Below are 85,186 nucleotides of genomic sequence, written 5' to 3'. Positions count from 1 at the left end.
GTCGCCTTCGAACGAAAGGTGGCTTAAACGAGCACTTGGGGCGGCACTAAAACGCGACAGGTCCACTTATGCCGGTGACTACGCCGGGATCACCAATATTCAAAGCACCCCAAACCCACCTGCGGGTGTCGACCCTTCTCTACTCCCCGGTACACCTGTGCTGGTAAGTGGTCAGGTGTTTATGAATGCCAACTTTGCGGACATGGCGGTAAACGGTGGTATCTATGACCGGCAAATATTGTTGACGACGCCCGTTGACGTGGAAGATTTGGCACTAATTGTCACCGACATCAGCAGCGACGGCAGTTTTTTTGGCGATGTCGAAGTTACCGGAGTGGTGGACACTGACATCGGTGACTATGGCGGTGTGTTTGGTGGAACGGATTCAGCGGCGGTTGGCGGCGTCATCAGCATTAAAGACTACACCGACCAGTTCGAGCACGAAACCGAGGTCGGCTTCTTTGTTCTGACACAATGTGGTTTGGCAAATGACGCGGCAATCTGCTCATCTGCTGCGCCGTAAGGCGCTTGGCATCCTGCTTGGGCTATGCGCCACAGCGGCCATTGCTCAAGAGGACGTGGACGCGCTGTCGCAAAATCAGGCACGCGAAGCATTGGTGTATGCTCTGAAATCCAACCAGATTGATGCGGCTTACAGATTGGCGTCGGGGCTTTTGCAACAAGACCCATCCGATCCCAGCGCGCATTATGCTATGGGGTTGATCTATTCAGGTGCAGGCGATCCACGCGCAGCCCGAAAATCTGGCAGGTCTGCATATCGGTTTGCCCGCACCGACCTTCAAACGTATTCCGCCGCAAGCCTGAACGCACAATTGGCGTTCAGAGAAAAACGTTTTACCCAGGCGCAATACTGGCTGCGCAAAGCTCATACAGCAGCGCCAAGTGACGTCCAGAAACATCGGGTTGTTCGCAATTTCAAACAAGTGCGCTCTCAAAACCCCTTTCGTTTTCATATCACAGGATCCTTGGCGCCCTCATCGAATGTGAACAACGGGTCGATGTCAAAATACATGATCATCGACGGTGTGCCCGCCATTGGCGTCAATATCGGGGATGCGCTCGCGTTATCCGGTATCGAAGCTATGGTGAACGCACGGTTAAGCTACCGGCTCAGAACCAGCAGCGCCAGTGAAACACGTTTGGTCGGGCGGTTCTTTAGCCGACAGGTTGCTCTGTCATCCGAAGCCAAAGACATCGCCCCCAATGCCAAAGGATCTGATTACTCTTTTTCCTTGCTCGAAGCGGGCCTGCGACACGCATTTCGCATTCAACCCAAAGGCCCGATCTGGAATCTTGGGGTCATTGCCGGAACAGCACAATATGGCGGATCGACTTTACATGATTTGCTGCGCGCCGAAGCCGGGGTGGCATGGACGCAAAACAAATCCAGCGGATTGTCATTGACCGCAACAAACGAATGGCGTCGGCCCGAAGCTGCCCCCCAAACCCGCGACATTTACAGCAGCCTAAGCGCCACCTATTCACACAAGCTCTCGTGGGGAGATCAACTTAGCACGAGCATCAGCCTGCATCAGACGGATGATGCGACCCCCATTTTTGATTCTCACGGGGCTGTGGCGGCGCTCCGATATACTTTTACGCAACCCAAAGGACCCGTGCGTATTGCTGCCGCGCTCAAAGCTGGAATGAGCGCCTACCCGAACTACCGAGTTGGCATCATTCCTGTCCCTGGGGGGCGGCAAGATATTTCTGTTGCCAGCGAGCTCGAGTTCACTTTCCACAAAATGCACTATGCGGGGTTTGCCCCAACCATGACGGTAAGGGCACTCACAACCAGTTCAAACGTCAGCCGTTTCGATACGCGCGAGTATTCGGTATCTATTGGCATTCAGTCTGCATTTTAAGAATTTCTACAGGTGCGGCTCGACATCCTGCGGAATAATCCTACCTTGGTAACTGTGATATTCATCAAGGCAAATCCAACATGCACGTCAAATACTTACACACCATGGTTCGGGTGTCAGATCTTTCAGCCTCATTGGCCTTTTATGGTCTTTTGGGTCTAAATGAAATTCGCCGCTACGAGAGCGAAGAAGGCCGCTTTACCCTTGTTTATCTGGCTGCAAAAGGTGACGAAGACGTCCCCTTGGAGCTGACATGGAACTGGGATGGTGACGATGGCTTGCCAAGTGACAGCCGCCATTTTGGGCACTTGGCCTATGAGGTCGAAGACATCTATGCCATGTGCCAGCACTTGCAAGAGAATGGCGTGACCATCAATCGTCCTCCGCGTGATGGCCGCATGGCATTTGTACGCTCACCCGACAACATCTCTATTGAATTCCTACAACAGGGTGATGCCCTGCCGTCTCAAGAGCCTTGGGCGAGCATGCCGAGCGTTGGACATTGGTAAGAACATCTACACCCAACAAAAAGGGCGGCTGCGGAGCCGCCCTTTTTATCCAGAAACTTGGACATCCCGTACTCTGCACTCAAACACTACGCCATTACAGTCGGGAGCCACGGCGTATCTAGTAGATATATCGAATTTGATCGGTCCAGTACCGTTCAACACGTCGCAGAGCGAAGGTAATTTCTTCGATCCCTTCCGGGCCAAGAACCCCTTTCGACTGTAAGCCTTCTGCGTGACGTTCAAACAGGGACGCAACCACATCGCGAATGCGACGCCCCCGCTCGGTCAACCGGACTCGAACGGATCGACGATCAATCTCGCATCGTTGATGGTGCATAAAGCCCATCTCGACCAGTTTCTTAAGATTGTAACTGACATTGCTGCCTTGATAATATCCGCGCGATTTCAGCTCGCCGGCTGTGACTTCGTTATCACCGATATTGAACAACAACAGTGCTTGAACTGCGTTGATCTCCAAGACACCCACGCGCTCAAATTCGTCTTTGATCACATCCAGCAGCAAACGGTGCAACCGCTCGACCAAAGCCAGCGAGTCTAAATATCCAACCATGAACCCTTTGTCCAAGGCGCCGTCCAGCTGTGAATGAATGCTCATCTTTGTCTCCGACATCATCTCTCAGAAAGGACCCTGAGGGAAAAAGCCGAACAATCAGTTAAATATTGCCGGAAACATCTAAAATGCGAGCTATTCTGCGCCGCTGATGGCAATCGAGATATCAGCAATCAACGCCCCGTACGGATCAGGTGTCGCCACCTGCCCTGTCACCCACTGATACAAATCCTGATCATTCTCGTGCAGCAGTGCATCGAATAGATCCAGTCTGTCTGGATCCATCTGGGCAAGATTGTCATCTGCATATCGCTCAAGGATGATGTCCATCTCCTTGATGCCGCGGCGCATGGCGCGCATTTTCATGCGTTTAAGGCGATGTTCATGCGTCTCGGTCATTCTGCGATCATCCCCTGCACCTTGAGGCGCAGCTTTTTCTCGAGCAATGCCAGCCGATCGCCACTTTTTTTCATTTGTGTGCGGATGTCACGCATTTCGACCATCAACTCAGCCAAATCCGGCTCTGCGATATCGGTTTCATCCGGTGTGATCCCCACGCCTTCGCCTTCGCCCATCAGCAACCAACCAATAGACACATTCAGCAAACCCGCCATCATCTGAAGCTTGTTTGCGCGCGGTTCATTCAGATCGTCTTCCCACGACACGACAGTAGACTTTTTGACCCCTAAACGCTTGGCAAGATCACCCTGTGACAACCGCGCATACAACCGCGCCGCTGCAAGCCGATCACCAAAAGTTGCCACATCGTCACCGTACCAATGGTCTTGATAATCATCTTCCTGAAATTCATCGGCCATTCTGGCATCCTTCTTTGGTGTTCTGGCTTGATCGGGTTTCTTGGGCACCCTAAGACATGTACGCACTGTATTCAAACGAGGTTGCCCATGTCTTTCCTGTCCGCGACACTATCCCGCGTTAAACCCTCGCCGACAATCGCTGTCACAACCAAAGCAGCCGAATTAAAGGCAGCAGGACGTGACGTTATCGGCCTTGGCGCAGGCGAACCAGATTTTGACACCCCTCAAAACATCAAGGATGCGGGTGTCGCGGCCATTGCCGCGGGCAAAACAAAATACACGGCGCCTGATGGCATTCTCGAGCTGAAGCAAGCCATCTGTGCCAAGCTCAAGCGCGACAATGCGCTTGAATATCTGCCCAACCAGATCAGCGTCGGAACGGGCGGCAAGCAAATCCTTTATAATGCGCTGATGGCAACCCTGAACCCCGGAGACGAGGTGGTCATTCCTGCCCCGTATTGGGTCAGCTATCCAGACATGGTGCTATTGGCTGGGGGTGAACCTGTCGTGGCACCGGCCACGCTAGAGAACAACTTCAAACTTACTCCAGATCAGCTCGAGGCCGCCATCACACCCAAAACCAAATGGCTGATCTTTAACTCGCCCTCAAACCCCACAGGGGCCGGATATGATCGCGCAGAACTCAAGGCACTGACTGATGTTTTGATGCGCCACCCGCATGTCTGGGTGATGACGGACGATATGTATGAACATCTGGCTTATGACGGCTTTGAATTCTGCACGCCCGCAGAAATAGAACCCGCATTGTACGACCGCACACTCACCTGCAACGGTGTCTCCAAAGCCTATGCCATGACCGGATGGCGGATTGGGTATGCTGCTGGTCCTGTGGAATTGATCGCCGCGATGCGCAAAATTCAGTCCCAGAGCACGTCGAACCCTTGCTCCATAAGCCAGTGGGCCGCCGTCGAGGCCCTGAACGGGACCCAAGACTTTCTGCCCGCCAACAATGAAATTTTCAAACGGCGCCGTGATCTGGTGGTGTCCATGTTGTCGGCAATCGACGGGATCACCTGCCCTGTGCCAGAAGGCGCGTTTTACGTCTATCCATCAATTGCGGGGCTGATCGGCAAGACCACGGCGGCTGGCACTATCATCGAAAATGACGAGGTATTTGCCACTGCTCTCTTGGAAGAAGCTGACGTCGCTGTTGTGTTCGGCGCTGCATTCGGGCTTTCGCCAAACTTCCGTGTCAGCTACGCTACTTCGGATGAGGCGCTAAAAACCGCATGCACGCGGATTCAAGAGTTCTGCGCCGCGCTGACATAAGGGGGTGTGATGTCGAGCGATTTACCAGAATACTATTTTCGCGTACGGGAAAACGGGGCCTTTGTGTTTCGGGTGGATACCCAAAACAGGCAACGCCGCATCGACATGGACCAGATTGCGGTCGTGAATATTCGAAATGGGGAAATCAAACCCCATGGCGACCGCACCTTGTCAGAGCGCGATCTGGATACCATACGTGACTGGATGGATGCCCGTCACGAGGTACTGGCCCGCCGCGATATTGACGACATCCACCGCGCGGTCGACTATATGAACTTGACCACCCAATGGGCACAATCACGCGCCACCGAAGAACAGCTTCAGGATGTGACGGACTCTTTGTTGCTTGCCATGCATGATCTGCGGTCAGTTCTTATTCGTAAAAAGGCCGACGCACTGATGAAACAGGACAAATAGCCGGCACTTCAGAATATTTGGGTTATTTGGCGAACTCGTCGCGCAGTTGACCAAGTTTGGGCCCCCAGAACCGCCGCAAGAGCAATACCGCCGCAGTGCTGAGCCCCACAACAAGCCCAAGCCAGACACCTTCTCCGCCCCAGCCCAGCTTGAAGCCAAGCAGATACCCGCAAGGCACCCCGACAATCCAATAACTTACCGCAGCAATAATCATTGGTGCGCGTGTATCTTTGACGCCCCGCAACAAACCCAACGCCATGATCTGTGCCCCATCCACCACTTGGAATAGGGCGGCGACAAACAACAGCGACACCCCAACCACCAAGATGGCATCGCGATCAGGTTCGGTCGGGCTTAGGAACAATCCCACGAGCACATTTGGGATACTCAGAAACACGACCACCGCGAGGCAGGCCATCGCAAACGACATTACAAGCGCCACAATTGCACCACGCGCCAGATGATCGCTGTCACGCCGTCCCAGCGCATTACCAGCCCTGACAGTGGCGGCATTCGACAGCCCGAGGTGCACCATGAACGTCAGGCTGGCCAGCTGAAGCGCAATCCCGTGCGCCGCCAACTGCACAGTCCCAATCCAGCCCATCATCAGTGAGGACGCTGCAAACAGCCCGACTTCGGCAAGGCTTGTCAGGCCGATCGGCACCCCTAGGCGAAACACATGGGAAAAAGCGTCCCAATCAGGCCGCCACAAACGTGCAAACAGTGTGTGCTGCGGCAGTGTAATCATCGCATAGGCCATAATCCCGACGAGCGAGACCACTTGTACCACAACCGAGGCAATTGCCGCGCCAACAACACCAAGCTCTGGCGCGCCCCAGTTGCCAAAAATCAAAGCGTAGTTCACCAATCCATTGCTCAGTGCGGCCGCAACCGTCACCCAAAACACAACCCGCGTGCGCCCAAGGGCCGCCAAATATGATTTCAACACCATCACCAAAAGCGCGGGCACCAATCCGATGCCTGCAATCCGCAGATACTCCTGCGCCAATTGGGCAATGTCTGGCTCTTGCCCCAGCGCCAAGAGAATCCCCCCCGAGAACCAGAACACAGGCAAGGCCACAGCGCCGGTAATCACCGACAACCAAAGCCCCATACGCGTGATCCGGCGCACCGATGTCTCATCGCCGGACGCATCCGCTTCGGCCACCAAGGGCATCACGGCAATGGCAAAGCCCGATCCCAGAATAAAGATGACAAAGAAATAGGTCCCCCCCAGCACCACAGATGCCAGCGCGGCCACAGAATACCACCCCAACATGATGGTATCTGTCAGCGTAATCGCATATTGCGCCACGTGCCCCCCAATCAGAGGCAGGCCAAGGCGAAGAATCGCACGGATGTGATCCATGTATGTTGCTGGTGTTTGCATCCTCAAGCCTTAGGACTGAAACATGTCTCTGGCAAGACAGTCCTTGAACGTATCAAAATACCCGTTCTGGGCATTGACCGCATTCCGGCTCGAGAGACCGTGGCATCATGTGCCTGAACGCTGTATTTTGCCTGAAACAGCGGCCCCCTGAACCAAACAGCATTCATCCTATCAGAATGAGAAAAGGTGGCCCGGTCCACTGGACCCGAGCCACCTCTTCAGAGCTGCTGCCGCTTAAGTTGTCTTGCCCACCCTCCTCAGAGTGCAAAACAAGGCAGGCCCTTTACTTCTTACGGCTGTCCGGATGCATGGACGTACCCAAGATATGTTCAGAGCGATGGATCACATGACTTGCTGTCGAGGCAATCAAGGGGTCCGGCGCATGAGCAATCTTGAGATCCTTACCTGGATAGTCAAGAGAATTCAGGAAGTGCAGCATACAATTCAGACGTGCACGTTTCTTGTCGTTCGACTTGATGACTGTCCAAGGCGCATCAGCAGTGTCTGTATAGAAGAACATTGCTTCCTTGGCTTCGGTATAATCGTCCCATTTGCCCAATGACGCCTTGTCGATCGGCGACAGCTTCCATTGTTTCAACGGATCAGACTCGCGGCTTTGGAAACGGCGCAGTTGCTCTTCGCGTGTGACAGAGAACCAATATTTGTACAGGCGGATACCGGAACGCACCAACATCTGTTCCAAATCTGGCGTCTGGCGCATGAACTCTAGATACTCACCCGGCTCGCAAAATCCCATGACCCGCTCAACGCCCGCGCGGTTATACCAAGACCGGTCATACAGCACAATTTCGCCTGCAGTCGGCAGGTGATCAATGTAGCGCTGGAAATACCATTGGCCGCGCTCTTCGTCGGTTGGCTTGTTAAGGGCCACAACGCGCGCAGCACGCGGATTGAGGTGCTCGGTAAAGCGCTTGATAGTACCACCTTTACCGGCCGCATCACGACCTTCGAACAACATCACGAACTTTTGGCCCGTTTCTTGTGCCCAAAGCTGAACTTTCAGCAACTCGGCCTGAATTTTGGCTTTTTGTGCCTCATAGGTCCGACGCGAAAGCTTAGTGTCATACGGATACTCGCCGCTTTCAAAAGCGCGCCGCACTTCCTCCGCACTTGGCGTAGCTTTGCGCGCTGGCGCAGGCTTGGGTGCGGCATTCGCAGCGGTGACATTGGCTTTTGCTTCGGCATTGGCCTTGGCAACTGCAGTGGGGGTGTTCGCAGGGGTTGCGGTCATGAGCGTCTCCTAAATTTTCGGCTTGGGGGCTACTTAACACTCCGTCAAATATTCGGCTTTGACTCACGTCAACTTTTGTAAAAATCTGATGACATCCGTGAGCAAACTCTCACCTCAATATCTGGGTGAAATGGAGGCAATCGCGCCCCCGCTTCGGACCTGGCCCACTGCGTAATTGCCGTGAACGTGTCTTTGTCAGCGACTTCAAGCACGGTATCCGCATCTGCCCACTTCCCCCCCGTGATTTCCCCTGCCATAATGCCCCACAAACCAAGACAAAAAAGAGCAGCCCAACATGGCAAACGATCTCCTGACCGAGACAATTGAAGATCCTTATGACGCGTCATCCATCGAAGTCCTCGAAGGGCTCGAACCTGTTCGAAAACGCCCCGGCATGTATATCGGCGGGACGGACGAGCGTGCATTGCACCATCTGGTGGCCGAGGTTCTCGACAACTCGATGGACGAAGCCGTTGCCGGATTTGCCAATCGGATCGAAGTTGAGCTGCATGATGACTATTCGGTGACCATACGGGACAACGGCCGCGGCATTCCGGTTGATCCCCACCCCAAATTCCCAAACAAATCAGCCCTCGAAGTTATCTTGTGTACCTTGCACGCGGGCGGGAAATTCTCGGGCAAGGCCTATCAGACCTCTGGCGGTTTGCACGGCGTCGGCGCATCTGTGGTCAATGCCCTGAGTGACTCGATGGTTGTACAAGTGGCCCGCAACAAAGAACTGTTCGAACAGCGATTTTCGCGCGGCATCCCCCAAGGACCCGTTGAAAAAGTCGGCGCCGCTCCAAACCGTCGCGGCACAACGGTTACCTTTCACGCCGACGAGCAGATTTTCGGCAAGCATCGGTTCAAACCCGCGCGCCTGTTCAATTCCATCCGCTCCAAAGCCTATTTGTTCTCGGGTGTCGAAATTCGATGGAAAACCGCCATTAATGATGGCGAGACCCCCACCGAAGCCACGTTTCACTTTCCCGGCGGCCTGTCTGACTATCTGAAAGAAACGCTTGGTGGCTCAACCACCTATGCCGAGCAACCCTTTGCTGGCACTGTGGATTTCAACGAACGGTTCAATACACCTGGCAAAGTCGAATGGGCCATCAATTGGACCCCCGCACGTGACGGGTATATTCAATCCTACTGTAACACCGTGCCCACCCCCGAAGGCGGCACACATGTCGCAGGTTTTTGGGCAGCGATCCTCAAGGGCATCAAGGCTTACGGTGAGTTGGTCAACAACCGCAAAGCCAAAGACATCACCCGCGAAGACCTGATCACGGGGGGCTGCGCCCTTGTGTCCTGTTTTATCTCGGAACCTGAATTTGTCGGCCAAACCAAAGACCGTCTTGCCACGGTCGAGGCCCAGCGACTGGTCGAAAATGCGGTGCGCGACCACTTTGACAACTGGCTTGCTGCGGATACAAAATCCGCCGGGGCCATTCTTGATTTTCTGATCCTGCGGGCCGAAGAGCGCCTGCGCCGTCGTCAGGAAAAAGAAACCCAACGCAAAACCGCCACCAAAAAGCTGCGCCTGCCCGGCAAGCTGACCGACTGTTCGTCAAACAGCCGCGACAATACCGAATTGTTCATCGTCGAGGGCGACTCGGCTGGTGGATCGGCCAAGATGGCCCGCAACCGCAAAAATCAGGCCCTGCTGCCGTTGCGCGGTAAGATTCTCAACGTCTTGGGGGCGGCTGGTAACAAGATCAGCACCAACGCCGAAATCAGCGATCTGACCCAAGCGCTGGGGGTTGGGCTGGGCACCAAGTTCAACGTCGATGATCTGCGCTATGACAAAGTGATCATCATGACCGATGCGGACGTGGATGGCGCGCATATTGCGGCGCTGTTGATGACGTTCTTCTTCACGCAGATGCGCCCAATGATTGATGCCGGCCACCTGTATTTGGCCTGCCCGCCGCTATTTCGCCTGACCCAAGGGGCCAAGCGCGTCTATTGCATCGACGAAGCCGAGCGCGACGAATGGCTGGAAAAAGGTCTGGGTGGCAAAGGCAAAATTGACGTGTCACGGTTCAAAGGTCTTGGGGAAATGGACGCCAAAGACCTCAAGGAAACCACGATGGACCCCAATTCACGTAAATTGATCCGCGTGACAATTGATGAGGACGAACCCGGCGAAACCGGTGATCTGGTCGAACGCCTGATGGGTAAAAAGCCCGAGAAACGATTCGAATACATCCAAGAAAACGCGCGGTTTGTTGAAGAACTGGATGTTTAGGGGCGACCAAGCTATTTAGGTTGTATTCATTCCTCCTAGATCGCACTGGAGTAGAGCTTGTTCAAATTTCCATTTTTTGTGAGTCTCCTCAGCACCACAGTCTTATTGGCCGCCCCCGCGTCTTCACATGAAGACCTGAAGGCGTGTGGGGACATAAATGATGATACCGCGAGACTCGCCTGTTTTGATCAACATATCTTGGACACAACAAACAAAGATGAAAATCATAGTGTTGGCAAATGGCGTTTGACCACCGAAACATCCCGACTTGATGACTCTCAAAACGTGTTTTTGCAACTGACATCTGAAGATTCGATCAGAGGGCGGTTTTCCGGGGCTGGACCAATGGTTCTTCACATCATGTGCCGAGAAAACACGACAGATTTCTCAATCTATTTTAACGGGTTGCATATGTCTGATTACCAATATGGAACAGTTACGTATAGGTTGGACAAAACTCCCGCGCGCAAGAAGAAAATGGTGGAATCCACCTCACATCAGCATCTGGGTTTGTGGGGTGGCAGAAGCTCTATTCCCTTTCTAAAAGCCATGTTGGGCCATTCAGAAATGCTGGTCGAGGCCACACCTTATGGTGAGAACTCTGTGATTGCATCGTTTGACATATCTGGTTTCGACGAAGCCATTTTGCCTGTGCGAGACTCATGCCACTGGTGAGCACGCACTTCTCTTTCTTTTCTGCCTTCTTGCGCTACACTTGCCGCATGCGCGCCGCTCTTTTCATCCCTTTCTTCTGTCTCCTATCCTGCTCTCGTCCTCTCACCACGGGGGAAACGGCGTTTGCCGAGGATCTTCAGGGCGAAACGATTTCGCCCAGTACGGTGCGTGTTGTGCATGATGTGCCGCTGGGGGTGGCGACATTCCGGCGTGAGAAACGTCCGCGTTTGGCCTGTCGCGAACGCATTTACCCTGAACCCACTGACGACGTCGTGACGGCATCAACTGCGGCGGTGGTTCTGCACAACACTGTTCTGTTGTCGACGCAATGGCAAAAGGACGATTACCTTAAGGGGTATCCTGCCCAGTTAAACCTGTCGGATGCCATGCTGTTTGCGCATGAGATCACGCATGTCTGGCAATGGCAGAACCGCGCGATCACAGGATATTCGCCACGACGCGCCGCCAAAGAACATCAGGTCAACGATGATCCGTATCGCTTTGACACCTCTACCCAAAGCCATTTTCTTGAGTACGGATACGAACAACAAGCCTCGATTGTCGAAGAATATCTGTGCTGTGCATTGCTTGACCCTGATGCCCCCCGCACACACCGCCTTAAGGCGATGCTGCAAGAGGTGATGCCGCTGTCAGCATTTCCCACGCCGATGACCGTTCAGTTGCCATGGAAGGGCGTAGAGCTCGAAGGGATTTGCCACTAGGCCGTCTGCAGATCCCCAGCGTTCAGACACAAAAAAGGGGACCATCCGGCCCCCTTTTGATCCGATTGAACAGCGGGCCTAGTGGCCAAAAATACCGTTCGAAACCTGTTTGCGCTTGCTGCCTTGCTTGCCCATCTCCATTTGCAGGCAACTGGTGCCCAGTCTCTGAAAATATGTGGCAGACAGCGCGTACCACCCAGCTTGGGGCACCTCGACGCGCTTCATGCCTGCGCTTCCGCACGGGCTGCGTTCATCCAGATATCCAACCTTTTGGCCGCCGATGGTCATGTCCAGACCATCGTTGGTGAACATCTCGATTTCATAAATACCGGGGGCATCAAATTTTACGTACCCCTTGATGCGTGCTGCGACGGCATGTTCTTTCTTAGAGGTCAGTGCCTTTTCGCCTTGGCGGGTATCGGCATAGTTCAATCCCTTGAGTGGCTTGCCACGCTTTGCGCCTTCGTTAAGGGCAGAGCGCGCAGCACTCAGGGTTTTGACGTCAATCGGATAGGCATAGCTGACCGACAAGCCAGATTTGAGCCCGGAAGGCTGCGGGTTCGCAGGCTTCAATTGGGGGGGACCGGCAAAGCCTGCTGTGGCTGCCAGCATCCCCATCCCGGCAATCATTCCAACTAAGGTGGCTTTCATAAAACTCTCCCAGAATACACACCGACCGACGGGTCAGCCTACAAATGTCATGCAACAGTTTATCAACCAAACCGCATCGGGCAAGCACCCTGTGCAAAACTTGGCACCAAACAGCAAATTGCCGCCCGTGCTTATGTGCGCAACCTAGGTTGGATCGCCCAAGACAGATGTGGCAATATCAAAGAGTTGGTCAAAATCTGAAAACAGATGCTGATGGGCAATCTCGTACACAGGTCGCTTGCGATACCCTTGGGAAAACAGAGCAAACGGCACGCCCGCGTTGAGCGCCGTATCTGCGTCAATCTCACTATCGCCCACATATAGAACCTGTGTCGCACCAAGTTGCTCGATCACCGTTGTGAGGGGCAAGGGATCCGGCTTGCGCGCATCGGTGGAATCGCCACCGATCACAACCTCGAAAAAGTCATCCAGCTTGAGATTCAACAGCAGATGCACCGCTGGGCCATAGGGCTTGTTCGTACAGACTGCCATGCGATATCCGGCGGCCTTAAGACGGGTCAGACATGCCATCATATTCGGATAGGGACGGGTCAAATCCGATGTGGCCGTATTATAGATCATCAAGGTATCCGCCACCAAACGATCAAATTGAGCCATATCCATCGCGCAATGCCGGATAACGCGTTCAACCAGCTTTGGCAGACCATTGCCGACAAACGATGTCACCGTGGGCAGATCAAGCGGCCCCTGCCCTTCGTTGGCCAGCATCGTATTGACGGCGGCCTGAATGTCAGGGGCGGAATCGACCAATGTTCCGTCTAGATCAAACACGATGGCTTTCATCTTTACCCCTTATGTTTTTGCCAAACGGGCATGGCGACACACAGCCATGCTCGTTTGGCGCACGTATGTTGGCCGCACTTAGCCAAGGCGTTGGTGATATTCTGCGACCCGCTCGACCTTTTGAGTTGATCCGAAAACAAGCGGCACGCGCGCGTGCAGGCGGCCAGCCTGATGTTGCATCAAAGGATGTGCGCCATCTGTGGCCTTGCCGCCAGCTTGTTCCACCAAAAAGGCAATCGGGGCACATTCATAGACCATGCGCAGGCGCCCGGTCTCGTATCCAGGGCGATCATCCGCTGGATACAGGAACAAACCGCCACGTGTAATAATGCGATGCGTTTCCGCCACCAATGACCCGACCCAACGCATGTTGAAATCGCGACCGTGGGGGCCTTCGGTGCCGGCCAGACAATCGTCGATATAACTGCTGACCGGGGCGTGCCAATGGCGGGAATTCGACGCGTTGATCGCGAATTCGCTGGCCTGAGGCGGAATTTCCATACGATCTGTGACCAGAGTGAACACACCGGTTTTCGGATCAAGAATATAATATTGTGTGCCATCGCCAAAGGTCACAACCAAAGCGGTTTGCGGGCCATAAATCACGTAGCCCCCCGCCAGTTGCTCGCTGGCTGGACGCAGCACACTTGCTTCGCCGTCTTCTGCCGCTTCGAAAATCGAGAAAATCGACCCGATGGACACATTCACATCGATATTGGAAGAGCCATCCAGTGGATCCATGGCCACCGCAAGCGGACCTTCCGGGTTCAGGGTCACAACATCATCACGCTCTTCCGAGGCGTAAAATCGCACACCGGCCCGCGTCAGCGCGTCTGCAAACATTTCGTCGGTCAACACGTCCAGCGCTTTTGACCGTCACCGTCAGAGTTCATCGCCCCGACCTCTTGACCCAGCGCTTGGCCCAGCGCACCGCGGGCAATCACGTCGGCCACATCACGTGCCGTATCGCAGATGGAGAGCATGACAGGCACAAGAGCCTGAGGAATAAGATTTGTCGGAAGAGAATTGGGTTTATCTTGCATCGGAACTGTCCAAAAATAATATGCGGGCTTTGCCCCTGCATTCCATATTCGGGCCATAAAGGAAATTGGTAATTATGTCCTGTTCGCGTTGATTTGGGCGAACAGGACAAAAAACAGCATGTATCTGGACAAAAGCCATGTGTGATGCACCGCGCACAGCGGTTTCACACGCTGGCTATATCTGCAGCATGACACACGCCTGTCCCGCGTCTGGTTCAAGACAACAGGTCAGAAATCCACCTCAATGGCAACGCCTCGTGCCACAGCAAGCTCCACCACAGCAGAAGCCACCGCCAAGTCCTGTAAGCCCACGCCGGTCCCGTCAAACAAGGTAATATCGTTTTCTGACGTGCGCCCAGTGTGCGTGCCGTTGATGACATCCCCGATTTGCGCAATCTGCTCTTGGCGGATCAGCCCCGCAGACATTGCATGTTGGCATTCCCCCAACGAGATCGACTGCGCCACTTCGTCGGTAAAGACCTGCGCACGGGCCACCAGCTCTGCATCGACTTCTTGCTTGCCCACGGTATCGGTCCCCATACAGGCGATATGCGTGCCACCCGTCACATGGGCATTCTTGAGGATCGGGGCAAATGACGACGTGATGGTGATGATCGTATCTGCCTCTTGCCCAAGCTGATCCAGCTCAACCGCCTCGAAAGGCAATCCCGCCTCTGTGGCAACGTCTTCCAGCCGGCTCAGATGTTCTGGATGCAAGTTCCATCCAATCACCTTTTCAAACGCCCGCTGATCCAGTGCGGCCCGCAATTGAAACGAGGATTGATGCCCTGCCCCGATCATCCCCAGCACTTTGGCAGACTTGGGCGCCAGATATTTGATCGAAACCGCACTGGCCGCCGCCGTACGCAAGGCCGTCAACAGGTTCCCTCCTACAATCGCGCGGCATTTCCCTGTATCGGCGTCAAACAGAAACACGGTTGACTGGTGATTGGTCAGCCCCTTATCGGCGTTCCCCGGCCAATACCCACCTGACTTAAGACCAAGGTTCAGCCCAGCGCGGTCAAACCCCGATTTGAACCCATAGAGTGCATCCGCATGGCCAATCGCCTCGCGGATCACCGGAAAGTTATACGCCGCCCCGCTTGCCATCGATGCAAACACCTTTTCAACAGCGTCAAAGCTGTCTTGGCGCGTCATCAATCCAGAGATTTCGTGTTCAGGTACGATAATCATAAGAAGTTCCTTAAAATATGCGACGGCAGCACACCCAATGCCCGCCGCCATCTTTGCCTGCCCTGTGATTCAGTATGCCTTGCCGCGCGCGGAAACAGGCCAAAGCGTTTCGACCTTGCCATTACGCACCCCCACGTACCAATCATGCACATTGCATGTCGGATCACAGTGACCGGGCACCAGACGCAGTTTGTCATTTATCTTAAGAACACCATCAGGATCGCCGACAACGCCATGTTCATCCGAACACTTAAGATAACTCACATCGTCGCGCCCAAAGATTGTGGGCAATCCACTGTCGACCGATTGTGCTTTGAGCCCGGCGTCTACGATGGCTTTGTCTACTTTGGTATGGCTCATGACACTGGTCAGAATGAACAGAGCATTTTTCCATTCCCCCTGATCAATGCGCGTGCCGTTTTCATCCAGAATGCGCCCATAGTCCGCATCCATAAACGCATATGACCCGCATTGAAGTTCATTATAGACACCTGAAGTGCTCTCGAAATAATACGAACCGGTTCCCCCACCCGACACAAGCTCGCAAGATATGCCCGCGACCTTCAGGGCCTCAACCGCCTCTTTGACCTGAGCAATCGCGATCTCAAGTTTGGCCTTTCGGTCTTGATAGCTGTCCATGTGCTGCATGGCACCTTGATAGGCCTGAATACCCGTGAACGTCAGGTTCTCGGCCGCTTGAATGGCCATGGCAATCTCCACAACATCCTGTGCCGAATTCACCCCGCAGCGCCCTGCGCCGCAATCAATCTCGATCAAACACTCAAGCTGCGTGCCTTGCCGCTGTGCGGCCGCAGACAGCTCTGCCACGTTGTCCAGATCATCCACACAGACAATGGTGCGCGCCCCAAGCTTGGGCAAGCGTGCCAAACGATCCAGCTTGCGCGGGTCTCGCACTTGATTAGACACCAGAACATCTTTGATCCCGCCACGCGCAAAGACCTCAGCTTCGGAGACCTTCTGGCAACATACGCCAACCGCATCCCCCAGCGCCTCTTGCAGCTTTGCCACATCAACGGATTTGTGCATCTTGCCGTGTACGCGATGGCGCATGCCGTGCGCTTTGGCATAGTCGCCCATCTTTTTGATGTTGTATTCCAACGCGTCCAAATCCAGCACCAAACATGGCGTTTGAATTTCGCTTTCATCCATGCCCGGCAATGCGGGCACATCAAAACCAACTTCTAGGTTTGCGATTTGTGTCTGTGCGTTCATGTCATTTGCTCCTGCATTCAAGATGTCATCCAAGGCAATCTGTCCAAATCGACATTGCCTCCGGTCAAAATGACCCCAACGCGTTTGCCCGCGAAGATGTCTTTGTGTTTCAAAATCGCCGCAAGCGTCACCGCACTTGAGGGTTCCACCACAAGCTTCATACGCGCCCAGATCAACCGCATGGCGTCGATGATCTCTTGTTCGCTGACGGTCAGAATGTCCTGCACATGGGTGCTGACAAAATGCCAAGTCAGGTCTTTCAACGGCACCTTAAGCCCGTCCGCCACAGTCACAGGCGCATCATCAGCGATGATATGTCCTGCGCGCAGGCTTCGGGCGGCGTCATCTGCCTGATCGGGTTCTGCGGCAAAGACTGCGGTCTCTGGTGCTAACGTCGACAACGTCAGGCAGGTTCCGGAAATCATACCTCCCCCCCCAATCGGTGCGATAACAGCATCCAAACCACCGGTTTGCGCCAAGAGTTCATGCGCACATGTGCCCTGCCCTGCAATCACCCGTGGATCATTGTACGGATGCACGAAATCTGCGCCTGTCTTGACCTGAACCTGCGCAAACACCGCTTCGCGACTTGTCGTGGAGGGTTCGCATTCGGTGATTTGTCCACCATATCCGATGACCGCATCTTTTTTTGCCTGCGGCGCCGTGTGTGGCATCACCACGTGACACGCAATACCCCGTCGCCCGGCAGCATAAGACAACGACAGGGCATGGTTTCCGCTTGAATGCGTGGCCACGCCCAAGCGCGCCTGATCTTCGGACAATCCAAACACGGCATTCGACGCACCGCGTACCTTAAAAGCCGCAGCTTTTTGCAGGTTCTCACATTTGAAAAACAGCTGCGCACCGGTCAGGTCATTCAAGAATGACGAGGTCAGAACTGGCGTTTGGTGCACATAGGGTTTGATCCGCGTATGCGCATCCAGCATATCTTGGAAGGTCGGAGGCATCATCTCTGGCATATCCATGCTCACGCTGCCGCCCGGCGCGCATCCGCTGTTGACGCCCGATAGCTCTCCTGCGCTGCCGCCACGCCTGCCCCCAACTGGATATCCAAACCCAGATCGACCATGCACATTTCCGCAGTCGCAATTCCGGCCAAGGCCATGACGTCAGTCATTGATCCCAAGTGCCCGATGCGAAAGACCTTGCCTGCAACATCCCCAAGCCCGACACCAAAAGCGACGTCATAGACATCTGCAGCATGGGTCACGATGTCAGTGGCGTTAAATCCTTGCGGAGTCACGATGGCGCTGACGGTATCAGAATACAGATCAGGCGATGCTGCACACAGCGCAAGCCCCCAAGCATCCACAGCTGCCCGCACGCCATTGGCGATCCGCGTGTGGCGCGCAAACACCGCCTCAAGACCTTCTTCCAGCAACATCTCGGTGGATGTCTTAAGCCCGTTCAGCAATCCTACAGCCGGCGTATACGGATAAGCGTTATTGGCATATCCAGCCGCCATATCGCGCACATCAAAGAACGTACGCGCCAAGCCTGCCGTTTCAGTGCGCGCAACTGCCTTTGGAGAAAAGGCAACAATTGCGAGGCCAGCAGGCAGCATAAAGCCCTTTTGCGATCCCGTGACCGCGATATCGACGCCCCACGCATCCATTTGAAAATCCATCGACCCGATCGACGACACACCATCCACATACAAAAGCGCCGGATGGCCCGCCGCATCCATGGCACGACGTACACCCGCGATATCGCTGCGCACACCTGTGGCTGTCTCGTTATGTGTGGCCAGAACCACCTTGATCTCGTGGTTCACATCCTTACGCAGGATATCTTCGTAGCGATCCAGCGGAATACCAGCCCCCCACGGCGCATCCACCACCGTCATGTCCAATCCGTGACGCGTGCACATGTCGATCCAACGGTGGCTGAACATGCCATTCCGCGCGGCCAGAACTTTGTCGCCGGCTGACAGGGTATTGGTCAAGGCCGTCTCCCATCCACCAGTTCCGGTAGAGGGGAAAATGAAGACTTCGGCTGTTTCGCTCTTGAGAACCTTTTTCACGCCCGCCAGCGCCGGATGCAGAATATCTGCGAACAGAGAAGACCGGTGATCCAAAGTTGGCATATCAACTGCCTTGCGAAGCCCTTCCGGCATGTTTGTCGGTCCGGGAATAAACACTGGATTTTGAAAGCTCATCACAGCCCCCTTTTTGAATTTCTCCACAAAGCTAGCGCGCAGCATGATGAAGGTAAATTTTTTTGAAAAGGTTTTTCATTTTGAAAAATCATTAGCTTTATGAAATAAAATCATAGGTTTAAATTTTTTCATTGTGTGAAAACGCAATTCATTGCAGTATTTTTTCGAGTTCAAGTTGAGAGAAATTCACCCCCAATGCCCCCACCCATTCGAAACAAGGGCCGCCCCAAGGCCTTTAACACCGACACGACGGCAAACCCGATTCAGTCGTTGGATCGAGCCTTGGTCGTTTTGGAAACCCTCGCCCAAAGCAATGGCATGACCCTCTCGGAAATCGCATCACACCTCGATCAGTCAGTCGCCACGATGTACCGCGTCCTGAGCACACTTGCGGCGCGGGGGTTTGTGGAAAACGATCCACAAACCCAAGCATGGCACATCGGACCGATGTCGTTTCGTTTGGGGTCTGCATTTTTGCGCCGGTCCAGCGTGGTCGAGCGCGCGCGCCCCGTCATGCGGGACTTGATGCAAGCCACCGGTGAGACAGCCAATCTTGGCATCGAAAAAGACGGGCACGTGATGTTTCTAAGCCAAGTCGAAACCCACGAGTCCATTCGTGCCTTTTTCCCACCGGGAACCTTGTCCCCCATGCATGCTTCCGGGATCGGCAAGGCATTGCTCAGCTGCTATTCTGATGATGCGCTGTCATGGTTTTTGCGCACACACGCACGAGAATCCTTTACCGAACACACCCTGTGCGACCCCGAAACCCTCCGCGCCGAGATGCAAAATGCCCGCCACCTTGGCTATGCCGTAGATGACGAGGAAAAGAACTTGGGGATGCGCTGTGTTGCGGCCCCGATATTCAATTTTTATGGCGAAGCCGTGGCAGGTATCTCTGTGTCTGGACCGATCAGCCGCCTCACGCAGGAACGGGTTGCCCAAGTTGGCGCCGACGTCAAATCCGCAGCAGAAAGCTTATCACGCGGGTTAGGCGCAGAACCTGACGCCCCGCAGAGCTAAATTAGGGCGCGCCAGAGCCATTGTTGGGCGCGCCCAAATTTGATTAGGCGGATTTTTGAGAATTTCCGCCCACATAGGTTTGGGTCACCGACCGATCATCCCCCATAATCTGAAGAATAAACAGCTCTTCAGATAGGGTTTGCGCCCGCGCGGACCGCAACGCCATCGCAGGCGTTGCCTGACTGTTAAGCACCACAATGTCGGCATCCGACCCCACATCCAATGTGCCGATCCGGTCCTCCATGCCCAACGTGACCGCATTGCCACGCGTGATCCAGTGAAAGGCCCGCAACGGATGAAGCTTTTGCCCCTGGAGCTGAAGAATTTTGTACCCTTCGTTCAGCGTTTGCAGCATGGAATAGCTGGTTCCCGCCCCAATGTCGGTGGCAATCGCGCTCTGGATACCGTTTCCCCGCAATCCGGCGTCATCAAACAGACCGCTGCCCAAAAACAGGTTGGACGTCGGACAAAAGACCGGATGCGCCCCGGTCTCTGCCAAGGCGTCGATTTCGCGCGGCTCAAGATGGATGGCATGCCCCAGAAATGTTTTTGGCCCCACCAGACCATAGGTTTCGTAAACATCCAGATAGTCGCGCGCCTGTGGATACAGGTCTTTGGTAAACGCGATTTCGTCTTTGTTTTCAGAAAGGTGTGTTTGGACAAAACAATCCGGATGCTCGGACACAAGCGCCCCCGCCATCTCGAGTTGGTGCGGGGTCGACGTGATCGCAAATCTTGGCGTAATCGCATAGTGCAGCCGGCCCGTGCCATGCCACCGCTCGATGAGGGCCTTGCTGTCGTCATACCCAGATTGCGGCGTATCACGCAGCCCGTCCGGCGCATTGCGATCCATCATCACCTTGCCACCGATCATGCACATGCCTCGGCGGGACGCTTCGGAAAAATAGGCCTCGACGGATTCTGAATGGACCGAACAATATGACATCGCCGTGGTGGTGCCATGTGCTGTCAGCACATCAAAAAATGCGTTTGCCATGGTCTGTGCATGGGCATCCTGTGCAAAGCGCGTTTCTTCGGGAAAGGTGTAATTGTTCAACCAATCCAAGAGCTGGCTTCCCCAACTGGCGACCACCTGCACTTGGGGGAAATGGATGTGAGTATCGATAAACCCCGCCATCAACAGATTCGGGCGGTGATCTATGATCTCGGCATCTGACGCATCTAGGTCCCCAAAGGCCCCCACCGCCTGAATTTTGCCATCAACCACAACAATGGCCCCGTCCTCTACGTACTCATAGGCATCTGTATCTGTTTCGTCTTGCGGTTCGGCGCTAAAATTTAGAATGCGACCACGCAGTATTTTCTTATGAGGCATATGTGCCATTGCAGTTTTCCGATTAAGTTAAAAACCACGCGAGGCAGGGATCACCTGCCCCGCGCATAGTTCTGTTGACAGGCCTAAGGAGCCGTCGCGTCGTCCACGACCACATTTGGATTCACCAGATCGTCTTCTTTGTGAACCATGGGGTAAAAGAACAGAAACGCTGCCGAGATCAGATATCCGGCGCTGACGCCGCTCAACTCGGGCCAATGCAAGCTGGCCGAATGGATGATCCCCACCAGCGACATGCCCGCAGCCGCGAGCGCAAACCCACAGGCATTCCGAAAGCGCCCGTCGATCACGCTGGCCACAATCGCGCCCCAGATCAATCCAGTCAGGATCGCCCCCTGCGAAAGCGCCAAGTGCCCCTCGAAATGTGCGCCTTGCTGCAAAAGCGCAGCTGTCAGGGCCTCATCGCCCAATCGCGGCAGTCCTTCGACACCAATAGTGCCAAGCGCATTCATCATAGAGCCCCACTTGACCATCAAAAATGCTGAAACATGGGGCATCATCGCGATGGTCACAGCCGCCATATGTTCGGTTTTGACAGAATGCGCAGTGTTGGTGATCAGGCTCAGGGCCACAAATACCAAAACGGGCGCAGCAGCCGCAGTTGGGATCAAGGTATTCAGGAATGCCAAGAGCCCAAAGACCGCAGCCAGAGGGATCACTGCGCCCACTGCAATGATATACCCGGCATGTGCGCCCATGCGCTTATACGCCGGATGCCCAATATAGGCGGTTGTTGGGAACGGCGAGCCAAACACAGCGCCGATCATGGTGCCCACGCCATCGGTGACCTGACACGTTGCAACCGGATAGGAATCTCCGGCGGCTTCTGCGCTCTCTACGTTGTTCATGGTTTCGATGAAGTTATAGATTTGCACAGGCACCAGCACCAAAAACAACTCGGGATTGGCAAACAGATGCTGAATGCCCGCGATCAAATCTCCAAAGTACGGCAAGGGCGGATAGATGCCGACGCCCTCGAAACTGATCGATGCTTTGCCCATCGCGAGGGCAACCACGGTTCCGACAATCAAGGCCAACAGCCCGGCGGGAATATTGAACGGCAGACGAAACCGCCCCACAAGTCCCCAAAGAATAATGATCATAGAGGCGAACCCGATGAACGGGTCTTCAAAAATGGTCGCCAACGGCACCGTACCAATAAAAACCAAGGCAATCCCGCACAGCGTTCCCAACATGCCCGCGCGCGGCGTGACACGCTTGAGAAATGGCCCGATAAACGCACCAAGAGCCGCCACGATGCCGCCCATAAACCCGGCGCCAATGCCCACTTGCCACGCGAGAACCGGATCATTGGTCGACCAATAGATCGGCCCGATCACACCAAACAAATACACAAACATCACAGGCGTCGAGATCCCGTAAGGCAAGGCGGTCACGTCTTTTCCCTGTCGCTGGGCAACCCTGCGCGCCAACCACACATACACCGCGATCCCGGCCAAAATCGCCACCGCCGCACCGGGAATGATGCGGCCAAACACGATGTCAGCAGGCATCTGAAACACGAACTGGCATACGCCAGCCAGCACCATCAGATTGATCAGGTTATCCGTAAACAGCGCCCAAAAGGCACTAAAATCATTCCGCACAAAAAGCTTGTACGCATAGCTTGTTTCCGACATGTCGGACCTCCTCCAGTTTTGGACAGAGGGTCAGATTTTCTCTTTGAGAGCAGTCTGTGACCTCTGAATAGCCTCGCCAAGTTCGGGCGAAACAACACCCCCAACGGGGGCAACTGCGGTAGTTTCAGAGGTCAACGCCGTAATTATTTCAGCCACGACAAGCGCGGCAATTACGGACGGCCGCTTGTCGCGGCTACCGCCTGCCCCAATGGGGCAGATCAACGTGTCGATGGTCAAACCATCGCAATAATCATGGCACCAAGATTTAAACTTGGCGCGTTTGGTGGCAGACCCAATCAGCCCGACATAGGCCGCATCGCCGCGCTCGAGTGCAGCGGAAGTCAGCAAAAAGTCTAGCGCATGGTCATGTGTGAGCACCACAAAGGCGCTGCCTGCAGGGGCATCAGCGATGTCCATCTCTGGAATGGCGGATAGGCGGGTTTCCACAGCAGATTGACACAGCGCCAGTTCATCAGCACGCGGATCAACCATGATACACCGAACTGGCATGTGCTCCAGCAGGTCAGCCAAGGCGCGCCCTACATGCCCAGCGCCCATCACATAGACATGTGGCAAGCGTGTCATGTCTTCGGTGTGCTGTACAATCGCTTGATCCTTGTCGGCTTGACGCATGCGCATCAAAGCCACCTCGACACGCCCGCCACAGCATTGGCCAATTTCCGGCCCCAAAGGCACATCCATATCCGCGCTGAGATCGCCATCGTTGAGCATCGCACGCGCACGCGCAATCGCCATAAATTCAAGCTGACCGCCGCCGATGGTCCCAAACAGAGCACTTGGCGCCACATACATGGATGCGCCGACATCTCGCGGCGACGAGCCGCGCACAGACGTCAGGCGCACCTCGATCACGGCCTTGTGGGCGGTCAAAAAGTTGGCAAAATCAACGCGTGTCATGCGCTTAGGTCCCTTTGGCCTTGAGGCGTTCCACAGCCATCAGAACACGCTCTGGTGTGACCGGTGTATCCAACCGTGGGCATTCCCGATAATCACCGACCGAGGCCACCGCCATCGACAGCGCTTCAAGCACCGAAATCCCAAGCATGAAAGGCGGCTCGCCCACAGCCTTAGAGCGCTTGATCGTAAGTTCGCGGTTCTCGGACCAATCCGCCAGTTTCACATTAAAGATGCCGGGACGATCAGATGCCAACGGGATTTTATACGTAGACGGCGCGTGTGTACGCAGACATCCCTTATCATCCCACCACAGTTCTTCTGTTGTCATCCAGCCCATGCCCTGAATAAACGCACCTTCGATCTGGCCCTTATCCAACACAGGATTCAGCGACCGCCCCACATCATGCAGGATATCCGTACGATCCACTTTGTATTCGCCCGTCAGGGTATCAATGGTCACCTCTGAACAAGATGCCCCATAGGCATAATAATAAAACGGACGCCCCTTGCCCGCAGCCCGATCCCAATGGATATCCGGCGTTTTGTAAAACCCAGCCGCCGACAGGTGCACGCGCGCCATATAGGCTTGTTTGATGAAGTCCCCAAACGCAAACGTCTCGGGTCCGACCTGAACCGCGTTGGGCAAAAAGACGACATCCTCTTCGGTGACACCCCATTGCGACACCGCAAACGCCACCAAGCGCGCCTTGAGTTGGTTGCAGGCATCCAGTGCCGCCATACCGTTCAAATCCGATCCCGAAGACGCCGCCGTAGCAGACGTATTCGGGACCTTCTCCGTGGTGGTTTTGGTAATCTTGATGGTGTCGAAATCTACTTGCAGCGCATCGGCTACGATTTGGGCAATCTTGGTATTCAACCCTTGGCCCATTTCGGTGCCACCGTGGTTTAGATGAATAGACCCATCATTATAGATATGCACAAGCGCACCCGCCTGATTATACCAAGTCGCCGTAAACGAGATGCCAAATTTCACAGGGGTCAACGCGATGCCTTTGCGCAGAATACCGCCTTGGGCGTTATACGCTTGGATCGCTTTGCGACGCTCTTGATAATCGGCAGTATCTTCAAGTTCACCGACCAGACGATCGATAATGCAATCCTCGACGGTCTGGTGATACGGTGTCACATCACGCCCCGCGTCGCCATAAAAGTTTGCCTTGCGAATTTCTAACGGGTCTTTGCCCAAATCATACGCAATCTCTTCAATCATCCGTTCCGCAGCGACCACCCCTTGTGGTCCCCCAAACCCGCGAAAGGCTGTGTTGGACACCGTGTTGGTTTTCATTGGATGGCTGACAAGCTTTACGTGGGGATAGAAATAGGCATTGTCCGCGTGAAACAACGCACGATCTGTCACCGGTCCGGACAAATCGGATGTCCAGCCAGATCGTGCCGCGAAATCACCTTTGACCGCTTGAATACGACCTGCATCATCATAGCCCACATCGTAATCGACCACAAAATCGTGCCGTTTGCCGGTCGACATCATATCCTGATCCCGATCAGGGCGAATTTTCGCGGGGCGGTTCCATTTCTTGGCCGCCATTGCTGCAACAGCACAGAACAGGTTCATCTGGCTTTCTTTGCCACCAAATCCGCCACCCATGCGTCGAACGTTCACCACCACCGCGTTGGATGGGACCCCCAAGACATGCGCCACCATATGCTGGGCCTCTGACGGGTGCTGTGTGGAACAATGCACCACGACATCGTCGTCTTCTCCGGGGATGGCAAAGGCGATGTGGCCTTCGAGATACATATGATCCTGACCGCCAATCGTGATCTGCCCACCAAGCCGACGCGGGGCTGCTTCTAGAGCCGCGTCAGCATCGCCGCGCGCCAATGTCAGATTGTCGGTCACATACGGATAGTCATCCGCCTGCGCGGCGACCGGATCCAATGCATGTGGCAGGACTTCGCAGTCCACCACCGCCAACTCGGCGGCACGTCGCGCGGCATCACGTGTGTGCGCCACAACCGCAAACAACGGCTGACCGTGAAATTCGATCTTTTCGGTCGGGAACAACGGTTCATCGTGTTTGCCGGTCGGGCTGACGTCGTTCACACCGGGCACATCCGCCGCTGTCAACACGCCCAGCACACCAGGCGCGGCTTTGACAGCCTCCAGATCAAGACCTTTCAGCGTGGCATGCGCCACCTTCGACACCCCCAAATAGGCATGTACCGTGCCCGCAGGTTCGGCAATGTCATCGGTATAATCCGCACGCCCTGTCACATGCTTGATGGCGCTGTCATGACGTAGATCTTGACTTACGGCACCCTTAATTTTGGATGTAGTATTCATGGTCTGATCTCCGTTCATGCGCTCAGTCGCACTGCGTTGCGAGGTGCATTGTCTTGTTCCAGATAAAACCTCTGGAACAGGTTTTGTGCCACCTTAAGACGATATTCGGACGATGCCCGCCAATCCGTCAAAGGTGCGAAATCTTCTGGCAACGCATCGGCAGCGGCTTGAAACGCCGCCTGCCCCCATGGCTGGCCAATCAACGCCGCCTCGGCGGCTTTGGCACGCTTGGGGGTGGCCGCCATGCCACCAAAGGCCAGCCGCGCTGCAACAATGATGTCATCCTCCACGCAGACTGCAAACCCTGCGGCCACCGTTGAGATATCCTCGTCGCGGCGTTTTGAAATCTTATAGGCAGCATGCACCCAATCGCTGCCAGAACGCGGGATACGGATGTCTTCGACAAATTCGCCTGCAGCCCGATCTTGTTTTCCATAATCGACAAAGAACGTTTCCAACGGGATTTCCCGACGTACGTCGCCATGGCGCAAGGTGATTTCCGCGCCCAGCGCAATCAAGACGGGCGGCGTGTCCCCGATCGGCGATCCATTGGCAATGTTGCCGCCAATGGTGCCCATATTGCGCACTTGCCAGCCTGCGATGCGCGCCCAGAAATCCGCCAGATGCGGAAACGCCTGTATCAACACATCTTGGGCCTCGCTATAGGTCACGCCCGCGCCAAGGTTGACGCTTGCACCATCCATGGCAATGCGCTTGAGCCCGTCGATCTGGCCCACAAACACAGCAGGACCAATGGGGCGCAAAAATTTGGTCACCCACAGGCCCACATCGGTGGCCCCGGCGACAATTGTCGCGTCGGGATGCGCCAGCAAAACCTGTGCCAAATCACTGACGGTCGCAGGCACAATGGCACGGTTGTCAGACGGCCCGACCTCAAGGCGCAGACCGTCCTGCCATGCCAATAGCCGATCGTGCACGCTCGCACGCTCAGTCAGCAAAAAATCAGATGCGGGTGTGCCGTGACGGCTTATGGCATGTGCCGCGCGAATGATCGGGGCATACCCAGTGCACCGACACAAGTTCCCCTGCAATGCCGTTTCAATCTGTTGCACGGTCGGGTCTGGCACTTCCATCCACAACGCATACAGCGACATGACAAATCCCGGTGTGCAGAACCCGCATTGGCTGCCGTGTTCTTCAACCATGGCTTTTTGGACAGGATGCAAGTCGCCGTTTGATCCACGCAAGTGCTCAATCGTGACGACATGGCATCCGTCCAGCGACGAGACAAACCGGATACATGCGTTCACCGCCTCATAGCGCAAAGCGCCTTCATGAAGGCGGCCCACAAGCACTGTGCAGGCGCCGCAATCCCCTTCGGCGCACCCTTCTTTGGTTCCGGTCAACCTCTGATCCAGACGCAGAAAATCCAAAAGCGTGTCAGACGCGCCCAAAGAGCTTAGGGACACCTCTTGGTCATTCAACAAAAAGCGGATCTCACTGCGCACGGCCATCTTGGTCCTCCTCAGAACACTGTGGCTTGATGTACAAGCCGATCTCGATCCTAGCAGGCGCGCGTTTCCCTAAAAATGCAAATAGTAAAAAGTCTCTTTCTTGTTTTTCCTGACAATCAGCTGTGCGCCATTCAAACATCTGGCCGGATGGCCCTAGGTTCAAAAGGCACAATACACCAAGAGCCAAAGATCACACGACCTTTGGCTCTTGGTTTGGTAATTCAGACTGTGAACCGCGTTGTCCTTACACGGACAGGCTAGCCGCCCATTGCAGCCTCGTACCATGCAACAATGGCGGCGCGTTCTTCGGGTTCCATCCAGCTCACATTGGCAGGCGGCATGGCTGTGCTCAGGCCAGCCTGCAGATAAATGCGCTTGGCTTCTGCGGCGATCTCGGACGGCGCTTCGAGCAGGACATTCTTGGGCGCGTGGCCAATCCCGTCATAACCGGGTTCGCGGGCATGGCACATCGCGCAGCGCCCCATCACAATATCCGTCACATCCTCGAACCCATCGGCCTGCGCAAAGCGTTGTTCGGTGGGCGTCAGCGCGCGGGCCTCTTCCTCTTCGAGCGGGGTATATTCAGGCCCCGCCATCGACAGCGCCATGATCCCCGCAAATAGCGCCGCCGTCACAGCCCATGTCCACCATTTCATGCCACCACGGGCATGCATGGTATTAAAGAAGTGCCGGATCGTGACCCCCATCAGGAACACAAGCGCCGCGATCAGCCAGTTGTATTGCGTCGCAAAGGCCAGCGGATAGTGATTGCTCAGCATCAGAAAAATAACGGGCAGCGTCAGATAGTTGTTATGGGTCGACCGCAGCTTGGCGATCTTGCCATACTTGGCATCGGGCGTGCGGCCCGCCTGAAGATCAGCCACCACAATGCGTTGATTGGGCATAATGATAAAGAACACGTTGGCCGTCATGATGGTGGCGGTAAACGCCCCCAAATGCAGCATCATCGCCCGTCCGGTAAACACCTGAGTATAGCCCCAGCCCATCACCACCAGCAGGCCAAACAACAGCACCATCAACAGCGTCGGGTTTTCGGCCAGTCCTGATTTGCACATACGGTCATACACCAGCCACCCGACACTCAGGGATACGGCCGACAACAACACGCCTTGCCACAGCACAAGATCGGATTTGGTGGCATCAATCAGATACAGTTCCCCGCCGACCCAATAAACAATCATCAACAATGCGGCCCCGGACAGCCATGTCATATAGCTCTCCCATTTGAACCACGTCAGATGATCTGGCATTTCAGCAGGCGCCACCAGATACTTGCGGACATGATAGAAACCGCCCCCGTGAACCTGCCACTCTTCGCCGTGCGCCCCCGCTGGCAAATCAGCCGCTTTGCGCAGCCCCAAATCCAGAGCAATAAAATAAAACGACGAGCCAATCCAAGCAATGGCTGTGATGACGTGCAACCACCGCACTGCAAACTCCAGCCAATCCCACAGAAACGCGAATTCCATCCCCAAGTTCCTCTTGTATTTCGTTAATACGACGCTAGCGCAGGTGCTTATTATACTGTATCCTAGAAAAAACCCGAACAGTTTCAAAGAAAACCTGAAAATAATCTTATGTCATACATCGACAATATTCGCACCTTTGTCCGCGTGTACGAGCTTGGCTCTATGTCTGCTGCCGCGCGGGATCAACGCATTTCTGCGGCGGTCGCATCCTCGCGCATTTCGCAACTCGAGGACTATTTGAATGTGCGCCTGTTTATGCGCACCACGCGCCAGTTGAATGCCACAGAACAGGGCGAGATTTTTTATGTCGGGGCATGCAATATCCTTGAAACCATTGACGAAGCCGAAGCCGCCGTCAGCTCGGTCACCCAATCGCCGCGCGGGCTCATGCATGTTGCCGCCCCCTTGGGGGTCGGACGACGTCTGATCGCCCCCCAAGTCCCGCTCTTTAAGGCCGACTACCCCCTGATTGATGTGCGATTGCGCCTGTCTGACCGCAAAGTTGACTTGACAGCCGAAGGTCTGGATGTCGCATTTTTTCTGGGGGTGCCAGAAGACAGCACTCTGCGTATTCGCAAGATCGCAGACTGCCCACGCGTGTTATGTGCAGCCCCCGCGTACCTTGAACGCAAAGGCATTCCTGAGACGCCAATGTCATTGGTGAGTGGCGAACACGACTGCCTGAACCTACGCTATCCCGGTGCACCGGAATTTCAATGGCCGCTGCAAACCCCGGATGGGGTCACCAAGTTCGCCGTCAAAGGCCCGTTTGAATCGGATGATGGCGATGTTTTGACCAGTTGGGCCAGAGATGGACATGGCATTGTCCTCAAGCCCGTCTTTGAAATCGCCGATGATCTTGCCAAAGGTACTTTGGTGCCCATTCTAAAAAGCACCCCGCCCATCCCGATCCAGATGGCCTGTCTTTATACGCATCGCAAACACCAAGACCCAAAGACGCGATTGTTCATCGATTTTATGGTGGCCCGCATGCAAAAAGATCTTCAGTCTCGCCAATGAGGCGAGACCAAGTGTCAACTTCCGCGATAGGTCGAATAGCCAAAGGGCGACAGCAAAAGTGGCACGTGGTAATGCGTGGCTTCGCTCATGCCGAACCGCAACGGGATTTCATCAAGAAACCTTGGCGTTTCCGCAGGAACACCGCTGGCATCCAGATATCCACCGGCATGAAACACCAGTTCGTACACACCTGTTTCAAACTCTTGCTCAGGCAAAATTTGTGAATCCGTGCGACCATCCGCATTCGTGACAAGCGATCGCAGAAAAACCCGGTCATGTGCATCAATCCGGTACAGATCAATCTTGAGCCCCTCGGCTGGGCAACCGCGTGCTGTGTCCAATACATGTGTCGTCAGATAACCCGCCATTGCGTGCCCCTTTTTTAGTCTCTGAAAACCTTATCACGCAGAAAATGTGCGTGATACAGCAGCAAGACACAATCAGCTCTTTCAAAAAATCATTGAAAGTCTTCTAGATTGTTATGCGATACACAAAAACGAACCAACCAAGGAGACCATCGGGTGAACAGATACGCACGTGACATGCGCGGTTACGGGGCCCAATGCCCAGACCCGAAATGGCCAAACGGGGCCAAAATCGCAGTTCAGTTCGTAATCAACTATGAAGAAGGCGGTGAAAACTGTGTTCTGCACGGAGATGCCGCCTCTGAGGCGTTCCTGTCGGAAATCGTAGGTGCCGCGCAATGGCCAAACCAGCGTCATTGGAACATGGAGTCGATTTATGAATATGGCGCGCGCGCCGGTTTCTGGCGTCTGCATCGTCTTTTCACATCCATGGACATCCCCGCCACCGTATACGGTGTGGCATCGGCCTTGGCGCGATCCCCAGAACACCTGCACGCCATGCAACAGGCCAATTGGGAAATTGCCTCGCATGGGCTTAAGTGGGTCGAATACAAAGATGCGTCCAAAGAGGACGAGCGCGCCGACATGCTTGAGGCCATTCGCCTGCACACCGAAGTCACCGGCGCGGCCCCGCGCGGCTGGTACACGGGGCGGTGTTCTGACAACACGGTTGATCTGGCCACCGAAACGGGTGTGTTTGACTATGTCTCGGACATATATTCCGACGATCTGCCGTATTGGCGCCGCCACGACGGGCGCGATCAGTTGATGGTGCCCTATACGCTGGACTGCAACGATATGCGTTTTGCCACGCCCCAAGGTTTCAACTCTGGGGATCAGTTCTTTGCCTATCTTAAGGACACTTTTGATGCACTCTATGCCGAAGGCGGCGAAGGTCAGGCCAAAATGATGTCCATCGGCCTGCACTGTCGGTTGATTGGTCGACCGGGGCGCGTGATGGCCCTTAAGCGGTTTATGGAATATGCGGCGGGCCACGAGGATGTCTGGTTTGCACGGCGATTGGATATCGCCACACATTGGGCACAGACCCACCCACCAGTTGACTTTGATCGCCCCTCCGAGATGTCACGCGGCGCATTTGTGCAAGCCTATGGGTCCATCTTTGAACACTCGCCATGGATTGCCGAGGGGGCCTTTGATCTCGAGCTTGGTCCGGCACATGACAGCGCAATCGGCTTGCACAATGCCCTTGCGCGGATATTCCGGTCGGCATCTGACACCCAGCGGGTCGGCGTGCTGCTTGCCCACCCCGATCTGGCAGGAAAGCTGGCCTCGGCCGGACGTCTAACCGCCGAAAGCACATCTGAACAAGCTGGCGCAGGTCTGGATATGCTGACCGATGAGGAACGCGACACATTTACCGCGCTCAATACGCAATATGTGGAAAAGCACGGCTTTCCGTTCATCATTGCCGTGCGCGACAATACCAAACCGTCGATCCTTGCCGCCTTTGCACAGCGTATCCAGAACGACACCACCACAGAGCTGGCGACGGCCTGTAAACAGGTCGAGCGTATTGCCCAGCTTCGGTTGATGGATATCCTGCCATGATGCCCATCCGCCCCAGACCGTTGACCGCGGACAGCTTTGCACCTTTTGGCGATGTCCTGACGCTTAAGGACACCCCCGACAAGATCATCAATCAAGGGATGTGCGCGCGCCATCACAACCTCGCAACCCTTGATTTCTCAGATGGTCAGGCCGGCATCAGCCTGTTTGATGCCCAACCGCGCAGCTTTCCCTATACGCTGGACATGATGGAGCGCCACCCGGACGGCAGCCAAGCGTTTCTGCCGCTCAGCCAATCTGCATTTCTGGTGATTGTTGCCAAAGATCGAAATGGCGCGCCCGATGTCCCAACAGCCTTTTTGACCCAAGCGGGCCAAGGCATCAATTTTCACCGCAATGTCTGGCACGGCGTTCTTACCCCGCTTATGGCCCCGGGCCTTTTTGCTGTGATCGATCGGATCGGGTCTGGAGATAACTTAGAAGAATACTGGTTCGAGGCCCCATACGTCATCGATCCAGATTAAAAAGCCGCCAAAAAAAGAGCGGCGACCCAACGAAAGCGACAGGAAGGAAAACAATGTCACATTCATCTTTAGGGACCGCCGAACAGCTGCGCGATCCCAATTATACGCCCCCGTTAGCCAAGGCGATCCCTCTTGGGATTCAACATGTTCTGGCCATGTTTGTTTCAAACGTCACCCCCGCAATTATCGTCGCGGGCGCGGCGGGCTTTGGGTTTGGATCAGATGCGGGGGCCATGGGCTTTCCGGATATGACCTACATGATTCAGATGTCGATGCTGTTTGCGGGCATTGCTACGCTACTTCAAACCATCACCCTTGGGCCGGTTGGGGCTGGTTTACCGATCGTTCAGGGAACCAGCTTTGCGTTCTTGCCCATCATGATCCCGCTGGTTGCAGGCAAAGGTCCAGATGCGCTGAGCATTCTGTTTACGGGCGTATTGCTGGGTGGGCTGTTCCATGCCTTTCTAGGCTTGTTTATTGGTAAGATACGATTTGCCCTACCGCCCTTGGTCACAGGGCTGGTCGTCACCATGATCGGATTGGCCTTGGTCAAGGTCGGCATTCAATACGCGGCGGGGGGTGTTCCGGCGATGGGTAAACCCGAGTATGGATCTCTGCTGAACTGGTCTGCGGCGCTTGTCGTGATCTTCACCACTTTAGGGCTCAAGTTCTTTACCCGTGGAATGCTGTCGATCTCGGCGGTTCTTTTGGGACTCATCGTGGGATACATCTATGCGCTGACGGTTGGAATGATTACCGTCGAGGGCATTGCCAGAAACTGGCAGTTCGCCCAAGCATTCGCGTTGCCCACCCCGTTCAAATACGGGTTTGAGTTCAGCGCAGCCGCCCTGATCGGGTTTTGTTTGATGGGCTTTGTCTCGGCGATTGAAACCGTTGGCGATGTGTCTGGAATCACCAAAGGTGGCGCTGGCCGCGAAGCCACCGATGCCGAGATATCCGGCGCGACCTATGCTGACGGCTTTGGCTCTGCGATTGCCGGTATCTTTGGCGGGCTGCCCAACACGTCCTTTAGCCAAAACGTCGGCCTGATCGCCATGACCGGCGTCATGAGCCGCCATGTCGTTACGATCGGCGCGATCTTTCTGATCGTCTGCGGATTGATCCCAAAGATCGGAGCGATCATTCGCACCGTGCCAATCGAGGTTTTGGGCGGCGGCGTCATTGTGATGTTCGGCATGGTCGTCGCGGCGGGGGTATCCATGCTCGCTGATGTGGACTGGAGCCGACGCAATATGGTGATCTTTGCGATCTCTCTGTCCATCGGGCTTGGGCTTCAGCTAGAGCCGAATGCAGTGCAGTACCTGCCGGACACGCTTCGCATCTTGATGACCAGCGGGTTGCTTCCGGCGGCCACAATCGCCATCGTTTTGAATTTGATCCTGCCTGAAGAACTTGCGGCCGAGGAAGTCTCTGGCGGACACGCGGGCCAGAACAAATAGCCCAACGACACATGGCACCACCGAAGGGCGATGCGATAGTTCAACTCTAAAGCGCCGAGGACACACCTTGGCGCTTTTTCATTTTGCGGTGCTCGCGTTGATGATCCACCATACATCAAGAATCGGAAAACTAAGCGACCACACCTTCAAAATTCTCGAGACATCGCTGTGCGCTCTTCGAGCAGCAGCAGACGATATGGTCAAACCTCTCATAAAAATATAAGGTATTCACCAAAAATCAGCATCCCACCCAATGCATGGCTGCCCTGCGTCAAGATGGCTACCCAATTAGTTTAATATTAAACTATAAGACACGAAACCTAACGTAAACCTGGAGGAGGACGCGCTAGATGGCGACACATTTCACAGATTTGGACCCGATTGAATCCCTTGAATGGCAAGAAGCCATTGAGGATGTGATCCTGCGTGATGGTGCGGATCGCGCCCACTATTTGTTGGACAAAGCCGTTCAGCAAGCGCGCGCATCCGGGGCCGTGTTACCGTTCTCCTCTACCACGCCTTATCAGAACACGATCCCTGCGGATGATCAGGAAGCTTTCCCCGGTGATCTGGACATGGAATGGCGCATCCGGACGATCAACCGCTGGAATGCAATGGCGACCGTTGTGCGCCGGAACAAAGTCTCAAGCGAATACGGCGGACACATTGCATCCTTTGCGTCTTCTGCTGTGATGTATGACATCGGATTGAACCATTTCTGGCGTTCAAAGTCGGCCATTCACGGCGGCGACCTCGTGTTTTTCCAAGGCCACGTCATTCCCGGCATTTATGCGCGGTCCTTCATGGAAGGCCGCATCAGCGAAGAACAGCTTGAAAACTTCCGCTCAGAAGTCGCGGGCGGCGGGCTGTCATCTTATCCACATCCGTGGCTGATGCCCGACTATTGGCAGTTCCCGACCGTGTCGATGGGTTTGGGGCCGTTGATGGCGATCTATCAGGCGCGCTTTATGAAATACATGCACAACCGTGGCCACATCGACATGGCAGACCGCAAGGTTTGGGTGTTCTTGGGCGACGGCGAGATGGACGAGCCGGAATCACGCGGCGCGATTGATCTGGCCGCCCGCGAAGGATTGGACAACCTGATCTTTGTGGTGAACTGCAACTTGCAGCGTCTTGATGGCCCTGTGCGCGGCAACTCGAAGATTGTCCAAGAGCTCGAGGGCGACTTCCGCGGTGCTGGTTGGAATGTAATCAAACTATTGTGGGGCAAGGGCTGGGATGACCTGCTTGAAAATGACGCCTCGGGTCGGTTGCGCCAGTTGATGGATGAAACCGTCGATGGGGATTACCAGACGTTCAAATCCAAAGACGGCGCCTATATTCGCGAACACTTCTTTGGCAAATACCCAGAGACGGCCGCGCTGGTCAAAGACTGGACTGACGAACAGATTTGGGCGTTGCGTCGCGGTGGGCATGACCCGCAAAAGGTCTATACCGCCTTTAAGCGTGCCTCGGACACCAAAGGCCAGCCAACCTGTTTGCTCGTCAAAACCGTCAAGGGCTATGGCATGGGCACGGCGGGTGAAGGCATGAACATCACCCACCAGCAAAAGAAAATGGCCGAAGACCAGCTGCGGGCGTTCCGCGATCGGTTCAAAATTCCGGTATCGGACGAAGATCTGCCCAACGCGCCGTTTGTCAAACTGAACAAAGCCCAGCACACCTATCTGACGGATCGGCGCAAGGCGCTTGGCGGGGCCTTCCCAAAACGTGAATGGCGCGACACACCCAAGCTCGAAATCCCGCCGCTGTCCAAATTCGAAGGTCAGCTTAAGGGCACAGGCGCGCGTGAAATCTCGACCACAATGGCGTTTGTGCGCATTCTGACCACGCTGTTGCGCGATAAAAACGTTGGCAAAAACGTGGTGCCAATTGTGCCGGACGAAAGCCGGACGTTTGGCATGGAAGGTCTGTTCCGCTCGGTCGGGATTTATAATCCCGAGGGCCAGAAATACACGCCCGAAGACCGCGATCAGATGTCGTATTACAAAGAGACCACCGACGGTCAGGTCCTGCAAGAAGGCATCAACGAAGCAGGTGCAATGGCGGACTGGATTGCGGCGGCCACGTCGTATTCGAACCACGGCGTGCCAATGATCCCGTTCTTCATCTATTATTCGATGTTTGGGTTCCAACGTATTGGCGATCTGGCATGGGCCGCAGGCGACAGCCGTGCGCGGGGTTTCATGCTGGGTGGCACCGCAGGGCGCACGACGCTCAATGGCGAAGGTTTGCAGCACGAAGATGGCCACAGCCACATTCTTGCGGGCACGATTCCCAACTGTGTGACCTATGATCCAACCTTCCAATACGAGGTTGCCACAATTGTGCAGCACGGGTTGCAGCGCATGTATGTCGACCAAGAAGACGTGTTCTTTTACCTGACGCTGATGAATGAAAACTATGCCCATCCCGATATGCCGATGGGTGTTGAGGAAGAGATCATCAAAGGCCTGTACCGGTTCAAAGAGATCAAGAAACCCACCAAGAAACACGTCACCCTGATGGGGTCTGGCACAATCTTGGTGCAAGCCATCAAGGCGGCTGAAATGCTCGAGGCCGATTTTGGCGTCACTGCGGAAATCTGGTCGGCGACATCGTTCAACGAACTGGCACGTGATTGTCAGGACGCAGCGCGCTGGAACCGGCTGAACCCATTGGCAGACGAGCGTGTGCCATTTGTGGCCGAGCAGTTGGCCAAGGCCAAAGGTCCGGTGATTGCCGCAACGGATTACATGAAGAACTTTGCAGAGCAAATCCGGTCCTGTGTGCCGGGACGCTATACGGTGCTGGGCACAGACGGCTTTGGCCGCTCTGACAGCCGCGTGAACCTGCGCCGCTTCTTCGAAGTGGATGCCAATCACATTGCCGCCGCCGCGATGGTGGATTTGTTTCGCGAGGGCAGCATCTCCAAGAAAGTGCTGGAAGAAGCGCTCGCCAAATATGACATCGACGGCACCAAGCCGAACCCGCGCCTGGTGTGATCGGGAAGAGAGGAGACAAGACCATGACTATTCAAGTACACGTTCCCGATATCGGTGATTTTTCAGACGTCCCGGTTGTCAGCATTCTTGTGAGTGTAGGCGATGTGATCGCTGTCGAAGACCCAATTGTTGAACTGGAAAGCGACAAAGCCACGATGGAGGTCCCTTCCTCTGCGGCTGGCACAGTCAAAGAGATTAAGGTTGCTGAGGGCGATTCCGTCGGTGAGGGATCTCTGTTGCTGATCCTTGAAGGCGCCGACACAAACGATGCCCCTCAAGACACAGCGGCCCAGACGCAAGCTCCGGCAGCCATTGCTTCCGCGGCGCCTGCCGCAACTCCCGCCCCAACAACTGCACCTGCCCCTGTGACAGACGCTGGATTTGGCAAGGCGCATGCGTCGCCGTCAGTGCGCGCGTTTGCGCGCCAACTCGAGATTGACTTGGCCAAGATTAACGGGACTGGACGCAAGGGCCGTATTCTGCGCGAAGACGTCACGGCGTTCCTCAAATCCTCGACCGTGGCCGCACCTGCGGCGGGCGGTGCTGTGTCTGGTGGCATGGGCATTCCCCCAATCCCAGCTGTGGACTTTAGCAAGTTTGGTCCTGTGGAAGACGTCGAGATGCCACGCATCAAAAAGCTGTCGGGCCCTGCCCTGCATCGCAGTTGGCTGAACATTCCGCATGTGACCCACAACGAAGAGGCAGACATCACCGATCTGGACGGCTACCGCCGCGAGCTGGATGGCATTGCCAAAACCGAAGGATACCGCGTCACTTTGTTGAGCTTTGTCATCAAAGCCAGCGTCAGCGCGCTCAAAACCCATTGGGAGGTGAATTCGTCCATCCATCCGGATGGCGACAAGCTGATCAAGAAAAACTTCTATAATATCGGGTTCGCCGCCGACACGCCCAACGGCCTTGTGGTGCCGGTGATCCAAGATGCGGATCGCAAAGGGATCATCGAGATTTCCAAGGAGCTGGGCGATTTGTCAGCCAAGGCGCGCGATGGCAAGCTTAAGGGGCCGGATATGTCCGGTGCCACGTTCACCATCTCGTCTCTGGGCGGTATTGGCGGCACGTCTTTCACGCCCATCGTGAATGCACCCGAAGTGGCGATCTTGGGCCTGACGCGCAGCAAAATGGCGCCTGTCTGGAACGGAGAAGAGTTTGTGGCGCGCAATATGCAGCCGCTCTCTCTGAGCTATGATCACCGCGCAATTGACGGTGCGTTGGCCGCACGGTTCTGCGCCACCCTGAAACACCTGCTCGGCGATGTGCGCCGGCTGATGCTGTAAGGAGCACACTCATGGATATCAAAGTACCTGATATTGGCGATTTCGCCGAAGTTCCCGTGGTCAGCATTCTGGTAAGCGTGGGGGATACGGTTGCCGCCGAAGATCCGTTGATCGAGTTGGAAAGCGACAAGGCCACGATGGAAGTACCGTCGCCAGCCGCAGGCGTCGTCAAAGAGATCAAGGTCGCAGAAGGTGACAATGTGTCAGAAGGCACGTTGATCATGATCCTTGAAGGCGCAGATGCCGCCGAGCCGGCCGTCGAGGCCGCCACGTCTGCGGCCCCTGCCGCACCGCAAGCGATTGCCGCAACCGGCACGGCCACAGCGGCGGGGGACATCCACGCCGAGGTCGTCGTCTTGGGCTCTGGCCCTGGTGGGTATACGGCTGCCTTCCGCGCAGCAGACCTTGGCAAATCCGTTGTGTTGATCGAAAAGGATGCCTCTTTGGGAGGGGTGTGCCTGAATGTCGGCTGTATCCCTTCCAAAGCGATGCTGCATGCGGCCAAGGTCATCACCGAAGCCGAAGAGATGGGTGCGCATGGCATCACCTTTGCCAAGCCCGAGATCAACATCGACACTTTGCGTGACTGGAAATCAAGCGTTGTGACCAAGCTGACTGGTGGTCTTGCAGGACTTGCCAAGGGCCGTAAAGTCACCGTGGTCAATGAGTATGGCTCCTTTACTGGTCCAAACATGATCGAGGTTCAGGGCGAGGATGCCGCAAAGACCGTCAGCTTTGATCAGTGTATCATTGCCGCCGGATCAGAACCTGTCACCCTGCCCTTTATTCCACATGATGACCCCCGCGTGATTGACAGCACTGGTGCACTTGAGCTTGCCGATGTGCCTGCGCGCATGCTGGTTCTTGGTGGTGGCATTATCGGTCTTGAAATGGCCACGGTATATGACGCCTTGGGCACAGATGTGACCATCGTGGAATTGATGGACCAGATCATTCCGGGAGCAGACAAAGACATCGTCAAGCCGCTGCACAATCGCATCAAGGGCCGCTATGAGAACATCCTTCTCAAGACCAAGGTCACTGCGGTCGAAGCATTGGACGACGGTCTCAAGGTCACGTTTGAAGACGACAAAGGCCAAACCTCCACCGACACGTTCGACAAGCTGCTTGTGGCTGTGGGCCGTCGCCCCAATGGCGCCAAAGTCAACGCCGCCGCAGCGGGTGTTGCCGTGGACGAACGCGGGTTTATCGCCGTCGACAACCAGCAGCGCACCGGCGTGCCGCATATCTTTGCCATTGGCGATGTTGTCGGGCAACCAATGCTGGCCCACAAAGCTGTGCATGAAGGCAAAGTCGCCGCCGAAGTTTGTGCAGGGCACAAACGCTTCTTTGATGCGCGTGTGATCCCAAGTGTGGCCTATACCGACCCCGAAGTCGCATGGGTGGGCCTCACCGAAGCCCAAGCCAAGGCAGACGGTGTCAAGCTTGGCAAAGGCGTGTTCCCTTGGGCGGCCTCGGGACGTTCGCTGTCTCTGGGACGTTCGGAAGGCATCACCAAACTGATCTTTGACAAAGACACTGACCGTGTGATTGGCGCTGGGATTGTCGGCCCAAATGCAGGAGACCTCATTGCCGAAGTCGCCTTGGCCATCGAAATGGGCGCAGATGCTGTGGATTTGGGGCATACCATCCACCCCCATCCAACCCTGTCCGAGACCGTGAACTTTGCCGCAGAAATGTTCGAAGGCACGATCACCGACCTGATCCCAAGCAAAAAGAGATAGCTCCCGATCTCCCACATGGGGAGCTTGTTCACCCCGCGTGAACCAAAACAGCCCGAGACCATTGGTCTTGGGCTGTTTGCTATTTCACGGGGCGCTGGCACCGCATTCACGGTCTTTCGTCAGCGCATTCACAACGGCCAGATAAATGGGATTACAGCGGAGGCCAGTACGCCAATGCTGAGGTTCAAAGGAATGCCAACACGCATAAAGTCGGTGAATTTATAGCCACCGGGGCCATACACCAGCATGTTGGTTTGATATCCGATGGGGGTCGCAAAGCTGGCCGATGCCGCCACCATCACAGCCACCACAAGCGGCCTTGGGTCCACGCCCATCGCCGCTGCCAAGCCCACCGCAATCGGCGTCACCACCACAGCCACCGCGTTGTTGGACACCATTTCCGTCAGGACCGAAGTCAAAAGGTAGATGGCCCAAATCACAAGAAACGGCGGCAGTTTGCCCAGATAGGGCGCCACAAATTCGACGATCAAACTCACCGCGCCAGAGTTTTCCAGCGCGGCCCCAATTGCAAGCATCGCAAAAATCAGCGCCAAAAGCCGCCCATCCACAAAAGAAAAGGCTTCGTCTGCATCAATGCACCGTGTGACCAGCACCACAGCCACCGCCACAATCGACAGCAAGAAAATCGGCGCGACCCCAAAACCTGCCAAAGCCACAAGCCCTGCCAAAGCCGCAAGCGCAATTGGCGCCTGTCCGCGCCGATATTCGCGCTCAGAAGGCTGAGACACGTCGACCATGTCCATTTCACTGGCCAGTCGTTGAATATCTGCCGGTGCCCCCTCCAACAGCAACGTATCCCCGACACGCACGACCAACTCGTCAAGCTGACCGCCGATATTTTGGTTTCGGCGATGGACCGCCAACGGATACACACCATATCGACGTCGCAACCGCATAGCCCCCATTTGACGTCCGACCATCCGACATCCGGGGGTAATCAGGACTTCAACTGTGGTCGTTTCCACCGCAGACACCTGATCAACCCGTTTCAGGGATTTGTTGCGCTGCAACGACAACAGCTCGGTCATACGTGTCCGCAGGACGACACGGTCCCCGACTTCCAGAACCACAGCCTGCAAATTGCGCCGCAACGAACTATCGCCGCGAATAACGTCGATCAGGCGCACACCCTCGCGCTTGAACAGCTGGACACCGGCCACCTCGCGTCCAATCAAGTTGCTTTCTGGCGGAATAACGGCCTCGGTAAAGAATTTCATTTTAGATTTGTTGGACAGCAAATCCGCCATGCTATCACGATCCGGCAAGAGCCGCGGGCCTATAAACCGCAAGTAGATCATCCCCCAGATCACAAGGATGATGCCCAGTGGTGTCACTTCGAAAATCGAAAACGCCTCGAGGCCCTGCGCACGGGCAACCCCATCCACCAACAGGTTCGTCGAGGTCCCAATCAAGGTCAGGGTTCCGCCAAGAATCGCCGCATAACTTAAGGGAATCAAGAGCTTGCTGACCGACACATTCAATGTCCGCGCCAACTGCGTAAACACTGGAATCATGACCACCACCACAGGGGTGTTGGACATCACCGCAGACGCAAAGACCACAAAACCCATCAACATCGCAATCGCCAGCTTTGGGTTGGTTTTGGCCTGCCGGTCGGCCATATGTGTGAACGCGCTCAGGGCCCCTGTGCGCACCAATGCCCCCATTACGATGAACATGGTCGCAATGGTCCAAGGCGCTGGGTTGGACAACACATTCAGTGCCGCATCATATGGCAACACCCCCAGTGCCAATAGAACCGCGACCCCTGCGATTGCGACCACTTCCGTCGGAAAGCTCTCGCGCAGAAAAAGAATGAACATGACAACCACGGTGGTCAGCGTCAGCACGGCTTGGGTCGATTGTGAAAACTGGAAAAGATCCATTGAATTCCCGTCACTTGCGTCGGGTTCAGCATCGCCTATGTGACCCAAGGGGGCAAGCGTCTGTTTGGTTTAGTTGAGGTAGAATCGCATCTAGAGCAGAAAAGCCACGCGCACCAAAGACATCAGCACCGCGTGAAGCCCCTGAATCCCCGAGCGGCCCGATGATCACGCGAGATTGTCAGCGTTTCTAGGGCCACATTGGGGTCTGATCAGATAGGGCCTGACTGGGACAAACGCCCACCTTGGCGAACCATTTCAATACGTGTGGCTTGGCCAGTGCGGTCATCCGTTTCCACATAGACCCCAGACAACGTTGCCTCGCCTAACGCAGGCGTAAAGCGTGCCTTGGGCATACCGGTCACGAAGCGCCGCATGGGTTCGGCTTTTTCCATCCCGATCACAGAGTTATAATCCCCGCACATGCCTGCATCAGACTGAAACGCGGTTCCACCCGGCAAAATTTGGGTGTCTGCTGTGGGCACATGGGTGTGCGTGCCGACAACAAGGCTTGCGCGCCCATCACAGAAATGCCCCATCCCCATCTTCTCGGACGTCGCTTCACAGTGGATATCGATAATGCTGGCTTGCACCATGCCACCTCTTGGGTGGGTGCGCAAAACTTGGTCAACCGCCGAGAAAGGATCATCAAAGGCACGTTTCATAAACACTTGGCCCAAGGCCTGAGCCACCAAGACCTTGCGACCACCTCTGGCTTCGAACACGCGAAACCCTTTGCCGGGAACGTCACCATGGGCGAAATTTATGGGACGGATCACTCTGGGTTCATTTTGAATGAACTGCATCATGTCTTTTTGGTCGAACGCGTGATCGCCCAGAGTCACACAATCAGCGCCAGCGTCCAAAAGGCCCTTGGCGTGATCGCCGCTAAGGCCCATGCCATTGCTGGCATTTTCACCGTTGACCACGACAAAATCCAGACGCCATTCATCACGCAAACGCGGCAGGTTTTCTTTCACAGCAGCACGCCCCGCGCGCCCCATGACATCTCCGAGAAACAGAATTTTCATAGGCAATTGGCGTAATCGCCTTTGCAGGGTCCGGCAAGCCCAGAAAGCGTAGGTTGCGTCAATTTATTGCAATGTCTGACAGCCATACGCGCCTGACATCTCTAGAACGTGTGAATACCGCTTTCCGTCACAATCATATCCAGCGGCTGATCCGTCGGTTCCAGCGGCAGTTCATCGGCCTCTTGGGCTGCAAATGCAAACCCGATGGCCAGCGTGGCGCGTCGTGCGCGCAATCGTTCCAAAGTCCGGTCGTAAAATCCACCGCCATAGCCCAAACGCCCGCCCTGCATATCAAAGGCAACCAAAGGTACAATCAGGATTTCGGGATCGAAATAATCATCCACCAAGGGCACCTTTGCCCCAAACGGACCATCACGCAGAGCGGCGTCCGGCTCCCATCTTGAAAACTCTAACGGCAATCCAGCACCTTGGATCACCGGCACACCAACCGAGCCATGCGCGGCACATTCCGCCATTGGCGCCAACGGGCTGATCTCGGTACGGATGGGCATATATCCCGCCACAGGCACACCGCGATATCCGGCCAGCACTTCGGATAAAAACCCGGCCTGCCCCGCGCGCGCCGTGTCAAAGGCCGCCTTGCGACGTTGAAAGCCCTGCTTGCGGGCCGCGGCCTTAATGGCGGTTAGATCCATGCTGTGCCCCTTCTAGAGCAATACAATTGTCGCCAGCCCCAAAAATGCAAAGAACCCCAGAACATCCGTCACCGTGGTGACAAATGTGCCGGACGCCAAAGCGGGGTCGACACCGAGCTTATCCAATACCACAGGCACCATCGTCCCCGCGAGTCCGGCCACGACCAAATTCACAACCATTGCGACGGCAATGACGTACCCAAGTTGGAATGACCCGAACCAAAGCACGCCGATCCCCCCCATCAGGATGGCAAAGGCCAAGCCGTTTAGCAGCCCTACAAGCGCCTCACGTCGGATCACGCGCCACACATTTGATCCGGTCAAATCTTTGGTGGCCAAAGCGCGCACCGCCACGGTCAGCGATTGCGTCCCAGCATTCCCGCCCATTGACGCCACGATGGGCATCAGAACCGCAAGTGCGACAAATTTCTCGATGGTAACCTCGAACTGCGCGATGACCAAAGAGGCGACGATCGCCGTCAGCAGATTGACCGCAAGCCAAGGAAAACGCTGGCGTGCCGTCTCTGAGACGGTATCCGTCAAGGAGCCTTCACTCACCCCCGCAAGGCGCAAGATATCTTCTTCGTGTTCTTCATCCAGAACCGCCATCGCATCATCGATGGTAATGACCCCGACCAGACGATCATCTTCGTCCACCACCGGAGCAGAAATCAGATGGTATTGGTTAAAGGCATAGGCCACGTCTTCTTCGTCTTGCGTCACCGGGATGGTCTGAAAGACATCTTCAAGAATATCCTTAAGCAACACATCACGCCGTGACCCCATGATCCGACCCAAAGTCACATTGCCCACGGGTCGCATGCGCGGATCGACCATGATCACGTGATAAAACTGTTCGGGCAGATCGTCACTTTTTCTTAAATAATCAATACATTGACCGACATTCCAATGATCCGGCGCCATAGCGACGGCGCGCTGCATCAGACGGCCGGCAGACTCCTCCGGATAGGCCAAAGCCTGTTCAACGGCGACGCGATCTGCATCTTCCAGATGCTCAAGGATCGCCTCTTGCTGTGGTTCATCAAGATCTTCGACAAGGTCAACCACGTCGTCAGACTCAAGCTCGCGGACCGCTTCTGCCAAGACATGCGGCTTGAGCGCCAGCATGACTTCTTCGCGCAAGCTTTCATCGAGCTCTGACAGAATTTCGCCGTCGAATTCCCGGTCATACAGCTGAACCAATCGGCGTCGATCAAAGGTGTTGATCTGCTCCAGAATGTCCGCGATATCCGCCGCGTGGAGCGGTTCCATCAGTTCGGCAAGCAGTGCCTGATCCTGATTTTCGACAGCATACAAAATCGCGGAAATGACCTTTGGCGCAAGCTTGTAGGCATTGTCATCGGTGTCAAAATCGGGATCGGGGGTGATTTTGTTGGTGTCTTGGCTCATAGCTCACCCTCCTGGCATACTTGCGCGGACCATAAGGGAAACTCGGACACAAACTCAATGCTTCTCGGCAATTTACAGGGCATTATTCGCAAGCTAGGCTGGGCGTTCCTCGGAGAAAGCCAACGATGACCAAATCACTCTTGCTTGGGCAAACAATTCACTTTGACCAAAGCCCCTTTGATGTCCCTGTAGATGCAGCCGCATCCCATAACAGCCAAGGTGGCATCCTACTTGAAAACGGGATGATCACCGATGTGGGCACCGCCGCAAGCCTTCGCGCCCGCCATCCTGATGCGGTCATCAAAGACTATGGCGACCATCTGATCGTCGCGGGCTTTGTAGATGCCCATGTGCATTACCCTCAGACTGGGATCATCGCCAGCTGGGGAAAACGGCTTATTGACTGGCTCAACACCTATACGTTTCCCGAGGAAATGCGCTTTGCTGATGCCGACTATGCCGCAGAAATATCAAATCGGTATCTGGACCTAACACGATCGCACGGTGTGACCACCATGGCCAGCTATGGTACGATCCACCCCACTTCGGTCACAGCGTTTTTTGAAGCGGCCCAAAAGCGCGGACAGCGTGTCGTCGCAGGAAAAACCTGTATGGACCGCAATGCGCCAGACGGATTGCGCGACACAGCACAACGCGCCTATGACGAAAGCAAAGCATTGATCGAACAATGGCAAGGCGTGGATCGTATTTCATATGCGATTACCCCGCGCTTTTCCCCCACATCGACAGCTGAACAGCTCGCAGCGCTGGGTGCGCTATGGGCCGAGCATCCTGATTGCTTGATGCAAACCCATCTGAGCGAACAGACCGATGAAATCGAATGGGTGCACAGCCTGTTTCCAAACGCGCGTGATTATCTTGATACCTACGAAGCCTATGGTTTGCTGGGGGAAAAGGGCATGTATGGGCACGCGATCCACCTTGAGCCGCGCGAAAGGGACCGTCTGAAAGAAGTCGGGGCCGGATTGGTACATTGCCCCACATCCAACACCTTTATCGGATCAGGATTGTTTGATCTCAACGGGTTGATGCAGGCCGGCCATACCATCGGCTTGGCCACAGACACGGGCGGCGGGTCAAGTTTTTCGATGCTGCGCACGATGGCCGCTGCCTATGAAATCGCCCACCTGCGTCACACGTCCCTGCATGCGGCCCAACTTTTGTGGTTGGCCACCGCAGGGTCGGCCGCCGCGATGCATATGGGCGACAAAATCGGCAACCTTCAGGTGGGTCTGGAGGCCGATCTTGTGGTGCTTGATTTGGCGTCAACACCAGACATCAGTCAACGGTCTGCGCGTGCAAACGATATTTGGGAGTCTTTGTTTGCGACCATCATGATGGGCGATGACCGCGCCATTCATGATGTGTGGATCAATGGCAGAAACACACCCCACACCTGATTCATGTCGCGCCAAGGTGCGCGCGGCCTCAGGCTGGTAAACAGGGTGGGCACAATTGGCACGTCCCCGAAATTCCACGCAAGACCCGTCTTGGCGGCAGCAGCGCGCATGCCTATAAGGACGACAAAGACCCGAAAAAGGACACGGCACATGCGCAGCGCAGAGGTCAGCCGCAAAACGGCGGAAACAGACATCACCGTTCAGATCAATCTGGATGGCACAGGTCACTACGACAATCAGACTGGCGTTGGCTTTTTTGACCACATGCTGGATCAACTGTCGCGTCACTCGTTGATCGACATGACGGTGCGGGCCACAGGCGATTACCATATTGATGACCACCACACCGTCGAAGATGTGGGAATTGCACTTGGACAGGCCCTGACCCAAGCGTTGGGCGACAAACGTGGCATTCGTCGCTATGCGGCGTGCCATTTGCCCATGGATGATGCGCAGGTACGCGCGGCCTTGGATTTGTCGGCACGTCCCTATTTGATTTGGAATGTCGACCTAAAGACTGACAAGATCGGCACCTTTGATACAGAATTGGTACGCGAATTTTTTCAAGCCTTTAGCACCCATGGCGGCATCACGTTGCACGTGGATCAAATCCACGGCTTCAACAGCCACCACATTGTCGAGGCTGCCTTCAAGGCTGTGGCACGTGCCCTGCGTGATGCCGTAGAAACCGACCCGCGCAAGGCGGATGCCGTGCCATCGACCAAAGGGGCGCTGTGACGTGCTGACGGCAATCATCGACTATGAAAGCGGCAATCTGCATTCGGCGGAAAAGGCGTTTCAACGCATGGCATCCGAAGTGGATGCGGGCGACGTCATCGTCACATCCGACGCGGACGTCGTGGCCAAAGCAGATCGTCTGGTGTTGCCCGGTGATGGGGCATTTCCGGCGTGTGCTGCCGAATTGCGCGGCCACAAAGGCATCTATGACGCCATGATCGACGCAGTAGAAAACAAAGGGCGCCCTTTCTTGGGGATTTGTGTCGGCATGCAACTTATGGCGACAACCGGCCATGAATACAGCGACACACCCGGCCTGGACTGGGTCAGCGGAGATGTTGAAAAAATTTCGCCGGACGATGCGGCGCTTAAGGTACCGCATATGGGGTGGAACGATCTGGTCATTGACCACCCTCATCCGGTGCTGGATGGCATTACATCGGGCGATCACACCTATTTTGTGCATTCGTATCAATTCCATGTCGCAAACTTGGATCAACGGCTGGCACATGTGGACTATGGCGGTGACGTCACCGCGATCATCGGGCGTGACACCATGCTGGGCATGCAATTTCACCCCGAGAAAAGTCAGGCCGTGGGTCTGCGGATGATTGCGAATTTTCTTAAGTGGGCCCCCTAACCCACTCTATTACTGGAACGAACACCGAAATCGACGCGGCGGATGGCGTGATGTCACCCACACACCCGACCGCGTCCTTTCATTTCCACGCGGATCGTCTTTAGTTGACGCGTTTCCAATCTTGTCCCCGACAAATCATGCCGCCCGCGACACAGCCTTTGACAGTCAACTTGGACCCGCTCAGGCTCATTTTGGATTTATAGGTTTTATCTGCGTCCGGTGCCCAAATTTTGCCACCGCTATAGTACCCCTTGCCGTCGACCTGCATGTCCCAGATCATTTTTTTACCAAGGTGTTCATAGGTGCCTGTGTTTGCCCCTTTGGCATCAAAGGCATCTTTGATGGTCCCGCACAGGGCCGCACCACACTTGGAAATTTGAACATGCAAATAGCCGCCCGTATCCCCCGGTGCGGTTTTCCAAAGTCCTTCGACAGGATCCGCCATCGCTGCGCCTGCCCCGAATACCGCCAGCGCCGCCGCCAATAATGTCTTTTTCATTCTCATCTCTCCCTCAGTTGTCAAAAACACTGAGCGACAGAGCGATTCCGATCAACCCTGACTTTGGGTCACGTTGCATTTCAGGCAAAGCCATGCCAAACCGCGCCCAAATATTCCCTGACCGCACGCCAGATGCGGTCCACAACTACGGTGCTCTCATGATCCTTTACCCCGCCATCGACCTCAAAGACGGAAATGCCGTGCGCTTGGTGCACGGGGACATGACACAAGAAACGGTTTTCAATGAAAACCCGGCCGCACAGGCGCTCGAGTTTGTGAACGCCGGATGTGAATGGTTGCACTTGGTGGATTTGAACGGTGCTTTTGAGGGAGAGCCCGTCAATGCGGCCCCTGTCGAGGCCATTCTCGAACAATGCAATGTCCCCGCACAATTGGGCGGCGGCATTCGTGATATGGCGACAATTGAACGCTGGATCGACAAAGGTCTGGCACGGGTCATTTTGGGCACTGTTGCAGTTGAAAACCCCGATCTGGTGCGCGAAGCTGCCAAAGAATTCCCTGGCAAAGTGGCCGTTGGTATTGATGCGCGCAACGGGCGTGTTGCAACAAAAGGCTGGGCAACAGAAACCGATGTGATGGTCACTGATCTGGCCAAATCCTTTGAGGACGCCGGCGTCGCAGCCATCATCTATACTGACATCATGCGCGACGGCGCAATGAAAGGCCCGAACGTTCAGGCCACCGCCGACTTGGGCAATGCCGTGTCGATCCCCGTGATCGCGTCTGGCGGGGTCAGCTCTTTGGACGACTTGCGCGCCCTGAAAACCTGCGGGGCGCCCTTGAATGGTGCTATTTCCGGCCGTGCACTCTATGATGGGGCCATTGATCTGGTCCAAGCCTTGCAGGTCATGAAAGACTAGCTCGCAACCTGAAAGCCGCCCATTATGCGCCAGAAGTTTCATGTCGCCGGAATTTTGATGTTCCTGAGTTCCGGCGTGCCCATCATTTTGTTTTGTATTGGTGTGGTGATCGCATGGGCCGCAGGATGTATGGGCCAAGGCGATTTTTGCACGCTGTTTCAAACCAATCTTGGGGTGCTGTCGGCCAATTTGATTGCGGCGCTTTGGCTCTTGGTGGTTACCATCCCTGTTGGGCTGGTTGGGCTTGTGATATTGCTCGTGACAATCCCACGGAATCAAACTCCACCAAAGGCCTGAGACATGTTGAAAACCCGTATTATTCCTTGTCTGGACGTCGCGGACGGCCGTGTCGTCAAAGGGGTGAACTTTGTTGGCCTGCGTGATGCAGGCGATCCGGTCGAAAGCGCGCGTGCGTATGATGCCGCTGGCGCAGACGAGCTTTGCTTTCTTGACATCCATGCCACACACGAAAATCGCGGAACGATGTTTGACGTTGTGCGCCGGACAGCAGAACAATGTTATATTCCGCTCACTGTGGGCGGCGGCGTGCGCACCGTACAAGATGTCCGCGACCTGCTGTTGGCAGGTGCCGATAAGGTGTCGTTTAATTCCGCAGCGGTTGCAAACCCGGATGTCGTGGCCGAGGCCGCCGCACAATTTGGCAGCCAGTGCATCGTTGTGGCGATTGACGCAAAAACAGTAAGCCCCGGAAAATGGGAGATTTTCACCCACGGAGGGCGTAAACCCACTGGCATTGATGCGGTCGAATTTGCCAAGCTCGTCGTTGCCAAAGGGGCCGGTGAAATTTTGCTGACCTCAATGGATCGCGATGGCACCAAAGCCGGCTTTAACCTGCCGTTGACCAAAGCGATTTCAGATGCGGTAAACGTCCCCGTGATTGCATCGGGCGGCGTCGGCACATTGGATCATCTGGTAGAAGGTGTGACCAAAGGCGGCGCAAGTGCTGTCTTGGCGGCCTCCATCTTCCATTTTGGGGAATACACCATTCAAGAAGCCAAAGAACATATGTCTGCGGCTGGCATCCCAGTGAGGTTGACATGACAACGCTTGAAAACTTGGCATCCACAATTTCCGAGCGCGCCTCGGCCGATCCTGACAGCAGTTGGACAGCGAAACTCTTGGCCAAGGGCCCAGAAAAATGTGCTGAAAAATTTGGTGAAGAAGCCGTTGAGGCCATCATCGAAGCGGTCAAGAATGATCGTCAGGGCTTGGTGTCGGAGAGCGCCGACGTTTTGTTCCACCTGCTGGTCATGCTGCAATCGCGCAACATTCCGTTTCAAGACGTCCTCGCAGAGCTGGACCGTCGCCAAGGCACCAGCGGTATCGCAGAAAAAGCCGCGCGCCCAAAATCCTAAGGTATGCATAAGGTGGCCCCAAACGGGCCACACGCACCAAACCTAGAGTTTGGATGAGATGACGCCTGTCGCAAATCCGCCCATGCGCAATTCGCCAAACAGCCGTTGATATTCGATTTTGGGGCACCGGTTTTGGATCACGTCAATTCCCTGCGTCTCGGCCTTGGCGGCTGCCTCTGCATGTTCCACACCGATTTGCATCCAAATCGTTTGCACCCCTGTCACATGCGCCAAGGTTTCATCCACAATGTCCGGCACGGCCTCTGATCGTCGAAAAATATCGACCATATCCACAGGTCCCTCAATATCGGACAGACTCGCCAACACGGTCTGGCCAAACAGCTGCTTACCCGCATGCATGGGGTTTATCGGAATGACCTTGTACCCCTTAAGCCCAAGATAGCGCGCCACGTAATAGCTTGGGCGCACAGGGTTCAAGGATACCCCTACGACGGCCACCGATTTGGTGCGCGTAAGCACCGATTTTAGAAAGTCATCAGAATAGATCATGCCACAGCCTAGCCTGCCCTAGAAAAAGAAAAAAGCGCTCAAGTGTTATCTTGAGCGCTAGGTGCGGAACGAGGGACAGTGAATAGAGATCAAAGTTCCGGATTGATCCCTTATGACCCTCAACATAAGTCCGGTTTTGCGCCTTTAAAGGGCTGGTAACCCTTATGTGATCGAAGTGTAAGACCACGCTCGACACCTATGCGAGGACGTTATCGCTCTAGCGACGCATACAATGCCACGGCGGCAGCATTGGACACATTCAGCGACCCAAACCCGCCGGCAAAGTCAATTTTCACCAAAGCATCACAGGTTTCTTTGGTTTTTTGGCGCAGTCCTGGCCCCTCTGCGCCCAGCACCAAGGCCACAGCGCGATCGCGTTTCCCTTCAAGGGCGACCTCGATCGAACCTTCAGCCTCGCCATCCAAGCCCAGCACGATATAGCCCATATTCTGCAGTTCAACGATGGCATCAGACAAGTTGCGCAACCGCAAATAGGGCTGGCGTTCAAGCGCACCGCTGGCGGTTTTGGCCAGCGCACCAGTTTCAGGTGCGGAATGGTGGCGTGTGCCAATCACCGCCTGCGCACCAAACACCTCGGCACTGCGCAAGATGGCGCCAACGTTATGCGGGTCAGTGACACGGTCGAGCAAAAGAATACGTGGTGCGTGATCCCCGCTGCCCAACGCAAGGTCCCGAATCCCACCCCAATTCAGTGGTTTGACCTCAAGCGCTGCCCCTTGGTGCACAGATTGCGCATCAATCGGCACTTTGAACTGGCGTGGTTCTACGACTTCGGGCGTCATACCTGATTCGGTGATCGCGGCCTCAAGCTTGTCATATGCATTTTTTGTGACAACCAACCGCAATTTTTCGCGGTTCGGGTTCATCAAAGCATCACGCACCGCATGAAGACCAAACAACCAGACAGTTTCTGCCGCCGCTTTACGTTTGTGTTGCTCTTTTTCAACGACCCACTTGGGCTTTTTCATCGGTCTGGTGTCCTGTTTTTCATTCCAGATTACCAATGCGATGCAAAGGCCGCCACTGCAAGAGATTTTCTTGTTGACGCCCCCGCCACGGCACAGTAATCAGCCTCACACCGAGACCGCAAGGTCAAGGAAAGTGGGCGACAGGCCGCAAGGTGTGGCAGGGGACTGTAACTCCCTCGCGGAGACGCACGCCTGGTTCGATTCCAGGGTCGCCCACCACTTTCCCTCTGATTGATAAGCATTGTTTGGCAACAACAATTTTGTTGTGTGAGGCGTTTTGCCTGCACACATGTCTTGGTCATTTTTAGGTCGCGGCCAGCCTATGATGCGGCCATCGCCTCGGCCACATTTTCGCGCTTCTGTGCGATCACGGCTTCATCAAAGCGCATTACGTACCCTTGATGTTTTTCTCCATCAAATGCTGAAACAGCCGCGGGCTCACTCGATTGATCACATAACTGAGCCGCGCAATGCGGCCCACAGGGGTAAAGGCGGCGTGTTTGGACACACCACGCAGAATGATGTCGGCCGCTTGGTCGGGTGTCATATAGTCAAGACCGTCCGTGGCTGATCCGGGGCGGGCAACGCCGTCGGATTGACGTTGATCGTTGCCAATATTTGTCGCCACAAACGATGGCGCGGCAATCAGCGATTTCACACCATATGCTGCCTCTTCAGAACGCAGCGAGCCAAAGAACCCCTCTAGCGCGTGTTTTGAGGCCGCATAAGCCGTCCGGTGGTACAGTGGAGAAAATCCAGCCACCGACGAAATTGCAAGATGGGTCCCCTGCGAGTCTCGGAGCGGTGTCAAAAAGGCCTTGGCCATGTTGATCGCTGCAAAGACATTGATCTCGAACACCTTGCGGATGGTGTCCACCGAGGTATCGGAAAATGCTCCGATTTGGGTAATTCCTGCATTATAGATCACCAGATCTATGGTTGGGCACATCGCAATAATTTGAGCCGTCGCATCCGCTAATTGCCGCGCGTCGGTCAAGTCGCATGCCAACGGAATTTGTGTCTCTGTCGTGCTGAGACCATCAATATTCAAATCCAGCAGCACCGTGCGCCATCCCTGCCCTTGCAACCTGCGCGCAAGGGCTTGCCCCAATCCACCGTTTCCGCCGGAAATAACTGCGGTTTTCATGTGTGTGTCTCCGCTTTCCAATACGCCAGTACCTCGGCGCTGGATTTCTGTGGCACATAACCAAACGCGGTTTTAAGCGCATCATTGGCCAGCACCGGACGATATTGTAAAAACCGCACTTGCTCGGGGCCGTACCGGCTGAGCCCCAAAGGTTTGGCAACCGCCAGCGCCCCCTTGAGAAGCCATGCAGGTATTCGCAGCACGGGCTTATTCATAACTTTGGCGATGTCGCGCGCGCCAAGCGCGCCGTCTCCGGCGACGTTGAACACCCCAGCCGGGCCATCCGTGGCAGCCCGGTGCAGAATCGCCGCCAAATCCTCTGTCCAGATAAAGACAAAAGGGCTTTCGCTGCCGCGTACCGCCAATATGCGTGGTTTTTCAAACAGGGCCGTAATCTGGTTCTGGGTTCCGGCGCCCAACACCGTCCCCACCCGCAAAACAACTTGCTCGAGTTGCGGCGCATGGGCACGGGCGCTCGCCAGCACTTCTTCTACCTGACGTTTGTGATCGCTATACGGAAACTCTGGGTTACCTCGAAGCGCATCCGTTTCGCGCAGGGGCACAGGGTTATCAGGATGATAGCCATACGCCGCCCCGGAAGACGTCACAACAATACGTCGGGTCCCCACAGCCAATGCCGCTTCCAAAACCTTTTCGGTACCCGCCACATCCACCGCATATTCCAGTTGACGTGTCGATCCCTTCGGAGGCGTCACAATTGATGCCAGATGTACGATGACCTCGGGTTGAACACGCGCAATCACCGTCAAAGGATCATCCGTGGTCACATCCAGTTTTTCAAACTGCGCATTCGGCGGAAGCACCTTTGGCGGGCGCAGGTCCGTCGCCACGATCTCGTGATCGGTGCCGGCCAAGCGCTGCAACAGCGCCTGACCAATCATGCCCGCAGCACCCGTGATCAATATCCGTGTCATCGTGCAGCCTCGGTTCTGTTCATAACCGCCGCCAAAGCAAGACCGGAAATGGCGTGCCAAACGCCCCAGAATGCCGCAACAACGGCCATGCCACCCAATCCTCCGAAGAACCCGAAAATCAACACAAGCCCCAGTCCAGAGTTTTGAATACCCGTCTCGATGGTGACGGCGCGTCGATCAAACGCGCTGAGGCCCGCAAGTGTTGCCACGGAATATCCACCGCCCAACGCCAGTGTATTATGCACCACCACCAAAACTGCCACAGCCCCAGCGTATCCAAGAAAGAAATCCCAGTTTGCGGCGAGCGCCAGCACGATAAACGCAAGGAAAATTGCCATCGAAAGATACTGTAACGGCTTGCGCAGTCTGCGCGCGACATCCGGCCGCTTGGCATTAAGCATCACGCCAAGGATCAGAGGCAAGACCAGCATGAGCCCCACCGTAATCGCAACCGACACCGGATCAATATGCGTAGCGCGCAAGATGTCGCGTGTGGGCGCATACAGATTGCCCCAAAAGGCCAAGTTCAGAGGCGTCAACAAAATAGCCCCCACAGTCGCAAAGGCTGTCATTGACACTGACAGCGCAGAGTTTCCACCAGCCCGATGGGTGATGAAATTCGAAATGTTACCCCCCGGACAGGCAGCCACCAACATCAGGCCCAGCGCGATCGACGGGCGTGGTTGAGACAAAATCACAAGACCAAACGTCAGCGCAGGCAATACGATAAACTGGGAAAACAACCCCGTGACCAAGGGTTTGGGGGCCTTTGACAGCGCTCGAAAGTCGCTGATCTTGAGATCAATCGCGATAGAGAACATCACCACAGCGAGAATGCCATTCAGCAACTGTAATGACGCGGGGCTGAAGTTCAGCATGATGTCATCAATTTCGGTCATGATCCGCCCCCTTTGGTCAGTCGGTCAATCCATTTCGTGACAGCACCGCGATAGGTGGCCTTGTCGACATAATAGGCCATGCGCGCCAACTTGAGATACTTCATCCCGCCCGTTGCACGTGTGAAATCTGCGGATTTTTCAGCCTGAAGGTCTTTGGCTGCCGCCGTCCCTGCTTGGATACCTGAAATATAGCGCGCGACCATTTCGGCCTGTTCGTGGCGCCCTTGCCAGCCCAGACCCGTGGCTTCGATCATGCCCAACACAAACAGATCATCGCGCGTCGGATGCATTGCATTCAAATATAAGTGTGGCGCATCGCCTTGCCAATTCAGGTCCGACTTTTCGATGAATGGATAATGCAGCCGATATCCGGTGGCCGCCAGCACCATGTCATAATCAGCCTGCGTGCCATCGACAAAGTGGACTGTCTTGCCATCAAAGTGGTCAATATCCGGCTGGATCGTCAAATCACCATGACCAGCATGATACAGCACCAGTGAATTCACCACGGGGTGGCTTTCATACAGTTTATAATCCGGCTTGGGGAAACCGTATTTTTGCGGATCGCCTACGAACCATTTCAGGATCACACTATCGACACTGCGCTTAAGCCACATCGGAAGCTTGATCGCGCCCCCCATGGTGTCCGCAGGTTTGCCAAACACATATTTGGGTACAAAATAATAACCGCGTCGCATGGACAGATCAGTTTTCTGTGCATGGTGAATGGCATCCACCGCAATATCGCACCCAGAGTTGCCAGCCCCCACCACAAGCACACGTTTGCCGTCAAACTGCGCGGCGTGACGATACTGGCTCGCGTGGATCAATTCGCCATCGAATGTGCCTTTGAAGGTTGGCATATTTGGCTCTGACAACGTCCCGTTGGCGATCAGAACACCGGCGTAGGTCTCCGAGTGTTCGCCTTGCTCGTCTTGCCATGCAACCTGCCAGCCCTCGCCGCTTGCCCCCACGGGCGTCAGTTTGGTGATTTTGGCGTTGAACTTGTAACGTTCCCGCAACCCAAAATGATCGGCGAATTTACGAAAGTATCCGGTCAGCTCGCGATGCGAAGGGTATTCAGCCACATCGTCGTCCATCGGGAAGTCGGCAAATTCGGTCATCCGCTTGGACGAGATCAAATGCGCGCTCTCGTACATCGTCGACAGCGGTGCATCGATATCCCACAGCCCCCCGACATCTGAGTGCATCTCGAAACCCTGAAACGGAATCCCCTGCTCCTTAAGAACCTTAGCTGTCGCAAGCCCCATTGGCCCCGCACCAATCAGTGCGAATTTCTCGTGTGTTGCCACGTACAACCCTCCCCTGTGTACTGATATTAGATTGAACAGTCGTACAAAATAAGGCAAGGTGTTTTTATGAGCATCGAAATTCCGAAAGAAAAACAACGGCAAAGGGCGCCTTCCAAGCGATCTCTTGAAACACGTGGGCGCATTTTTGATTCGGCGGAACGTCTGTTTGCAGAGCGCGGCTTTGAGGGGGCATCCGTGCGCGACATTGCCAAAGAGGCCAATGTGCCCGCAGGTTTGGTGACCCACCACGGAGGCCCCAAAGAAGCGTTATTTTGTTACGTGGTAAGCCGCCGCGCCGAGGAACTGGCCGCAGCGCGTATCAATGCACTGAATGCACGCAAAGAATTGGGTCCGTTGACCTTGCATGCCATTCTTGATTGCTTTTTCGCGCCCTACCTTGAAAAGGCGGAAACAGGTGGGCCGCAATGGCTGTCATATGCGCGTCTGGTGGCACATGTGTCGGCTGATCCGCGCTGGCGCGATCTTGCGGCAATCTGTTTTGATCCGACCGCAAAGATATTTATTGATGAAATTGCGGCGCTGTATCCTCAGGCTGCGCGACAAACCATCGCCGCAGGGTTGGTATATTCGGTCTCGGCCATGCTGGCCTTGGTCACGTCACGTTGGCGTGTCGCAGCCTTAGGCGACCCACGCCCTGATGCCGCCAGCCATCTGGATGAATTGATTACCTTTTGTGCCGCAGGAATTGAGGCCGCCAACACCACTAGGGCGTCATGATATTCGCACGCTCAAAGGTTACAGTCTGCGTGGAGAGGTCGTCATATAACAATGAGACGCTGATGGTTTGGACCGAGTTCAGCGGATACTCCAAGTAGATCGTGGCTGTGTCCGGGATCGCGCCCGGAGCGGCGGCATCCGGATCACACGCAGGGACCTCAAAATTCTGCTGCTGTTGGCCATTGATCGAAAAACTGATCTCATACAGGCCACATCTCCAGGCCAATAGATGCGTGAAATACACCAAATCCTGCCCGTTGTATTCGCGCACGGCGACCCAATTGCCTTGCGTCGCGGCCAAGATCGGCTTGACCTCGGTCGCGGTCAAAAACTTGCCCGTTGCGGTCTGATCCTCGGCTTTTTGCGGACTGGTGGCCCACCCCATAGATGCCGTCATAATCGCGGTACAGATAAACCCAAAAAACCTACGCGCCATGTGTCTTCTCCTTGCTCTCGTGTCTGAAAACCAGCTTTGACGGCAAAACTCCAAAATCCAGACTTTTGCACACGCCCCAAGCCGCCTATAGTCGCTGACAAGAGTATGGTGCAGGGCAATGGGTAAAATGGCAAGAAAAGGGTCGCAGACCCCAAAATTCAATATCGCAATCGTCGGACAATCAGGGCGCCTTCAATACGAAGCAGCACTTTTCGCAGCCTCTTTGCGCGCAAGTTCGCCAGATTTCCAAGGCCGCTTGTTTGTTCTGGAACCCCAACCCGGCCCGAACTGGGACGATGACCCACGCATTGTCCACCAAGACGTGTTGGATTTGCTCAAGACGCTGGATGCGGAAATTATCCCGTTCCAAAGTACGCATTTTGGGCAGGATTATCCGTATGGGAATAAAATCGAAGCCCTGACAGCCCTGCCAAAGGGCGAACCTTTCGTCTTTTTTGACACCGACACATTGGTGACGGGTGAACTTCAATCGGTGCCGTTTGATTTTGACCGACCCAGCGCCTCGCTAAAGGTAGAAGGCACTTGGCCCACCCTTGAACTTTATGGTCCGGGGTATGGTGAGACGTGGAAATCTTTGTATGACAAATTCGGACTGGATTATGAAAGCTCGCTAGATCTCAGCCAACCGGATGAGTACTGGAAGCGGTATTTGTATTTCAACGCTGGTTTCTTTTATTTCCGGTGCCCGCATGAATTTGGCACCCGCTTTCTGGAATATGCCCTCGCCATCCGCGATGACGCCCCGCCTGAATTGGTTTGCCAAACCCTTGACCCTTGGCTTGATCAGGTCGCCTTGCCCTTGGTCATTCACTCTTTCGGCGGCGGCCGTGATGCTTTGCCCGCTGGATATCTGGATGGCGATGTGACCTGTCATTACAGGTTGTTGCCGCTGTTTTACGCCCGCGAAAGCGATCATGCCATTCAGGTCATGGAAGACGTCAGTGCACCCAACAAGATCAAGAAGGTCCTGAAACAGTATGATCCAATGAAACGGATGATTTTCCAAGGCCGAGGCCAAAAGGTGCGGGACTTGTTCGACCAAGACCACCTGCCCCGCAAGGAACAAGTCATTCGCAACAAGATTAAGCGAAACGGCTTCTGGATGCGCTAGGCGGAATATTCCACTTTTACCCCAAAGACAGGGAAAATTTCCCTGTCGCACCCAATCGGCCTGTGCAAACTCCTTAATAGCCTGAGACAGTTGCACCTGTGCCCGCTTCTCCCTAAACATTTGTGCAACGCATTTTAGGGAGAACACACATGTCAGACGCCCCCAACTATGGCTTTGATACTTTGCAAATTCACGCTGGCGCTCGGCCTGATCCGGCGACAGGTGCTCGCCAGACACCGATTTACCAAACCACAGCTTATGTGTTTCGCGATGCCGAGCACGCCGCAGCACTGTTTAACTTGCAAGAAGTTGGATATATTTATTCGCGCCTGACCAACCCGACTGTCGCGGTTCTGCAAGAACGCATTGCGACCCTCGAAGGTGGTGCGGGCGCTGTATGCTGTTCGTCCGGTCACGCGGCACAAATCATGGCGCTGTTCCCACTGATGCAACCAGGCATGAACGTCGTGGCCTCGACCCGCCTGTACGGCGGCACGATCACCCAGTTCAGCCAGACCATCAAGCGCTTTGGCTGGGAAGCCAAGTTTGTTGATTTTGATGACGAAGACGCGCTGGCTGCCGCAATCGACGACAACACCCGTGCGGTATTTTGCGAATCCATCGCCAACCCCGGTGGCTATATCACCGATCTGGACGCCATCAGCGCGATCAGCAACAACGCCGGAGTGCCCCTGATTGTCGACAACACTTCGGCCACACCATACCTTTGCAACCCGATCAAGCACGGCGCCACACTGGTTGTGCACTCGACCACGAAATACCTGACGGGCAACGGCACTGTAACAGGTGGCTGCGTTGTGGATTCGGGCACATTTGATTGGTCAGCAAGCGACAAGTTCCCCTCACTCAGCGCGCCAGAGCCTGCATATCACGGGCTGAAATTCCACGAAACCTTTGGACCGCTAGCGTTCACCTTCCACGGCATCGCCATTGGACTGCGTGATCTGGGCATGACCATGAACCCGCAAGCCGCGCACTACACGTTGATGGGCACCGAAACCCTTTCGCTGCGCATGGAGCGTCACGTTCAAAACGCCATGACCGTTGCCACATGGCTCGAAAATGACGATCGCGTCGACCATGTGACCTATGCGGGCTTGGCCTCATCGCCATACAACAACCGCGTTGCAAAAATTTGCCCCAAAGGCGCAGGTGGATTGTTCACCGTCGCGCTCAAGGGCGGCTATGATGCCTGCGTGAAGTTTGTGGACTCGCTGGATATCTTTAGCCACGTCGCCAACTTGGGCGACACGCGGTCATTGGTCATTCACTCGGCGTCTACCACCCACCGCCAGCTGGACGAAGCCCAGCAGGAAGCCGCTGGTGCCGGACCAAATGTGGTACGGATTTCAATTGGCATTGAAAACGCCGAAGACTTGATTGCGGATCTGGATCAGGCCTTGGCCAAAGCCAGCGCCTAATCTCCTAATATCGTCACAAAAAACGGGCCGCGTCGATGCCGACGCGGCCCGTTTTTTGTCCTTGCCATACGGACTTACACGTTGGCTTAGTTGATGATTTCAAACACGATTTCGACCATTGCCGTGGTGGCCAATTCGCCTTCGGCGATGGGCACAGACGACCCGGCATCCGCCATCGCACGCATCATTTCTGGACGGGCAGACACAGGCCCCTGTTCTGTCAAACTAAGCATTGCGCCCAGTTTCACGCCGGCGGCCTGCGCATATAACTCAGCCTTGGCGCGCGCATCGGCCACCGCAAGGCGGCGTGCTTCGTCTTTGGCGGGGCGCGGGTCAATCAAAGCAAATTGCAAGCCCCCCATCCGGTTGGAGCCACCTTGCACCACCGCATCCAAAATCTCTCCTAAGCCCTGTAAATCTTTGACCTGTACCCGAAGCTGATTTGAGGCGACATAGCCAACAACACGCTGGGAAGACCCGCCGTTGTTGTTGCGATCCCACACAGGTGACAACGACAGGTCGCTGGTCTGCATGTCCGCTGGCGCCACACCCAGTTTTTCAAGTTGCTTTAGGATCGAGGTCGTCGCCTTGGACACTTGGGCCATCGCATCCCGCGCTGTGCCTGCCTGATGGCTGGCCCCGATCGTGATCACGGCCATATCTGGCGCGCTCTCGACCACGCCCTGCCCGTTCACCCGAAGACCCTGAGGATTCGCCAAGACAGGCGTCCCTAGTCCCAGAACCAGCAAACTCACTAACAAAAAACGCATCATTATACTCCTTAATGCACCTGCTCGTGGGGAAACCTACCAAACACGAACAGGGAATGTGACTTGTGTCCGGTGTTTTCCTTCCTTTCGGCAATAACCTGCTATAAAATTACCAAATTATGAGAGCAGTGTTTTCACAAACTACCGAGTGATAGAGCGTTAATATGAAACCTAATTATGCATTGTCCCTGTCTTATGAAGGTATCGGCCTATTGCGCCGTGTCGTCGGGGGATGGCATCTGATTGGCGAGGTCGCTCTGGACGCCGACGATTTGGCAGGCGATCTGTCTGCCTTGCGCGATCAAGCCTCCGCGATGGATGGACAAGGTTTTGCGTGTAAAATCATTCTGCCCAATGATCAGATCAAATATCTGGCGGTTGATACCGGACGCACCGGCCGCAAGGAACGTCTCAAGCTGGCTGGCCAAGCGCTTGTCGACAACACACCCTATGCGTTGGACGAGCTTGCGTTTGATATTTCTGCCGCGCGCCGTATCACGCATGTCGCCGCCGTCGCGCGCGATACCTTGGCCGAAGCCGAAGCTTTTGCCGTCGAACACGGGTTCACCCCCGTCAGCTTTGCGGCCATCCCGCCGGAAACCGAATTTCCGACCGAGCCCTTTTTTGGTCCAACGGTTTTGGCCGCGGGACAAACCGACATTGACATATCGTCCGCTGACGCGCTGCCCATCGAAATCGTAAGCCGAGGGCCTTTGTCAGAGGCGCAGATTGAGACACCTCTCGCGGCAGCTGACACACCTGAGCAAGAGCCTTCAAAAGACGTGCCTCCCGCACCAAGCGAAACTGCGCCCCAAGATCCTGCCCCGCAAGAGCATGCCGCCGAGCCAGAGATACCGCCTGTTGAACCTGCTGCTTCGTTTTCCAGTATCCGCGCCCACCGAAGCGCCCCAGAAGCAACACCGTCCGGTGAACTGCAGGGGGCCACACGCGATGATCCTAGCGCGACGCGCGCACAGCGCGTCAGATTTGACCCGACAGCCGCCCTTGCCGATCTGAAGCCCGCCGCCAAAGTCGAATCGGATTTGCCCGATCCGCAAGAAAAACCCGATGTCGCCGCCGCACCGCAAAACGATCTGCAAGCAGATCAAGCGGGCTTTTCTAGTCAGCGATCAGCACCAGTACCAGACGCACCGGCACCCATCGCCGAGAAACGTACCCAAACGCACACACAGACTGCGAAACCCAAACGCGACAAAACCTCTAAAGCCGCCAAGAAAGCCCAGGGTGCTGCCGCTTTCGCCGATCGCGAGTCGCCTCAGATTGGTGGCAAGCCACGGCATCTAGGCCTGATCCTCATGCTGGTCCTGCTGGCCTTTCTTGCGGTGGTTGCCCTGTGGGCGTCTTTGTTCACAGATGACGGGATCGCCGGATTGTTCGGCACCGAAGACATTCCGCAAATCGCCGAGTTGGAACAAGAAACCGCACCTGTCGAAACCAACGTTCTGCCGCCAGAGCAACCCATGTCGCTGACGGACAGCGCCGAAGTTGAAGCCCTGACGGACATCAACCACCCGACAGCCCCGACCACCAAAGAAGCCGAAGCCCGCTATGCTGTGACCGGCATCTGGGAGCAAGCCCCTGTCCAGACTGCAACGCCCCCTGCGGGATCTACTGATGATCTCTATATGACGTCCATCGACCGCGTGGTGATTGCCCAAGATGCTGTGGCCTTGCCATCGATGCCAGCGCTGCAAACGGATACGTCTCTGCTCAAACAGCTGGACCCGGTGTCGGCGGACACATCTTTTGAACTGGATGAAAACGGTCTTGTGGTTGCGACCGCGTCTGGGTCACTTAACCCGGATGGTGTCATGGTCTATCTGGGGCGCCCTAGTGTGCTACCAGCAAAATTCCCTGACAGAGCCACTGCTGTTCAGTCTTCTCAGACCACCGACCAAATCGCGCGTCTCGCAACCTTGCGCCCGCAACTGCGTCCCTCAGGGCTGGTTGAAACAAACGAGCGGGCGACAAATGGCGGCAGATCCATCGCCGAGCTTGGCAATATCCGCCCCAAAGCACGTCCGGCACTGGCCAAAGATGCCGAAGAAAAAGACACCACGCCAACGGCTCTGGCGATCAACAGCTCTGTGAAACCGCGCCTACGTCCTTCCAATATCGCGCAAATTGCCGCCCGGTCAAAATCTGCAGAGCCGGTCAAGGCCACGCCTGTTGCAGCGACAGTCACCCCCAAAATCCCGAGTACAGCGTCGGTCGCACGCCAAGCGACAATCCAAAACGCCATCAACTTGAACAAAGTGAACCTGATTGGTGTCTATGGCACATCTTCGAGCCGCCGTGCCTTGGTCCGCCTGTCAAATGGACGCTATAAAAAGGTCCAAGTCGGGGATCGGATCGACGGCGGCAAAGTGGCTGCGATTTCTGACAGCGAGCTGCGCTATGTCAAATCTGGTCGAAACGTTGTTCTTAAGTTGCCCAAAGGGTAATTCCTGCTTCTGCCATCACATGAATAGGTCGTAAGTTGCGCCACACGTCTGGCACGCATGCCCTGCTGGCGATTAAGGAAACATCAGATCATCGATTGCGCTCATGAGCGGTGGGGTCGCTCGAACATTCGAACGGCACATCTCTTGCTAACAATAAAATTCACCTCAACTTCCGGCGACAGCCGCACAAAGCTTCGTGCTATCGTTACATTTTTCACGTAATATTGACAAAATGGAACCATTCTTTGCGGGAATTTCGCATGATTGATCACACTGATGCACGCTTGTTGGAAGCCCTTCAGAAAGATGCACATCTGACAGCGCAGGAGCTCGGCGAGGTTCTCAACCTTTCTCCCAGCCAAGCCGGGCGTCGGCGCCAGCGGCTCGAGGCCGAAGGCTTGATCCAAGGATATTCGGCACGCCTTGATCCCACCAAGATTGGCCTGACCGTCCAAGCCTTTGTGCAGGTCACCCTTGGGGTGCATGGCCCAGAACACGGGCGCGGTTTTGTGACCTTGGTTGGGACACGCCCCGAAATCATCAGTGCATGGACTCTAACAGGGGATGCGGATTATCTTTTGAGGATATATTGTAAAGACTTGAGCGCGCTTAACACATTGATTCACGAAATTCTTTTGCCTCACCCTGCTGTCAGCCGGGTGCAGAGCCAAATTGTAATGGATCAGTTCAAACGCGACGCCCCACTGCCGACCTGACCAGTTCAAAAAAGGACATATATAATGGAAGGTGTTCTGTTTCAGGCCACTGTATTTTTGACTGCCGCGGTGATCGCGGTACCGATTGCCGCCCGATTGGGCATGGGCTCGGTGTTGGGATATCTGCTTGCAGGTGTGGTCATCGGTCCGGTGCTCGGGTTGATTCACCAAGCCGAAGATTTGCTGCATTACGCGGAATTCGGCGTTGTCCTGATGTTGTTTGTAATTGGCTTGGAACTGGACCCGCGGGCCTTGTGGGCGATGCGTCACAAGTTGATCGGCCTGGGCGGCATGCAAATCCTGCTCACTGGCGGCGCAGTGACAACTGCAAGCCTGTTTCTTGGGTATACCTTTAACATCGCTCTCGCGATGGGGATGATTTTTGCGCTGAGTTCAACCGCGATTGTGATGCAAACTCTGACCGAGAAAAAGCTGAACCAGACCGCAGGCGGGCGTTCGGCATTTTCGGTGCTACTGACCCAAGACATTGCAGTAATCCCGATTTTGGCCTTTTTGCCCTTGCTGGCCATGCCATCCCTTATGGAAATCACATCTGACGGATCCATCCAAAAGTCAGCGCAGGATGCAGGGCACGCAAGCAGCATGTCGCTGGTCGAAGGTTTGCCCGGATGGGGGGTGACGCTGGTCACGCTCAGCGCCGTTGCCGCCATCATCTTTGGTGGCATGTTTCTTGTGCGGCCAATTTTTCGGTTTATTCACGCAGCACATCTGCGCGAGATGTACACAGCCCTAGCCTTGTTGATCGTTGTAGGCATCGCCTTTTTGATGATGCTTGTGGGCCTGTCACCTGCTTTGGGCACCTTTTTGGCAGGGGTTCTGTTGGCCAACAGCGAATTCCGGCATGAACTTGAGAGCGACATTCAGCCCTTCAAAGGGCTGTTGCTCGGGATGTTCTTCATCACTGTGGGCGCTCAGATCGACTTTGCCGGTTTTTTCGCAGATCCGTTTCCGATCCTTGGCATCACCTTGACCATCATGACCATCAAGGCTTTGGTTCTGTACATCTTGGGCCGTGTGTTTGGGCTGCGCGGGCGCAATCAGGTTCTGTTCACACTGAGCCTTGCGCAAGCCGGGGAATTTGGCTTTGTCCTGATTTCGTTTTCGTTGCAACAACACGTGTTGCCCCCCGCACTTGCTGAAAAACTGTTGCTGATTGTGGCACTGTCGATGCTGATCACACCGTTATTGTTTATGGTGTATGATCTCATTTCCAAACGCATTACAGACAGCGACAAATCCGATCAGGCCGCAGATGAAATTGACGATCAAGGGCCGGTGATTATCGCTGGCATCGGACGATTTGGGCAAATTGTGAACCGACTTGTGCGCACCGCTGGCTATAAAACGGTGGTGTTGGATCATGACATCCGCACGATCGAACTGATGCGACGCTTTGGTGTCAAAGGATTTTTTGGTGATCCGACGCGTCCTGAACTGCTTCATGCCGCTGGACTGGGCCAAGCACGTGTGCTGGTTGTTGCGCTCAATGATCCAGCGTCGGCCAATGCCCTTGTGCGCCATGCGCGGCGGGAACGGCCCGACCTTCACATCGTCGCGCGCGCCCATGACCGTCACCATGTGTACCAGCTGTATCAAGCGGGCGCAGATGACATTGTTCGCGAAATGTTTGACTCGAGCTTGCGGGCTGGGCGGTATGTCCTCGAGAACATCGGATTGACAGAATACGAGGCATCGCAGGCTGAACAGACGTTTTATCAGCACGATCGGCTGCGGTTGCGCGAATTGGCGTCCTTGTGGAGCCCTGACATTCCGGCCTCTGAGAACGCGCCCTATGTGGCACGCGCCAAAGAGCTGGAAAAAGAGCTGGAGGTTGCCTTGATGGCCCTGCTGGATAGCAAAGACGGCGAGCCCTGAGAGCGTTCCGTGCAAGGCAGGCCTGACATCGTCAGCAGCCCCACATAATGTCGGGGCTGCCACCGTAAGGTATCAAGCGTCTGACACGCCCGCCTCTGCAAAGGTCGCCATCCCAGAGTGACAGGCCACCGCAGACTTGAGAATATTGATCGCCAACGCCCCGCCCGAGCCCTCGCCCAAACGCATATTCAGCGCCAGAAGCGGCTGTTTATCCAGTTGTGCCAACAGCGCACGATGCGCAGCTTCGGCGCTTGCGTGGCCAGCGACCGTATGATCCAACGCGTCGGGCTGGGTTTGCGCCAGACATGCAGCGGCGGCAGTACAGATAAAACCATCCAAAATCACCGGAATGCGCAAGCTGCGCGCCTTGGCAATGGCCCCTGCCATCGCAGCCAATTCACGCCCGCCAAGCCGCATGAGCGTGTCCAAACCATCGCCCCCTGCATGCAAGGCCACCGCTTCACGCACGACACGCGCCTTGTTCGCCAGTCCAGCATCATCCACGCCTGTGCCACGCCCCACCCAATCTTCGGCTTGGCCGCCAAACAACGCGTGTGCAATCGCGGCAGCAGACGTTGTGTTGCCGATGCCCATCTCTCCGACAACCAACAGATCGGTGTGCGGCGCAACCGCGTTCCACCCAGCCACCAACGCATCAACCACGCCCGCTTCGTCCATCGCCGAGGTCTGAGTGAAATCTTGCGTAGGCACATCCAACGAGAGCGCATGCACATCCAAGCTTGCGCCCGCGGCTTTGCTTAGCTGATTGATCGCCGCGCCACCGTGCTGAAAATTCATGACCATTTGTTCGGTCACTTCTGCCGGAAATGCAGACACGCCTTGTGCCGTCACACCATGGTTTCCCGCAAAGATAATCACTTGGGGTGCATCAATCGACGGCCGAGCCGTGCCGCGCCAACCGGCATACCAGATCGCCAGATCTTCCAGACGTCCCAATGCCCCCGGAGGTTTGGTCAATTGCCCATTGCGATCTTGGGCTTCCCCCAACGCGATCGCGTCGATTTTTGGAGCATGGGTCAACAGTGTACGGAACTCGGCAAGGGTCGAAAATGTGGCTGGCATGATGGCTGTCCTGTTGAAGTCTTGTGTTCAGACTTGTTTACCTGAATGATCGTCGCTCACAAGTCAGGAAAAAGACGCAGATATGTCCAAGCACGACAGTTTATTCATCGCTCCCGGGGATTTGGCGACCGCCCTTGCGTTGTTGACACGTTTGCCGATCAAAGCCCGGTTCGAGCGTGGCGCCAAGGCCGCTTGGGCCTATCCCTTGGTTGGCGTCGTGCTGACATTGCTGGCCGCTGTGCCAACCTCGCTTGCCTTGACGGCGGGTCTGGATCCCAGCTTTGCAGCATTGATTTGGCTGGCCTGTTCGATGATTCTGACGGGTGCCATGCACGAAGACGGTCTGGCTGACACAGTTGATGGGTTTTGGGGAGGCTGGGATATTTCCCGCCGCCTTGAAATCATGAAAGACAGCCAGATCGGAAGCTATGGTGTATTGGCTCTGTGCCTGTCATTCGCCGCCCGCTGGATGGCCATTAGCATGATCTTGGTCACCGACCACTGGATGTTGAGCCTGATGGTTGTGGCCACTCTGTCACGGGCGGCCATGCCCGCCGTGATGTGCGCCCTGCCCCATGCGCGCAACACGGGCCTTTCGCAGTCTCAAGGTCGCCCAAGCCTTGCCACAGCGGCAGTGGCCGCGCTTCTGGCGGTGGCCCTTGCTGTTGTGATATTGGGCACAGCCAGCCTTGCCTTGGTGATCATTGCGCTTGGACTTGTTTGGACAGTCACACGCATTGCCAAGGCCAAGATCGGCGGCCAAACCGGAGACATCCTTGGTGCAACCCAGCAACTGGTTGAAATCGGTCTACTCATCGCATTGACCCTGACCGCCTGAGCGCTCGCTTGAACACGGCTAGGTGCGAAACACATACACAGGGCGAACGAAAAAACCGCACCTCTGAAAGGCGCGGTTTTAAAGGTCTTACAACAGTTTAGCGGTTAAGCAGCAGCTGGCGCACGAGACACCAAAACATCATCCACTTGTTTCGCTGCGGCCACTTCATCCCCGCCTGCAACAGCAGCAACTTCGCGTGTCAAACGCTCGAGAGCCGCTTCATACAACTGGCGCTCGGAATAGCTTTGCTCGCGCTGGTCATCCGTGCGATGCAAATCGCGGACGACCTCGGCAATGGCAATCAAATCACCTGAGTTGATTTTTTGTTCATATTCCTGCGCACGACGCGACCACATGGCGCGCTTGACCTTGGCCTTGCCCTTAAGCGTTGTCATGGCTTGGTTGATGACATCCGGCGAGCTCAGGCTGCGCATGCCGATATCTGTCGCCTTATGCGTCGGAACACGCAAGGTCATCTTGTCTTTTTCAAACGAAATCACAAAAAGCTCTAGCTCGATGCCCGCAATTTCCTGTTCTTCGATCGACACAATCTGGCCGACGCCATGGGCCGGATACACAACGTACTCGTTCGGGCGAAATTCGTTCTTCTTCGATTTGCTCATGCAGTCTTTCCTAACGTTTATCCAGACCAGTCAGACAAAAGCACACACGCGGGAAATCGTATTTCCCGTGGGCGGGTGTCCAGTGGCGCAAAAAGCCACCCAATGCGTTCGGCACGCGGGTGACTTCATGTGATTATTTTCTTTGTAACGACAATATAACACAAAAATTGCCCCTATTAAAGCAGGGCAAAGAGAAACGGCGCGTTTCTCATGTCTTTTCATGAATTTAGACCAGTTTCAGTAGATCACACCCCGATAAATCAGGGCGAATCACTGTTATCCACCTTCGCCGGGTGCCTCGGAGAAATATTTCTCCATTTTTCCGGTCTCACCATCACGTTCTTCTGCTTCGGGCAGTTGATCTTTCTTGGTGATGATCACTGGCCAGAGCTCGGAATACTTGCGGTTAAACTCGACCCATTTTTCCATATCTGGCTCTGTATCGGGACGAATGGCGTCTGCGGGGCATTCTGGTTCGCATACACCACAATCAATGCACTCGTCCGGGTGAATTACCAGAAAGTTCTCGCCTTCATAAAAGCAATCTACAGGGCACACTTCTACACAGTCGGTATATTTGCAGGCCACACAGTTTTCGGTCACGACATAGGTCATTGATGAGTCTCATCTAAACGTTTTATGGCGTCCTAGCTAAATCAGCCCGCCAGATCATTCAAGTCAGCGGCGCGTTTAAGATCGAGTTTGCGCCGATCTCGTTTGGTTGGCCGCCCATTTCCCTCGTATTTAGGGGCTCGTGGAACGTTGTCTTTGACTTCGCTCAAATCCGCGTACAGCTGTTGCGCCTCTTGGGCTGGCCCGCGCCGCACCCCGAGGTCCTGAATACGGACCACGCGCACATCCCGCCCCTGCAAAAAGGTCAATGTATCCCCGACACTGACGCCAAAAGACACCTTGGACACTTTGGTAGAATTCACCCGCACATGGCCACCGGTCACAACTTTGGCCGCCAATGTGCGGGTTTTGAAAAACCGCGCCTGCCACAACCATTTGTCGAGGCGCAGTTTAGGTAGGGGTGTGCTCACGCCCTAGCCTTTTTCTTTGAGCCCCATAAGGGCTGCGGCAAACGGGTTGTCCGGATCAATCGCTTTTTCCTTTTTAGGAGGGCGTGATTGGAACTGTTTGGGCCCGGTGTCACGGCGTGGACCTTTGCCCTTGCCCTTGCCAGCAGGTTTGCCTTTGCCGCGCGGCGCATCACCTTGGGCGCGACGGCCACCTTGGTCACGACGAGGACCGCGGTTGTTTTGGCGACCTCCACCCCAAGTGAAGGTATAGAACACTTCCATTTCCGGGGCCGCAGCTTCGGGCGCGTCACCCTCAGGCGTGGCTTCGGCAACCGGTTCTGCGGGTTCGGCAACGGCGTCCTCTGCGGTGGTGTTGGCCGAGTCAGCCGCAGTCTCTTCCGCTACAACCGGCGCGTCGGCCGCCGCTTTGACCTTAACACGTTCGCCTTTTTCGGCCTTATAGCCAAGCCCAGCCATAAGGTCCGCAAACTGCTCAAGCGTCATGCCGGTAATCGACAACATGTCTGCTTTGGCTTCGAAACCGCCGCGACTGTCTTCGGTCCGCAACATATCTGCTAGACGCTCCAACATATCAATCCGCACAGCGCGCTCGCCTGCGGCGCGGTATCCGGCCATCGCGTGATAGCCTTGCGGCAATCCTTTGCCCGCAGGTACGGTCACCAGACCGGGGGGCGGCGATTCAGGGAATTCCTGCAAGCCGTTGGCCAGTGACCACAGCACCAAACGCAAGCGCGTCGGGGCGGGTTTGAGCAACAAAGGCATAAAGATAGTGAACTGGCCAAAACGAATACCGTGCTTGCGCAATGCGCCGCGCGCGTCTTGGTCAAGCTCTTTGACTTCGTTGGCCACATCGCCACGCGGAAGAATACCCAAAGATTCGACCATGCGGAATGCAAAACCACGCGCAAGCCCACTCAGCTCTTCGTCGTTTGACAAATTGTGCAGTGGTTCAAACAGCGCAGCAACCTTGCGGTCAATAAAGTGCTGCAATCGGCGCTGCACTTTTTGAAGAACCTCTGGGCCTGCCTCTTCGTCTACGAACACGTCGACCATTGGGCGCATGGGCTCGGCCCCGGCCACCAATTTACCAACAGCATGCTCGCCCCACATCAGGCCGCCCTGTTCGGTAAAATCGATCTCAGTATCCGGTGCATTGTAAAACCGGTCAGCCCGCAGATGAAAATGCGGTGCCAAGGCTTGCAAGCTTGCTTGCTTGAGCGTTTTGGCTTCTTGTCCAGTTGCATCTTTGTCCGCGATAAAACGGAACCCTTCTAGGCGACCAACGAATTCTCCTTCGACGGTCACTTCACCTTTGTCATTCACTTCGGCCAAAAGGGCCTCCTTTTGTTTGAGCCGGCGCAGCAATACCGAGGTGCGCCGGTCCACGAATTTTTCCGTCAGCTTTGCATGAAGCACATCCGACAGACGATCTTCTACAGCGCGCGTCTCCCCGCGCCAATGCTTTTCGTCATGAACCCACCCGTTTCGCTGAGAAACATATGTCCACGTCCGAATGTATGCGAGACGCTTGGACAAAGTGTCAATATCACCTTCTGCACGATCCAGCCTTTTGACCTGTCGCGCCATCCAATCGTCGGGAATGTGCCCTGATTGATGCAAATACCCATAAATTCCAGAAATAAGATTCGCGTGCTCGGCATGGCTGATCCCGCGAAAATCCGGAATACGACACACATCCCACAGCAGACGGACCGACTTGGGGTCGCTTGCGCGTGCGCGAATTTCCGCCTCTTGGGACATCGTCTTGAGCGCCATAAGGTCATCAGCCTCGCGGGCCTTAATCAGCATCTCGTCGTTCGACGGTGCCTCAAGCGATCGGATCAATGACTCGATCGTGCCAAATTGCAGGCCCGCATTGCGCCAGTTCAGCTTTTTGATGGGCGTAAACCGGTGATCCATAATCGCTTGGGCAACATCATCAGTCATCGACGACGCTTCGCCCGTGACACCAAACGTCCCGTGGCTCATCCCCCGACCAGCGCGCCCTGCGATCTGTGCCAGCTCGTTTGGTGCAAGCTGACGCATACGTCGCCCGTCGAATTTGACCGTCGAAGAAAAGGCGACGTGGTCAATATCCAAATTCAACCCCATCCCAATGGCATCGGTGGCCACCAGAAAATCCACATCGCCATTTTGATACAGCTCGACCTGCGCGTTGCGCGTGCGCGGGCTTAGCGCGCCCATGACCACGGCGGCCCCGCCCTTTTGGCGGCGCAACAGTTCGGCAATCGCATATACGTTGTCCACGGAAAATCCGACAATCGCAGAACGCGGCTGCATCCGGCTCAGCTTGCGTGGCCCCGAATATGACAGTGTCGACATGCGGTCGCGGTGCACAAAATCAACGCCCGGCACGAGCGCAGAAATTGTCCCACGCATCGTATCGCTGCCGAGAAACAGGGTTTCCTGTGCCCCGCGCGACCGCAGCAATCGGTCGGTAAACACGTGCCCACGCTCGGGGTCCGCACACAGCTGAATTTCGTCAATTGCCAGAAAATCACAGCCCATGCCTTCGGGCATGGCCTCTACGGTGCAAACCCAATATTGGGCCCGCGGCGGCAGAATACGCTCTTCTCCGGTGACCAGCGCAACAACGGACGGTCCGCGTATAGCGACAATTCGGTCATAGACCTCTCGGGCCAGCAAACGCAGGGGCAATCCAATAATACCAGTACGATAGCCAAGCATACGCTCGATGGCATAATGGGTTTTTCCGGTATTTGTCGGCCCCAAAACCGCGGTGATCCGCCCCTGTCCAGACATCTTGCCACCCATCTCCTTAGAGCGCTTGGCCTTTGACCAATGGCTCGAGTCGTTGCAGACCCTCTGTTACGTCTGCGTGGTGCGGATGTATAGCCTTGACCTGCTGGTAGGCCTCATAAGCCTCTTGCGGACGATCGATCACTTCAAAAATCAGGGCCAGACCAATGATCGCCTCAAAATGGGTGGGGTTCAGCGCCAGCGCCTGTTCAAGATCATGCACGGCAGGGCCATACATATCAGCCTGGAAATAAGCTGCCGCGCGCGCAACCCAGCCCTCGGCAAACATCGGCGCATGATCGACCAAAGCCGTCAAGTGATCCAAAGCGGCCTCTGTATCACCGCGTCTTAACGCGTCTCGTCCACGCTTGAGTAAGAAATCAGCCGACGCAGACCCAGATTGATCCCATTCAAGTTGAATTTCTTTTGCAATCCGCTGTGCATCCACGGGATCAGCGTCTCTGAGCTGGGCCATCAACACCGACACATCGGAATTTTGTGCACTTACAGCAATTGGACACAAAAATACGGTTGCAGCAAAAGCTGCCGCGACGGTATGTTTGAGAAAAGAATTTAAGACAGCCATAACTCTATTGATATTAGTCTGCGCGACACAATTTACCAGAGGCGCGCTTCAATCGAAGGATCAAAAAATCATGAGCGATATCGTAACTGCTGCTGTAGCTGCTTTGACTGAAAAACTGACCGGTGCTGCGTTCGACGGCTCTGCCAAATTTATGATCGAAGGCGAAGGTGGCATTGTCATCGACGCAGACGGCGTGCGCGCGTCTGATGAAGAGACCGACGTGACACTTACTGCAGACGCCGAGACCTTCCAATCTATCCTTGAAGGCGACACAAACCCCACAGCGGCCTTTATGACTGGCAAACTCAGCGTCGACGGCGACATGGGTATGGCTATGAAACTAGGTTCAGTGCTTGCCTGAATGATGATGCACCCTGCTCCATTCTATCACGACGTGGCCGAAGGGCCAGAGTCGGCAGAGGCCCATTGGCTTGAGACACTGGACGGGGTGCGCATTCGTATTGCGCATTGGCGTGCGCCCTCCGAAAAAGGCACTATCCTGCTTTTTCCAGGGCGCACCGAATTTGTCGAAAAATATGGGCGTGCGGCCGAGTCATTCGGCCAACACGGCTATAGCGTTCTGGCAATTGACTGGCGAGGTCAGGGGCTTGCCGATCGATTTTTGACCGATCCAAGCACAGGGCATGTCGGCACATTCGACGACTACCAAAAAGATGTGGCCGCCGCCTTGCGGGCCGCTCAAGAGCTTGATCTTCCGAAACCCTATTTCCTTATTGGTCATTCAATGGGGGGGTGTATTGGCTTGCGTGCTGTGATGTCGGGGCTGCCTGTAAATGCCGCGGTCTTTAGCGCACCGATGTGGGGCATTCTGATGTCGTCTGTGCTGCGCCCTGCGGCGTGGGCGTTGGGATGGGTCAGCAAACGTGCCGGCCTTGGGCATCAATATGCGCCGGGCACCAAACAAAAAACCTATGTGCTCGCGGAACCTTTTGAAGGTAACACACTGACCAAAGATCCCGAGATGTTTCGCTATATGCAGGATCAAGTGCGCAGCTATCCTGATTTGGCACTGGGCGGCCCGAGCATGCATTGGCTGCACGAGGCCCTTGGCGAGATGAAAGAACTGGCACGACAACCAGCGCCAAACGTGCCTTGTGTCACCTTTTTGGGCGACCAAGAGCGCATTGTTGATCCGACATCTATTCACGACAGGATGGCAAGCTGGCCCAACGGCTCATTGCGCCTTCTGGAACATGCCGAACACGAGGTCATGATGGAAGTCCCCGAGACCCGAGACCAAGTGTTCGCAGAATGTGCGGCATTTTTTGACTCGCATCGTGAGACGGCGGATCAAAAGAGCAAAACTGCTTAGGCCAGATTACGCATCGCTGTCTTGTAAAACTGTCTGTGATTGACGGCCCAACCCCTGAACCGACAAGTCAAGCCTGTCACCTGCCCTGAGATAGCGCGGCGGCGTCATCCCCATGCCGACGCCGGGCGGTGTTCCGGTGGCAATGACATCCCCCGGTTGCAGGCTCATCATCTGTGACAGATACGAAATGATCTGCGCCACAGAAAACACCATTGCGCGTGTGTTTCCGGTTTGCATCCGCGTACCGTTCAGGTCCAGAGACAAGTCAAGGTTTTGCGGGTCGCTGATTTCATCCGGTGTCACAAGCCAAGGCCCCAATGGCCCAAAGCTGTCACAACTTTTTCCTTTGGTCCAATTGCCACCCCTCTCAATCTGAAATTCGCGCTCGGACACATCGTGGGCAATGCAATACCCCGCAACATGATCCAAAGCATCGGCCTCGCTGACGTATTTGGCGGGTTTGCCGATCACGACGCCCAACTCGACCTCCCAATCTCCTTTGACTGATCCCCGTGGTAAGACCACCGGATCATTCGGACCGACAATGGCGCTTGTGGCTTTCATAAACACAATGGGTTCAGTGGGAATGGCCATGCCCGCTTCCTCGGCATGATCAGAGTAATTCAGGCCAATACAGACAAATTTTCCGACGTGCGCGACGGGCACCCCAATGCGTGGTGTCCCCTCAACCAGAGGCAAACCTGCAGGGTCCACATCCGGTAAATTCTGAAGCACATCAGGCGTGAAATCATCAATAATGGATGACAAATCCCGAATTGCACCCATTGCATCCATCACGCCGGGTTTCTCGGATCCTATCTCGCCATACCTCAAAAAACGCATAAAACTTCCCTCTCATTGCCCGTTGCACCCTACTGCTTTGACCCTTGAGCACAAGCAGCCCTTGAACACCCCCGCAAGCTGCGCCTATCTGTCATGCAACAAATGAATTCAACAAAGGTGCCTCTTATGCGCGACTTTCCTTTTCCTGTTCTTGATGCCAACGCCAGCCATGGCTCTGACGACCTTGGCAACCTGCCAGAATGGGACCTGAGCGATCTCTATACATCGCCCACCGCCCCCGAGCTTGAGCGCGACCTGGAGTGGCTCGAGAAAGAGTGCGCCGCGTTTGCAGCCGATTACGAAGGCAAGCTGGCAACTCTTGATGCAGACGGATTGTTGACCTGTGTGCTGCGCAACGAAAAAATCAGCGCAATTTCGGGCCGGATCATGTCATATGCAGGATTGCGGTATTATCAGCTGACCACCGATGCTGAACGCGCGCAATTCATGTCCAACTGTCAGGAAAAGCTGACAGATTTCACAACCCCCTTGGTGTTCTTCACGTTGGAATTGAACCGGCTGGAAGATGATGCGTTGGATGGGGCGTTTGACCAGAATGCGGATTTGGCGCGGTACAAGCCAGTGTTTGATCGCATTCGTGCGATGAAACCTTATCAGCTGTCTGACGAGCTGGAAAAGTTCCTGCATGATCTTGGGGTTGTTGGCGACGCATGGGAACGCCTGTTTGATGAAACCATCGCCGGTCTGACCTTTGACATGGAAGGTCAAGAGCTCAACATCGAAGCCACGTTGAACTATCTCACGGATCAAGACCGCGCCAAACGCGAGTTGGCCGCGCGTGAATTGGCCCGTGTGTTTGCCGAAAATGTGAAAACCTTTGCCCGCGTGCACAATACATCCGCCAAGGAAAAAGAGGTCATCGACCGCTGGCGTGGCATGCCGACCGCCCAAACTGGGCGCCACCTGTCCAACGATGTAGAGCCCGAAGTGGTCGAGGCGCTGCGCAATGCCGTGGTTGCGGCCTATCCCAAACTGTCGCATCGCTATTACGAGCTCAAGCGCAAGTGGCTGGGGCTGGACGTGATGCAGGTCTGGGATCGCAATGCCCCGCTGCCGATGGAAGACACCCAAATCGTCGATTGGGACCAAGCCCAAGACACGGTGATGGAGGCCTATGCCGCCTTTGATCCACGCATGGCCGAGATCGCGCAACCCTTCTTTGACAAAGGTTGGATTGATGCAGGCGTCAAGCCTGGCAAGGCCCCCGGTGCGTTTGCCCACCCGACGGTCACCGACGTGCACCCCTATGTGATGCTGAACTATTTGGGCAAACCGCGCGACGTGATGACCTTGGCCCACGAACTGGGTCACGGTGTGCATCAAGTGCTGGCCGCAGAGCAAGGCGAGATGCTGTCATCGACCCCCCTGACGTTGGCGGAAACCGCATCGGTGTTTGGCGAAATGCTGACCTTCCGCAAGATGCTGGAAAAGGCCGAAACCCAAGAACAGCGCAAAATCTTGCTGGCAGGCAAAGTCGAAGACATGATCAACACGGTTGTGCGCCAAATCGCGTTTTATGACTTTGAATGCAAACTGCATGCGGCGCGGCGCGAAGGCGAATTGACACCTGATGACATCAACGCCCTGTGGATGTCGGTCCAAGCCGAAAGCCTTGGGGAAGCGTTTGAATATATGGACGGCTACGAGACCTTCTGGGCCTATATCCCGCACTTTGTGCACTCGCCATTCTATGTCTATGCCTATGCGTTTGGCGACGGCTTGGTGAACGCGCTCTATGCGGTCTATGCCGAAGGCGACGAGGGCTTTGAAGAAAAGTACTTTGATATGCTCAAGGCGGGCGGGTCCAAACACCACAAAGAGCTTTTGGCGCCCTTTGGTCTGGATGCCTCTGACCCCAAATTTTGGGACAAAGGTCTGTCGATGATTTCCAACATGATCGACGAACTAGAAGCGATGGAAGACTAAATCACGCCAGCGGGCGGGCCTTTTGGGCCCGCCTATTCACCCGCTATACACAGCCCCAAAACGATAATCGCGGAGTTCAACCGCCAAGCTGAGGCCGCATAGCCTGATAGATCACCGCCGTGGCGACATTCGCGAGGTTCAATGACCGGACAAGGGGATTGAGCATAGGCAGGCCAAATATGCGATCTTCGTTGCCATCCAATATTGAATCTGGCAGCCCTTTGGATTCACACCCGAAAACCAAAAATGCATCCTGTTTATACTCGGGATCATACACAGTCTGCGCGCCATGTTCCTCAAAGAAATACAGGCTCTCGCGCGATGGTTTTCTGGCATCTAGGAAGCTCTGCCAGCTGTCATATTCGGTCAGATGGACATGCTTCCAGTAATCTGTTCCGGCCCGTCGCACCGATTTTTCATCCAGCGAGAAACCATAAGGTTTTATCAGGATCAGCTCTAGATTTAGCGCCACGCACGTCCGCCCGATCGCACCGGTGTTAAACGGAATTTCAGGTGTCACCAACACCACCTTCATACTTGGATCAGACATAGGACTTTCGGGCTTTCTAAGTCTCAGGCGCAGGATCCGCCCGATGTTGGCATCCTGTTAACCTACCTAAAGGGGCCTTAGCAACGCCAACTTTGCCGCCGCAAAACACGCCATCTGTCTACTGCCAAATTGTGCAGGCACATCAACCTTGTCGCCCAACGGCCTCAAGATTGGTCTGCGCCGCTCACTTCAACTGGCTGTCCTTTGATCCACGCCGGTTGATACCTGCGCGGGCTTTAAAGGCCGCATCGCGTTCTTGCACGCAATCGATACACAGTTTCACACCCGGCAAGGCGACGCGCCGAGCCTCGGGAATTTCTTCTTCGCATTCTGCACAATACCGCAGGCTGGCCCCGATGGGGGCCTTGCGCGCCTTCATCCTTGCCAGTTCATCACTGATCGAGGCTTCGATCTGTTCGCTTACTGCGCCGTCTTTAGCCCATCCGCCTGCCATCCGGGGTCTCCTTGCTGGACCAAGCCTAGCACCCTTGCGCCAAACCGCAACGCATGAACACCGCTGGGGATAGTCCACAAAAAAACCCGCCCCGAACATCAGAGGCGGGCCTGTTCTGGTCCGAAACTTAGTCTGCGCTCAGCATACCTTTGGCAGATGCCAGTTCACGCATCCGTTTCTGCAGCTTTTCAAACGCGCGCACCTCGATCTGGCGGATGCGCTCGCGGCTGACATCATATTGACCGCTCAACTCTTCAAGGGTCACTGCCTTTTCAGACAGGCGCCGCTGGGTCAGAATGTCTTTTTCTCGGTCATTCAACGCATCCATGGCTGTCGCCAACAGCTCTCGACGTGCCTCAAGCTCGTCGCGCGCTTCATAGTCACCAGCTTGGTCCGCGTCGGTATCCTCGAGCCAATCCTGCCACTCCATGGTGCCTTCGCCCTCGGACCCGACCTGAGCATTCAACGATGCATCTCCACCACTCATCCGGCGGTTCATAGAGATCACCTCGGCCTCGGTCACACCAAGGTCTGTGGCAATTCGTTTGACGTTTTCCGGACGCAGATCGCCCTCTTCCAACGCGCCTATTTTGGCTTTGGCCTTGCGCAGATTGAAGAACAGCTTCTTTTGGCCGGAAGTCGTGCCCAGCTTGACCATAGACCACGATCGCAGGACATATTCCTGAATGCTCGCGCGGATCCACCACATGGCATAGGTCGCCAAGCGGAAGCCCTTTTCAGGATCAAAGCGTTTGACCGCCTGCATCAAGCCCACGTTCGCTTCCGAGATCACCTCGGCTTGGGGCAAGCCATAACCACGGTACCCCATGGCAATCTTCGCGGCCAAGCGCAGGTGCGATGTGACCATTCGGTGCGCCGCGGCGGTGTCTTCTTTTTCGACCCACGCTTTGGCCAGCATGTATTCTTCTTCCGGCTCCAAGAGCGGAAATTTACGGATTTCTTGCATATAGCGGTTTAAGCCGCCTTCGGGTGTCGGTGCCGGTAGATTTGCATAGTTGCTCATTTTGTCCCCCTCCAATGTAACAGGGCTTAACATCCAGATAGGTGAGCGCTAACGGGTTTTCAAGAACCTCTGCCTCAAAATCTTTAAACAAATATGAACACGCGCCGCCGTGAATAGCCACATAGTTTGCCGCCAATTGCCAGCCCTTTGGCTATTTCTGGCCGATGGATTGCGTTTTTGCAGGGCCAGCACTGCCCAAGTGCATGAAATAGGTATTTTGACCAGCACGCAGAGCACGGTCGGAAACAGCCCTATGTGTCAGATGCTTCGATTGGTCTGATGGCGATCTTGTCTCGGCTCGGGTTCTGCCGATGCGGCCTCGGCCAAATGTGCAAGCCGCTTGGCACTGGTTAATGCATCCTCCTTGGACAAGGGCCAAGCTTGAGTCAGGCCCTCAATGATTACCAAAAGGTCACTGGTACTCACATCGGTCCCCGCCTTTGTTGCGGCCAGCTGTGAAACTTCTGCCTTGTGCCGTTCCAACAACCCACGAAGGCAAGAGTCGTTCGGGGCCGAGACCACGGCTGCATGAAACAAACACCCGTGGCTTGCTTCGGTCCGCATCCAGTCGGCAACACGGTCGAGGGTGTCGTTCACGCCCTGCATCCCGGCATCAAGAGGGTCGCCAAACACATGCGACAAATACCGTTGGTGCCGATATTCCAGCGCCAGTCGCACCATGTCATCACGCGACGGAGCGTATTTATAAAGAGTACGCAGGCTAACACCTGCAGCGTCGCGCAACTCTTCAACGCTGGGTTCGGTAAAGCCCCGCGCCGCAAAGGCCGTCTCCAAACCACCTGCGATCTTGATCATCATATTGTTCATACTTGACGAAGTAGAGGGTTTATTCTACCCATGCAAGTAGAGGAAACATTCTACTGGATACTCACATGACCCTTCCCGACTTGATGAGCGGCATTGTTTTGACCGGCCATGGCGGACCCGAGACGCTTGAAATGCGCCATGACCTGCCTGTTCCCTCACCTGGCCCGCGTGATGTCATTATCCGCGTGACTGCCGCTGGGGTGAATAACACGGACATCAATACGCGCACGGCTTGGTATTCCAAGGGCGACGCCCAAGATGCGGATGCCTCATGGTCTGGCAAACCGTTGGAATTTCCCCGCGTTCAAGGGGCAGATGTATGCGGCGAGATCGTTTCTGTTGGAACTGAGGTCGCCCCCCATCGTATCGGCGAGAGGGTTTTGATCGAGCCCTGCATCCGTGTTGCTGATGGTATGACCCAAAACCCGCCTTGGTATTTTGGCTCAGAGTGCGATGGAGGTTTTGCCCAATTTACACGTGTCGACACGCGCCATGCATTCACAGTCAAAAGCGAGTTAACAGATATCGAACTGGCGTCATTCCCATGTTCCTATTCAACGGCTGAAAACATGCTGACGCGTGCCAACTTGAAACCCCGAGAAACCGTTTTGGTGACAGGCGCGTCGGGTGGCGTAGGTTCGGCTGCTGTCCAGTTGGCACGCGCCCGAGGCGCAAAGGTGATCGCGATCACCAGTTCTGCCAAGATGGACACGTTACTAGACCTCGGTGCGGACCGGACATTGCCACGCGATGCTGATCTTGTCTCCGAATTAGGTCGAGGCAGCATCGACGTGGTGGTGGACTTGGTCGCAGGATCCAACTGGCCGTCCCTACTTGATGTATTGCGCCCTGGTGGCCGATATGCCGTCGCAGGTGCCATCGGTGGCCCAATGGTGGAACTGGATGTGCGCACGCTTTATCTAAAAGATCTCAGCTTCTTCGGCTGCACCATTTTGGAACCAGAAGTCTTTGGCAACCTAATTGAGCGCATAGAGCAATCCGAGATCAAACCGTTGGTCGCGGAGGTATTTGCGCTCAAAGACTTACATGCGGCGCAAATCGCCTTTGGCGACAAGGCGCACACAGGCAAGATCGTCCTCAAGGTTGACTGACAAACGCTGGGAATTAGGCGCAAACGATAAACTGCGGAGTGTCCGAAATGGAAACACTTACCAACCGTTTTTAATCGTCCGTTGCCAGCGCTTTAGCACGCTCGGCAGCGCGCCAACGGCGGACAAAGATCAATCAACTGGGGCATTCAAATTTCGCAGATTTCCTATGTAACCCACAAGCTGTTATTGTTGGGCTGGACCTTTGCGCAAAATGGCAATCAAGTCGGCCATATCCGCAGGAATCGGGGCCTCAAAGCGCATATTGTCGCCCGAAACCGGATGCACAAACCCCAAAACAGCCGCGTGCAGAGCCTGACGCGGGAATGTCTTGGTCGCCGCAACACCCGCAGGTCCAATGGCCTTTTCCGACAGCTTGCGCCGCCCGCCATATACGGGATCACCGACAAGCCCGTGGCCCGCATGTGCCATATGCACCCGAATTTGATGGGTGCGCCCCGTCTCTAGCCAGCATTCAATCAGAGAGACGACCTCGGGTGTTCCAAAGGTTTCGACAATTCTGGATCGTGTGACGGCGTGACGCCCCCCGTGAAACAATACGGCCTGTTTCTGGCGGTCGGTCTTGTGACGCGCCAACTGGGTTGTGATCCGCATGATGTTGCCGCTCTCAAAACTCACGCCTTTGACCCCACGCAACCGCGGATCATTCGCATCAGGCAACCCATAGACCACAGCCTGATAGTACCGCTCGACAGTGTGTTTTTCGAACTGGGCTGCCAATCCGTGATGCGCCCTGTCAGATTTGGCCACGACCAAAAGACCGCTGGTTTCCTTGTCAATGCGATGCACAATGCCCGGACGCTGCACGCCACCAACCCCAGACAGCGTATCACCACAATGATGCAGCAGGGCATTGACCAAGGTCCCATTGGGCGTGCCGGGCGCGGGATGCACAACCATACCGACGGGTTTGTTGATCACGATCAGATCGTCATCCTCAAACACCACGTCCAGTGGGATATCCTCTGGACCAATGTGGCTTTCGTCTGCCACAGGCACGGTGATGACGATGTCATCGCCCTCTTTCACTTTGGCCTTGGGATCGACAATCGTCACCCCATTCACGGTGACACATTCATTTGCAATCAACCGCGCCAAACGTGTCCGTGACAGGGCGGCATCGACTGGTACATCCCGCGAAAGCGCTTTATCAAGGCGCGCAGGTGGGTCAAGGTCGATCTGAAAAGTCACAAGGGATGTTGCCATGGATGAGGCTCCTGAACCGGTCGAACCGGCCAATCTACGGTTTCTACGCCTGCTTGTTACGGGATTAACAGGCATCATGATTGTGGGGCTTGTAGTCGTAGTTGCATTGATTGTCATCCGCTTGAATGGCGATGGGCCGACACTGCCGGATCAGATCACTTTGCCGGACGGCATCGAGGCCACCGCAATGACGATTGGGCAAGGCTGGTGGGCCATCGTGACCAATGACAATCAAATCCTGATTTATGACCAAATGACCGGGGCGCTTAAGCAAACCATTGAAATAGAATAGTAATACAGAGACGCTTGAAACGGGCACACTTTTGCACGAAAGCCGTCAAAATTTTGCCCTACCCATTAACGATAACAATACCAGTAAATGAGTAAGGGGTAGAGCAAAGGCTCTGCCCCATTTTTTATGCTCCGACTCGCGGCAAACCTATGTTGACGAAAATATTCGGATTCCATTGCCGCGTGCGGGTGATTCCGTTGAAAAATCACGTATTGCGCGTGCAAGAGATGCGGGGGGGAGCACCTTTCTGATCAGGCTTTGCGCATTTGCTGCGGAGCAGGAAAACGAAGGGGCAGTTTTCCAAAGCTAAAAGATACGAGCTCAGGCTCGCTGCTAACCTGCAGCAGCACAGAGAAGTTCTATTTCTGATCGTTTGGACATTGGTCGCCGCTTGTCACAGTTTGAAAAAAGCGAAACCACTAGCTGAACCACGGTTCAATCAGCGAGAATGAAGCGACATGGCGAGTTTTTGAAAGCCTTTCTTTGCAATAGGCGTTCTAAACAGTGTATTTCACAGAATGGCCCGCTCCAAAGCGTTGCGGGCCAATCAATCTTTAGTGCCAGCTATCAAAAACTTCACGCGTTTCGAGGCTCTCGGGGCGCAGGTTTTCGATGCCACCATAAGGGATGCCCTTGCCGATCGGCAGATGGGGATACTCGGCAATCATGTTCATGTGTCGCTTCATCATGTCCTGAAACGAAGCACCAGACCAAAGCGCGATACCGATGATTGGGTTCATTTCGCGTGGGTCACGCAAAAGGTTGAACACCGGAGCCGCCGCCCCCGGCAATCCCGGAGCAGGCATGTGCATCTTGATGTCTTGCTTTACGATCGACCGTAGCAGCGGCCCTTCGTAGACATAGACATAGTCCCGACGCGAATTGCCTTCGCCTTCGATCAACAAAGCAGTTTGATCGACGCCATCAATCACCCGGTCACGTGGAATGTGATCGGTCGCATTGGCAATCCGTGCGAATGTGGTGAAAAGATCGCTGACGTGAATGATATCACCTGCTGCGCTGCCAGCAGGGATGACACCGGGCCAGCGGACAAAGGCGTCCGTGCGCACACCACCCTCAAGGTGTTGTGTTTTACCGCCACGATAGATCAACTCCATCATACCCGAGTTGGGAGAATAGTAATTGAAGATACCATTGTCCGACATCAGGACAACAATTGTGTTGTCGGCTTTACCAGTTGCATCAACAGCGGCAAAGAACTCGCCCAGCCACTCGTCCAGAAGCTCCATTTTTTCGGCCATATAGCCACCGTTACGGGATTTCTGCTGTTCCTGATCGTAGACAAAGTTCAACGGATAAAGGGGCCAGTATTGCATGAAGAATGGCGTATCTTCTGCGGCAAGACGGTCCAGTTGCTCAATGGCTTGGCGTTGGTAGCGCACATTCATTTCGTGGTACTTGGCTTGCGTCCAGACTTCGCCGGCCTCCATATGGACTTCACGCGCCTGCTCGCCGACTTCGGCTTCAAGACCGGTCACAAGGCCGTAAGGGCGGAAGCGCTGATCGATGGCAAAAGGATTGGTTTCGCCCGAAGGATCAAACCCCACCATGTTGTTGGCCTGCATCGCATCGCGCGTCATAAGTGACAACTGCACCTGCTGGTGCACTGGGAAAGCTGCCCAGTCAAAGCCCTGATTATGTGGAAAAGACTGTTCGATATCGCCTTGGTGCCATTTGCCGACGTGGGCAGTGTTATAGCCCACTTCTTTCAAGATTTCAGCAATCGTCACTTCTTCCGCAGCAAGACCTTCCCCCACCAAGGCCACCTTGACTTCTTCCTGTCCAGCACGCACCGGATGACGGCCGGTCAGCATGGCGGTACGGGTCGGCGTACAGGATGGCTCTGTGTACATCCGCATCAGGCTCATGCCCTGATCCGCAAAGTCATTGATGTTGGGGGTATTTATGCCCGTAACATAGTTCATCGCGCGATTACCAAGAATGCCAAAGCTGACATCATCAATCAGAACATAAACGAAGTTTGGCGGTTTGCCGTCATTTGCGTCCCGGATTTCGGCCAGCTTGGCGTCGATGTCATTGTCCTGAGCCGCCCAAGCCTCTCCGTGCTGCGCTTCAAGGTATAGGTATTCCCCGTCGCGAACAATCCCGTCGCCTTATGCTAAGACTGATGTGCCCAGCAGGAGAGACGCAGCAATCACCATTGATCGTTTCATACGCAATTCCTTTGTGTTGAACTTCTTCCAACACTCTACATACCTCATTTCGAAAAGAGATGCTTCGCTTCCCGCAAAAGCCTCTTCATGACACCATGGTTTACACTTTGGTGAAAACCCGGACGCTTTCAAAAGCCGCAAAGCTGCCGTTAGCACCAGCCGCAATGTAACGGGCAGTTTCAACGGGAATCGGACATTCAGATTGCATTGAAACCGCGACTTTTTCCGCATCGCCGCACGACAGCTTTGAACCCTCTCTACCATTTTTCAGAATCACCGCCAAAGTCCGGTTTCTGTTCGGTCCACGCTTCCTCCATGGTGAAAAACGGAACAAATTGCTCATCGCGTGTGAACAAACAGTGAAGTGGTCCTGCTTTTTAGGACAGGTTTGCGGCTTGGCTAAGATGCATCTGGTTTATGTTCAT

At 55.2% G+C, this 85,186-nt stretch carries 79 protein-coding genes, 1 tRNA gene and 2 pseudogenes; 36 read left to right on the top strand and 46 right to left on the bottom strand.

Annotation, left to right across the window (positions count from 1 at the left end; all coding sequences use genetic code 11):
• The 3 genes and pseudogenes from FAP39_RS17560 to FAP39_RS12040 form a co-directional block, all read left to right on the top strand.
• Positions 1-523: pseudogene (locus FAP39_RS17560) on the top strand (hypothetical protein); the annotation flags it as partial.
• Positions 489-1,886, top strand: coding sequence for a tetratricopeptide repeat protein (locus FAP39_RS12045; RefSeq protein WP_138016650.1), 1,398 nt, complete (start codon positions 489-491; stop codon positions 1,884-1,886). The pseudogene FAP39_RS17560 and the gene FAP39_RS12045, both read left to right, overlap by 35 nt.
• An 80-nt stretch (positions 1,887-1,966) precedes the next feature.
• Positions 1,967-2,395 carry a VOC family protein gene (locus FAP39_RS12040; RefSeq protein WP_138016649.1) on the top strand — a complete coding sequence of 143 codons (429 nt, stop codon included), beginning with the start codon at positions 1,967-1,969 and terminating at the stop codon, positions 2,393-2,395.
• Positions 2,396-2,513: 118 nt separating this feature from the next.
• Here FAP39_RS12040 and FAP39_RS12035 read toward each other — a convergent pair whose 3' ends face one another.
• The 3 genes from FAP39_RS12035 to FAP39_RS12025 form a co-directional block, all read right to left on the bottom strand.
• A complete protein-coding gene (locus FAP39_RS12035; protein ID WP_138016648.1) occupies positions 2,514-3,011 on the bottom strand; it encodes a MarR family winged helix-turn-helix transcriptional regulator in 498 nt (165 codons plus the stop codon).
• A 90-nt stretch (positions 3,012-3,101) separates the two neighbouring features.
• Positions 3,102-3,365, bottom strand: a complete 264-nt coding sequence (locus tag FAP39_RS12030) for an FAD assembly factor SdhE (protein ID WP_138016647.1) — start codon at positions 3,363-3,365, stop codon at positions 3,102-3,104.
• Positions 3,362-3,784, bottom strand: coding sequence for a helix-turn-helix domain-containing protein (locus FAP39_RS12025; RefSeq protein WP_138016646.1), 423 nt, complete (start codon positions 3,782-3,784; stop codon positions 3,362-3,364). Before FAP39_RS12025 ends, FAP39_RS12030 begins: the two co-directional genes overlap by 4 nt.
• Positions 3,785-3,871: 87 nt before the next feature.
• On the opposite strand from FAP39_RS12025, the gene FAP39_RS12020 reads away from it, so the two are divergent.
• Positions 3,872-5,074, top strand: a complete 1,203-nt coding sequence (locus FAP39_RS12020) for a pyridoxal phosphate-dependent aminotransferase (RefSeq protein ID WP_138016645.1) — start codon at positions 3,872-3,874, stop codon at positions 5,072-5,074.
• A 9-nt stretch (positions 5,075-5,083) separates the two neighbouring features.
• Positions 5,084-5,491 (top strand): hypothetical protein, encoded by a 408-nt coding sequence (locus tag FAP39_RS12015; protein WP_138016644.1) that lies wholly within the window; start codon positions 5,084-5,086, stop codon positions 5,489-5,491.
• A gap of 22 nt (positions 5,492-5,513) precedes the next feature.
• Here the strand turns inward: FAP39_RS12015 and FAP39_RS12010 are convergent, their stop codons facing one another.
• Together FAP39_RS12010 and ppk2 are read right to left on the bottom strand one after the other, a co-directional pair.
• On the bottom strand, positions 5,514-6,881 hold the full coding sequence (locus FAP39_RS12010; protein WP_138016643.1) for an MATE family efflux transporter: 1,368 nt from the start codon (positions 6,879-6,881) through the stop codon (positions 5,514-5,516).
• A gap of 283 nt (positions 6,882-7,164) precedes the next feature.
• Entirely contained in the window at positions 7,165-8,133 is a 969-nt protein-coding gene (ppk2, locus tag FAP39_RS12005; RefSeq protein WP_138016642.1) for a polyphosphate kinase 2, read from the bottom strand.
• Positions 8,134-8,428: 295 nt separating this feature from the next.
• Between ppk2 and parE the strand changes: the two genes are divergently transcribed.
• The 3 genes from parE (at position 8,429) to FAP39_RS11990 (ending at position 11,784) form a co-directional block, all read left to right on the top strand.
• The gene (gene parE, locus FAP39_RS12000; RefSeq protein WP_138016641.1) at positions 8,429-10,387 is read left to right on the top strand and encodes a DNA topoisomerase IV subunit B; all 1,959 of its coding nucleotides are present in this window, start codon (positions 8,429-8,431) and stop codon (positions 10,385-10,387) included.
• Between the two features lie 78 nt (positions 10,388-10,465).
• Positions 10,466-11,062, top strand: a complete 597-nt coding sequence (locus FAP39_RS11995; protein ID WP_246059119.1) for a type VI secretion system-associated protein TagO — start codon at positions 10,466-10,468, stop codon at positions 11,060-11,062.
• Between the two features lie 47 nt (positions 11,063-11,109).
• Complete coding sequence (locus FAP39_RS11990) at positions 11,110-11,784, top strand: hypothetical protein (protein ID WP_138016639.1); 675 nt, start codon at positions 11,110-11,112, stop codon at positions 11,782-11,784.
• 78 nt (positions 11,785-11,862) lie between these two features.
• Here the strand turns inward: FAP39_RS11990 and FAP39_RS11985 are convergent, their stop codons facing one another.
• The 7 genes and pseudogenes from FAP39_RS11985 to bhcA all read right to left on the bottom strand — a co-directional run bounded on the left by FAP39_RS11985 (position 11,863) and on the right by bhcA (position 18,888).
• Positions 11,863-12,435 (bottom strand): hypothetical protein, encoded by a 573-nt coding sequence (locus FAP39_RS11985; RefSeq protein ID WP_138016638.1) that lies wholly within the window; start codon positions 12,433-12,435, stop codon positions 11,863-11,865.
• 144 nt (positions 12,436-12,579) lie between these two features.
• Positions 12,580-13,239, bottom strand: coding sequence for a phosphoglycolate phosphatase (gene gph, locus FAP39_RS11980; RefSeq protein ID WP_138016637.1), 660 nt, complete (start codon positions 13,237-13,239; stop codon positions 12,580-12,582).
• 78 nt (positions 13,240-13,317) lie between these two features.
• A pseudogene (locus FAP39_RS11975) lies at positions 13,318-14,282 on the bottom strand (class 1 fructose-bisphosphatase).
• Positions 14,283-14,510: 228 nt separating this feature from the next.
• The gene (gene bhcD, locus FAP39_RS11970) at positions 14,511-15,476 is read right to left on the bottom strand and encodes an iminosuccinate reductase BhcD (protein ID WP_138016636.1); all 966 of its coding nucleotides are present in this window, start codon (positions 15,474-15,476) and stop codon (positions 14,511-14,513) included.
• 69 nt (positions 15,477-15,545) lie between these two features.
• Entirely contained in the window at positions 15,546-16,709 is a 1,164-nt protein-coding gene (gene bhcC, locus FAP39_RS11965) for a 3-hydroxy-D-aspartate aldolase BhcC (RefSeq protein ID WP_138016635.1), read from the bottom strand.
• A gap of 17 nt (positions 16,710-16,726) precedes the next feature.
• Positions 16,727-17,695, bottom strand: coding sequence for a beta-hydroxyaspartate dehydratase BhcB (gene bhcB, locus FAP39_RS11960; protein ID WP_138016655.1), 969 nt, complete (start codon positions 17,693-17,695; stop codon positions 16,727-16,729).
• Between the two features lie 2 nt (positions 17,696-17,697).
• Positions 17,698-18,888 carry an L-aspartate--glyoxylate aminotransferase BhcA gene (gene bhcA / locus FAP39_RS11955; protein WP_138016634.1) on the bottom strand — a complete coding sequence of 397 codons (1,191 nt, stop codon included), beginning with the start codon at positions 18,886-18,888 and terminating at the stop codon, positions 17,698-17,700.
• 195 nt (positions 18,889-19,083) lie between these two features.
• On the opposite strand from bhcA, the gene bhcR reads away from it, so the two are divergent.
• Positions 19,084-19,911, top strand: coding sequence for an HTH-type transcriptional regulator BhcR (gene bhcR, locus FAP39_RS11950; RefSeq protein ID WP_138016633.1), 828 nt, complete (start codon positions 19,084-19,086; stop codon positions 19,909-19,911).
• A gap of 43 nt (positions 19,912-19,954) precedes the next feature.
• Here the strand turns inward: bhcR and guaD (FAP39_RS11945) are convergent, their stop codons facing one another.
• The 6 genes from guaD (FAP39_RS11945) to FAP39_RS11920 form a co-directional block, all read right to left on the bottom strand.
• Positions 19,955-21,256, bottom strand: a complete 1,302-nt coding sequence (guaD, locus tag FAP39_RS11945) for a guanine deaminase (RefSeq protein WP_425471424.1) — start codon at positions 21,254-21,256, stop codon at positions 19,955-19,957.
• Positions 21,257-21,330: 74 nt separating this feature from the next.
• Complete coding sequence (locus tag FAP39_RS11940) at positions 21,331-22,905, bottom strand: permease family protein (RefSeq protein ID WP_138016632.1); 1,575 nt, start codon at positions 22,903-22,905, stop codon at positions 21,331-21,333.
• Positions 22,906-22,935: 30 nt separating this feature from the next.
• On the bottom strand, positions 22,936-23,823 hold the full coding sequence (gene xdhC, locus FAP39_RS11935; protein WP_138016631.1) for a xanthine dehydrogenase accessory protein XdhC: 888 nt from the start codon (positions 23,821-23,823) through the stop codon (positions 22,936-22,938).
• A gap of 4 nt (positions 23,824-23,827) precedes the next feature.
• Positions 23,828-26,149, bottom strand: a complete 2,322-nt coding sequence (gene xdhB, locus FAP39_RS11930) for a xanthine dehydrogenase molybdopterin binding subunit (RefSeq protein ID WP_138016630.1) — start codon at positions 26,147-26,149, stop codon at positions 23,828-23,830.
• A 14-nt stretch (positions 26,150-26,163) separates the two neighbouring features.
• On the bottom strand, positions 26,164-27,624 hold the full coding sequence (gene xdhA, locus FAP39_RS11925; RefSeq protein WP_138016629.1) for a xanthine dehydrogenase small subunit: 1,461 nt from the start codon (positions 27,622-27,624) through the stop codon (positions 26,164-26,166).
• Positions 27,625-27,881: 257 nt separating this feature from the next.
• Positions 27,882-29,114, bottom strand: a complete 1,233-nt coding sequence (locus FAP39_RS11920) for a urate hydroxylase PuuD (protein ID WP_138016628.1) — start codon at positions 29,112-29,114, stop codon at positions 27,882-27,884.
• Between the two features lie 108 nt (positions 29,115-29,222).
• Between FAP39_RS11920 and FAP39_RS11915 the strand changes: the two genes are divergently transcribed.
• Positions 29,223-30,134, top strand: a complete 912-nt coding sequence (locus tag FAP39_RS11915; RefSeq protein ID WP_138016627.1) for a LysR family transcriptional regulator — start codon at positions 29,223-29,225, stop codon at positions 30,132-30,134.
• 14 nt (positions 30,135-30,148) lie between these two features.
• Here the strand turns inward: FAP39_RS11915 and uraH are convergent, their stop codons facing one another.
• A complete protein-coding gene (gene uraH, locus FAP39_RS11910; RefSeq protein WP_138016626.1) occupies positions 30,149-30,502 on the bottom strand; it encodes a hydroxyisourate hydrolase in 354 nt (117 codons plus the stop codon).
• Positions 30,503-30,655: 153 nt separating this feature from the next.
• Here uraH and puuE point away from each other — a divergent pair, with 153 nt between their 5' ends.
• The 6 genes from puuE to lpdA all read left to right on the top strand — a co-directional run bounded on the left by puuE (position 30,656) and on the right by lpdA (position 40,061).
• Complete coding sequence (puuE, locus tag FAP39_RS11905; protein WP_138016625.1) at positions 30,656-32,071, top strand: allantoinase PuuE; 1,416 nt, start codon at positions 30,656-30,658, stop codon at positions 32,069-32,071.
• A complete protein-coding gene (locus tag FAP39_RS11900; RefSeq protein ID WP_138016624.1) occupies positions 32,068-32,553 on the top strand; it encodes an ureidoglycolate lyase in 486 nt (161 codons plus the stop codon). The genes puuE and FAP39_RS11900 overlap by 4 nt, the downstream gene beginning before the upstream one ends.
• A gap of 53 nt (positions 32,554-32,606) precedes the next feature.
• A complete protein-coding gene (locus tag FAP39_RS11895) occupies positions 32,607-34,013 on the top strand; it encodes a uracil-xanthine permease family protein (protein WP_138016623.1) in 1,407 nt (468 codons plus the stop codon).
• Positions 34,014-34,363: 350 nt separating this feature from the next.
• On the top strand, positions 34,364-37,021 hold the full coding sequence (aceE, locus tag FAP39_RS11890; RefSeq protein ID WP_138016622.1) for a pyruvate dehydrogenase (acetyl-transferring), homodimeric type: 2,658 nt from the start codon (positions 34,364-34,366) through the stop codon (positions 37,019-37,021).
• 23 nt (positions 37,022-37,044) lie between these two features.
• A complete protein-coding gene (locus tag FAP39_RS11885; protein ID WP_138016621.1) occupies positions 37,045-38,316 on the top strand; it encodes a 2-oxo acid dehydrogenase subunit E2 in 1,272 nt (423 codons plus the stop codon).
• A gap of 11 nt (positions 38,317-38,327) precedes the next feature.
• Positions 38,328-40,061 carry a dihydrolipoyl dehydrogenase gene (gene lpdA / locus FAP39_RS11880; RefSeq protein WP_138016620.1) on the top strand — a complete coding sequence of 578 codons (1,734 nt, stop codon included), beginning with the start codon at positions 38,328-38,330 and terminating at the stop codon, positions 40,059-40,061.
• A 128-nt stretch (positions 40,062-40,189) separates the two neighbouring features.
• Here lpdA and FAP39_RS11875 read toward each other — a convergent pair whose 3' ends face one another.
• From FAP39_RS11875 to mgtE, 4 genes are all read right to left on the bottom strand, one after another.
• Positions 40,190-41,968: an SLC13 family permease gene (locus FAP39_RS11875; protein WP_138016619.1), complete on the bottom strand. Its 1,779-nt coding sequence runs from the start codon at positions 41,966-41,968 to the stop codon at positions 40,190-40,192.
• Positions 41,969-42,177: 209 nt separating this feature from the next.
• Positions 42,178-42,996, bottom strand: coding sequence for a TIGR00282 family metallophosphoesterase (locus FAP39_RS11870; protein ID WP_138016618.1), 819 nt, complete (start codon positions 42,994-42,996; stop codon positions 42,178-42,180).
• A 101-nt stretch (positions 42,997-43,097) separates the two neighbouring features.
• The gene (locus FAP39_RS11865; RefSeq protein WP_138016617.1) at positions 43,098-43,652 is read right to left on the bottom strand and encodes a 5-formyltetrahydrofolate cyclo-ligase; all 555 of its coding nucleotides are present in this window, start codon (positions 43,650-43,652) and stop codon (positions 43,098-43,100) included.
• Positions 43,653-43,664: 12 nt separating this feature from the next.
• On the bottom strand, positions 43,665-45,062 hold the full coding sequence (gene mgtE, locus FAP39_RS11860) for a magnesium transporter (RefSeq protein ID WP_138016616.1): 1,398 nt from the start codon (positions 45,060-45,062) through the stop codon (positions 43,665-43,667).
• Positions 45,063-45,187: 125 nt separating this feature from the next.
• Between mgtE and guaD (FAP39_RS11855) the strand changes: the two genes are divergently transcribed.
• The 3 genes from guaD (FAP39_RS11855) (at position 45,188) to hisH (ending at position 47,861) form a co-directional block, all read left to right on the top strand.
• Entirely contained in the window at positions 45,188-46,483 is a 1,296-nt protein-coding gene (guaD, locus tag FAP39_RS11855; RefSeq protein ID WP_138016615.1) for a guanine deaminase, read from the top strand.
• Between the two features lie 150 nt (positions 46,484-46,633).
• Positions 46,634-47,221, top strand: a complete 588-nt coding sequence (gene hisB / locus FAP39_RS11850) for an imidazoleglycerol-phosphate dehydratase HisB (protein ID WP_138016614.1) — start codon at positions 46,634-46,636, stop codon at positions 47,219-47,221.
• Between the two features lies 1 nt (position 47,222).
• Positions 47,223-47,861, top strand: coding sequence for an imidazole glycerol phosphate synthase subunit HisH (hisH, locus tag FAP39_RS11845; RefSeq protein WP_138016613.1), 639 nt, complete (start codon positions 47,223-47,225; stop codon positions 47,859-47,861).
• A 100-nt stretch (positions 47,862-47,961) separates the two neighbouring features.
• On the opposite strand, the gene FAP39_RS11840 is transcribed toward hisH, so the two are convergent.
• Positions 47,962-48,360, bottom strand: a complete 399-nt coding sequence (locus FAP39_RS11840) for a DUF2147 domain-containing protein (RefSeq protein ID WP_138016612.1) — start codon at positions 48,358-48,360, stop codon at positions 47,962-47,964.
• Positions 48,361-48,518: 158 nt separating this feature from the next.
• Between FAP39_RS11840 and hisA the strand changes: the two genes are divergently transcribed.
• From hisA to FAP39_RS11820, 4 genes are read left to right on the top strand one after another with little or no spacing between them, the layout of a single operon-like run.
• Positions 48,519-49,241 (top strand): 1-(5-phosphoribosyl)-5-[(5-phosphoribosylamino)methylideneamino]imidazole-4-carboxamide isomerase, encoded by a 723-nt coding sequence (hisA, locus tag FAP39_RS11835; RefSeq protein WP_138016653.1) that lies wholly within the window; start codon positions 48,519-48,521, stop codon positions 49,239-49,241.
• A 24-nt stretch (positions 49,242-49,265) separates the two neighbouring features.
• A complete protein-coding gene (locus FAP39_RS11830; protein WP_138016611.1) occupies positions 49,266-49,538 on the top strand; it encodes a hypothetical protein in 273 nt (90 codons plus the stop codon).
• A gap of 3 nt (positions 49,539-49,541) precedes the next feature.
• Positions 49,542-50,303, top strand: coding sequence for an imidazole glycerol phosphate synthase subunit HisF (gene hisF / locus FAP39_RS11825; RefSeq protein WP_138016610.1), 762 nt, complete (start codon positions 49,542-49,544; stop codon positions 50,301-50,303).
• On the top strand, positions 50,300-50,617 hold the full coding sequence (locus FAP39_RS11820) for a phosphoribosyl-ATP diphosphatase (RefSeq protein ID WP_138016609.1): 318 nt from the start codon (positions 50,300-50,302) through the stop codon (positions 50,615-50,617). The genes hisF and FAP39_RS11820 overlap by 4 nt, the downstream gene beginning before the upstream one ends.
• A 42-nt stretch (positions 50,618-50,659) precedes the next feature.
• Here FAP39_RS11820 and FAP39_RS11815 read toward each other — a convergent pair whose 3' ends face one another.
• Positions 50,660-51,127, bottom strand: coding sequence for a CoA-binding protein (locus FAP39_RS11815; RefSeq protein WP_138016608.1), 468 nt, complete (start codon positions 51,125-51,127; stop codon positions 50,660-50,662).
• A 209-nt stretch (positions 51,128-51,336) separates the two neighbouring features.
• On the bottom strand, positions 51,337-52,116 hold the full coding sequence (rlmB, locus tag FAP39_RS11810; RefSeq protein ID WP_138016607.1) for a 23S rRNA (guanosine(2251)-2'-O)-methyltransferase RlmB: 780 nt from the start codon (positions 52,114-52,116) through the stop codon (positions 51,337-51,339).
• A 135-nt stretch (positions 52,117-52,251) separates the two neighbouring features.
• On the opposite strand from rlmB, the gene FAP39_RS17555 reads away from it, so the two are divergent.
• Positions 52,252-52,335 (top strand) — tRNA-Tyr (locus FAP39_RS17555).
• Between the two features lie 169 nt (positions 52,336-52,504).
• Here FAP39_RS17555 and FAP39_RS11805 read toward each other — a convergent pair.
• The 4 genes from FAP39_RS11805 to FAP39_RS11790 are packed head-to-tail and all read right to left on the bottom strand — an operon-like array spanning position 52,505 to position 56,368.
• Positions 52,505-53,263 (bottom strand): SDR family NAD(P)-dependent oxidoreductase, encoded by a 759-nt coding sequence (locus tag FAP39_RS11805; RefSeq protein WP_138016606.1) that lies wholly within the window; start codon positions 53,261-53,263, stop codon positions 52,505-52,507.
• On the bottom strand, positions 53,260-54,198 hold the full coding sequence (locus FAP39_RS11800; protein ID WP_138016605.1) for an SDR family oxidoreductase: 939 nt from the start codon (positions 54,196-54,198) through the stop codon (positions 53,260-53,262). Before FAP39_RS11800 ends, FAP39_RS11805 begins: the two co-directional genes overlap by 4 nt.
• On the bottom strand, positions 54,195-55,097 hold the full coding sequence (locus tag FAP39_RS11795) for a bile acid:sodium symporter family protein (RefSeq protein ID WP_138016604.1): 903 nt from the start codon (positions 55,095-55,097) through the stop codon (positions 54,195-54,197). Before FAP39_RS11795 ends, FAP39_RS11800 begins: the two co-directional genes overlap by 4 nt.
• Complete coding sequence (locus FAP39_RS11790; RefSeq protein ID WP_138016652.1) at positions 55,094-56,368, bottom strand: flavin-containing monooxygenase; 1,275 nt, start codon at positions 56,366-56,368, stop codon at positions 55,094-55,096. The genes FAP39_RS11795 and FAP39_RS11790 overlap by 4 nt, the downstream gene beginning before the upstream one ends.
• A 108-nt stretch (positions 56,369-56,476) precedes the next feature.
• Between FAP39_RS11790 and FAP39_RS11785 the strand changes: the two genes are divergently transcribed.
• Positions 56,477-57,148: a TetR/AcrR family transcriptional regulator gene (locus FAP39_RS11785; RefSeq protein ID WP_138016603.1), complete on the top strand. Its 672-nt coding sequence runs from the start codon at positions 56,477-56,479 to the stop codon at positions 57,146-57,148.
• Here FAP39_RS11785 and FAP39_RS11780 read toward each other — a convergent pair.
• Positions 57,135-57,584: a hypothetical protein gene (locus FAP39_RS11780; protein ID WP_138016602.1), complete on the bottom strand. Its 450-nt coding sequence runs from the start codon at positions 57,582-57,584 to the stop codon at positions 57,135-57,137. The genes FAP39_RS11785 and FAP39_RS11780 overlap by 14 nt on opposite strands.
• A 127-nt stretch (positions 57,585-57,711) precedes the next feature.
• Between FAP39_RS11780 and FAP39_RS11775 the strand changes: the two genes are divergently transcribed.
• Both FAP39_RS11775 and FAP39_RS11770 read left to right on the top strand, forming a co-directional pair.
• Entirely contained in the window at positions 57,712-58,716 is a 1,005-nt protein-coding gene (locus tag FAP39_RS11775) for a hypothetical protein (RefSeq protein WP_138016651.1), read from the top strand.
• A gap of 149 nt (positions 58,717-58,865) precedes the next feature.
• Entirely contained in the window at positions 58,866-60,158 is a 1,293-nt protein-coding gene (locus FAP39_RS11770; protein ID WP_138016601.1) for an O-acetylhomoserine aminocarboxypropyltransferase/cysteine synthase family protein, read from the top strand.
• 86 nt (positions 60,159-60,244) lie between these two features.
• Here the strand turns inward: FAP39_RS11770 and FAP39_RS11765 are convergent, their stop codons facing one another.
• Positions 60,245-60,931, bottom strand: a complete 687-nt coding sequence (locus FAP39_RS11765; protein ID WP_138016600.1) for an SIMPL domain-containing protein — start codon at positions 60,929-60,931, stop codon at positions 60,245-60,247.
• Positions 60,932-61,092: 161 nt separating this feature from the next.
• Here FAP39_RS11765 and FAP39_RS11760 point away from each other — a divergent pair, with 161 nt between their 5' ends.
• The 3 genes from FAP39_RS11760 (at position 61,093) to FAP39_RS11750 (ending at position 66,005) form a co-directional block, all read left to right on the top strand.
• Entirely contained in the window at positions 61,093-63,393 is a 2,301-nt protein-coding gene (locus FAP39_RS11760) for a hypothetical protein (RefSeq protein WP_138016599.1), read from the top strand.
• A 260-nt stretch (positions 63,394-63,653) separates the two neighbouring features.
• Positions 63,654-64,109, top strand: coding sequence for an Lrp/AsnC family transcriptional regulator (locus tag FAP39_RS11755; RefSeq protein WP_138016598.1), 456 nt, complete (start codon positions 63,654-63,656; stop codon positions 64,107-64,109).
• A gap of 24 nt (positions 64,110-64,133) precedes the next feature.
• Positions 64,134-66,005, top strand: a complete 1,872-nt coding sequence (locus FAP39_RS11750; RefSeq protein ID WP_138016597.1) for a monovalent cation:proton antiporter-2 (CPA2) family protein — start codon at positions 64,134-64,136, stop codon at positions 66,003-66,005.
• A 72-nt stretch (positions 66,006-66,077) separates the two neighbouring features.
• Here FAP39_RS11750 and cobT read toward each other — a convergent pair whose 3' ends face one another.
• Positions 66,078-67,088, bottom strand: a complete 1,011-nt coding sequence (gene cobT, locus FAP39_RS11745) for a nicotinate-nucleotide--dimethylbenzimidazole phosphoribosyltransferase (RefSeq protein ID WP_138016596.1) — start codon at positions 67,086-67,088, stop codon at positions 66,078-66,080.
• Between the two features lie 82 nt (positions 67,089-67,170).
• On the opposite strand from cobT, the gene cobS reads away from it, so the two are divergent.
• Positions 67,171-67,926 carry an adenosylcobinamide-GDP ribazoletransferase gene (gene cobS, locus FAP39_RS11740; RefSeq protein ID WP_138016595.1) on the top strand — a complete coding sequence of 252 codons (756 nt, stop codon included), beginning with the start codon at positions 67,171-67,173 and terminating at the stop codon, positions 67,924-67,926.
• A gap of 104 nt (positions 67,927-68,030) precedes the next feature.
• Here the strand turns inward: cobS and FAP39_RS11735 are convergent, their stop codons facing one another.
• From FAP39_RS11735 to FAP39_RS11715, 5 genes are all read right to left on the bottom strand, one after another.
• Positions 68,031-68,549: a CarD family transcriptional regulator gene (locus FAP39_RS11735; protein ID WP_138016594.1), complete on the bottom strand. Its 519-nt coding sequence runs from the start codon at positions 68,547-68,549 to the stop codon at positions 68,031-68,033.
• 276 nt (positions 68,550-68,825) lie between these two features.
• Positions 68,826-69,164, bottom strand: coding sequence for a ferredoxin FdxA (gene fdxA, locus FAP39_RS11730; protein WP_138016593.1), 339 nt, complete (start codon positions 69,162-69,164; stop codon positions 68,826-68,828).
• A 41-nt stretch (positions 69,165-69,205) separates the two neighbouring features.
• The gene (locus FAP39_RS11725; protein ID WP_138016592.1) at positions 69,206-69,592 is read right to left on the bottom strand and encodes an RNA-binding S4 domain-containing protein; all 387 of its coding nucleotides are present in this window, start codon (positions 69,590-69,592) and stop codon (positions 69,206-69,208) included.
• A 3-nt stretch (positions 69,593-69,595) separates the two neighbouring features.
• Positions 69,596-72,376, bottom strand: a complete 2,781-nt coding sequence (locus tag FAP39_RS11720; protein ID WP_138016591.1) for a helicase-related protein — start codon at positions 72,374-72,376, stop codon at positions 69,596-69,598.
• Positions 72,377-72,392: 16 nt separating this feature from the next.
• The gene (locus tag FAP39_RS11715; RefSeq protein ID WP_246059115.1) at positions 72,393-72,848 is read right to left on the bottom strand and encodes a tetratricopeptide repeat protein; all 456 of its coding nucleotides are present in this window, start codon (positions 72,846-72,848) and stop codon (positions 72,393-72,395) included.
• 181 nt (positions 72,849-73,029) lie between these two features.
• On the opposite strand from FAP39_RS11715, the gene FAP39_RS11710 reads away from it, so the two are divergent.
• A complete protein-coding gene (locus FAP39_RS11710; protein WP_138016589.1) occupies positions 73,030-73,320 on the top strand; it encodes an SCP2 sterol-binding domain-containing protein in 291 nt (96 codons plus the stop codon).
• Positions 73,321-74,292: an alpha/beta fold hydrolase gene (locus FAP39_RS11705; RefSeq protein WP_138016588.1), complete on the top strand. Its 972-nt coding sequence runs from the start codon at positions 73,321-73,323 to the stop codon at positions 74,290-74,292. It abuts the gene before it with no gap.
• Positions 74,293-74,298: 6 nt separating this feature from the next.
• On the opposite strand, the gene FAP39_RS11700 is transcribed toward FAP39_RS11705, so the two are convergent.
• Positions 74,299-75,135, bottom strand: coding sequence for a fumarylacetoacetate hydrolase family protein (locus FAP39_RS11700; protein WP_138016587.1), 837 nt, complete (start codon positions 75,133-75,135; stop codon positions 74,299-74,301).
• Between the two features lie 126 nt (positions 75,136-75,261).
• Between FAP39_RS11700 and FAP39_RS11695 the strand changes: the two genes are divergently transcribed.
• A complete protein-coding gene (locus tag FAP39_RS11695) occupies positions 75,262-77,082 on the top strand; it encodes a M3 family oligoendopeptidase (RefSeq protein ID WP_138016586.1) in 1,821 nt (606 codons plus the stop codon).
• Positions 77,083-77,158: 76 nt separating this feature from the next.
• On the opposite strand, the gene FAP39_RS11690 is transcribed toward FAP39_RS11695, so the two are convergent.
• The 4 genes from FAP39_RS11690 to FAP39_RS11675 form a co-directional block, all read right to left on the bottom strand.
• The gene (locus FAP39_RS11690) at positions 77,159-77,632 is read right to left on the bottom strand and encodes a tRNA (cytidine(34)-2'-O)-methyltransferase (RefSeq protein ID WP_138016585.1); all 474 of its coding nucleotides are present in this window, start codon (positions 77,630-77,632) and stop codon (positions 77,159-77,161) included.
• Between the two features lie 184 nt (positions 77,633-77,816).
• Positions 77,817-78,086, bottom strand: a complete 270-nt coding sequence (locus FAP39_RS11685; protein ID WP_138016584.1) for a DksA/TraR family C4-type zinc finger protein — start codon at positions 78,084-78,086, stop codon at positions 77,817-77,819.
• Positions 78,087-78,213: 127 nt separating this feature from the next.
• Positions 78,214-79,110, bottom strand: a complete 897-nt coding sequence (gene rpoH / locus FAP39_RS11680) for an RNA polymerase sigma factor RpoH (RefSeq protein WP_138016583.1) — start codon at positions 79,108-79,110, stop codon at positions 78,214-78,216.
• Positions 79,111-79,368: 258 nt separating this feature from the next.
• Positions 79,369-79,929, bottom strand: coding sequence for a TetR/AcrR family transcriptional regulator (locus FAP39_RS11675; RefSeq protein ID WP_246059113.1), 561 nt, complete (start codon positions 79,927-79,929; stop codon positions 79,369-79,371).
• A 74-nt stretch (positions 79,930-80,003) separates the two neighbouring features.
• On the opposite strand from FAP39_RS11675, the gene FAP39_RS11670 reads away from it, so the two are divergent.
• Positions 80,004-81,050, top strand: coding sequence for an alcohol dehydrogenase family protein (locus FAP39_RS11670; RefSeq protein ID WP_138016581.1), 1,047 nt, complete (start codon positions 80,004-80,006; stop codon positions 81,048-81,050).
• Positions 81,051-81,233: 183 nt separating this feature from the next.
• Here the strand turns inward: FAP39_RS11670 and FAP39_RS11665 are convergent, their stop codons facing one another.
• A complete protein-coding gene (locus FAP39_RS11665) occupies positions 81,234-82,274 on the bottom strand; it encodes an RluA family pseudouridine synthase (protein WP_138016580.1) in 1,041 nt (346 codons plus the stop codon).
• On the opposite strand from FAP39_RS11665, the gene FAP39_RS11660 reads away from it, so the two are divergent.
• Entirely contained in the window at positions 82,273-82,566 is a 294-nt protein-coding gene (locus tag FAP39_RS11660) for a DUF6476 family protein (RefSeq protein WP_138016579.1), read from the top strand. The genes FAP39_RS11665 and FAP39_RS11660 overlap by 2 nt on opposite strands.
• A 554-nt stretch (positions 82,567-83,120) precedes the next feature.
• On the opposite strand, the gene FAP39_RS11655 is transcribed toward FAP39_RS11660, so the two are convergent.
• Together FAP39_RS11655 and FAP39_RS11650 are read right to left on the bottom strand one after the other, a co-directional pair.
• Positions 83,121-84,599 carry a sulfatase-like hydrolase/transferase gene (locus FAP39_RS11655; protein WP_281280257.1) on the bottom strand — a complete coding sequence of 493 codons (1,479 nt, stop codon included), beginning with the start codon at positions 84,597-84,599 and terminating at the stop codon, positions 83,121-83,123.
• Between the two features lie 262 nt (positions 84,600-84,861).
• A complete protein-coding gene (locus FAP39_RS11650) occupies positions 84,862-85,044 on the bottom strand; it encodes a hypothetical protein (protein WP_138016578.1) in 183 nt (60 codons plus the stop codon).
• Positions 85,045-85,186: the final 142 nt, after the last annotated feature.

This window comes from Shimia litoralis (assembly GCF_005518135.1).
Classification (GTDB): Bacteria; Pseudomonadota; Alphaproteobacteria; order Rhodobacterales; family Rhodobacteraceae; genus Shimia_E; species Shimia_E litoralis.
This window is presented reverse-complemented; position numbering and strand designations above follow the sequence as displayed.

Bases quoted from the DNA above. Each gene is read 5' to 3' on its own strand.
- FAP39_RS11760 (WP_138016599.1), top strand. From the start codon at position 61,093: ATGAAACCTAATTATGCATTGTCCCTGTCTTATGAAGGTATCGGCCTA.
- xdhC (WP_138016631.1), bottom strand. From the start codon at position 23,823: ATGACACGCGTTGATTTTGCCAACTTTTTGACCGCCCACAAGGCCGTG.
- FAP39_RS11765 (WP_138016600.1), bottom strand. From the start codon at position 60,931: ATGATGCGTTTTTTGTTAGTGAGTTTGCTGGTTCTGGGACTAGGGACG.
- FAP39_RS11990 (WP_138016639.1), top strand. From the start codon at position 11,110: ATGCGCGCCGCTCTTTTCATCCCTTTCTTCTGTCTCCTATCCTGCTCT.
- FAP39_RS11675 (WP_246059113.1), bottom strand. From the start codon at position 79,929: ATGATGATCAAGATCGCAGGTGGTTTGGAGACGGCCTTTGCGGCGCGG.
- aceE (WP_138016622.1), top strand. From the start codon at position 34,364: ATGGCGACACATTTCACAGATTTGGACCCGATTGAATCCCTTGAATGG.
- cobS (WP_138016595.1), top strand. From the start codon at position 67,171: ATGTCCAAGCACGACAGTTTATTCATCGCTCCCGGGGATTTGGCGACC.
- FAP39_RS11795 (WP_138016604.1), bottom strand. From the start codon at position 55,097: ATGACCGAAATTGATGACATCATGCTGAACTTCAGCCCCGCGTCATTA.
- FAP39_RS11690 (WP_138016585.1), bottom strand. From the start codon at position 77,632: ATGTCTGATCCAAGTATGAAGGTGGTGTTGGTGACACCTGAAATTCCG.
- FAP39_RS11805 (WP_138016606.1), bottom strand. From the start codon at position 53,263: ATGAAAACCGCAGTTATTTCCGGCGGAAACGGTGGATTGGGGCAAGCC.
- mgtE (WP_138016616.1), bottom strand. From the start codon at position 45,062: ATGAGCCAAGACACCAACAAAATCACCCCCGATCCCGATTTTGACACC.
- cobT (WP_138016596.1), bottom strand. From the start codon at position 67,088: ATGCCAGCCACATTTTCGACCCTTGCCGAGTTCCGTACACTGTTGACC.
- FAP39_RS11820 (WP_138016609.1), top strand. From the start codon at position 50,300: ATGACAACGCTTGAAAACTTGGCATCCACAATTTCCGAGCGCGCCTCG.
- rlmB (WP_138016607.1), bottom strand. From the start codon at position 52,116: ATGAAAAAGCCCAAGTGGGTCGTTGAAAAAGAGCAACACAAACGTAAA.
- bhcC (WP_138016635.1), bottom strand. From the start codon at position 16,709: ATGAACGCACAGACACAAATCGCAAACCTAGAAGTTGGTTTTGATGTG.
- FAP39_RS12020 (WP_138016645.1), top strand. From the start codon at position 3,872: ATGTCTTTCCTGTCCGCGACACTATCCCGCGTTAAACCCTCGCCGACA.
- FAP39_RS11900 (WP_138016624.1), top strand. From the start codon at position 32,068: ATGATGCCCATCCGCCCCAGACCGTTGACCGCGGACAGCTTTGCACCT.
- FAP39_RS11720 (WP_138016591.1), bottom strand. From the start codon at position 72,376: ATGTCTGGACAGGGGCGGATCACCGCGGTTTTGGGGCCGACAAATACC.
- FAP39_RS11770 (WP_138016601.1), top strand. From the start codon at position 58,866: ATGTCAGACGCCCCCAACTATGGCTTTGATACTTTGCAAATTCACGCT.
- FAP39_RS11920 (WP_138016628.1), bottom strand. From the start codon at position 29,114: ATGGAATTCGCGTTTCTGTGGGATTGGCTGGAGTTTGCAGTGCGGTGG.
- guaD (WP_425471424.1), bottom strand. From the start codon at position 21,256: ATGGCACATATGCCTCATAAGAAAATACTGCGTGGTCGCATTCTAAAT.
- FAP39_RS12045 (WP_138016650.1), top strand. From the start codon at position 489: ATGACGCGGCAATCTGCTCATCTGCTGCGCCGTAAGGCGCTTGGCATC.
- FAP39_RS11915 (WP_138016627.1), top strand. From the start codon at position 29,223: ATGTCATACATCGACAATATTCGCACCTTTGTCCGCGTGTACGAGCTT.
- FAP39_RS11895 (WP_138016623.1), top strand. From the start codon at position 32,607: ATGTCACATTCATCTTTAGGGACCGCCGAACAGCTGCGCGATCCCAAT.
- parE (WP_138016641.1), top strand. From the start codon at position 8,429: ATGGCAAACGATCTCCTGACCGAGACAATTGAAGATCCTTATGACGCG.
- FAP39_RS11775 (WP_138016651.1), top strand. From the start codon at position 57,712: ATGGCAAGAAAAGGGTCGCAGACCCCAAAATTCAATATCGCAATCGTC.
- FAP39_RS11830 (WP_138016611.1), top strand. From the start codon at position 49,266: ATGCGCCAGAAGTTTCATGTCGCCGGAATTTTGATGTTCCTGAGTTCC.
- FAP39_RS11885 (WP_138016621.1), top strand. From the start codon at position 37,045: ATGACTATTCAAGTACACGTTCCCGATATCGGTGATTTTTCAGACGTC.
- FAP39_RS11665 (WP_138016580.1), bottom strand. From the start codon at position 82,274: ATGGCAACATCCCTTGTGACTTTTCAGATCGACCTTGACCCACCTGCG.
- FAP39_RS12015 (WP_138016644.1), top strand. From the start codon at position 5,084: ATGTCGAGCGATTTACCAGAATACTATTTTCGCGTACGGGAAAACGGG.
- xdhA (WP_138016629.1), bottom strand. From the start codon at position 27,624: ATGGCCGTGCGCAGTGAGATCCGCTTTTTGTTGAATGACCAAGAGGTG.
- FAP39_RS11785 (WP_138016603.1), top strand. From the start codon at position 56,477: ATGAGCATCGAAATTCCGAAAGAAAAACAACGGCAAAGGGCGCCTTCC.
- FAP39_RS11735 (WP_138016594.1), bottom strand. From the start codon at position 68,549: ATGAGCAAATCGAAGAAGAACGAATTTCGCCCGAACGAGTACGTTGTG.
- ppk2 (WP_138016642.1), bottom strand. From the start codon at position 8,133: ATGACCGCAACCCCTGCGAACACCCCCACTGCAGTTGCCAAGGCCAAT.
- FAP39_RS11685 (WP_138016584.1), bottom strand. From the start codon at position 78,086: ATGGCAGGCGGATGGGCTAAAGACGGCGCAGTAAGCGAACAGATCGAA.
- FAP39_RS12040 (WP_138016649.1), top strand. From the start codon at position 1,967: ATGCACGTCAAATACTTACACACCATGGTTCGGGTGTCAGATCTTTCA.
- FAP39_RS11815 (WP_138016608.1), bottom strand. From the start codon at position 51,127: ATGATCTATTCTGATGACTTTCTAAAATCGGTGCTTACGCGCACCAAA.
- FAP39_RS11875 (WP_138016619.1), bottom strand. From the start codon at position 41,968: ATGGATCTTTTCCAGTTTTCACAATCGACCCAAGCCGTGCTGACGCTG.
- FAP39_RS11800 (WP_138016605.1), bottom strand. From the start codon at position 54,198: ATGACACGGATATTGATCACGGGTGCTGCGGGCATGATTGGTCAGGCG.
- FAP39_RS11780 (WP_138016602.1), bottom strand. From the start codon at position 57,584: ATGGCGCGTAGGTTTTTTGGGTTTATCTGTACCGCGATTATGACGGCA.
- FAP39_RS12035 (WP_138016648.1), bottom strand. From the start codon at position 3,011: ATGAGCATTCATTCACAGCTGGACGGCGCCTTGGACAAAGGGTTCATG.
- guaD (WP_138016615.1), top strand. From the start codon at position 45,188: ATGACCAAATCACTCTTGCTTGGGCAAACAATTCACTTTGACCAAAGC.
- hisA (WP_138016653.1), top strand. From the start codon at position 48,519: ATGATCCTTTACCCCGCCATCGACCTCAAAGACGGAAATGCCGTGCGC.
- uraH (WP_138016626.1), bottom strand. From the start codon at position 30,502: ATGGCGGGTTATCTGACGACACATGTATTGGACACAGCACGCGGTTGC.
- FAP39_RS12030 (WP_138016647.1), bottom strand. From the start codon at position 3,365: ATGACCGAGACGCATGAACATCGCCTTAAACGCATGAAAATGCGCGCC.
- fdxA (WP_138016593.1), bottom strand. From the start codon at position 69,164: ATGACCTATGTCGTGACCGAAAACTGTGTGGCCTGCAAATATACCGAC.
- gph (WP_138016637.1), bottom strand. From the start codon at position 13,239: ATGAAAGCCATCGTGTTTGATCTAGACGGAACATTGGTCGATTCCGCC.
- FAP39_RS11695 (WP_138016586.1), top strand. From the start codon at position 75,262: ATGCGCGACTTTCCTTTTCCTGTTCTTGATGCCAACGCCAGCCATGGC.
- FAP39_RS11710 (WP_138016589.1), top strand. From the start codon at position 73,030: ATGAGCGATATCGTAACTGCTGCTGTAGCTGCTTTGACTGAAAAACTG.
- bhcR (WP_138016633.1), top strand. From the start codon at position 19,084: ATGCCCCCACCCATTCGAAACAAGGGCCGCCCCAAGGCCTTTAACACC.
- FAP39_RS11865 (WP_138016617.1), bottom strand. From the start codon at position 43,652: ATGGATCTAACCGCCATTAAGGCCGCGGCCCGCAAGCAGGGCTTTCAA.
- FAP39_RS11755 (WP_138016598.1), top strand. From the start codon at position 63,654: ATGATTGATCACACTGATGCACGCTTGTTGGAAGCCCTTCAGAAAGAT.
- FAP39_RS11715 (WP_246059115.1), bottom strand. From the start codon at position 72,848: ATGGCCCAGCTCAGAGACGCTGATCCCGTGGATGCACAGCGGATTGCA.
- hisF (WP_138016610.1), top strand. From the start codon at position 49,542: ATGTTGAAAACCCGTATTATTCCTTGTCTGGACGTCGCGGACGGCCGT.
- hisB (WP_138016614.1), top strand. From the start codon at position 46,634: ATGCGCAGCGCAGAGGTCAGCCGCAAAACGGCGGAAACAGACATCACC.
- FAP39_RS12010 (WP_138016643.1), bottom strand. From the start codon at position 6,881: ATGCAAACACCAGCAACATACATGGATCACATCCGTGCGATTCTTCGC.
- FAP39_RS11670 (WP_138016581.1), top strand. From the start codon at position 80,004: ATGACCCTTCCCGACTTGATGAGCGGCATTGTTTTGACCGGCCATGGC.
- FAP39_RS12025 (WP_138016646.1), bottom strand. From the start codon at position 3,784: ATGGCCGATGAATTTCAGGAAGATGATTATCAAGACCATTGGTACGGT.
- bhcB (WP_138016655.1), bottom strand. From the start codon at position 17,695: ATGGATATGCCAGAGATGATGCCTCCGACCTTCCAAGATATGCTGGAT.
- bhcA (WP_138016634.1), bottom strand. From the start codon at position 18,888: ATGAGCTTTCAAAATCCAGTGTTTATTCCCGGACCGACAAACATGCCG.
- xdhB (WP_138016630.1), bottom strand. From the start codon at position 26,149: ATGAATACTACATCCAAAATTAAGGGTGCCGTAAGTCAAGATCTACGT.
- FAP39_RS11870 (WP_138016618.1), bottom strand. From the start codon at position 42,996: ATGAAAATTCTGTTTCTCGGAGATGTCATGGGGCGCGCGGGGCGTGCT.
- rpoH (WP_138016583.1), bottom strand. From the start codon at position 79,110: ATGAGCAACTATGCAAATCTACCGGCACCGACACCCGAAGGCGGCTTA.
- FAP39_RS11750 (WP_138016597.1), top strand. From the start codon at position 64,134: ATGGAAGGTGTTCTGTTTCAGGCCACTGTATTTTTGACTGCCGCGGTG.
- FAP39_RS11790 (WP_138016652.1), bottom strand. From the start codon at position 56,368: ATGGGGCTTGCGACAGCTAAGGTTCTTAAGGAGCAGGGGATTCCGTTT.
- FAP39_RS11985 (WP_138016638.1), bottom strand. From the start codon at position 12,435: ATGAAAGCCACCTTAGTTGGAATGATTGCCGGGATGGGGATGCTGGCA.
- lpdA (WP_138016620.1), top strand. From the start codon at position 38,328: ATGGATATCAAAGTACCTGATATTGGCGATTTCGCCGAAGTTCCCGTG.
- FAP39_RS11705 (WP_138016588.1), top strand. From the start codon at position 73,321: ATGATGATGCACCCTGCTCCATTCTATCACGACGTGGCCGAAGGGCCA.
- bhcD (WP_138016636.1), bottom strand. From the start codon at position 15,476: ATGATTATCGTACCTGAACACGAAATCTCTGGATTGATGACGCGCCAA.
- FAP39_RS11660 (WP_138016579.1), top strand. From the start codon at position 82,273: ATGGATGAGGCTCCTGAACCGGTCGAACCGGCCAATCTACGGTTTCTA.
- FAP39_RS11700 (WP_138016587.1), bottom strand. From the start codon at position 75,135: ATGCGTTTTTTGAGGTATGGCGAGATAGGATCCGAGAAACCCGGCGTG.
- FAP39_RS11840 (WP_138016612.1), bottom strand. From the start codon at position 48,360: ATGAAAAAGACATTATTGGCGGCGGCGCTGGCGGTATTCGGGGCAGGC.
- FAP39_RS11940 (WP_138016632.1), bottom strand. From the start codon at position 22,905: ATGTCGGAAACAAGCTATGCGTACAAGCTTTTTGTGCGGAATGATTTT.